The sequence below is a fragment of the Rhodanobacter sp. FW101-FHT13A11 genome, assembly GCF_058790335.1.
On sequence record NZ_JBYTCN010000009.1, the window covers coordinates 7,236 to 119,108 of the forward strand.

104 protein-coding genes and 1 tRNA gene (1 of these 105 cut by a window edge) are annotated in these 111,873 nt (G+C 69.1%); 40 read left to right on the plus strand and 65 right to left on the minus strand.

The genetic code is table 11. The features are described 5' to 3' along the window. Window positions 1–250 precede the first annotated feature (250 nt). The 4 genes from AC3WRN_RS11190 to AC3WRN_RS11205 all read right to left on the minus strand — a co-directional run bounded on the left by AC3WRN_RS11190 (window position 251) and on the right by AC3WRN_RS11205 (window position 6,402). Window positions 251–3,985 (minus strand): diguanylate cyclase domain-containing protein, encoded by a 3,735-nt coding sequence (locus AC3WRN_RS11190; protein ID WP_492623010.1) that lies wholly within the window; start codon window positions 3,983–3,985, stop codon window positions 251–253. Between the two features lie 119 nt (window positions 3,986–4,104). After that, window positions 4,105–5,382, minus strand: a complete 1,278-nt coding sequence (locus AC3WRN_RS11195) for an RNA polymerase sigma factor (RefSeq protein WP_492623011.1) — start codon at window positions 5,380–5,382, stop codon at window positions 4,105–4,107. 92 nt (window positions 5,383–5,474) lie between these two features. Continuing rightward, window positions 5,475–5,933 (minus strand): YciI family protein, encoded by a 459-nt coding sequence (locus tag AC3WRN_RS11200; protein ID WP_492623012.1) that lies wholly within the window; start codon window positions 5,931–5,933, stop codon window positions 5,475–5,477. 49 nt (window positions 5,934–5,982) lie between these two features. Further along, complete coding sequence (locus AC3WRN_RS11205) at window positions 5,983–6,402, minus strand: YciI family protein (protein WP_492623013.1); 420 nt, start codon at window positions 6,400–6,402, stop codon at window positions 5,983–5,985. Between the two features lie 171 nt (window positions 6,403–6,573). Here AC3WRN_RS11205 and recC point away from each other — a divergent pair, with 171 nt between their 5' ends. From recC to recD, 3 genes are all read left to right on the plus strand, one after another. Continuing rightward, window positions 6,574–10,023 (plus strand): exodeoxyribonuclease V subunit gamma, encoded by a 3,450-nt coding sequence (recC, locus tag AC3WRN_RS11210; RefSeq protein ID WP_492623014.1) that lies wholly within the window; start codon window positions 6,574–6,576, stop codon window positions 10,021–10,023. Window positions 10,024–10,123: 100 nt separating this feature from the next. Further along, window positions 10,124–13,708, plus strand: coding sequence for a UvrD-helicase domain-containing protein (locus tag AC3WRN_RS11215; RefSeq protein WP_492623015.1), 3,585 nt, complete (start codon window positions 10,124–10,126; stop codon window positions 13,706–13,708). Beyond that, entirely contained in the window at window positions 13,705–15,600 is a 1,896-nt protein-coding gene (gene recD / locus AC3WRN_RS11220) for an exodeoxyribonuclease V subunit alpha (RefSeq protein WP_492623016.1), read from the plus strand. The genes AC3WRN_RS11215 and recD overlap by 4 nt, the downstream gene beginning before the upstream one ends. 60 nt (window positions 15,601–15,660) lie before the next feature. Here recD and AC3WRN_RS11225 read toward each other — a convergent pair whose 3' ends face one another. From AC3WRN_RS11225 to AC3WRN_RS11255, 7 genes are all read right to left on the minus strand, one after another. Next, the gene (locus tag AC3WRN_RS11225; protein ID WP_492623017.1) at window positions 15,661–16,110 is read right to left on the minus strand and encodes a type IV pilin protein; all 450 of its coding nucleotides are present in this window, start codon (window positions 16,108–16,110) and stop codon (window positions 15,661–15,663) included. A gap of 12 nt (window positions 16,111–16,122) precedes the next feature. Next, window positions 16,123–19,899: a pilus assembly protein gene (locus AC3WRN_RS11230; RefSeq protein ID WP_492623018.1), complete on the minus strand. Its 3,777-nt coding sequence runs from the start codon at window positions 19,897–19,899 to the stop codon at window positions 16,123–16,125. A 66-nt stretch (window positions 19,900–19,965) separates the two neighbouring features. Continuing rightward, window positions 19,966–20,577 carry a pilus assembly PilX family protein gene (locus tag AC3WRN_RS11235; protein WP_492623019.1) on the minus strand — a complete coding sequence of 204 codons (612 nt, stop codon included), beginning with the start codon at window positions 20,575–20,577 and terminating at the stop codon, window positions 19,966–19,968. Between the two features lies 1 nt (window position 20,578). Continuing rightward, window positions 20,579–21,586: a prepilin-type N-terminal cleavage/methylation domain-containing protein gene (locus AC3WRN_RS11240; protein ID WP_492623020.1), complete on the minus strand. Its 1,008-nt coding sequence runs from the start codon at window positions 21,584–21,586 to the stop codon at window positions 20,579–20,581. 32 nt (window positions 21,587–21,618) lie between these two features. Continuing rightward, the gene (gene pilV / locus AC3WRN_RS11245; protein WP_492623021.1) at window positions 21,619–22,149 is read right to left on the minus strand and encodes a type IV pilus modification protein PilV; all 531 of its coding nucleotides are present in this window, start codon (window positions 22,147–22,149) and stop codon (window positions 21,619–21,621) included. Beyond that, window positions 22,146–22,712, minus strand: coding sequence for a GspH/FimT family pseudopilin (locus AC3WRN_RS11250; protein WP_492623022.1), 567 nt, complete (start codon window positions 22,710–22,712; stop codon window positions 22,146–22,148). Before AC3WRN_RS11250 ends, pilV begins: the two co-directional genes overlap by 4 nt. 227 nt (window positions 22,713–22,939) lie before the next feature. Next, the gene (locus tag AC3WRN_RS11255; protein ID WP_492623023.1) at window positions 22,940–24,778 is read right to left on the minus strand and encodes a diguanylate cyclase; all 1,839 of its coding nucleotides are present in this window, start codon (window positions 24,776–24,778) and stop codon (window positions 22,940–22,942) included. A 294-nt stretch (window positions 24,779–25,072) separates the two neighbouring features. Between AC3WRN_RS11255 and AC3WRN_RS11260 the strand changes: the two genes are divergently transcribed. After that, window positions 25,073–25,148: transfer RNA gene (locus AC3WRN_RS11260), tRNA-Thr, on the plus strand. 219 nt (window positions 25,149–25,367) lie between these two features. On the opposite strand, the gene ispH is transcribed toward AC3WRN_RS11260, so the two are convergent. From ispH to murJ, 5 genes are all read right to left on the minus strand, one after another. Continuing rightward, window positions 25,368–26,330: a 4-hydroxy-3-methylbut-2-enyl diphosphate reductase gene (ispH, locus tag AC3WRN_RS11265; RefSeq protein ID WP_068097808.1), complete on the minus strand. Its 963-nt coding sequence runs from the start codon at window positions 26,328–26,330 to the stop codon at window positions 25,368–25,370. A 112-nt stretch (window positions 26,331–26,442) separates the two neighbouring features. Next, complete coding sequence (lspA, locus tag AC3WRN_RS11270; RefSeq protein ID WP_492623024.1) at window positions 26,443–26,943, minus strand: signal peptidase II; 501 nt, start codon at window positions 26,941–26,943, stop codon at window positions 26,443–26,445. A gap of 159 nt (window positions 26,944–27,102) precedes the next feature. Beyond that, window positions 27,103–29,964 (minus strand): isoleucine--tRNA ligase, encoded by a 2,862-nt coding sequence (gene ileS, locus AC3WRN_RS11275; RefSeq protein ID WP_492623025.1) that lies wholly within the window; start codon window positions 29,962–29,964, stop codon window positions 27,103–27,105. Window positions 29,965–30,058: 94 nt separating this feature from the next. Continuing rightward, window positions 30,059–31,012 (minus strand): bifunctional riboflavin kinase/FAD synthetase, encoded by a 954-nt coding sequence (locus AC3WRN_RS11280; protein WP_492623026.1) that lies wholly within the window; start codon window positions 31,010–31,012, stop codon window positions 30,059–30,061. Between the two features lie 49 nt (window positions 31,013–31,061). Continuing rightward, a complete protein-coding gene (gene murJ / locus AC3WRN_RS11285) occupies window positions 31,062–32,672 on the minus strand; it encodes a murein biosynthesis integral membrane protein MurJ (protein WP_492623027.1) in 1,611 nt (536 codons plus the stop codon). A gap of 235 nt (window positions 32,673–32,907) precedes the next feature. Here murJ and rpsT point away from each other — a divergent pair, with 235 nt between their 5' ends. Further along, entirely contained in the window at window positions 32,908–33,171 is a 264-nt protein-coding gene (gene rpsT / locus AC3WRN_RS11290; protein ID WP_068097791.1) for a 30S ribosomal protein S20, read from the plus strand. 163 nt (window positions 33,172–33,334) lie between these two features. On the opposite strand, the gene AC3WRN_RS11295 is transcribed toward rpsT, so the two are convergent. Genes AC3WRN_RS11295 through AC3WRN_RS11305 form a run of 3 tightly spaced genes read right to left on the minus strand, consistent with a single transcriptional unit; the run spans window position 33,335 to window position 35,711 of the window. Next, window positions 33,335–33,637, minus strand: coding sequence for a DUF6587 family protein (locus tag AC3WRN_RS11295; RefSeq protein WP_492623028.1), 303 nt, complete (start codon window positions 33,635–33,637; stop codon window positions 33,335–33,337). Continuing rightward, entirely contained in the window at window positions 33,634–35,469 is a 1,836-nt protein-coding gene (gene feoB / locus AC3WRN_RS11300) for a ferrous iron transporter B (protein WP_492623029.1), read from the minus strand. Before feoB ends, AC3WRN_RS11295 begins: the two co-directional genes overlap by 4 nt. Further along, window positions 35,466–35,711 carry a FeoA family protein gene (locus AC3WRN_RS11305; protein WP_068097785.1) on the minus strand — a complete coding sequence of 82 codons (246 nt, stop codon included), beginning with the start codon at window positions 35,709–35,711 and terminating at the stop codon, window positions 35,466–35,468. Before AC3WRN_RS11305 ends, feoB begins: the two co-directional genes overlap by 4 nt. A gap of 116 nt (window positions 35,712–35,827) precedes the next feature. On the opposite strand from AC3WRN_RS11305, the gene AC3WRN_RS11310 reads away from it, so the two are divergent. From AC3WRN_RS11310 to AC3WRN_RS11345, 8 genes are all read left to right on the plus strand, one after another. Further along, on the plus strand, window positions 35,828–36,634 hold the full coding sequence (locus tag AC3WRN_RS11310) for an enoyl-CoA hydratase-related protein (RefSeq protein WP_492623030.1): 807 nt from the start codon (window positions 35,828–35,830) through the stop codon (window positions 36,632–36,634). After that, window positions 36,631–37,149 carry a cupin domain-containing protein gene (locus AC3WRN_RS11315; RefSeq protein WP_492623031.1) on the plus strand — a complete coding sequence of 173 codons (519 nt, stop codon included), beginning with the start codon at window positions 36,631–36,633 and terminating at the stop codon, window positions 37,147–37,149. The genes AC3WRN_RS11310 and AC3WRN_RS11315 overlap by 4 nt, the downstream gene beginning before the upstream one ends. A gap of 102 nt (window positions 37,150–37,251) precedes the next feature. Next, window positions 37,252–39,240 carry an acetyl/propionyl/methylcrotonyl-CoA carboxylase subunit alpha gene (locus AC3WRN_RS11320; protein ID WP_492623032.1) on the plus strand — a complete coding sequence of 663 codons (1,989 nt, stop codon included), beginning with the start codon at window positions 37,252–37,254 and terminating at the stop codon, window positions 39,238–39,240. Window positions 39,241–39,334: 94 nt separating this feature from the next. Beyond that, entirely contained in the window at window positions 39,335–40,237 is a 903-nt protein-coding gene (locus tag AC3WRN_RS11325) for a hydroxymethylglutaryl-CoA lyase (RefSeq protein ID WP_492623033.1), read from the plus strand. 54 nt (window positions 40,238–40,291) lie between these two features. Further along, window positions 40,292–41,611, plus strand: coding sequence for a metal-dependent hydrolase family protein (locus tag AC3WRN_RS11330; RefSeq protein ID WP_492623034.1), 1,320 nt, complete (start codon window positions 40,292–40,294; stop codon window positions 41,609–41,611). Continuing rightward, window positions 41,608–42,096: a GNAT family N-acetyltransferase gene (locus AC3WRN_RS11335; protein ID WP_492623035.1), complete on the plus strand. Its 489-nt coding sequence runs from the start codon at window positions 41,608–41,610 to the stop codon at window positions 42,094–42,096. Before AC3WRN_RS11330 ends, AC3WRN_RS11335 begins: the two co-directional genes overlap by 4 nt. A 9-nt stretch (window positions 42,097–42,105) precedes the next feature. Beyond that, window positions 42,106–42,708 (plus strand): YdeI/OmpD-associated family protein, encoded by a 603-nt coding sequence (locus AC3WRN_RS11340; RefSeq protein WP_492623036.1) that lies wholly within the window; start codon window positions 42,106–42,108, stop codon window positions 42,706–42,708. 10 nt (window positions 42,709–42,718) lie between these two features. Next, a complete protein-coding gene (locus AC3WRN_RS11345; protein ID WP_068097766.1) occupies window positions 42,719–43,282 on the plus strand; it encodes a GNAT family N-acetyltransferase in 564 nt (187 codons plus the stop codon). Window positions 43,283–43,356: 74 nt separating this feature from the next. On the opposite strand, the gene AC3WRN_RS11350 is transcribed toward AC3WRN_RS11345, so the two are convergent. Next, a complete protein-coding gene (locus AC3WRN_RS11350; RefSeq protein WP_492623037.1) occupies window positions 43,357–43,812 on the minus strand; it encodes an RcnB family protein in 456 nt (151 codons plus the stop codon). A gap of 198 nt (window positions 43,813–44,010) precedes the next feature. Between AC3WRN_RS11350 and AC3WRN_RS11355 the strand changes: the two genes are divergently transcribed. From AC3WRN_RS11355 to kynU, 6 genes are all read left to right on the plus strand, one after another. Next, complete coding sequence (locus AC3WRN_RS11355; protein WP_492623038.1) at window positions 44,011–44,778, plus strand: SDR family NAD(P)-dependent oxidoreductase; 768 nt, start codon at window positions 44,011–44,013, stop codon at window positions 44,776–44,778. A 148-nt stretch (window positions 44,779–44,926) separates the two neighbouring features. After that, a complete protein-coding gene (gene efpL, locus AC3WRN_RS11360) occupies window positions 44,927–45,490 on the plus strand; it encodes an elongation factor P-like protein EfpL (protein ID WP_492623039.1) in 564 nt (187 codons plus the stop codon). 172 nt (window positions 45,491–45,662) lie between these two features. Then, window positions 45,663–47,762, plus strand: a complete 2,100-nt coding sequence (locus tag AC3WRN_RS11365; RefSeq protein WP_492623040.1) for an FUSC family protein — start codon at window positions 45,663–45,665, stop codon at window positions 47,760–47,762. A gap of 64 nt (window positions 47,763–47,826) precedes the next feature. Beyond that, window positions 47,827–48,861, plus strand: a complete 1,035-nt coding sequence (locus tag AC3WRN_RS11370; protein ID WP_492623041.1) for an amidohydrolase family protein — start codon at window positions 47,827–47,829, stop codon at window positions 48,859–48,861. Next, a complete protein-coding gene (locus AC3WRN_RS11375; protein WP_492623042.1) occupies window positions 48,858–49,379 on the plus strand; it encodes a hypothetical protein in 522 nt (173 codons plus the stop codon). Before AC3WRN_RS11370 ends, AC3WRN_RS11375 begins: the two co-directional genes overlap by 4 nt. Before the next feature lie 125 nt (window positions 49,380–49,504). Beyond that, a complete protein-coding gene (gene kynU, locus AC3WRN_RS11380) occupies window positions 49,505–50,797 on the plus strand; it encodes a kynureninase (protein WP_492623043.1) in 1,293 nt (430 codons plus the stop codon). A 36-nt stretch (window positions 50,798–50,833) separates the two neighbouring features. On the opposite strand, the gene AC3WRN_RS11385 is transcribed toward kynU, so the two are convergent. The 15 genes from AC3WRN_RS11385 to AC3WRN_RS11455 form a co-directional block, all read right to left on the minus strand. Further along, window positions 50,834–52,096: a glutamate-5-semialdehyde dehydrogenase gene (locus AC3WRN_RS11385; RefSeq protein ID WP_492623044.1), complete on the minus strand. Its 1,263-nt coding sequence runs from the start codon at window positions 52,094–52,096 to the stop codon at window positions 50,834–50,836. Then, entirely contained in the window at window positions 52,093–53,253 is a 1,161-nt protein-coding gene (gene proB / locus AC3WRN_RS11390; protein ID WP_492623045.1) for a glutamate 5-kinase, read from the minus strand. Before proB ends, AC3WRN_RS11385 begins: the two co-directional genes overlap by 4 nt. Beyond that, window positions 53,250–53,612 carry a cupin domain-containing protein gene (locus tag AC3WRN_RS11395; RefSeq protein ID WP_492623046.1) on the minus strand — a complete coding sequence of 121 codons (363 nt, stop codon included), beginning with the start codon at window positions 53,610–53,612 and terminating at the stop codon, window positions 53,250–53,252. The genes proB and AC3WRN_RS11395 overlap by 4 nt, the downstream gene beginning before the upstream one ends. 12 nt (window positions 53,613–53,624) lie before the next feature. Next, window positions 53,625–54,920 (minus strand): argininosuccinate lyase, encoded by a 1,296-nt coding sequence (gene argH / locus AC3WRN_RS11400; protein ID WP_492623047.1) that lies wholly within the window; start codon window positions 54,918–54,920, stop codon window positions 53,625–53,627. An 85-nt stretch (window positions 54,921–55,005) separates the two neighbouring features. Next, window positions 55,006–55,965 carry an N-acetyl-gamma-glutamyl-phosphate reductase gene (gene argC / locus AC3WRN_RS11405; RefSeq protein ID WP_068097719.1) on the minus strand — a complete coding sequence of 320 codons (960 nt, stop codon included), beginning with the start codon at window positions 55,963–55,965 and terminating at the stop codon, window positions 55,006–55,008. Between the two features lie 136 nt (window positions 55,966–56,101). Continuing rightward, window positions 56,102–57,436: an acetylglutamate kinase gene (locus tag AC3WRN_RS11410; RefSeq protein WP_492623048.1), complete on the minus strand. Its 1,335-nt coding sequence runs from the start codon at window positions 57,434–57,436 to the stop codon at window positions 56,102–56,104. A gap of 20 nt (window positions 57,437–57,456) precedes the next feature. Next, window positions 57,457–58,590 carry an acetylornithine deacetylase gene (locus tag AC3WRN_RS11415; protein WP_492623049.1) on the minus strand — a complete coding sequence of 378 codons (1,134 nt, stop codon included), beginning with the start codon at window positions 58,588–58,590 and terminating at the stop codon, window positions 57,457–57,459. Window positions 58,591–58,603: 13 nt separating this feature from the next. After that, a complete protein-coding gene (locus AC3WRN_RS11420; RefSeq protein WP_492623050.1) occupies window positions 58,604–58,951 on the minus strand; it encodes a nuclear transport factor 2 family protein in 348 nt (115 codons plus the stop codon). Between the two features lie 20 nt (window positions 58,952–58,971). Beyond that, the gene (locus tag AC3WRN_RS11425; RefSeq protein WP_068097703.1) at window positions 58,972–59,424 is read right to left on the minus strand and encodes a GNAT family N-acetyltransferase; all 453 of its coding nucleotides are present in this window, start codon (window positions 59,422–59,424) and stop codon (window positions 58,972–58,974) included. Then, window positions 59,421–59,927 carry a DinB family protein gene (locus AC3WRN_RS11430; RefSeq protein ID WP_492623051.1) on the minus strand — a complete coding sequence of 169 codons (507 nt, stop codon included), beginning with the start codon at window positions 59,925–59,927 and terminating at the stop codon, window positions 59,421–59,423. Before AC3WRN_RS11430 ends, AC3WRN_RS11425 begins: the two co-directional genes overlap by 4 nt. A 1-nt stretch (window position 59,928) precedes the next feature. Next, window positions 59,929–61,119, minus strand: a complete 1,191-nt coding sequence (locus AC3WRN_RS11435) for an argininosuccinate synthase (RefSeq protein ID WP_068097700.1) — start codon at window positions 61,117–61,119, stop codon at window positions 59,929–59,931. 29 nt (window positions 61,120–61,148) lie between these two features. After that, window positions 61,149–61,622, minus strand: a complete 474-nt coding sequence (locus AC3WRN_RS11440; RefSeq protein ID WP_492623052.1) for an OsmC family protein — start codon at window positions 61,620–61,622, stop codon at window positions 61,149–61,151. Continuing rightward, on the minus strand, window positions 61,619–62,242 hold the full coding sequence (locus AC3WRN_RS11445; protein ID WP_492623053.1) for an FMN-binding negative transcriptional regulator: 624 nt from the start codon (window positions 62,240–62,242) through the stop codon (window positions 61,619–61,621). Before AC3WRN_RS11445 ends, AC3WRN_RS11440 begins: the two co-directional genes overlap by 4 nt. A 9-nt stretch (window positions 62,243–62,251) precedes the next feature. Next, window positions 62,252–63,259, minus strand: coding sequence for an N-acetylornithine carbamoyltransferase (locus AC3WRN_RS11450; RefSeq protein WP_492623054.1), 1,008 nt, complete (start codon window positions 63,257–63,259; stop codon window positions 62,252–62,254). A 427-nt stretch (window positions 63,260–63,686) separates the two neighbouring features. Beyond that, window positions 63,687–64,214, minus strand: coding sequence for a glycine zipper 2TM domain-containing protein (locus tag AC3WRN_RS11455; protein ID WP_068097691.1), 528 nt, complete (start codon window positions 64,212–64,214; stop codon window positions 63,687–63,689). A 194-nt stretch (window positions 64,215–64,408) separates the two neighbouring features. Between AC3WRN_RS11455 and cysS the strand changes: the two genes are divergently transcribed. After that, window positions 64,409–65,779: a cysteine--tRNA ligase gene (cysS, locus tag AC3WRN_RS11460; protein ID WP_492623055.1), complete on the plus strand. Its 1,371-nt coding sequence runs from the start codon at window positions 64,409–64,411 to the stop codon at window positions 65,777–65,779. 74 nt (window positions 65,780–65,853) lie between these two features. Next, a complete protein-coding gene (locus tag AC3WRN_RS11465) occupies window positions 65,854–66,285 on the plus strand; it encodes a SufE family protein (RefSeq protein WP_492623056.1) in 432 nt (143 codons plus the stop codon). 144 nt (window positions 66,286–66,429) lie between these two features. Here AC3WRN_RS11465 and dksA read toward each other — a convergent pair whose 3' ends face one another. Continuing rightward, window positions 66,430–67,410 (minus strand): RNA polymerase-binding protein DksA, encoded by a 981-nt coding sequence (gene dksA / locus AC3WRN_RS11470; RefSeq protein WP_492623131.1) that lies wholly within the window; start codon window positions 67,408–67,410, stop codon window positions 66,430–66,432. Here dksA and yidD point away from each other — a divergent pair. Then, window positions 67,295–67,987 (plus strand): membrane protein insertion efficiency factor YidD, encoded by a 693-nt coding sequence (yidD, locus tag AC3WRN_RS11475; RefSeq protein ID WP_492623057.1) that lies wholly within the window; start codon window positions 67,295–67,297, stop codon window positions 67,985–67,987. The two genes, dksA and yidD, sit on opposite strands and share 116 nt — an antisense overlap. Window positions 67,988–68,226: 239 nt before the next feature. Here the strand turns inward: yidD and folE2 are convergent, their stop codons facing one another. From folE2 to efp, 7 genes are all read right to left on the minus strand, one after another. Further along, complete coding sequence (gene folE2 / locus AC3WRN_RS11480) at window positions 68,227–69,174, minus strand: GTP cyclohydrolase FolE2 (protein WP_492623058.1); 948 nt, start codon at window positions 69,172–69,174, stop codon at window positions 68,227–68,229. 110 nt (window positions 69,175–69,284) lie between these two features. After that, a complete protein-coding gene (locus tag AC3WRN_RS11485; protein WP_492623059.1) occupies window positions 69,285–70,139 on the minus strand; it encodes an isoprenoid biosynthesis enzyme family protein in 855 nt (284 codons plus the stop codon). After that, window positions 70,136–70,816 carry a phosphoglycolate phosphatase gene (gene gph / locus AC3WRN_RS11490; protein ID WP_492623060.1) on the minus strand — a complete coding sequence of 227 codons (681 nt, stop codon included), beginning with the start codon at window positions 70,814–70,816 and terminating at the stop codon, window positions 70,136–70,138. Before gph ends, AC3WRN_RS11485 begins: the two co-directional genes overlap by 4 nt. Next, entirely contained in the window at window positions 70,813–71,517 is a 705-nt protein-coding gene (gene ubiG, locus AC3WRN_RS11495) for a bifunctional 2-polyprenyl-6-hydroxyphenol methylase/3-demethylubiquinol 3-O-methyltransferase UbiG (RefSeq protein ID WP_492623061.1), read from the minus strand. Before ubiG ends, gph begins: the two co-directional genes overlap by 4 nt. A 78-nt stretch (window positions 71,518–71,595) precedes the next feature. Next, on the minus strand, window positions 71,596–71,847 hold the full coding sequence (locus AC3WRN_RS11500) for a YciI family protein (RefSeq protein WP_068097668.1): 252 nt from the start codon (window positions 71,845–71,847) through the stop codon (window positions 71,596–71,598). 13 nt (window positions 71,848–71,860) lie between these two features. Continuing rightward, complete coding sequence (locus tag AC3WRN_RS11505) at window positions 71,861–73,192, minus strand: TRZ/ATZ family hydrolase (protein ID WP_492623062.1); 1,332 nt, start codon at window positions 73,190–73,192, stop codon at window positions 71,861–71,863. 232 nt (window positions 73,193–73,424) lie between these two features. Then, a complete protein-coding gene (gene efp / locus AC3WRN_RS11510) occupies window positions 73,425–73,991 on the minus strand; it encodes an elongation factor P (RefSeq protein WP_068097662.1) in 567 nt (188 codons plus the stop codon). Between the two features lie 119 nt (window positions 73,992–74,110). Here efp and epmB point away from each other — a divergent pair, with 119 nt between their 5' ends. Together epmB and AC3WRN_RS11520 are read left to right on the plus strand one after the other, a co-directional pair. After that, a complete protein-coding gene (gene epmB / locus AC3WRN_RS11515; RefSeq protein ID WP_068097659.1) occupies window positions 74,111–75,133 on the plus strand; it encodes an EF-P beta-lysylation protein EpmB in 1,023 nt (340 codons plus the stop codon). A 134-nt stretch (window positions 75,134–75,267) separates the two neighbouring features. Continuing rightward, window positions 75,268–77,310: an EAL domain-containing response regulator gene (locus tag AC3WRN_RS11520; RefSeq protein ID WP_492623063.1), complete on the plus strand. Its 2,043-nt coding sequence runs from the start codon at window positions 75,268–75,270 to the stop codon at window positions 77,308–77,310. Between the two features lie 89 nt (window positions 77,311–77,399). Here AC3WRN_RS11520 and rplS read toward each other — a convergent pair whose 3' ends face one another. From rplS to ffh, 5 genes are all read right to left on the minus strand, one after another. Further along, a complete protein-coding gene (rplS, locus tag AC3WRN_RS11525; RefSeq protein WP_068097651.1) occupies window positions 77,400–77,795 on the minus strand; it encodes a 50S ribosomal protein L19 in 396 nt (131 codons plus the stop codon). A 46-nt stretch (window positions 77,796–77,841) separates the two neighbouring features. Next, window positions 77,842–78,615: a tRNA (guanosine(37)-N1)-methyltransferase TrmD gene (trmD, locus tag AC3WRN_RS11530; RefSeq protein ID WP_492623064.1), complete on the minus strand. Its 774-nt coding sequence runs from the start codon at window positions 78,613–78,615 to the stop codon at window positions 77,842–77,844. Between the two features lie 34 nt (window positions 78,616–78,649). Continuing rightward, window positions 78,650–79,165, minus strand: a complete 516-nt coding sequence (gene rimM / locus AC3WRN_RS11535) for a ribosome maturation factor RimM (RefSeq protein ID WP_492623065.1) — start codon at window positions 79,163–79,165, stop codon at window positions 78,650–78,652. 2 nt (window positions 79,166–79,167) lie between these two features. Then, complete coding sequence (gene rpsP, locus AC3WRN_RS11540; RefSeq protein ID WP_068097641.1) at window positions 79,168–79,422, minus strand: 30S ribosomal protein S16; 255 nt, start codon at window positions 79,420–79,422, stop codon at window positions 79,168–79,170. Between the two features lie 184 nt (window positions 79,423–79,606). Continuing rightward, window positions 79,607–80,986 (minus strand): signal recognition particle protein, encoded by a 1,380-nt coding sequence (ffh, locus tag AC3WRN_RS11545; RefSeq protein WP_492623066.1) that lies wholly within the window; start codon window positions 80,984–80,986, stop codon window positions 79,607–79,609. A 96-nt stretch (window positions 80,987–81,082) separates the two neighbouring features. Between ffh and AC3WRN_RS11550 the strand changes: the two genes are divergently transcribed. Continuing rightward, window positions 81,083–81,883: a cytochrome C assembly family protein gene (locus tag AC3WRN_RS11550; protein ID WP_492623067.1), complete on the plus strand. Its 801-nt coding sequence runs from the start codon at window positions 81,083–81,085 to the stop codon at window positions 81,881–81,883. 25 nt (window positions 81,884–81,908) lie between these two features. Here the strand turns inward: AC3WRN_RS11550 and radA are convergent, their stop codons facing one another. The 6 genes from radA to AC3WRN_RS11580 form a co-directional block, all read right to left on the minus strand. Continuing rightward, complete coding sequence (gene radA, locus AC3WRN_RS11555) at window positions 81,909–83,294, minus strand: DNA repair protein RadA (protein WP_068090660.1); 1,386 nt, start codon at window positions 83,292–83,294, stop codon at window positions 81,909–81,911. 118 nt (window positions 83,295–83,412) lie between these two features. Then, window positions 83,413–84,807, minus strand: coding sequence for a replicative DNA helicase (locus AC3WRN_RS11560; RefSeq protein ID WP_068090662.1), 1,395 nt, complete (start codon window positions 84,805–84,807; stop codon window positions 83,413–83,415). 242 nt (window positions 84,808–85,049) lie between these two features. Further along, complete coding sequence (gene rplI / locus AC3WRN_RS11565; RefSeq protein ID WP_492623068.1) at window positions 85,050–85,499, minus strand: 50S ribosomal protein L9; 450 nt, start codon at window positions 85,497–85,499, stop codon at window positions 85,050–85,052. Between the two features lie 192 nt (window positions 85,500–85,691). Further along, on the minus strand, window positions 85,692–85,922 hold the full coding sequence (gene rpsR / locus AC3WRN_RS11570) for a 30S ribosomal protein S18 (protein WP_007081973.1): 231 nt from the start codon (window positions 85,920–85,922) through the stop codon (window positions 85,692–85,694). A gap of 14 nt (window positions 85,923–85,936) precedes the next feature. Next, on the minus strand, window positions 85,937–86,365 hold the full coding sequence (rpsF, locus tag AC3WRN_RS11575; protein WP_114341142.1) for a 30S ribosomal protein S6: 429 nt from the start codon (window positions 86,363–86,365) through the stop codon (window positions 85,937–85,939). 184 nt (window positions 86,366–86,549) lie between these two features. Next, window positions 86,550–86,876 (minus strand): HesB/IscA family protein, encoded by a 327-nt coding sequence (locus AC3WRN_RS11580; protein WP_068090667.1) that lies wholly within the window; start codon window positions 86,874–86,876, stop codon window positions 86,550–86,552. Between the two features lie 155 nt (window positions 86,877–87,031). On the opposite strand from AC3WRN_RS11580, the gene asnS reads away from it, so the two are divergent. From asnS to AC3WRN_RS11615, 7 genes are all read left to right on the plus strand, one after another. Next, complete coding sequence (gene asnS, locus AC3WRN_RS11585; protein WP_492623069.1) at window positions 87,032–88,432, plus strand: asparagine--tRNA ligase; 1,401 nt, start codon at window positions 87,032–87,034, stop codon at window positions 88,430–88,432. Between the two features lie 14 nt (window positions 88,433–88,446). Further along, window positions 88,447–89,271, plus strand: coding sequence for a MalM family protein (locus AC3WRN_RS11590; RefSeq protein WP_492623070.1), 825 nt, complete (start codon window positions 88,447–88,449; stop codon window positions 89,269–89,271). Continuing rightward, on the plus strand, window positions 89,268–89,582 hold the full coding sequence (locus AC3WRN_RS11595) for a hypothetical protein (RefSeq protein ID WP_492623071.1): 315 nt from the start codon (window positions 89,268–89,270) through the stop codon (window positions 89,580–89,582). The genes AC3WRN_RS11590 and AC3WRN_RS11595 overlap by 4 nt, the downstream gene beginning before the upstream one ends. Before the next feature lie 19 nt (window positions 89,583–89,601). Next, complete coding sequence (locus AC3WRN_RS11600) at window positions 89,602–90,393, plus strand: SDR family oxidoreductase (RefSeq protein WP_492623072.1); 792 nt, start codon at window positions 89,602–89,604, stop codon at window positions 90,391–90,393. 99 nt (window positions 90,394–90,492) lie between these two features. After that, complete coding sequence (locus AC3WRN_RS11605) at window positions 90,493–91,980, plus strand: aldehyde dehydrogenase (protein ID WP_492623073.1); 1,488 nt, start codon at window positions 90,493–90,495, stop codon at window positions 91,978–91,980. A gap of 37 nt (window positions 91,981–92,017) precedes the next feature. Next, window positions 92,018–92,683 carry a carbonate dehydratase gene (gene can / locus AC3WRN_RS11610; RefSeq protein WP_492623074.1) on the plus strand — a complete coding sequence of 222 codons (666 nt, stop codon included), beginning with the start codon at window positions 92,018–92,020 and terminating at the stop codon, window positions 92,681–92,683. Beyond that, the gene (locus AC3WRN_RS11615; protein WP_492623075.1) at window positions 92,680–93,117 is read left to right on the plus strand and encodes a RidA family protein; all 438 of its coding nucleotides are present in this window, start codon (window positions 92,680–92,682) and stop codon (window positions 93,115–93,117) included. Before can ends, AC3WRN_RS11615 begins: the two co-directional genes overlap by 4 nt. A 52-nt stretch (window positions 93,118–93,169) precedes the next feature. On the opposite strand, the gene AC3WRN_RS11620 is transcribed toward AC3WRN_RS11615, so the two are convergent. The 3 genes from AC3WRN_RS11620 to AC3WRN_RS11630 all read right to left on the minus strand — a co-directional run bounded on the left by AC3WRN_RS11620 (window position 93,170) and on the right by AC3WRN_RS11630 (window position 95,736). Then, the gene (locus AC3WRN_RS11620; RefSeq protein WP_492623076.1) at window positions 93,170–93,439 is read right to left on the minus strand and encodes a hypothetical protein; all 270 of its coding nucleotides are present in this window, start codon (window positions 93,437–93,439) and stop codon (window positions 93,170–93,172) included. Between the two features lie 179 nt (window positions 93,440–93,618). After that, entirely contained in the window at window positions 93,619–94,407 is a 789-nt protein-coding gene (gene hutG, locus AC3WRN_RS11625) for an N-formylglutamate deformylase (protein ID WP_492623077.1), read from the minus strand. A gap of 69 nt (window positions 94,408–94,476) precedes the next feature. Then, window positions 94,477–95,736 (minus strand): NAD(P)/FAD-dependent oxidoreductase, encoded by a 1,260-nt coding sequence (locus tag AC3WRN_RS11630; protein WP_492623078.1) that lies wholly within the window; start codon window positions 95,734–95,736, stop codon window positions 94,477–94,479. Window positions 95,737–95,805: 69 nt separating this feature from the next. On the opposite strand from AC3WRN_RS11630, the gene AC3WRN_RS11635 reads away from it, so the two are divergent. Next, window positions 95,806–97,281 (plus strand): hypothetical protein, encoded by a 1,476-nt coding sequence (locus AC3WRN_RS11635; protein ID WP_492623079.1) that lies wholly within the window; start codon window positions 95,806–95,808, stop codon window positions 97,279–97,281. A 265-nt stretch (window positions 97,282–97,546) separates the two neighbouring features. Beyond that, window positions 97,547–98,077 carry a C40 family peptidase gene (locus tag AC3WRN_RS11640; protein WP_082823595.1) on the plus strand — a complete coding sequence of 177 codons (531 nt, stop codon included), beginning with the start codon at window positions 97,547–97,549 and terminating at the stop codon, window positions 98,075–98,077. Between the two features lie 149 nt (window positions 98,078–98,226). Here the strand turns inward: AC3WRN_RS11640 and AC3WRN_RS11645 are convergent, their stop codons facing one another. Then, a complete protein-coding gene (locus AC3WRN_RS11645) occupies window positions 98,227–98,712 on the minus strand; it encodes an FKBP-type peptidyl-prolyl cis-trans isomerase (RefSeq protein ID WP_068090683.1) in 486 nt (161 codons plus the stop codon). Window positions 98,713–99,393: 681 nt separating this feature from the next. Here AC3WRN_RS11645 and AC3WRN_RS11650 point away from each other — a divergent pair. Beyond that, a complete protein-coding gene (locus tag AC3WRN_RS11650; protein WP_492623080.1) occupies window positions 99,394–100,071 on the plus strand; it encodes a class I SAM-dependent methyltransferase in 678 nt (225 codons plus the stop codon). A gap of 9 nt (window positions 100,072–100,080) precedes the next feature. Here AC3WRN_RS11650 and AC3WRN_RS11655 read toward each other — a convergent pair whose 3' ends face one another. Beyond that, a complete protein-coding gene (locus tag AC3WRN_RS11655) occupies window positions 100,081–101,313 on the minus strand; it encodes an MFS transporter (RefSeq protein WP_492623081.1) in 1,233 nt (410 codons plus the stop codon). A gap of 326 nt (window positions 101,314–101,639) precedes the next feature. Here AC3WRN_RS11655 and AC3WRN_RS11660 point away from each other — a divergent pair, with 326 nt between their 5' ends. Further along, window positions 101,640–102,968 (plus strand): DEAD/DEAH box helicase, encoded by a 1,329-nt coding sequence (locus AC3WRN_RS11660; protein ID WP_492623082.1) that lies wholly within the window; start codon window positions 101,640–101,642, stop codon window positions 102,966–102,968. Window positions 102,969–103,062: 94 nt separating this feature from the next. Here the strand turns inward: AC3WRN_RS11660 and fghA are convergent, their stop codons facing one another. Together fghA and AC3WRN_RS11670 are read right to left on the minus strand one after the other, a co-directional pair. Beyond that, window positions 103,063–103,911: an S-formylglutathione hydrolase gene (gene fghA / locus AC3WRN_RS11665; protein ID WP_492623083.1), complete on the minus strand. Its 849-nt coding sequence runs from the start codon at window positions 103,909–103,911 to the stop codon at window positions 103,063–103,065. Between the two features lie 72 nt (window positions 103,912–103,983). After that, on the minus strand, window positions 103,984–104,733 hold the full coding sequence (locus AC3WRN_RS11670) for an SDR family NAD(P)-dependent oxidoreductase (protein ID WP_068090687.1): 750 nt from the start codon (window positions 104,731–104,733) through the stop codon (window positions 103,984–103,986). A gap of 115 nt (window positions 104,734–104,848) precedes the next feature. Between AC3WRN_RS11670 and AC3WRN_RS11675 the strand changes: the two genes are divergently transcribed. Then, window positions 104,849–106,690 (plus strand): DEAD/DEAH box helicase, encoded by a 1,842-nt coding sequence (locus tag AC3WRN_RS11675; protein ID WP_492623084.1) that lies wholly within the window; start codon window positions 104,849–104,851, stop codon window positions 106,688–106,690. Window positions 106,691–106,950: 260 nt separating this feature from the next. Beyond that, a complete protein-coding gene (locus tag AC3WRN_RS11680; RefSeq protein ID WP_492623085.1) occupies window positions 106,951–107,733 on the plus strand; it encodes a dioxygenase family protein in 783 nt (260 codons plus the stop codon). Between the two features lie 18 nt (window positions 107,734–107,751). Here the strand turns inward: AC3WRN_RS11680 and AC3WRN_RS11685 are convergent, their stop codons facing one another. Both AC3WRN_RS11685 and ypfJ read right to left on the minus strand, forming a co-directional pair. Then, entirely contained in the window at window positions 107,752–108,138 is a 387-nt protein-coding gene (locus tag AC3WRN_RS11685; RefSeq protein WP_492623086.1) for a YkgJ family cysteine cluster protein, read from the minus strand. A 166-nt stretch (window positions 108,139–108,304) separates the two neighbouring features. Beyond that, the gene (gene ypfJ / locus AC3WRN_RS11690; RefSeq protein ID WP_068090692.1) at window positions 108,305–109,165 is read right to left on the minus strand and encodes a KPN_02809 family neutral zinc metallopeptidase; all 861 of its coding nucleotides are present in this window, start codon (window positions 109,163–109,165) and stop codon (window positions 108,305–108,307) included. A 123-nt stretch (window positions 109,166–109,288) separates the two neighbouring features. Between ypfJ and AC3WRN_RS11695 the strand changes: the two genes are divergently transcribed. Further along, window positions 109,289–109,681, plus strand: a complete 393-nt coding sequence (locus tag AC3WRN_RS11695) for an MAPEG family protein (RefSeq protein ID WP_492623087.1) — start codon at window positions 109,289–109,291, stop codon at window positions 109,679–109,681. A 3-nt stretch (window positions 109,682–109,684) separates the two neighbouring features. Here the strand turns inward: AC3WRN_RS11695 and AC3WRN_RS11700 are convergent, their stop codons facing one another. Continuing rightward, window positions 109,685–110,461, minus strand: a complete 777-nt coding sequence (locus AC3WRN_RS11700; RefSeq protein ID WP_492623088.1) for a class I SAM-dependent methyltransferase — start codon at window positions 110,459–110,461, stop codon at window positions 109,685–109,687. A gap of 133 nt (window positions 110,462–110,594) precedes the next feature. Between AC3WRN_RS11700 and AC3WRN_RS11705 the strand changes: the two genes are divergently transcribed. Then, a complete protein-coding gene (locus AC3WRN_RS11705; RefSeq protein ID WP_492623089.1) occupies window positions 110,595–111,344 on the plus strand; it encodes a CPBP family intramembrane glutamic endopeptidase in 750 nt (249 codons plus the stop codon). Here the strand turns inward: AC3WRN_RS11705 and AC3WRN_RS11710 are convergent. Continuing rightward, a protein-coding gene (locus AC3WRN_RS11710; RefSeq protein ID WP_492623090.1) for a Maf family protein crosses the window boundary here: on the minus strand, window positions 111,328–111,873 show its 3' portion. It continues 30 nt past the right edge of the window; the window shows 546 of its 576 coding nt (coding positions 31–576); its start codon lies beyond the right edge, outside the window; its stop codon occupies window positions 111,328–111,330. The genes AC3WRN_RS11705 and AC3WRN_RS11710 overlap by 17 nt on opposite strands.

Genomic DNA, 111,873 nt, shown 5'->3' on the forward strand with positions numbered 1-111,873 from the left:
GTGTAGCAACGGGCACTTCACACGGCAGGCGTCACACAACGATCCTTGTACCGCCCACCATCGAATCCAGAAACCGGCACCGCGGCCGGTTTCGTCGTTTGGGCACCATCAAATGCACAGCGTGCGTGTAGCAACGGGCACTTCACACGGCAGGTGTCACACAACGATCCTTGTACCGCCCACCATCGAATCCAGCGAACAAGGGCCCGGCATCGCCGGGCCCTTGTTCGTTTCGGCGGGCGCGTACCCCTCAGGGATGCAGGTTGCCGAGCACGTGTTCGACCAGCAGCGCGAGGAAGGCTTCGCGCTCGCGCCGGTAGCCGGGGTCGAACGGGCCGGCCATCGCCGCAATGTGCATCGTTTGGTGGCCGGCATTCAGCGATGCATCGAGTCCCGGGCGCCGCAGGTATTCGCCGGGGTCGCAGCTGGCCTGCGCATGCCGGGCCCAGAACGCCGGCTCGGCCGGCAAGGCAATGAACTGCTCCTCCCAGCGCAGCTCGCCGGCGAGTGCGCCCAGCCCGGTTTGCGGCCATGCGGCGGAGCCTTGCCCCCACCGGTAACCCGCCAGCCACGCAGGCAACGCATCGACGGGCATCGGTCGCGCCAGCGCATGGCCCTGGCCGAAATCCGCGCCGAGGATCATCGCGGCCTCGATCAGGTCGGGCGATTCCAGCCCTTCGACGACCACTTCGAGCCGCAGGTCGTGCCCGATCCGGATCAGCTGGCGGATGAAACGCAAGGTGCCCAGCGGATCCTGCCGAACCTGGCCGACGATGGCCTGGTCGATCTTGATCCGGTCGAACGGCCACTGGCGCAGGCGGATGAGCGAGCTGTAGCCCGCGCCGAGGTCGTCTTCGACCAGGCGCACGCCCAGGGCCTTGAGCGACTGCATGCCCGAGTCTTGCGGCACGGCGGCATGCTCGGTGCCGATCGGCGATTCGAGTATCTCGAACAGCAGCGCCTGCGCCGCACAACCACTGCTGGCGATCACCGCCGCCGCCACCTCGGCATAGCGCGGATCCTCCAGTGCGGCCGCGGGTGCATTCACCGAGACGTCCAGCGCATGGCCCGCCCGCAACAGCGCTGCACGGCAGGCGGCGGCCTGGACCAGCCCCTGGCGGAACAGCACGAGCAAATCGTCCGCACCCAGCGCGGGAAGAAACCTGGCCGGCGCCAGCAGCTCGCCACCCTCGTCGCGCAACCGTGCCAGCGCCTCGATCTCGGTAATCCGGCCATCGGCAAGCCTGACCAGCGGCTGGTAGTGCATCTGCAGCGCGTCCGTCGCGACCATCGCGCGCCAGCGCTCGCGCACGAAGAACGGCAGCAGTTCGGTGCCCTGGCGCGGCGGCGCCAGGCGCGCCAGGGCGAGATCCAGCACGGTCTTGATCTGCTCGAGGAAAGCGCGCTGGTCCTCGCTATCGAAACCGCCGGCGTACGGGCTGTACACGGTCAGCACCACCGCCGGCTGCAGCGGCGACGGGCACAGCGGAATGGCGACGTTGGAGACCACGCCGAGGCTCAATGCGATGTCGCGCCAACCTGCCATCAACGGGTCGCTCGCGTAATGGGCGCACCGCTGGATCGTCGCCGTGCGCCAGGCGCGCCCGCTGGGGCCCTGCCCCTCCGGCGGGCCGGCATCGACCCGGATCGGCGGTGCCTTGCCGCAAAGCAGCGCGTGCAGGTATTCGGCAAAGGCCGTTCCCGCCACTGCCTCGTAGGTCAGCTGGCCCGACGCGTCCGGGCGCCCCGCCGAACAGGCGATGATTTCCTCGTGCGACACCAGGATGTCGGCCACGCCCTGGATCAGTTCCAGGTAGCCTTCGGCCGACCACGCCAGCGCATTGATCCTGGCCAGCAAGGCCACCCGGCGGCGCTGCAGCGCGCGCATGCTTTCCAGTTGCCATTGCCGCTCCATGCCCAGCCGCTGCAGCAGGACCGCCAGCGTGCGGCGTTCGGTCTGGCCGACGCCGGCCAGGGTGGTGGCCAGGATGTCGCACAACTGCTCGATCGCCTCCAGCAGCCAGACTTCCTCGAGCCCACAAGCCGCATGGAACAGGCCGGTCCGGGTCGCCCGGGCGCGATGGCCGGCCATATCGAGATCCGCCCGCAGCAGGGTCTGCAGATGCAGCAGCAGATGCTGCTCGAACACCCGTATATCCGCGGCCGGAAGCAGATCCAGCAGCCTGGCGATGCCGTCGTGCGAACGCAGCCTGGCATGGAAGCTTTCCACGATGCCCGTCAGCCGCGGCTCCCATGCCCGGCTGCAGGCACCCAGCAGCATGGCGGCATGTTCGCCATACGGCGAGGCGGCGGCATCCAGCTCGTCGGCCTGGTCCGTCATGCCGTGGGGCGAAACCAGCGACCACCAGCGCGAGCGGTGCCGTTTGCGCGACTTCACTTGGTACATCGCCTGATCGGCACGACGCAGCAGTTGCTCGCCGGTGGCCGGGACCTCGCCGGAGTACATCGCGATACCCAGGCTGGCGCCCACCGAGATGGCCTGGCCGTCGATCGCTGCCGGACGCCGCAAGGCCTCGCTGACCCGCTCCAGCAGGCCGTCGAGATCCTCCTCGCGCTCGAGATCCTCGAATACCAGCACGAACTCGTCGCCGCCCAGCCGGGCCACGTAGTCGCCGGCGCGAAGCATCCGCCGGAACCGTTCCGCCACCTCGGCCAGCAGACGGTCGCCCACGGCATGGCCGTGGCGGTCGTTGATCGGCTTCAGATCGTCCAGGTCGAGCAGCCCCACCGCGACCATGCGCCCGCGGCGCCTGGCGCGATCCAGCACGATCTCGAGGTGCCGATCCAGCGCACGGCGATTGGGCAGGCCGGTGAGATCGTCGTGCAGGGCCAGGTAGGTCTGCCGCTCCTGCTCCTGCAGCAGGGCGTGCCGCTGTGCGTGCTGGCGCAACGCCAGCCCGGTCGCGTCGGCGATCTCGTCCAGCAGGCGGCACATCTCGCCGTCGAAGGCATCCGGCTCGACGGTTACCACGACGAATACGCCGGTCGGCGCCCGCGCCGTGCCGATCGCATCGGCGGGGGATGCAAACAGCGGCCAGCATCCCACCGCACCGGCGTGCTCGAGCAATTCCTTGCGGAAGGCCCTGGCGGACCGCGGCGCGCCGCGTGGGTGGCGCCGGATGACCGGCGCGCCCTGCATGAAGGCCTGTGTCGGCGTAAGCACGGTGGGACCGTCGTCGTGCCGCGGCGGCAGGGGCAGGCCGCGCAGGATGTCCGCGATCGGCCCGACCAGGGCCACCCGCCGCAGCATGTGGTCGGCGCCATCGGCCGCGAACACGTCGACCGCGGCGGCACCGGCAATGTCGGCCAGCGCCTGGGCCAGCGTGCGGTAGACCGATTCCGGATCGGGCTGCTCGAGCAAGGCGCGCTGGATCGTGCGCTGTGCATCACGGTAGCGGCTCATCCGCACGCTGCGCTCCAGCAGCAGCTGGTGGTCCCAGAACCGGCCCAGCTCGTCGACCAGTCGCTGCGCCCAGTCGAGCAATTCCCCGCTCAGACCGGGCCCGTCGTCGCGGGAATAGGCGGCCAGTACCAGCTGGCCATCGTCCCGCGTCCTCGATGCGGCCACGATGCAGGAGCCGAAACCGTGCCGCTGCGCGGCGTCGCGCCATGGCGCGAACTCCGGCGCATCGACCGAAGTCACCCGGGCCTGCTCCTGGCGCAATACCATTGCCACCGGCCCGCGACCGCCGGGCTCGGATTCATCCGTGCTGAGGCGCAGCGCGGCGGCATAGTCCGCGGCGGGTCCCGCCGCCGCCAGGACCTCGACATTGCTGTGCCCCGGTTCGCGCCGCCCGATCCAGACCAGCGGAAGATCCATGGTCGAGGCCAGGATGCCCGCGATCGTGACCATGATCAGGCGTCGGTCGCGATCCGGCGCCGCACGCAGCAGCGCGAGGGTCTCCGCCACGCTCCGGTAGAAGCGTTCGCGAAGCTCGCCGCGTGCCTGTTCCTGGCTGTTCATCCGCCTGCCGATTTCCCCGAACGAACAAACGGTGCACCGATTGTCGGCCTACTTCATCATGGCAGCACGCATTAATCCACCGCGCCGACGGCACCCAGCACGGCCCGGACCGGTGCCGTTCACCCGGCCGGTGCGCGCTCCCCGCACGTCCGGGCGCGCTTGCGCATCAGCTCGCGCTCGCGCCGGTTCATGGCCAGTGCGGCCGCCCGCTCGAATTCCCGGCGCGCCTCGTCGACGCGGCCCAGCCGGGCCAGCAAATCGCCCCGCACCGCGGGCAGCAGGTGGTATCTCTGCAGGCTCGGCTCGTCGACCAGGGCATCGGCCAGTTCGAGGCCCGCTGCCGCGCCGCCCGCCATGCCCACGGCCACCGCACGGTTGAGTTCGACGATCGGCGACGGCGCCACCCGGGCCAGGGTCGCATACAGCGCGGCGATGCCCGGCCAATCGGTTTCCCCGCTGGTCAGCGCACGCGCGTGGCAGGCGGCGATCGCCGCCTGCAGCGCATACGGGCCCAGCGCGCCACCCAGCTTCCGGGCCTGCTCAAGCGCGGCCAGACCGCGGCGGATCAGCAACCGGTCCCACAACGCCCGATCCTGCTCCAGCAGCAGGATCGGCTCGCCGCTCGCATCCACGCGTGCGCGTGAACGCGAGGCCTGCAGTTCCATCAACGCCACCAGGCCATGCACCTCGGGCTCGCGCGGCATCAGGCCGGCCAGCACCCGGCCCAGGCGCAGGGCGTCCTCGCACAAGGCCGGGCGCATCCAGTCGTCGCCCCCGGTGGCCGAGTAGCCCTCGTTGAAGATCAGGTAAATCACCCCGAGCACCGACGAAAGGCGTGCGGCAAGCTCGTCGCCGCGGGGCACCTCGTACGCCACCGCGGCCTTGGCAAGGCTGCGCTTGGCGCGAACGATGCGCTGCGCGATGGTCGGCTCGGGCACCAGGAAGGCGCGCGCGATTTCCTCCGTGGTCAGGCCGCCGAGCAGGCGCAGGGTCAGCGCCACGCGCGCCTCCATGGAAAGCAGCGGATGGCAGGCGGTGAAGATCAGCCGCAGCAGGTCGTCGCCGAACGGGTCGTCCAGCGCCGCCTCGTCCGCGGACCTTGCACATTCCTGCTCGTGTTCCAGCTCGTGCATCAGTTGCTCGTGCTTGCGTTCGAGCAGCTTGCTGCGGCGCAGCCGATCGATCGCGCGATGCTTCGCGGTGGTCATCAGCCACGCGCCGGGATTGTCCGGCACGCCGGTATGCGGCCACTGTTCCAGCGCCACCACCAGCGCATCCTGCGCCAGCTCCTCGGCCAGGCCGACATCGCGCAGCATGCGGGCGAGGCCGGCGATCAACCGGGCCGACTCGATCCGCCAGACGGCGTCGATGGTGCGATGGGTATCGGTCACGCTCATGGCGACCGATCACACCATCCCCACCGCGCCGGCGCAAGGCCGTTCCTGCTTCCGGCCCACGCCCGCCTGCGAGGCCGGTCCCGCGGCCTCGCTCAGGACGCGGCGACGGGGCGGCGGCGGGGGCCGCCCCGCTCCGCGCCGTGCGCGCGCACGGCGGCGTCCCGGGTCAATTCCCGCTGCACGTCGACGGCAAGGTCGGCGAACTCCTGCACCCGCTGCACTTCGATGGTCTCGCCGGCCGCCGCCGGGCACCGCGAGGCCCAGGCGATGGCCTCGTCCCGCGACGCGACATCGATCATCCAGTAGCCGGCGGGCACGCCCATCGTTCCGCTGCGCGGACCATCGACGAGCTCGGCCCCGCCGCCGGCGAAGAAGATGCGCGCGCCCATCGAGGGCGGGCACAACCCGTCCAGCGCAACCAGCACGCCGGCCTGCCACAAGGCGTGGTTGTACCGCGCCATCGCGGCCGCGCCATCGGCATCGGACCCGTTCCCCGGCGCCTCGCCCTCGACCGCGCCGGCGCCGGGGATCAGCCACATCATGAAACGCATGGCGGTTGCTCCCCGGCGCGCCCTTGCCAGGACCGGCCCTCGACCCGGCTCATGACTTCGCCGCGATCTGCGCGCGCAGCCGCTCCTCCTGCTCGCGCAGTTCGGGCGTGAAATCGGCGCCGAAATCCTCGGCCTCGAACACCTGGCGGACCTCGATCTCGGCATCGTCGTCGAACGGCGCGCGCTTGAGCCACTCGATCGCCTCCTGCATCGACTTCACCTGCCACAGCCAGAAGCCGGCAATCAGCTCCTTGGTCTCCGCGAACGGCCCGTCGGTCACCGTGCGCGCGCCCCCCGAGAACTTCACCCGCACGCCCTTCGAACTGGGCTGCAGGCCCTCGCCCGCCAGCATGATGCCGGCCTTCACCAGCTCCTCGTTATAGCGGCCCATCGCGGTCAGCAGCTGCTCGCCGGGCATCACGCCGGCTTCCGAGTCCGGGGTCGCCTTCACTATCACCATGCATCGCATCGTCGTGTCTCCTTCGAATGAGTGGGAGCCAGGCAGGCCATCCCGGCTCTATCCGAATGACGAACGGCGGACCGGCAAATCGACACGCCGCCCCGCCTGCCGGCCGCCATCGCAAACGATGAGCCGCGGCTCGGTATGCTGTGCGGGTTGCGTCAACCAGGGCAGGAAGGCATGAGGGACAACCCGGGCGGACTGATCGTCCACCGCGGCAGCCGCACCGAGCGGCTGGCCGATGCACTGGCGCTGCAGCTCGAAGCGCAGCGGCCGGCCAATCCGCTGGCGGCACAGACCGTGGTGGTGGCGCATCCGGGGCTGCAGCGCTGGCTGCTCGGCCATCTTGCACAGCGCAGCGGGCCGCATGGCGGGCACGGCATCGCCGCCAACATCGAGATGATCCTGCCGTGGCAATGGTTCGAGCGCGCGGCCCGCCGCGTGCTGGGCGACGAGGCGCTGATCGGCGGCGCGTACCGGCACGAACTGCTGCGCTGGCGCCTGCTGGCAGCGCTGCCCTCGCTGAAGGCGCCGGAAGTCGCCGCCTACCTGGCCGGCGACGACGCCGCGCGACGCAGCTTCCAGCTGGCCGAGCACCTGGCCGGCCTGTACACCCAGTACCTGATCTACCGGCCGGACTGGATCCTCGACTGGGAGCAGCATCCCGCGCAACACGGCGGCGACTGGCAGGCGGCGCTGTGGCAGCGGCTGCGGGCCGGCATCCCGCGGCCGCACCGCGCACAACGCAGCGCCGACCTGCTGGCGGCGCTGCGCGCCGGCGGCGGGCTGGCCGGCGACCCGCCGCTGCACGTGTTCGGCGTCAGCCACCTGCCGCCCGACGTGCTGGCCGCGCTGCAGGCCACCGCGCTGCACGCGCCGGTGCACCTGTATTTCCCCGACCCCTGCCGCGAGCACTGGGTCTATCTGCGCAAGCAACGCTTCCTGCTCGCCCACGCGGACGACCCGGAGGCGCTGTATTACGAGGTCGGCCATCCGCTGCTGGTGGCGCTCGGCCGCATCGCGCAGGATTTCTGCCTGAGCCTGGACGAATGCGACGCGATCGACGAGCGCGACCCGCTCGACGAGGCCGAGCCGCTCGGCGGGGCCAGCTCGCTGCTAGACCGACTGCAGTCGAGCATCCGCTGCCTGCAGCCGGAGCTGGTGGGCGCGCCGATCCGCGAACAACAGGCCGGCGGTGCCAGCCTGGAGGACATCCTGCCCGCGCTGCGCCACGACGCCAGCCTGCGCGTGCACGCCTGCCACACCCGCCTGCGCGAGCTGGAAGTGCTGAAGAATGCCTTGCTGCGCTTCCTTGCCGACGATCCCGCCCTGCAGCACCGCGACATCGTGGTGATGGCGCCGGATATCGGCGCGTACGCACCGTACCTGGCGGCGGTATTCGGCGAGCCGGCGCAATACCGCAACGACCCGCTGCACATTCCCTGGCACCTGGCCGACGTCGGGCTGGCGCAGGCACACCCTCTGATGAACGCGTTTTCGCAGTTGCTGGACCTGGCCGAGAGCCGCTTCACGGTCAGCGAGGTGCTGGACTTCCTCGACGTGCCGGCGGTGGCGCGGCGCTTCGCGATCGACGCCGGTGGCCGCGACGCGCTGGAGCGCTGGCTGCGCCGGGCCCGCGTGGCGTGGGGCCTGGATGCCGCGATGAAGGCCGCGGCCGGCGCGGCCGCGGTCGACGCGAATTCATGGCAGTTCGGCCTCGACCGCATGTACGCCGGGTTGATCGTAGGCCAGGACGCGGATGGCGAACTGCTCGACGACATCCTGCCGCTGCGGGGCGTCGCCGGCGGCGCGGTGGAAGCGCTGGGCCAGCTCGACCGCCTGCTCGGCGAGCTGCGCCAGGTGCGCCATGCCCTTGCCGGCGCGCGCCCGCTGGCCGCGTGGAGCGCATGGCTGCTGGAACGGCTCGATGCGCTGTTCCTAGCCGACCCGCGCGATGCCGCCGAACAGAACGCGCTCGACGCCCTGCGCCGGCTCGCCGCCAGCCTCGCCGGCCAGGCCGCCGAGGCCGGTATCGACGCGCCGCTGCCGTGGAGCGTGGTGCGCGAGGCGCTGCGCGGCGCGCTGGACGCGGTACCGGAGCGCCAGGCCTTCCTGCTCGGCGGGGTGACCTTCTGCGGGCTGGTGCCGCAGCGCTCGATCCCGTTCCGCGTGGTCTGCCTGCTCGGCATGAACGAGGGCGAGTTCCCGCGCCCCGGCCACGACGCCGGCCTCAACCGGATCCTCGGCCAGCCGCGGCGCGGCGACCGCGACACCCGCAACGAGGATCGCTACCTGTTCCTGGAGGCGCTGATGTCGGCGCGCGACGCGCTGCACATCAGCTACGTCGGCGAAGGCGTGCGCGATGGCAAGCCGCGCAATCCTGCCGCGCCGCTGGCCGAGTTGCTGCAGTTCCTCGACGAACAGCACGGCCTCGCCGCCGATGCCAAGACCGAACGACCCTGGCGCGTGCGCCACCCGCTGCAGCCCTTCGACGCGCGCTACTACGAGCGCGATGCGCAGGGCCGGCCCCGCCACGATCCGCGGCTGTTCTCGTACGAGCCGGCGTTCCTCGCCGCCGCGCCGGCCAGTGCCGGCTTGCCGCCCTTCCTCGGGCCACCGCGGGCCGCGCCGGGAACCGTGGCCGGCGGCGAAATCACCCTCGGTGCACTCAAGCGCTTCTGGCGCGACCCCGCGCGCGACGCATTGCTGCGCGGCCAGGGCATCAGCCTGCGGGCACTGGACGACAACGGCTGGCCGGACCGCGAGCCGCTGGAGACGCCACTGGAAAAAATCGAGCGGGTCGACCACCGCCTGCTGTTCGAGGCGCTCGCCGCCGGCCGCGACGAACTGCCCGCCGAACCGCCGGCATGGCTCGCCCGCTCGGGCATGCTGGCCGGCGGCGCGATCGGCGAGCAGACCTGGGTACGACTGCGCGACTCGCTGCGCCCCCTGCTCGCGCAGGCGCAACCGCTGTTCGCCAGCAGCGGCGCACAGGCGCAGGCCCGGGCGATCGACCTGGACCTCGGCGGCGGCCTGCGCCTGACCGGCGTGGTCGACCGGGTGTTCCGTGGCGCCGGCGACAGTCTGCTGTGGTTCGACGCCCGTCCGGGGCGCGCCGCCAATCTGAGGGATCTGCTGGCCTTCTACATCGACTGGGCCTGCCTGAAACTCGCCTACGCCGATGACGGCGCCCGCCTGCAGGCCACGCTGCTGGAGCAGGTCTGGCGGACGCGGGGCGGCAGCAGCGTGCTGCTTGCCCAGAGATCCGGCATGCTCGACGCCGTCATGGCGCAGGATGATGGCCAGCTGCGCCATGGCCTGCGCCGCCTGATCGAGGCATACCGGGCCGCCGAACAGCGACCGCTGCTGTTCTTTCCGCGTACCGCGCAGGCCTGGGCCACCAGCGAACCGGAGGACCGCCGCGCCAAGGCAATTGCGGCGTGGGAAGGCGACGGCTTCAACCCCGGCGAGCGCGACTACGCACCCGGCTACGCGGCCCTGCTCAGCCGCGGGCTGGACCTTTTCGACGAAACCGGCCTCGCGCACCGTGCCTTCATCGCTGCCACCGAACTGGTCTGCGGCGTGCTCGATCCGGGGCACACGACGCTGTTGAAGGAACCCCGCCCATGAACCTCCTGGTAGGAGCGCACCCTGTGCGCGAACGCTCTTCGCACGGGTCCACCCAAAGGCATCGCGCACAGGGTGCGCTCCTACAACGGTATCTCGCCCCATGATCGATGCCACCGCCCTGCCCCCGCTCGACTGGCGCCGGATGCCGCTGCACGGACGCGTGCTGATCGAGGCCAGCGCCGGCACCGGCAAGACCTGGAACATCGGCGTGATCTACCTGCGCCTGCTGCTCGAGCGCGGGCTGCCGGTGGAGCAGATCCTGGTGACCACCTTCACCGACGCCGCCGCGCAGGAACTGCGCGAGCGACTGCGCCGCCGCCTGGTCGAGGCCGAGCGACTGCTCGAAGCCGCGACCCGCGACGCGGCCAGCGCCGATCCCCTGGAGAGCTGGCTGGCCACGCTGTGCCCCGACGCGGACAGCACGCGCATCGCGCTACGCCGGATCCAGCTCGCCCGCAGCGACCTCGACCGTGCGCCGGTCTCCACCATCCACGCGCTGTGCCAGCGCATCCAGCGCGACTACCCGCTGGAGAGCGGCGCCGCCTTCGCCGACGACCAGCTGTTCGACGAGCAGCAACTGATGCGCGAATGCGTGGAGGATTTCTGGCGCCGTCGCTACCTCGCCGGCGAGGTCGACCCGCGCGAAGCCGAGCTGCTGCTGAGGGACGGCCCGGAGGGCCTGCTGCGCGACCTCGGCGGGCTGGCGAACCATACCGACGCGCGGATCGAGGCCGGCGGCCTGGCCGAACTCGAACGCGCGCTCGCCGTACTGCACACGGACGCGAGCATCGCCGAGCTGCAGCGGCTGGCAGACGACGCGACGCTGTACAAGCGGGCCAATGCGGCACTGCGCGGCCGGCTCGGCGAGATCGCCCAGGCGCTGCGAGACGACGACGAGGCGCAACTGTCCAGGTCGCTCAGCGACGTGTTCGAGCCGGAAAACCTGCCAGCGCAGACGGCCGCCGCCCGCGCCGGTGAAATCGCCGACCATCCGCTGATCCACGCCCTGCAGGCGCTGCGCCCGCTGCTCGGCATGCGCGACATCCTCGTCCGCGGCGCGGTGTTGGCCGCGGCGGCACAGGCCTGCCGCGAGGAGATGCCGCGGCGCGCGCGCCAGCGCCACGTGATGACGTTCTCGATGCTGATCGACGCGGTGTATCAGCGGCTTTGCGGCGAACAGGCCGACGACGTGCTGGCCGACCGTCTGTTCGACGCTTTCCCGGTCGCCCTGATCGACGAGTTCCAGGACACCGACCAGCGCCAGTTCGCCATCTTCGAGCGGATCTACCGCGAGCGCGGCACGCTGGTGATGATCGGCGACCCCAAGCAGGCCATCTACAGTTTCCGCGGCGGCGACATCGCCGCCTACCTGCGCGCCGGCGAACAGGCCGGCCAGCGTTTCTCGCTGGGCACCAACCACCGTTCCAGCCGCACCCTGGTGGAAGCGTTGAACGCCTGGTACGGCCATACCGAGGGCGGTTTCGGCCAGCCGCAGATCCGCTACCAGCCGGTCGCGCCGGCCGGCAAGGCGGACGACCAGCCGTACACCGTCGACGGCCGGCCGGTGACGCAGCCGCTGGTGTTCCACCCGTTCCGCGGCGATGCCGTGGACAACAGGAATCGCCCGCTGAAGGCCCTCGGCGAACTCGAATCGCTGGCGCTGGACGACTGCGCCAACCGCATCGCCGAACTGCTCAACGACCCGCGGCGGGCGATCGGCGGCCGCCCGCTGACACCCGGCGACGTCGCCGTGCTGCTGTCCACCAACAACCAGATCGTGGCGCTGCGCCAGCGGCTGGTCGCGCGCGGCGTGCCCTGCGTGGGTAGCGGCCGCGGCAACATCTTTGCCGGCGAGGTCGCGCGCGAACTGGAGCTGGTCCTGTTCGCCGTGCTGCATCCCGACGACGACCAGGCGGTGCGCGGTGGGCTGGCCACCGCCCTGCTCGGCGCCACGCTGGAACAGTTCCGCGACTGGCAGGCACAGCCCGCCGCATTCGAACGCGAACTGGAACGCTTCGAGGCGTGGCGCGCGCTGGTGCGCGGCCGCGGCGTGCTGGCCCTGGTCGGCGAACTGCTGGCCGCGCGCGCCACCGCCCTGCTGGCGCTGCCGGAAGGCGAGCGCGTGCTCACCGACCTGCGCCACCTCGGCGAACTGCTCGCCGCGGAGGAAGGCAAGCGGCAAGGACTGGACGGCCTGTACGCCTGGCTGCAGGAGATGCGCCGGGAAGGCAGCGACGGCGATGCCGAAGCCGCCGACGAGCGCCAGCTGCGCATCGAGAGCGACGCCCGCCGCGTGCAGCTGCTGACCATCCACGCCAGCAAGGGGCTGGAATTCCCCATCGTGTTCCTGCCGCTGCCGTGGCGCATCGGCAACCGAACGGGCATCTATGCGCCGAAGCTGCTGCGCTATCACGACGCCGCCGGCCGACGTTGCGTGGACTTGGGCTCGATGCATTTCACCGAGCACCGCGCCCGACACTTCCGCGAGGAGCTGGAGGAACGCCTGCGCCTGCTCTACGTGGCGCTGACCCGCGCCGTGCATGCCGTGCACGTGTACTGGGTCGACCGCGGCCCGCTGCCCGACGGCGATGCGCAGGCATGGCAATGGGCGGCGATCGACCTGCTGGTCGGACAGGCCCAGCATGCGCTGGCGCTGCCTGCGGGCGAAGCCTCGCTCGCGGCCATGGCCGGGGCGCTCGGCGGCATGCAACTGTGCGCGCCGTTCGCCGACACGTTCACCCGCTACCGGCCACCGGCCGAAACCGCCGCGCCGCGCGCCACCCAGGCGCCGCTGCCGCCGTTGCGGCCGTTCCAGTGGCTGCACAGCTTCAGCGGCCTGACCCGCCATGCCGCCGCGGCGCTGATCGACGACAGCGGCGGTGCCGACGAAGCCGGCGCGGAAGAGCCGGCGATCGAAGCGGATGATACCGCCGAAGATGGCCGCCTGCTCGCGCTCTACCCGCTGCGCGGCCCGCGCTTCGGCGACGCCGTGCACCGCGTGTTCGAGCTGGCGCAGCCCGGCCCGATCTGGCCCGACCAGCGCCAGTTGCTGCACCGCCAGCTCGGCGCGCAGGCCGTCGCCGCCCCGCACCTCGCCCATGAGGAAGCGCTGGAGCGCGTCGGCCGGATGATCGATCGTGCGCGCCAGGCCGACCTGGGCGACGGCCTGCGCCTGCTCGACCTCGGGCCCGACCAGCGCATTACCGAGTTCGAGTTCCAGTTTCCGGTACGGCAGGTGCCGCTGGCGCAATTGCGCCGGATCTGCGCGGCCCACGGCCACGCCGACGCGGTGCCGGCCAGCCTCGACGCCACCACGCTGAACGGCATGCTGACCGGCTTCGCCGACCTGATCCTCGCCTGGGACGGACGCTTCCACGTGCTCGACTACAAGACCAACTGGCTCGGCGCGCGGCTGCGCGACTACCAGGGCGACTCGCTCGAGGCCGCCATGGCCGAGCACCACTACCCGCTGCAGGCGCTGCTCTACACCGTGGCGCTGCATCGCTACCTGCGCCAGCGCATGGACGGCTATACGGCCGAACGCCAGCTCGGCGAAAGCTGGTACCTCTTCGTGCGCGCGCTGGGGCTGGCGCCCGGGCTGGGCGTGTGGCGCCGGCGCTGGCCGGCGCCCCTGATCGAGGCGCTCGACGACGCCTTCGCCGGTGCGCAGGAGGCCGTGGCATGAACCTCCCGCTGCCGCAAGCCGCCAATGCCGACGCCGACGAGCGCGCGATCGACCAGGGCCTGGCGCAATGGGTGCTCGGGCGCACCGGCTCCGCCCCGCTCGCCGCCGCCGTGCGCGCAGCCAGCCACGCCGAAGGCCACGGCCATTCCTGCGCCACGCTGACCGATCCGGAGACCGGCGCCGGCTTCGACGCCGACGCCCTGGGCGCGTTGCGCCGGCACGACTGGGTCGGCGACGGCACCTCGTTCACCCCGTTCGTGCTCGATGCACGGGGGCGTTTCTACCTGTGGCGCAACTGGGGGCACGAAACGAGGCTCGCCGAGGCGATCCTGCGGCGCTGCGCGCAACGCACGCTGCCGATCGCCGCCGATACCCTGGCCAGCGACCTGGACACGCTGTTCGCCGGCATGCCGCGCGGCGCCACCGACTGGCAGCGCGCCGCCGTGGCCGCCGTGCCCGGCGCGCGCTTCTTCGTGCTCACCGGCGGCCCCGGCACCGGCAAGACCACCACCGTGGTGCGCATGCTGCTGATGCTGCTGCAGCACGCGCAGGCCTGCGATCTGCCGGCGCGGCCGTCGATCGCCCTCGCCGCGCCCACCGGCAAGGCCGCCCAGCGCCTGGTGCAGGCCATCGCCAGGGGCAAGGCCGAGCTGCAAAGTGCGCTAGCCCCCGTAGGAGCGCACCCTGTGCGCGATGCTCTTCGTCCCGATCGACATCAGAGCAATCGCGCACAGGGTGCGCTCCTACAGCACATCCCGCACGCCGATGCGCGCACGCTGCACCGCCTGCTCGACTACCGGCCGATGGACGACAGCTTCGGCCGCGGCCCGCACAACCCGCTGGCCGAGGACATCGTGGTGGTGGACGAGGCGTCGATGGTGGACCTGGCAATGATGCGCCAGCTGCTGCAGGCGCTGCGCCCCGAGGCGGTGCTGATCCTGCTCGGCGACCCGGGCCAGCTGGCCTCGGTCGATGCCGGCTCGGTGCTGGCCGACATCGTCGCCGGCGCACCGCGCAACCGGTTGCCGCCAGCGCTGGCCGGCCTGCTCGCGCCGCTGCTGCAGCAAGCGCCCGGCAGCGCCGGCGGCGACACACCGCTGGCCGGCCAGGTACTCACGCTGACCCACAGCTGGCGCGCCGGCAGCGGCCTGCAGCGCGGCGTCGAGGCGTTGCGCGACGCGCCCGACCCGGCCTGGCTGGACGCGCTGCTGGGCAAGCGCAGTGACGGCGACCTGCACCTGCGCCACTGCCCCAACGCCCATGCCCTGCGCGCCTGCGTCGACGGCTGGATCGAGCGTCACGCCGAGCTGCTGCCATCGCTGCTGGCGCCGGCCACCGACGCCGCCGCGGCATTGCGGCAGCTGCGCCAGCTGCAGATCCTGTGCGCACTGCGCGACGGTCCGTTCGGCGCGCAGGGTCTCAACGAGCTGATGCTGCGCCGGCTCGCCGCCCGCTTCGGCATCGAGGCCGGCCACGCCTGGTATCACGGCCGTCCGGTCATCATCACCCGCAACGACTATGCCCGCGGCCTGTTCAACGGCGACGTCGGCATGGCGCTGGAAGGTGCGGAGGGGCTGCGCGTGTGGTTCGAGCAGAGCGACCGCGACGGCAACGCCGGCCTGCGCAGCTACTCGCCGCGCGCCCTGCCCGCGCACGACAGCGCCTGGGCGATCACCATCCACCGCAGCCAGGGTTCGGAATACCGCGATGTGGCCGTGCTGCTGCCGCCCGACGCCGACAACCGCATCCTCACCCGCGAACTGGTCTACACCGCCATCTCGCGCGCGAAGGAGCACGCCGAAATCTGGACCACCGACGACTCGCTGCGCGCCGCGCTGGCGCGGCCGATCCAGCGACAAGGCGGCCTGCGCGAACGACTGCAGCGGTCGTGAAGGAAAACGCGCCGATCCGGCGCCCGGCCCCGAAGGCCGGGACGCCGGATCGGCGCGGACTCACCAGCAGCCGGTCGTGCTGGGTCCGCGCGCGCCGGCCTGGTTGAGCGAGAGCGTGCCGCACTTGGTGTCGCGGGTCAGCTGGGCGTTGATCGGCGTGGCCGTGATGCTGTACTTCGACGTGCTCAGCGACGACGACGGCAGGTCGTAGCTGTAGTCGGCACCGGTGCGCTGGGGGCTGGCGCAATCCAACCCAGGCAATGCCGCCCCCTTGTAGCTGAGGTTGGTGGTGTAGTAACGCTCCATGTAGTTGGCGTGCTCCGACAGGCAGCCTTCGGCCGCCACCCGCTTGGTCCTGGTGATGTAGCTGGTGTACGCGGGCAACGCGATCGCGGCCAGGATCGCGATGATCGCCACCACGATCATCAATTCGATCAGGGTGAAGCCGGCGCTGCGGCCCATGCGCATGGCCGGCAACGCGCCACGTTCGATCGACGGGAATCGTTTCATCGTTGCATTCCTTTACGGATTGACCAGTTCGCGCCACGACACCCGCTGCATCATGCCCGTCGAACCCGCCGTGGTGATGCTGCTGTTCGAGCCGTTGTCGAAGCTCACCAGCATGCTGCCGCCCACGAAGATCGGGTTGTTGGGCAGCGAATTGAAACCGATGCCGGCCGCCGCATAGCTTTTGCCGTTCACGGTGACCGTGTCGGACGCGTTCACCAGGCCATCGCCGTTGAGGTCGAAGAAGTTGCCGGACGGACTGGTGCCGGTGAACGGGTTGATCGCCATGATCCAGCCGCTGCCGGAGGGGTTGCACACGTCCGAAGCCTGGGGAATCCGCGTCGTGCCGAGCAGCAGGTTGCCCTGGAACTGGTTGGAGGTCACCATCCGCTCGCCCTGGGCCACGGGAGCACCGTTGGTGCCGGTCGGCGACAGCAGGTCCATGTACCAGCCCGACTGGCCCGTCATGTCCGACGAGGTCGGCGCGGGCGTCACCGCCCGCGCCGGCGACACCGGCGGCGTCGCGCCGGGGTTGCCGGTGGTTTGCGCCACGATGGAGCGCTGCACGAGATTGGCGGCGCGGGTCATGCTGGAGGTGATCGCCGGGCTGTTGGTGGCGTTGGTGGTCTGCACGATCAGGCCATACCAGCTCTGGGTGGCCGTACTGGTCAGATCCAGCGTGCCCAGATACTGGCCGGTGCCGAAGAACACCCAGGTATTGCCGTTCGCCGGATCCTTGCCCACCAGCACGCCGCCCGTGATGGGTTGCAGGTTGCCGCTGCCGTCCTTGGCCACGAACAGCAGGCTGCCGGTGCTGCTCGGCGTGCTGGTGCTCGTGCCGCTGCCGGTGTTGAGCGTGAACGACCACACGTTGCCACGGAGGTCGCCGGCATAGGCCACCGTGCTCACGCCGTTGTTCGCCAGCCCCATCCACACGCCCGGGGCGGCCAGGCCGTTGTCGGCGGTGGTGTCGGTGGTCGCGTGCACGCTGAGCGAACCCGACGCGAGGTCGAACTGCAGCAGTGCCGACACGCCTGCCGAGCTGTTGTAGCCGTTGCCCAGCAATACCGACCAGGTACCGTCCGCGGTCTGCGCGATCACCGGCTTGCCGGACATCTGGCCGATGTAGTTGCTGTTGGTCTTGCCATCGCCGGCCGAGCGCTCCCACAGGAACTTGATCGCCGTCGGGTCGGTGATGTCGAAGGCATACACCGCCTTGGCCAGGCCACGGCCGCTGGTGCCCACCAGCACGCTCTTCCACGCGCTGCCCATGTAGACATCCGCCACCGTGAGCTCGCCGTCGTTGAAATACTGGTGCGGCGCGCTCGTCGTGGTGCCGTAGTCGGGGCTGGACAGTTGGCTGAGGCCAACCAGCCCGCCGGCACTGCCGGTGGTGAGCGCGGCGGCCGGGATGTAGGCGAACTTCTCCGCGCCGGTGGTGGCGTCGAAGCCGTGCAGCATGCCGTCGTTGGCGGCGACATAGATCAGCCCGGCGCGCGAGGCCGCGATGCTGGGCGTGAAATTCCCCTGGTTGTCGGTTGTACCGCTGGCGTAGGCCAGGTACGTCGAGGACCCGGTGAACGTCTCGTTGGCGAACAGGTTCGAGTCCGGCGCCCCGACATAGACCGGCTGCGAATCGACGATGTCGCCCAGCGGTGTGTCGCGATTGCGGAGGTTGCCGCCGTTCTTCTGCTCCAGCGTGGCGTCGCCGCGCAGGTAGTTGACCATGTTCGCCTGGGCGGCGGCGGTGCCGCCCAGCGCACTGAGCTGTGCGACAGACAGTGCGGGCGGCGTACTGGCGCTACCGTTCTGGAACGCCACGTATGCAGCGGTCCTCCCGCTGGCCGCTGGATTGTAGGTCCAGATGTTCCGGCTGGCCGCCGACGGCAACGAACCCACGGCGGTCCAGGTCGGCGTCGCCGCGATCGCGCCGGTGTTGGGGTTCACCGCCAGCGCCTTCAGGTCGCCCTTCCATTTGGCGGTGTAGTAGTTGGCCTGGTACGCCACCGTGCCGGTCTTGAGCTGGGTGGAGTTGGCCGCGAGGCTGGCGCCGGTGCCGACGCGCTCGGCGGCGCGCTTCAATGCGTCCTTCAGGCCGCTGGCGAATGCCTGCGGGCTGGTGGCGGAGTAGAAACCACCATGGCCGTTGACCGCGGCATGGGCCAGGTCGGCGATGTTGTTGATCGAGTTGGACGATGGCTGCGGCCAGCTGAAATTGCTGATGGCCGTGCCACCGTTGGCCCAGTCGAAGATCTGCTTGACGGTGGTGCCGGTGGGCTTGATCCCCTGGGGCGTGAAGCCCAGGCCCAGGGTGAAGGTCGTCATGTGCTGCCAGAACGCCGGGTCCTCGGCACTGGTCGGCACTTCATTCGCGGTGCTCGGACGCAGGTCCGTCATCCAGTACTTCATGGCCACGTCGGCCAGCGTGTTGCTGTAGGTATCCGAATAGGGAGCCGCCGCCGTATAGGTGTACTTCTGGCCATTGGCGCCGCTCACCGGTGTGCCATTGCTGCCATCCGCATTGCCGACACCTGAGAAACTCTCGTTCCAGAATCCGTCCGTGGTGAGGATGGTGTACGACTGGCGGCAGGCGAGCTCGGTGGTGGTTCCCGCAGGTACCGGATCGGACGACATCGCCTGCCACGGCTGCGCCGTCTGGTAATACCTGCCCACGGCGTCCAGCGCCTGGCGCAATGGCGTGCCGCCACCTGCCGTGGCGGCAGTGATCCAGCTCCACAGGGCATTCTTCTGGTCGCCCGCTGCCGAGCCATCGCCGAAGGGCGTGACGTTAGCGATGTAGTTGCTGCCACCGTTGTATGCGTCGGCATAGCTGTAGCGGGACGCAGGCAGATTGCTGTAGTTGTTGTTCCTGCCGCCGTCGATCGAGCCAAAGCCGATCCGGAAATTCGCGTCGACGCCAAGGAACGAGTTCATCAGGCCGCTTTTGGCCATCAGGATGCGGGTGTGGTAGTACGAAAACCAGTTGGCGATATTCTGTCCCGCCGCCACGCCGGCGGGCGCGGCCTTGCCCGAGGTGTCGGACGCCAGCACGCAGTTGGTTTTCCCGCCGCAATCCGATGCCGCCACGTAACTGACGGTGTAGGGGCCTGCCGCCGCGCCGGTCGAATACTGGAAGTAGTTGTACGTCGTGCTTGCGTTGTAGGCGATCACGCAAGTGCTTGGCTTGTTTCCGCTGGCAGGGGTATACGTCTCGCCGGTGGCGCCGGGCTGGTTCCAGTAGTAGTTGTCGCACCGGTTCTGCGTGACGCCGGAATATGTGGCGGACGAAGGCGTCGTTACCGAGTTCGACGCCGAAAAATTGATGGCACTGCCCGGGCAGACGCCACCGCAGTCGTAGTACTCGTACCGCCCGTCGTAATTGGTGAGGTCGACCGCCGTCGGGCTGCTGGCGAAACCGTCAACCCAGGCACTGGTCAGGCCGGTCGCGGCGGCATAGCTGGTGCCGTTCGCCATCGGTGGCGGCAGATAGGTGATGGCCGGGTTGTAATAGACGCCGTTGTTGCTGGCGTTGATCAGCGCGTCGTTGTTGCCGTTGTTGTTGAGATAGCTGAAATCCGGCATGAAATTCCACGTCATCGAGCCCGAATCATCCAGCATCAGCGTGATGTTCGGCGGCAGCGATTTCTGGATGATCAGCGGCGTCTGGTCGACCTGGACGGCAGCCAGCGCGGGTGAGCAGGCGACGCCCAGCATCCACACGAGCAGGCCGGCCGACAGCACGCTGCCGAGGATGCGGCCGGGCTTGCGATGCGGGCGGGAGATGAGGTTCATGGCGGTTCCGCTCCTGTGCGGCATGGGAGGCCCCATGCAGTCTGTCTGCTTGTCGGTGCCGGCCGGTCAGCGCTGCTTGACCATCGCCTGCAACATCACCACGGCGCGGTCGCCGACCACCGCCGGATCGCCGCTGCGCGCGGTGATCCGGTAGTACACCGCGGTGGTGGAAGTTCCCTGCGCGCCGTAGTTCTGCGCGTTGGCGCTCTGGTTGAAGCCGGTGCTGGAACTGGTGTCGACCCAGTTGCCCATGTTTTCCACCACGTACTGGGGCTGGCCGGAGGCGATTCCAGCGGCCGTGAACTGCCCTGCCGCGGTTCCCGCAGCCACGGTATGGATGCTTCCGCCCGGCAGGCCCGGGTCGTTGAACGGATTGGTCAGGCATACCACGCTGCTGGCCTGGCAGTTGCGGGCGATGATGCCGGGGTTGCTGCTGACCAGCGCGGCCGCAGCGCGCATGGCCGCCTCGGCACCCTGGAAAGCGACCTGCCGGTCGTACAGGTTGCTCGCCATCTTCTGCTGCATGATGGTGCCGCGTACGGCGGCCAACCCGACCAGGGTGATCACCACCAGCAGGATCAGTGCCACCACCAGTGCCACGCCGCGCTGGCCGGCACGGCGCGGAAGGTGGCGACCGCGGGCGGGGCGGATCGCGCGGGAGGCGGAAACGTGGCTCATGTCAGTTCACCCGGTTGCGCACGGTGGTGGTGGCGGTGAAGCTGCGCACCAGCGGCTGCACGTTGGTGCCGGCACGCTGGTCGGCGCTCTGCAGGGTCAGGGTGACCTGCACGGCGTCGACCACGGCCCAGCTGGTGATCGCACTGGCGGCTACGAACGCGGCACTGCCCTTCGCGTGGTAGCTGATCGCCATCCCGGTGACGTCGCGCACCATCTCCTGCGGCGTGCCGAGGCCGGCATTCCCGGCGGAGTCGGTGGCTATCGCGGCCCGGTACAGGGAGCGGCCCTTGACCGGGTTGTTGCCGATGTACCAGTCGGCGGCGCCCAGCTTGGCGATCTGCGAGTTGGGCCCGAACTGGTAGAGGTTGCCGTTGGTGCTGCTGCAGTCGCTGGGGTAGCCCAGGCCTTTCGAGCAGTTGCCCGGCGCGACCGCGTTGCCGGTGTTGTGCACGAAGGTGACGTTGCTGTTGTTGTAGTTGCTGATCTGCACCATCACCGCGTGGTCGGGGTCGCAGACGATGACGATGTCGCCGGATTGCAGGTTGGTGGTCGTGTCGTTGAGCTTGAAATTCGCCGCGGGCTCGTTGTCGGTGGCCACGCTCATGCCGCCGTCGACCGCGCCGAGAACCTGCACCGAATCGGTGCCGGCGACCCGCTGGCCCACGCCGGTGCCGAACACGCCCCCTGTCGCCGGATCGCCCTGGGTGCCGCTGTAGCCGTGCAGGGCGTTGCCCCAGTTGGCCCACCAGGCCGTGCTGCTGTTGTTGAGCACGTTGCCCATGCGATCGCCGTTGTTGCATGGATTGAGCCCGGCATTGCGAATGTCGCGCGCCAGCAGCTCGAACGCGATGCGCGAACCGTCCTGCACGTCGCCCAGTGCCTGGTTGGTGCGGTAGGTGCGCTGGTTGGCCAGGAACACGCTGGCCACGCCGGCGATGACGATGAGGCCGAGCAGCATCGCGACCATCAGCTCGATCAGGGTGAAGCCGGTCGGCAGCTTCGTCGACATGGGCACGCGACGGCAGGGCATGGCATGGCCGCTCACAGCATGGCCCTGGTGGCGACTTGCTGCGCGCTGGAACCGCCCGCACCGGTCCGGCTGTCATCGAACGTGATGGTGATGGTGCAGTCGGCGCTGGCCGTGCCGACCGCAGTGCAGGCGATGGCGCCGGTGGTGCTGGCGACCGCACCGAGGCTCTTGTTGCCGAGCCCGACGCTGCACCACTGGCTGATCTGGGCGCTGGCCAGGGTGCTGCCTGGCGCAGGGCATGCGTTGGCCGCGATCGGCGTGGTCGTGTTGTAGTCGCCATTGCGGGCGCCGCTGATGTCCGCCCGCATCGCGTCCAGGATCGAGTAGCTGGCGACCGTGACCATGCTGCGCGCCATCGCGCTGTTGTTGGTGGCCAGCGACATGGCCTGCAACGCCGCGATGCCGAGGAAGGCGATGGAAAGCACCAGCACGGCCACCAGCACCTCGATCAGGCCGACACCGGACTGGCCGGCATGCAGGCGCGCGGCCCGCTGCCTGACCACATGTACGGGGCGCATGGCCGGAGTGGGGCGATTCGTCATGGGCAGGCTCCCGATTTGGTGGTGGTCACGAGAATCGACCCGGTCGTCATCGTGATCACGCGATGGTTGTCGCTGCTCATCTGGCCGGTGCAGATGTCCGCGACCGTGCCGGTGTAGGGGCTGGTGGTGCCCACGGCCTGCCCCAGCCCCTGTCCGCCGAAACGGATCGCCACCACATCGCCCGACAACTGCACGGTCGTGTCGATGCCGGTCGTGCCGGCCAGCACCGGGTTGGCGCCGGCACCGGCCATCGCGTAGACCGCGCCGGTCTGGGTGCTGCACGCCGCGCCAAGGGCGTCGGCGCTGTTGACGCTGGCCGAGTTGCTGCACAGCTGCGTGTTCGCATTGCGCTTGATGGCTTCCATCCGCGCCACGTTGATCGCGTTGACCACGTCGTTGGCGGCGGTGGTGAGCTTGTTGGAAAGGGTCAGCGACCTGAAGCTCGGCACGGCGATCACCAGCAGCATGACCGCGATGGCGAGGGTGATCATCAGCTCGACCAGGGTGAAGCCGTACTGGCATCGCCGTGCCGCTCCGCGCCACGGCGGGCCATCACCGGCCATACCCGACTTCCGCAACCCGACCAGCGAAGCACCTCGCTGACGCGACAAGACCCGCATGGCATTCTCCCTGATACCCCTGCGGTCACTCTGTACCGAGGCGCCCGGTTCCGGCCAGCCTGCAGCCGACGAGCGGTAGCAATTGCCCGACGAGCGGCCGGCGGGGCGCCGGAAGGGTGATCGGGATCACAGGCGGCCGTGCGGCGCGGCCGCCCGGTCAAGGCAGCTCGCTAGGGCGCCGCCTCGACCCGGTTCCTGCCGTTGTCCTTGGCGTGATACAGCGCCGCGTCGGCGCGCCGCACCAGGGAAGTCATCCCCGATTCGGCCGGCCGCAGCTGGGCGACACCCAGGCTGATCGAGAGCTGCAGCTCGATGCCGGCAACCGTCGGCCTCGCGGTGGCCACGGCAGTGCGCAGGCGTTCGGCTACCTGCAGGCCGCCCTCGAGATCGGTATCGGGCAGCACGACCAGGAACTCCTCGCCGCCCAGGCGGCCGAGCCGGTCGAACTGGCGCAGTGCGCCCTGGCAGGCCTGGACGATCTGCTCCAGCACCTGGTCGCCGATCTGGTGGCCATGGCTGTCGTTGACCTGCTTGAAGTGGTCGATGTCGAACATGACCACGGTCAGCTCGTGATGCTTGCGGCGGGCCTCGTCCATGGCCATGTGCAGCGTATGCTCGATGTGGCGGCGGTTGGAGATGCCGGTCAGCGCATCGGTGAGCGCCAGCCGGTGCAGGCTGCGGCTCCGGCGCAATTGCCGCCACGCCAGCCAGAACATCAGCAGCAGCAGAGAGCCGGCGAGCAGGATGGCCAGGCTCTGCCAGCCGCGGATGCGCTCCAACGCGGCCAGCTGCTGCTCCTTGAGCGCCTTGTCGGCGGCAAGCTTGCGGTTCTCCAGTTCACGCCGCTCGGTGTCGAACTGGTAGCCCATCAGCGTGGTGATCTGGGTCTTGGCCATCCGCGCCAGTGCGGCATCGGCCTGCATCTTGAGCTTCAGGTCGGCCAGCGCTGCCGCGGGGTTGCCCAGCGCCTCCTGGTTCCTCGAACGCGCCTCGTACAGCTCGGCCAGGTAACGCATGTTGTCGCCCTGCCTCACGTTGGTCTCGGCGACGTCGAACTCGCGCGCGGCCAGTTCGTGCTGGCCGAGACCCGCGTGGGCCTTGGCCGACTGCAAGGCCAGCATGCCGGTGCTGGACTTGTCCGAAACGACCTGGAACTCGTTGCCGGCAAGCGCCAGTTGCTGCAGCGCCTCGGTGTACTGGTGCCGGGCATTGCTGCTCTCCGCCAACGCCAGCAGCGCGGATCCCACGCTTTGCCGCGAGCCGGTCGCGCGCGCGATCGCCAGTGCCTGCTGCAGCGGCGCCACGGCGGCCGCGGCATCGCCCCGCTCGATCGCCAGGAACCCCGTCTCCATGTCTACCGCCATCTCCTCCTGCCTGTCCTGCTTGCGCTGCGCAAAGGCCATCGACTGCTGCAGATAGTCGGCAGCCTTGTCGTACTCCCCCAGCCGGCGATAGATGGTGGCGATGCTGATGAGGTTGGACTGCGCGGCCGTCGTATTGCCCACGGCTTCGTAGAGGTGCTGCGCCTCCAGGAAATCGAACAGGGCCTTGGCCTGCTCGCCGAGCAACGACAGGGCGCTGCCGCGCCAGGTCAGCCCGTCGGCGACCAGGCGGTTGTTCTCCAGGTGCCGGGCAATCCGGATGCCGGCCTCGTAGGCCGGCAGCGCGTCGCGTTCCGTGGTGACCCGGCCCTGGTAAAGGCCGCGGCATATCTGGAAGTTGGCCTCCACCTCGAGGTCGCCCGCCTGGTGGGCCTGCTCGATGCCGCGGCCAGCGTAGGCGTAACCGCCGTTCGCGTCGTTGTCGAATGCCAGGAAGCAGTAGATGTAGTCGTACCGGCGCTGCCGGTAGGCGTCGTCCGGCGGCAACAGGGCGCGCAGGCGCCCGAGGGTCTGCTCGACCGCTCCCCGGGTGTTGAGGATCACCTCACCGTTGTCCAGCCGCCGCATGAGCTGGTCGAATGCCGCCGTATCGCGTACCGATGCCTGCGTTGCCGGTCCCGCATGCACGCAGCACGTCGCCGTCAGCAGCAACAGCAAACCCGGCAAAGTTCGAAATAGTCCGGACAATACGCCCCCAAGAAAGTCGATTCAGACTCTCCCTGTCCGGACAGCGCGGGCCGTCGACTCGTTGTCGGCCGCGCTCCGGAAAACCTGAGTATGCGTGACCTGCCCGCCGGGACCGCGGCCCGACAGCAGCCTGACGCACGGCCGGCACCACCGATCCATGGCCGGCAGACGCCGCCGGCGCCGCAATCGTCGCTTGCACCATCGCGGCTCGGCCCGTAATATTCTCGGCTCTTTGCCGGAATAGCTCAGTTGGTAGAGCGGCGCATTCGTAATGCGTAGGTCGTAGGTTCGATTCCTATTTCCGGCACCAGTCCATGCACGACCAAGGCCCCGGGAAGCCGCGCTTCCCGGGGCCTTGGTTGCATCTGATGGCACGCGGCATTGCAGGCGTCCGTCCCCCGGTTCCCGACGTCTTTCGCAGCCCTACGCCCGAAGAATGCTCCCTCGGCACGGCAACGGGCAAGTACGCCGCGCATGCGGACCCGCGGCAGCGCCATCGTTGCGCCGCCGGGGACTCGCCGCTACGGGATTACAGGCTGGCGGAGCCGTTGCCGCCGACCATGCGCAGCTCTTTGGGCAAGGCGAAGGTGATGTCCTCCGGCTCGCCGTCCAGCTCGCGCACCTCGCCGACGCCCCACGACTGCAGGCGGGCGATCACGTCGCGCACCAGCTTCTCCGGGGCCGAGGCGCCGGCGGTGAGGCCGATCCGCCCGACGCCGTCGAGCCAGCTGCGCTCGATGTGCTCCGCGCCGTCGATCAGGAACGAGCGCACACCCTGCTTCTCGGCCAGCTCGCGCAGGCGGTTGGAGTTGGAGCTGTTGACCGAGCCGACCACCAGCATCAGGTCGACCGCGTCGGCGAGCCGGCGCACGGCGTCCTGGCGATTCTGCGTCGCGTAGCAGATGTCGTCCTTGCGCGGCCCCTCGATGTCGGGGAATTTCGCGCGCAGCGCCGCGATGATCGCCTTGGTATCGTCCACCGACAGCGTGGTCTGGGTGACGTAGGACAGCTCACGCGGGAATTTCGGCGTCAGGGTGGCGACGTTCTCCACCGACTCCACCAGCAGGATCTCGCCGGTATTGGCCCGGTTCCACTGCCCCATGGTGCCCTCGACCTCGGGATGCCCGGCATGGCCGATCAACACCACGCTGCGGCCCACCCGGCCCAGTCGCGCCACTTCCATGTGCACCTTGGTGACCAGCGGGCAGGTCGCGTCAAACACCTTCAGGTGCCGCTGCCCGGCTTCCTCGCGCACCGCCTGCGACACGCCGTGCGCGCTGAAGATCACGGTGGCGCCGTCGGGCACCTCGCGCAGTTCCTCCACGAACACCGCGCCGTCGGCACGCAGCTTGTCGACCACGTAGCGGTTGTGCACCACCTCGTGCCGCACGTAGATCGGCGCCCCGTAGGATTCCAGCGCGCGCTCGACGATGGCGATGGCGCGATCGACGCCGGCGCAGAAGCCGCGGGGGTTGGCGAGCAGGATGTCCAAGCTGACCTCGATTCAGGATCCTGTAGGAGCCCGCTTGCGGGCGATGCCTTTTCCTTGGGGCTCCAAAGCAAGAGCATCGCCCGCAAGCGGGCTCCTACACACAGGGATGCGATTATCGCACGTCGCCCTGCCCCTTGCCGGTGAACAGGCCGAACGCGATCAGCATCACGGCGCCTACCGTGATGCCGCAGTCGGCCAGGTTGAATACCGGGTAATTCCACTGGCGAAAATGCACGTGGATGAAGTCGGTGACCTGTGCCGCATGCAGGCGGTCGATCAGGTTGCCGACCGCGCCGCCCACGATCAGCGCCAGCGGCAGCGCGGTGCGCCAGTCGCGCCGCGGCGTGCGCCGCAGCCAACCCACCAGCACGGCGCTGATCGCCACCGCCAGCAGCACGAAGAACCAGCGCTGCCAGCCGGCGCCGTCGGCGAGGAAGCTGAACGCGGCGCCGGTATTGAACGCCAGCGTCCAGTTCAGGAAACCCGGGATCACCGGATGCGGCACACCGGCCGGCTGCAGCGCCGACAACGCCCACCACTTGCTGAGCTGGTCGAGCACGATGACGGCGGCGGACAGCCAGAGCCAGGGGAGTGCGTTGGGTTTCGGGGTCATAGGGCGCGGGGACTCGGTGATGGGGCGATCTTCAGCTCCTCCCCCTGCAACGCAGGGGGAGGTTGGGAGGGGGTTCGCTTTTGACCTTGGGAGATCAGATTAAGAGCCTACCCCTCCCCGGCCCTCTCCTGCTTTGCAGGGGAGGGAGTTACGTCAAAGTCAGAACCAGCGGCGATCCTCGCCCGGCCCTTCGACGTTGCCGACGCAGCGCACGCACAGCTCGGGGTGCCCGGCGTGGCTGCCCACGTCGTCGCGCCGATGCCAGCAGCGCACGCACTTGGCTGCGCCACTGACCGTGGCCGAGACCCAAGCGTCGGCGCCCTCCAGCTCGGTCAGCACCGCGTCGGCCGGCTGGCCGCCGGCCAGGTCGAGACGCACCTCGGAGGTGATGAAGAAGAACCGCAGTTCACTGGCCGCAGGGGCGTAGCGCGCCACGGTGGCCTGGTCAGCGTGGATCGCCAGCTTCGCCTCCAGCGCGGCACCGATCAGCTCGGCCTTGCGCATGCCCTCGAGCACGCGCGAGGCGGCGTCGCGGATCGCCAGCAGGTCGGTCCACCAGCGCCGCTGTTCCGGAGAGGCCTGGGTGGCGGCGAGGCCGTCGTACCAGGTCTCGAACAGCACGCTGTCGCCGCGCTTGCCCGGCAAAGCCTGCCATATCTCCTCGGCGGTGAAGCTGAGGATCGGCGCCAGCCAGCGCACCAGCGCCTCGGCGATGCGGTACATCGCGCTCTGCGCGCTGCGCCGGCCGCGGCTGTCGGTCGGCATGGTGTAGAGCCGGTCCTTGGTGATGTCCAGGTACAACGCGCCCAGTTCGTTGGTGCAGAAGTTCTGGATGCGCGACACCACCTCGGGATAGTCGTAGCGCTCGTACGCGGCCGTCACCGCCTGCTGCACGTCATGCGCCTGCTGCACCGCCCACTGGTCGAGCAGCACGCTGCCATCCACCGGCAGCAGGTGCCGCGCCGGGTCGAAGCCGTCCAGGTTGCCGAGCAGGAAACGCGCGGTGTTGCGGATGCGGCGGTACGCATCGGAGACGCGCTTGAGGATCTCGTCGGAAACGGTCATCTCATTGCGGTAGTCGGCCGAGGCCACCCACAGGCGCAGCACGTCGGCACCCAGCGTGTCCATCACCTTCTGCGGCGCCACCACGTTGCCCAGCGACTTGGACATCTTGCGACCGTTCGCATCCACCGCGAAGCCGTGGGTAAGCACCTCGTCGTACGGCGCGCGGCCGAAGATCGCCGACGAGGTCAGCAGTGACGACTGGAACCAGCCGCGATGCTGGTCCGAACCTTCCAGGTACATCACCCGGTAGTGCGACGCCGTGCCCTGCTGCAGTTCCGGGCGCTGGCCGATCACCGCGAAATGGGTGACGCCGGAGTCGAACCACACGTCCAGCACGTCGGTGACTTTCTCGTAGTCGCTGGCCTGGTCGCCGAGCAGTTCGGCCGCGTCCAGCGTGAACCACGCATCGATGCCGCCCTGCTCCACCTTCTGCGCGACCTGCTCCAGCAGCGCGACGGAATCCGGGTGCGGCTCCTGCGTGGCCTTGTGCACGAACAGCGCGATCGGCACGCCCCAGGTGCGCTGGCGCGAGATGCACCAGTCCGGACGCCCGGCCACCATGCCGGCGATGCGCTCCTCGCCCCAGCCCGGCACCCAGCGCACGCTCCTGATCGAGGTGAGCGCGGTCTCGCGCAGGTCCGCCTGCTCCATCGAGACGAACCACTGCGGCGTGGTGCGGTAGATCACCGGGGTCTTGTGCCGCCAGCAGTTCGGGTAGCTGTGCTCGATCTTCGCGAACGCCAGCAGCACGCCGCGGCGGCGCAACAGTTCGACGACGGCGTCGTTGGCCTTCCAGATGTGCATGCCGGCCAGTTCGAGGCCGTCGGCGGCCGGCGTGTCGGCGCGGTAGGTGCCGCGTGACTCGATGTAGTTGAGCAGGCCGATGCCGTACTCGCGCGCCACCACGAAATCCTCGACACCGTGGTCAGGCGAGGTGTGCACCGCGCCGGTGCCGTCCTCGGCGCTGACGTGCTCGCCGAGGATCACCGGCACCTCGCGCGGATAGAACGGATGGCGCAGCTTCAGGCCTTCCAGCGCCCTGCCCTCGGCATGCCCCAACACCGCTGCCTGGGCCAGGCCGTAACGCTGCGCTACCTTGTCGGCCAGCGCGCTGGCGACCACCAGCAGCGTGCGCTGCCCTTCGCGCGCCGGTCCTTCGACCAGGGCGTATTCGAGACCGCCGCCGAGCGACACCGCCTGGCTTTCCGGCAAGGTCCATGGCGTGGTGGTCCAGATCGGGATGGCGACGATCGCATCGCCGGCATCCGCGCCGAACCGGGCCGCCAGCGCCTTCGGGTCGACCGCGTCGTACGCCACGTCGACGGCGGGCGAGACCTTGTCGCCGTACTCGATCTCCGCCTCGGCCAGTGCCGAGGCGCAGTCGAAGCACCAGTACACCGGCTTGGCGCCGCGCACCACGTGGCCGTTGGAAACGATGCGCGCCAGCGCGCGCAGCATGTCGGCCTCGTACCTGAAATCCATCGTGCGGTACGGATGCTCCCAGTCGCCGAGCACGCCGAGCCGCCTGAAGCCGGCGCGCTGGTCGTCGATCTGCTGCTGGGCGTACTCGCGGCACTTCTGGCGGAACTGGGCGGCGTCGAGCTTGTCGCCCGGCTTGCCGTACTTCTTCTCCACCGCGATCTCGATCGGCAGGCCGTGGCAGTCCCAGCCCGGCACGTAGGGCGCGCGCTGGCCGGCCAGCAGCTTGGACTTGACCACCATGTCCTTGAGGATCTTGTTGACCGCGTGGCCGATGTGGATCGAGCCGTTCGCGTACGGCGGGCCGTCGTGCAGCACGAACACGCTGTCGCGATGCGCCGTCTTCTGCTGGATCTGCGCATAGCGGCCGACCCGCTCCCACTCGGCCAGCCAGCCCGGCTCGCGCTTCGGCAAATCGCCGCGCATCGGGAAATCCGTCTGCGGCAGGTTGATCGTGCTCTTGTAGTCGTGGGTCATTAGCCTGGATGCCGTCGCTGAAGTGTCGCGGCCCGCCGAACGGCGGACACAAGGATGCAAAGTTAAACGATACGCGTGCGCACAGGAATACGGCTCACGCCTCGGCCAGCCGCGGATTCATGCCGAGCAGTTCGCGCGCCATGCGCGAATCCAGCGCCATCTGCGCCTTCAGCGGCTCCAGCCCGTCGAACTTCCGTTCGTCGCGCAGCTTGGCGACGAACTGCACCGCCATGCGCCGCCCGTACAGGTTGCCCTCGAAGTCGAACAGGTGCACCTCCAGCAGCGGCTCGGCAACCTGGTTCACGGTCGGGCGCACGCCGAGGCTGGCCACGCCAGGCCAGCTGCACTCGCTTTCGCCCAGCCCCACGCGCACCGCGAAGATGCCCTCGACCGGGCTGACCCGCTGCTGCAGGTGGATGTTGGCGGTGGGGTAGCCGAGCGTGCGGCCGAGCTGGTTGCCGTACTCCACCTTGCCCTCGATCACGAACGGGCGGCCCAGCAGCGGCTCGGCCCCGGCGAACTCGCCCGCCGCGAGCAGGGCGCGCACCCGGCTGGCCGAGACGCGGGCGCCGTCGAGCTGCACCGCCGGCATGGTGCAGGCATGGAAGCCGAGATCGGCGCCCATCCGCTCCAGCAGCGCCACGTCGCCCACGCGCCTGTGGCCGAAGCGGAAATCGCCGCCCACCCATACTTCGCGCGCAGCCAGCCGCTCGACCAGCACCCGGCGCACGAAATCCCCGGCCGACATCGCGGTCAGCGCCCGGTCGAAGCGCAACAGCAAGGTGTGCTCCATGCCGGCGGCGGCGAAGCCGCGCAGCTTCTCGCGCACGCTGGACAGCCGCGGCACCGGCTCCGGCGAGAAGAACGCCCGCGGCAGCGGCTCGAAACTCACCACCACCGGGCTGCAGCCCAGCGCCTGCGCGCGCTCGTGCACCTGCGTCAGCAACGCCTGGTGGCCGCGGTGCAGGCCGTCGAACGCGCCGACGGCGATCACGCTGCCGCGCGGCGCCAGGCAGGGGCCTGCGAGATCCCGGGAAAGTCTCATCATCGCGTGAGTATAACGGCCAGGCTGCCCGCGATAAGAGCCTCGGGCGGCTTCACGCCCCCCGCAGGTCGCGCAGGCGGAAGCCGCCGGCAAACAGCACGGCCACGTAACTGGCCCCGCCGGCCAGCACCAGCGCCGCCAGATGCCACAGCCGGGTCAGCACCGACACGCCATGGGTCCAGTCCGGCCACAGCCCGCGGCCCAGCAGCAGCACTCCCACCATCGCCGCGCAGGCCGCCGCCAGCCGCAGCAGATGCCGCGACCAGCCCGGCTGGCGCTGGTAGACTCCGGCCTGCTTCAGCCAGCGCCACAGCAGCCACAGGTTCACGTAGGCCGCTACCGCGCTGGCCAGGCCCAGCGCCATGTGCAGGCCGGGCAACCGGGCCAGGCCGTCCAGCCAAGACAGCTGCTTCAACTCGGCTGGCGCCCATAGCTCGAACAGCACCGCCAGGAACACCACGTTAAGCAGCATGTTGGCGAGCAGCGAGGCCACACCCGCACGCACCGGGGTACGCGTGTCCTGGCGCGCGTAGAACGCGGGCAGCAGCACCTTGACCAGCGCGAATGCCGGCAGGCCGAAGCTCAGCGCGGTGATCGACAGCGTGGCCATATGCGTGTCGTGCGCGCTCCAGTGGCCGTGCTGGAACAGCGTGGCCACCAGCGGCCCGGCCAGCAGCATCAGCGCGAACATCGCCGGCACCGCGATCAGCAAGGTAACGCGCAGGCCCCAGTCCAGCGCGCGCGAGAAGCCCGCCGTGTCGGTGCTGACGTGATGGCGCGACAGCGACGGCAGGATCACCGTGCCCAGCGCCACGCCGAACACGCCCAGCGGCAGCTCCAGGAAGCGGTCCGCCTGCGACAGCCAACTCTGCGAGCCGACCACCAGCAGCGAGGCGATCACCGTGTCGAACAGCAGGTTGATCTGCGCCACCGACGAGCCGAACAGGGTCGGCACCATCAGCCGCATGATCCGGCGCACCTCCGGGTGGTTCCAGCCCCAGCGCGGCAGGGTCAGCAGGTCCAGCCCGCGCAGCGCCGGCAACTGGAACAGCAGTTGCAGGATGCCGGCCGCCAGGATCGCCCAGCCCATCGCCATGATCGGCGTCTGCAGCCGCTTCGACAGCCATAGCGCGCCGGCGATCATGCACAGGTTGAGGATCACCGGAGTCAGCGCCGGCAAGCCGAAGCGATGGAAACTGTTCAGCGCGCCACCGGACAGCGCGGTCAGCGACACGAACAGCAGGAACGGGAAGGTCAGCCGCAGCAACTCGACGGTCAGCTCGAACTTCCGCGGTTCGTCGATCGCGCCGGGCGAGAACAGCACCGTCACCTGCGGCGCGAAGATGATGCCCAGCGCAGTGATCAGCAGCAGCACGCCGCCCAGGGTGCCCGATACCCGCGACATCAGCTCCTTTAGCTGCGCGTGCGTGCCCTTCTCCTTCACTTCCGTGAAGACCGGCACGAAGGCGGTGGAGAACGAGCCCTCGGCAAACAGCCGGCGCATGAAGTTGGGAATGCGGAACGCCACCCAGAACGCGTCGGTGGCGCCGTTGGCGCCGAACGCGGCGTTGATCGACATGTCGCGCACCAGGCCGAGCACCCGCGAAACCATCGTCATGCTGCTGAACGAGAGCAGTCCGCGGAGCATGCTGGGGGACTTCATGGGGCAGTCTTTGACCTTCGCGGGACCGGGCGCACGGGGCGCGTAGTGTGACAGCCGCGGCGGGCAGGATGACAGCCCGTCCTGTGGCAAAATACCGGCACCGCGGTCCGCCCGGCCAGGCGACACCCGCCCGTGGCCTGCGCCTGGCCGCCTAAATGATTGACGCATGGGCGAATCGACCGCATAATTGGCGTCTTTTTCCACCCAACCCAACACTGCATCCCGGAGTTCTACCTTGGCCAACATCAAGTCCGCGAAGAAGCGCGCGCGCCAGTCCGAACAGCGCCGCCTGCGCAACATCAGCGCACGCTCCATGGTCCGCACCGCCCTGAAGAAGGTCGTCAAGGCCATCGAGGCCAAGGACAAGGCCGGCGCCGTCGCCGCGTTCACCGCCGCCCAGCCGGTGATGGATCGCTACGCCGCCCGCGGCCTGATCCACAAGAACAAGGCCGCCCGCCACAAGAGCCGCCTCAACGCGAAGATCCGCGAACTGGCGTAAGCCGGAGCGCGACCCGCGTCAAACGAAAAAGCCGGCGCAAGCCGGCTTTTTCGTTCGTGCTTTTGGTAGGAGCGCACCCTGTGCGCGATGGCTCTTCGTCACGTAACGAAAAGCATCGCGCACAGGGTGCGCTCCTACGGAAATGTCGAATATCCAGCGTTGCTCACCGCCGCGGCCGGAATTCCAGCGGCATCGATTCACCCGACCGTGCCGCCGCCGGCCGCTTCGGGCCGCAGGCGCCGCAGGTGCTGCAGCCGTCGCTGCAATCCCCGGTCGCTTCCTTCGGCTGCAGGCGCCGGGCGAAGGCACGCACCCACGCGCTGCGCCCGGGCCGGCCGTAGCGGATCGACGCGGCCGCCAGCCAGCGGTTGGTCAGTTTCGGCGCCAGCTTGCGGAACACGAGCAGCACGCTGGCCAGCACCACCAGGCCGACCACCACGTACTGCATCAGGAGGCCGCCACTCATGTCAGCGCCCTCGCCACCTGGTAGACGACGAACGACGCGGCATAGGCCATCACGAACATGTAGCCGAACGAGATCGCCACGTTGCGCCAGGAATCGGTTTCGCGTTTGATGATCGCCAGCGTGGACATGCACTGCGGCGCGTACGCGAACCACACCAGCAGCGACAGCGCGCTGGCCAGCGGGATCTGTCCCGCCAGCGCCTGCCCCAGCCCCTCGCCCTCGCCGCCCACCAGGTAGACGGTGGCCAGCGCCGCCACCGCGGTCTCGCGCGCGGCGAATGCCGGGATCAGCGCCAGGCTGATCTGCCAGTTGAAGCCGATCGGCGCGAAGACGTACTGCAGGCCGCGCCCGATATAGCCGGCGAAGCTGTAGTCGATCGCCGGCAGGGTCGCGCCCTCCGGCGCGCCCGGGAAGGTGGAGAGGAACCACATCAGCACGGTCAGGCCGAGGATCACGCCGGTCAGCCGCTTCAGGAAGATCATGCCGCGCTCGTACAGGCCGATGGCCACGTCGCGCGGCCTCGGCATGCGGTACGACGGCAGCTCCATCAGCAGCGCATGCTCGCTCTTGTCGCGGCGGATGCGTTTCATCACCCAGCCCACCAGCATCGCGCCGAGGATGCCGGCTAGGTACAAGGCGAACAACACGATGCCCTGCAGGTTGAACACGCCGAACACGTAGCGGATCGGAATGAAGGCGCCGATCAGCAGCGCATACACCGGCAGGCGCGCCGAGCAGGTCATCAGCGGCGCGATCAGGATCGTGGTCAGCCGGTCGCGCGGATCGGTGATACTGCGCGTGCCCATGATGCCGGGGATCGCACAGGCGAAACTCGACAGCAGCGGGATGAACGAGCGCCCGGTCAACCCCACCGACAGCATCAGCCGATCCAGCAGGAAGGCCGCGCGTGGCAGGTAGCCGGATTCCTCCAGCGTGAGGATGAAGAAGAACAGCACCAGGATGACCGGCAGGAAGCCGAGCACCGTGCCGAGGCCGCCGAACAGGCCATCGACCACCAGGCTCTGCAGCGGTCCGGCCGGCATCAGCGCGGCGACATGCTCGCCCATCCAGCCGAAACCGTCGCCGACCACGTCGCTCACCGGCTTGCCGGCCGCATACACCGCCTGGAACACCAGGAACATCACCACCGCCAGGATCGCCAGGCCGAATACCGGATGCAGCGCCCAGCGATCCAGCGCATCGTCCAGCGCCGCCGTCGTGCGCGGCATGGTCACCGTGGCGGCCAGCAGTTCGCGCACCTGCGCATGCAGGTCGGCGCGACTGGCCGCGTCGTCCGGTTGTACGGGTGCCGCCGCCGGCACCTCACCGTCTACGCGCTCGATCAGGCTGCGCGCACCGCCGCGCTTCACCGCCACCGTCTCCACCACCGGCAGGCCGAGGCGCCGCTGCAGTTCGGGCACGTCAATGACGATGCCGCGCTGGCGCGCGGTATCCATCATGTTCAACGCCAGCACCACCGGCCGGCCGAGGCGCTTGACCTCGAGCACGAAGCGCAGATGCAGGCGCAGGTTGGTGGCGTCGGCCACGCAGACGATCAGGTCCGGTACCGCCTCGCCGGGGAAGTTGCCGGCGCAGACGTCGCGGGTGATCTGTTCGTCCGGGCTGTTCGCCTCGAGGCTGTAGGTGCCCGGCAGATCGAGAATCTGCAACACCCGGCCCGAGGGCGCGGTGAAGCGGCCCTCCTTGCGCTCCACCGTGACGCCGGCGTAGTTCGCCACTTTCTGCCGGCCGCCGGTGAGCTGGTTGAACAGCGCCGTCTTGCCGCAGTTCGGGTTGCCGACCAGGGCGATCCGCAAGGTCGACGCGCTCATGCCGCCACCCCGGTGCGCACGCTGATCCGGGCCGCCTCGGCGCGACGCAGGGCAAAGCGGGTGAAACCGATCTGGACCAGCAACGGGTCGCCGCCCATCGGCCCCACCGCCACCACGCGCACCGGCTCGCCGTCGACGAAGCCCAGGTCGCGCAGGCGCTGTGCGATCGGGTCGGCCGCATGCGCATCGTCGACGCGGTCGACCACGGCAGGCGCACCCTTGGGCAAATCGGACAGACGCACAGGCTGGATTCTCAAATAAGAATAATTCGCATTATAAACCCACACCCGGCCCGCTGCACCACAGCCTGTTGTCGCACCCCGGTTTATCATCGGGTTATTTGCAGCAGGGACGACCGATGACCGATTCCATCCTCAGCGAACGCCGCGGCGCGGTCGCCTGGCTCACCCTGAACCGCCCGCAGATCCACAACGCGTTCGACGACGCACTGATCGCCGCGCTGACCGACGCACTGGCGGCCGCCGACGCCGACCCGGCCGTGCGCGCGGTGGTGCTGAGCGGCAACGGCAGTTGCTTTTCCGCCGGTGCCGATCTCAACTGGATGCGCGGCATGGCGACCGCCAGCGAGCAGGAAAACCGCGAGGACTCGCTGCGCCTGGCGCGGCTGATGCGCAACCTGCAGTTCCTGTCCAAGCCAACCATCGCCCGCGTCAACGGCGCCGCCTACGGCGGCGGCGTGGGCCTGGTCGCCTGCTGCGACATCGCGATCGGCGTGGACACCGCCAAGTTCGCGCTGTCGGAAGTGAAGCTGGGCCTGGTGCCGGCGGTGATCTCGCCGTACGTGATCGCCGCGATCGGCCTGCGCGAGGCGCGCCGGCTGTTCGTCACCGGCGAGGTATTCGATGCCGCCGCCGCGGCGCGCATCGGCCTGCTGCACGCGGTGGTATGCGCAGGCGAACTGGACGAGGCGATCGAGCGCCAGCTCCACCTGCTGAGCAAGGCCGGCCCGCTGGCCCAGCGCGAGGCGAAGCGGCTGGCCTTGCGCATCGGCGGCGCCGACCCGGCGCAAGCCGAGCGCATCGATGCCGCCAACGCCGAACTGATCGCCCGCCTGCGCGTATCGCCGGAGGGTCAGCACGGCCTCGGCGCCTTCCTCGACAAGCGCGCGCCGGCATGGGTCGGTGCCGCGGGAAACGTGCCATGAGCGGGCCGGTCATCAACCTTGACCAGATCGAACTGCAGTCGGTCGATCCCGCCATGACACCCACCGGCAAGCACGCCGCGGGCTACGACATCCGCTGGGGCGAGATCGCCAGCCGGATCGGCGCACGCAAGCTCGGCTACAACCTCACCGTGGTGGCGCCGGGCAAGCGCAACTGCCCGTTCCACAACCACCGCGTCGCGGAAGAAATGTTCTTCATCCTCGAAGGCAGCGGCGAGCTGCGCTACGGCGACGCGCGCTATCCGCTGCGTGCCGGCGACATCATCGCCTGCCCGCCCGGCGGCCCGGAAACCGCACACCAGATCATCAACACCGGCAGCGTCGAACTGCGCTACCTGGCGATCGGCACCAACGAAACACCGGACATTTGCGAATACCCGGATTCCGGCAAGTACCTGGTGTTCGACGACAGCCTGCGCGATGCGGACGACCAGCCGCGGAAATTCCGAGTGCTCGGGCGGCAGCAGGATTCGCTCGACTACTGGGACGGCGAATGACTCCGGCGCGGCGTGCCATGCTGCGCCGCGCATCGGCCCCGGCACCGCAATCTGTTAGTTTGAGTGGCTTTGCATCGACACCAACGGCTTCGGGAACCCCGCATGTTCGAACGCGTACTGATCGCCAACCGCGGCGAAATCGCCTGCCGCGTGATCCGCACCTGCCGCCGCCTCGGCATCCACACCATCGCGGTGTATTCGGAAGCCGACCGCGACGCGCAGCACGTGCGGCAGGCCGACGAGGCGTGGCCGATCGGCGGACCGCGCCCGGCCGACTCGTACCTGCGCGGCGACGTCATCCTCGACGTGGCGAAGCAGACCGGCGCGCAGGCGATCCACCCCGGCTACGGCTTCCTGTCCGAGAACACCGGTTTCGCCCGCGCCTGCAGCGACGCCGGCATCGCCTTCATCGGACCGAAGCCCGCGAGCATCGACGCGATGGGTTCCAAGGCCGCCGCCAAGGCGCTGATGGAGCAGCACGCCGTGCCGCTGGTGCCGGGCTACCACGGCGAGAATCAGGACGTAGGTCATCTCGCCAAACAGGCCGCGAAGACCGGCTTCCCGCTGATGATCAAGGCCGCAGCCGGCGGCGGCGGCAAGGGCATGCGCATCGTGCGCAGCGCGGCCGAGTTCGCCGACGCACTGGCTTCGGCGCAGCGTGAAGCCACCGGCTCCTTCGGCGACGCGCGGATGATCCTAGAGCGCTACGTCGAGCATCCGCGCCACATCGAGTTCCAGGTGTTCGGCGACACGCTGGGCAAGGTGATCCACCTCAACGAGCGCGAGTGCTCGGCCCAGCGCCGCTACCAGAAGGTGCTGGAGGAAACCCCCTCGCCGTTCCTCGATGCCGCCCGCCGCCGCGCAATGGGCGAGGCCGCGGTGGCCGCGGCGAAGGCGGTCGACTACGTCGGCGCCGGCACGGTGGAATTCATCGTCGCCCAGAGTGGCGAGTTTTTCTTCATGGAGATGAACACGCGCCTGCAGGTCGAGCATCCGGTTACCGAACTGACGCTCGGCCTGGACCTTGTCGAATGGCAGCTGCGCGTGGCCGCGGGCGAACCGCTGCCGCTGACGCAGGACCAGGTGCACGCGCACGGCCATGCGATCGAGGTGCGCCTGTACGCGGAAGATCCCGACCAGAACTTCCTGCCCGGCTCCGGCAAGCTGCAGACGCTGCGCCTGCCCGCGCCGTCGGCACACGTGCGCCTGGACGGCGGCGTGATCGAAGGCGACACCGTGACGATCTTCTACGACCCGATGATCGCCAAGCTGATCGTGTTCGACCGTAACCGCCCGCAGGCCATGCAGCGGCTGCGCGAGGCGCTGGCCGCGTGCGAAATCATCGGCCCGAAATCCAACATCGGCTTCCTCGAACGGCTGGCGCGGCACCCGGCGGTGGTCGACGGGCGCATCGACACGGGCTATCTCGACCGCCACCTCGACGAGTTCCTGGTCGGCGACGTGGCGCCGAGCGACGACGTGCTGTTCGCCGCCGCCACCGCCGCGCTGCTGCATGACGAGCTGCACGTGCAGGGCGCCGCGACCGACCCTCATTCTCCGTGGGTGCGCGCCGATGCCTGGCGCATCGGCCACGCCGGCAAGCGCATCGTGGCGCTGGCCTCGCGCGAACGGCGATTCGAGATCGAGGCGCACGGCCACGCCGGCGACTACCGGCTGCGCCATGCCGAGGCATGCTGCGAAGTCCGCGGCGCGCGCCTGCAAGACGACGGCCTCAGCGCCCGCTTCGACGGCGAGGCGCGCCGCGTGCCGCTGCGCAGCGACGCCGCCCATGTGCTGCTGCACGACGCCCGTGGCCAGCGCTACAGCTTCAGCCGCGCCGCCGCGTTCGCCTGGGAATCGAAGGACGCCGCCGGTGGCAACCAGGTGACCGCGCCGATGCCCGGCCGCATCGTGCTGGTGAAGGCCGAGGCCGGCGACGTGGTCGAACAGGGCCAGGAACTGCTGGTGATGGAGGCGATGAAGATGGAGCTGGCCTTGAAGGCGCCACGCGCCGGCACCATCGAGAGCGTGAACACGACGCAAGGCGAGTTCGTCGAGGCCGACGCCGTGCTGGTGAAATTCGTGGCCTGAGCCCGTAGGAGCGCACCCTGTGCGCGATCGCTCTTGAATAACGACGAAAAGCATCGCGCACAGGGTGCGCTCCTACAAGAATCTGGAGCATCCGATGAACCCGTCCAATCACGTCCGCATCGTCGAAGTCGGCGCCCGCGACGGTCTGCAGAATGAGAAGACCCTGCTGCCGGCCGAGGTGAAGATCGCGTTGATCGACCGGCTCTCCTCCACCGGCCTGCAGACGATCGAGGCCACCAGCTTCGTCAGCCCGAAATGGGTGCCGCAGCTTGCCGACGCGGCCGAGGTGTTCCACGGCATCCGCAAGGTGCCGGGCGTGAGCTATCCGGTGCTGGTGCCGAACCTGCAGGGCTACCAGCGCGCACGCGAAGTCGGCGCGCGTGAGATCGCGGTGTTCACCGCCGCGTCGGAAGCGTTCAACCGCAAGAACATCAACGCCTCGATCGACGAGTCGATCGAGCGCTTCATCCCGGTGATGGAACAGGCCCTGGCTGACGGCGTGCAGGTGCGCGGCTATGTCTCCACCGTGCTCGGCTGCCCGTACCAGGGCGAGGTACCGATAGCCGACGTGGTGCGCGTGGCGCGGCGCATGTACGAGCTGGGCTGTCACGAGATCTCGCTGGGCGACACCATCGGCGTTGGTACGCCGGCGAAGGCGCGCGCGATGCTGCACGCGGTGGCGCAGGAAGTGCCGATGGACGCCCTGGCCGTGCACTTCCACGACACCTACGGCCAGGCGCTGGCGAACATCCTGGCTTGCCTGGAAGAAGGCGTGCGCGTGGTCGACAGCGCCGTCTCCGGCACCGGCGGCTGTCCGTATGCGAAGGGCGCCACCGGCAACGTGGCCAGCGAGGACGTGGTCTACATGCTGCACGGCCTGGGCATGGAGACCGGCATCGACCTCGACCTGCTCGTCGCCACCGGCGCCTGGCTGGCCGCGCAACTGCACAAGGAAACCGCCAGCCGGGTCACCCGCGCGCGCACCGCCGCGGCCTGAACACTCCGCGAAAAGCTCGCTATCATCGGCGCTTCGGCTGACCGGACCCAAGCGATGCGCGCAAGCCTGACGACCTGGTGGCAAACGGCGGCGATCCTGCTGCTCCTGCTGTGTTCCCTGTCCGCGACCGCCGCCACGCCGAAGGGCGACTGGCTGCTGCTGCCCGAACGCGTATGGACCGCCGACGGCGACGCCGCGCACGGCGGCTGGGCGGTGCTGGTGCACGACGGCGCGATCGCCGCGGTGGGGCCGGCCGCATCGATCCAGGCGCCGGCCGGTGCGCAGCGCGTCGAGCTGCCCGGCGCCACGCTGACGCCCGGCCTGATCGACCTGCACTCGCACCTGTTCCTGCATCCGTACAACGAGACGCTGTGGAACGACCAGGTGCTCACCGAGCCGCAGGACTACCGCACGCTGGAAGCCGCCGCCCACGCGAAGACCACCCTGCTGGCCGGCTTCACCACCCTGCGCGACCTCGGCACCGAGGGCGCCGGCTACGCCGACGTGTCGGTGAAGCGCGCGATCGAGGAAGGCCTGATCCCCGGCCCGCGGCTGTTCGTGGCCACCCGCGCGATCGTCGCCACCGCCAGCTACGGCCCCGGCCCGCGCGGCTTCCGCCCCGACCTCGAACTGCCCGGCGGCGCGCAGGAAGTCAGCGGGGTCGACCAGGCGATGGCGGCGGTGCGCGAACAGGCCGCGCGCGGGGCCGACTGGATCAAGATCTACGGCGACTACCGCGTCGGCCCCGACGGCGGGACCGCGCCCACCTTCACCCCCGCCGAGTTGAAAGCGCTGGTCGACACCGCGCACCAGATCGGTCGCCCGGTTGCCGTGCACGCGGCCAGCGACGCCGGCGTGCGCATGGCGGTGGAAGCCGGCGTGGACAGCGTGGAACACGGCTACGGCGCCAGCGAGGCCACGTTCAAGCTGCTGAAGCAGCGCGGCATCGCCTACGAGCCCACGCTCACCGCGGTCGCCGCCACCGCCGAGTATTTCCAGCACTACGTGCCGGGCCGCAGCGAGCCCACCGAACGCATGCGCGAGGCCGAGCATGCGTTCCGCATCGCGCTGAAGCTCGGCGTGACGATCGGCAACGGCAGCGACGTCGGCGTGTTCACCCATGGCGACAACTGGCGCGAACCGGCCGCGATGGTGGCCTACGGCATGACCCCGGCGCAGGCGCTGCACGCGGCCACCGACGTGGCGGCAAAGATCCTGCGCCAGTCGCAACGCTTCGGCCGCATCGCGCCGGGCCTCGCCGCCGACCTCGCCGCGTTCGACGGCGATCCCAGCACGCAGATCGACACCCTGCGGCACCCGGTCTTCGTGATGAAGGCCGGCCTTCCCTACCGCACCCCCGACCGCACGCCATGACCGAGACCTTCCTGATCCGCCCGATCGAGCCCTCCGACAACGCGGCGATGGCCGCGATCATCCGCAGCGTGATGCCCGAGTTCGGTGCCGACGGCCCCGGTTTCGCCATCCACGACGCCGAGGTGGACACCATGTCCCAGGCCTATGCGCAGCCGCGCTGCAGCTATTTCGTGGTCGAGCGCGACGGCGTGGTGATCGGCGGTGGCGGCGTGGCGCCGCTGGAAGGCGGCGAGCCGGAGGTGTGCGAACTGCGCAAGATGTACTTCCTGCCCGCGGCGCGCGGCATCGGCGCGGGCACAGCGATGATGCAGCGCTGCCTCGACGCGGCCCGCGCGCACGGCTTCAAGCGCTGCTACCTGGAAACGCTGACCGGCATGGACGCGGCCCAGGCGCTGTACCGGCGCAGCGGTTTCACTCCGCTGTGCGCGCCGATGGGCGGTACCGGCCATTTCAGCTGCGACCACTTCTTCATCCGCGAGTTGTGAGGCCACGCCATGGCGAACCACGACCCCCGCGTCGACGCCTATATCGCGAAATCCGCCGAGTTCGCCCGGCCGCTCCTGGAACACCTGCGCACCCGCGTGCACGCTGCCTGCCCCGAGGTGGAGGAAGGCATCAAGTGGGGCATGCCGTTCTTCGGCTACAAGGCCGCGCCGATGTGCATGATGGCCGCGTTCAAGCAGCACTGCAGCTTCGGTTTCTGGTTGTCGAAAGAAGTCACCGGCGGCAGCGATGAGGACGGCATGGGCCAGTTCGGCAAGCTCGCCACGCTGCAGGATCTGCCATCGGACAGGCAGCTCGCCGCCCACCTGAAGAGGGCGATGGCGCTGAACGCGGCCGGGGTGAAGAAGGTGCGTCCGAAGGCTGCGGCGAAGCCCGCGCCGACGCTGCCGGGCGACCTGTCCGCCCTGCTCGCCAAGCGCCAGCACGCCGCCGCGCGCAAGGCTTGGGCGAGCTTCCCGCCCGGCGCGCAGCGCGAGTACGTCGACTGGATCGCCGAGGCGAAGACTGACGCCACCCGCCAGAAACGCCTCACTACCACCCTGGAGTGGCTGGCCGAAGGCAAGCGGCGCAACTGGAAATACGAGACATGCTGAGAGCCCGTTCATGATCCGCATCGCCCGCGACGAAGACGCCGCCGCCATCCACGCGATCTACGCGCCGTCGGTCAGCGACGGCGTGGCCACCTTCGAGACCGAGCTGCCCGGCGTCGACGCCATGCGCGAACGCCTGCGCGCGCGCCTCAGGCACTACCCGTGGCTGGCGTGGGAGGAGGACGGCGAAGTGCTGGCCTACGCCTACGCCGGGCGCTTTCGCGAGCGCGCCGCCTACGACTGGATCGCCGAAACCTCGATCTACGTGCGCCACGATGCGCACCGCCGCGGCATCGCGCGCCGGCTCTACGGCGTGCTGCTGGACGTGATGCGGCTGCAGGGCCTCACTCAGGCCGTCGGTGTGATCACCCTGCCCGGCACCGCCAGCGTGGCGATGCACGAAACGATGGGTTTCGCCCCCGCGGGGGTGTGGCGCCAGTGCGGCTACAAGCTGGGGCAATGGTGGGACGTGGGCGTCTGGCAGAAGGAACTTCAGCCGGCCGCCACTCCGCCGCAACCCGTGACGCCGTTCCAGGCACTTGCCGATACGCCGGCGCTGCACGCCCTGCTGGGCTAAACCTGCCGCAACGAAAACGGCGTGCCTGCAGGTCGCAGGCACGCCGTCGGCCCCGGTGATGCGCCGGCTGGCGCCTAGTGGTTGAGCAGCAGGTCGACGATCACGCCGGTGGCGATCGCCACCAGCAGGTAGTCGCCGCTGTCGCTGCGCACCCAACGGTAGCCGCGTGGCGGTTCGCGCAGGTCGTACTGGCGCCAGTCCGTCACCACGTAGCGGGTGCTGCGGTATTCCTCCGGCAGGTAGCCGCCGCGCTTGTACCACCCTTCGTGGCGGCCGCGATCATGCCAGTTCTTGTAATGGCCATAGGCGTGGCCGCGACCATGGCCGTTGCCCTGGTCGTCGCCGTCTTCGTAGCGCACGTAGCGATCGCCGTCGTCGTTGTATCCGCGATCGCCATCATCCTGCTGTTCGTAGCGGTCGCGATCATGCCCATGGCCCCGGCCATGACCATTGCCCTGGGCCAGCGCGGAGCCGCTGGCCAGCATCAGCATGGCACCCAAAACGGCAGACAGACTCAGTAGCTTCTTCATGCATTGCTCCCCATCCTCGATGGAAAAAGGCCTGCCCGGACGAACCCGGACTGCCCGGTGGTTCGGGTCCAAGATGGCCGCCGACGCCCCAACGCGGCGTGAATCCCCTGCCACGGCAGATTTCGCGTTCAGCCTGCAGCAACCCGCGCCGGTCGGCTACCATGGCGGCCTTTCGACGTTGGCTACCAAGGATTCCCCATGCGGCTCGATCAGGTCAAGGCAATCATCACCGGTGGCGCCTCCGGTCTCGGCCACGCGGTGGCGCAGCATCTGGTGGCGAACGGCGGCAGGGTCGCACTGTTCGACGTCAACGAGGACAAGGGCCAGGCCGCCGCGAGGGAACTGGGCGGGGCCGCGCGTTTCTTCCGCACCGACGTCACCTCCGAGGACGGCGTGGCCACCAACGTGGCTGCCGCGCACCACGCGATGGGCGGCCTCAACGTGGTGATGAACTGCGCCGGCATCCTCGGCGCCGGCCGCGTGCTGGGCAAGGAAGGCCCGATGCCGCTCTCCACCTTCGCCACCACCGTGATGGTGAACCTGGTCGGCAGCTTCAACGTGGCCAAGTCCGGCGCGGCATTGATGCAGGGCAACGCGGCAGGCGAGGACGGCGAGCGCGGCGTGATCATCAACACCGCCAGCGTGGCCGCCTACGAAGGCCAGATCGGCCAGGCCGCCTACTCCGCCTCCAAGGGCGGCGTGGTCGGCATGACCCTGCCGATGGCGCGCGAGCTGGCGCGCTTCGGCATCCGCGTGGCGACCATCGCGCCGGGCATCTTCTGGACCCCGATGGTCGACGGCATGCCCGACGCGGTGCAGCAGTCGCTGAGCGCGTCGATCCCGTTTCCCTCGCGGCTGGGCCAGCCGGCGGAGTTCGCCTCGACGGTCGCCTTCATCCTCGGCAACCGCTACATCAACGGCGAGACGATCCGCCTCGACGGCGCGGTGCGGCTGGCGGCGAAGTAAGTGCGCTCATCCATGAGCGCGAAAGTCAAAAAGCGGCCATCCATGGCCGCACTCTTCAAATAAGTGCGCCCGTCCATGGGCGCGAAAGTCAAAAAGCGGCCATCCATGGCCGCACTCTTCAAATAGATCATTTACTCCCCGGGCACTCATGAAAGCTTCCGACGTCAAGAAAGGCAACGTGGTCGAACACGACGGCACCGTCTACCAGGTGCGCGACATCGAGCGCAGCGCGCCTACCGCGCGCGGCGGCAATGTCACCTTCCGTTTCACCATGTATTCGATCCCGGGCGCACGCAAGTTCGACCTCAGCCTGCGCGCCGACGACGACCTGAGAGAGATGGACCTGGTGCGCCGCGCCGCCAACTTCTCCTACATGGACGGCGACGCGTTCGTGTTCATGGATGCCGAGGACTACACCCAGTACCTGCTTTCGCCCGAGCTGGTCGGCGACAACGCCGGCTACATCGTGGAGGAGGTCGAGGGCTACTACGTGCAGCTGATCGACGACGCCCCGGTGGGCCTGCAGGTGCCCACCAGCGTGGTGCTGACCGTGGTCGACACTGCCCCGGAGATGAAAGGCGCCAGCGCCACCAAGCGCACCAAGCCGGCCAAGCTCGGCACCGGCATCGAGATCCAGGTGCCCGAGTACATCACCAACGACGAAAAGGTGTGGGTGAACACGCTGACCGGCGAGTTCGCCGGCAGGGCCTGAGGGCAGAGGTGAGGGGAGAGGAGTGAGAAACGAGAGATAAAACGGTTCGAGGTTGCTCCGCTTCTCGTCCCACGCAGGCCGTGGAGCATCGGATCGGGCGGCACGGTAACCTTGCCCGAGTCACGGCTCCTCTCTCGCTTCTCACTCCTCTTCACTCACTCCTGGCCCTCCCATGTCCTCCAGCGCCTATTCGCTACGCGCCCATGCGATCGAGAGCCTGACCCACATCAAGCGGCCGGACGTGCCGCTGCGGGTGGTGCTGCGCAATACCGCGGCGGTGGTGCTGCCGCTGGCCGCGGGCATGGCCACCGGCTACCCGCAGATCGGGCTGGGCGTGGCCGCCGGCGCGCTGGACACGATGTTCTCCGACCAGCCCGGGCCGTACCGCCAGCGCCTGCGGCAACTGCTGCTGGCGTCGCTGGCCGCCGGCCTCGCCGCCCTGGTGGGTTTCCTGATCGGCGGCCTGCTGCTGCCGATCCTGCTCGCCACCGCCGCCTGCGGCTTCTTCGGCGGCCTGCTGGTGGTGTTCGGCACGGATACCGCGCGGGTCGGCATGACCAGCATGATCCTGCTGGTGATCACCGCGTCCACGCCGGCCTCCCTCGGCCACGCGCTTGGCGGCGCTGCGCTGATCTTCGCCGGCGGCCTGCTGCTCACGGCATTCTCGCTGGCGGCGTGGCCGCTGCAACGCTACTGGCCGGAACGACTGGCGCTGGCCGAGGTGTATGCCGGGCTGGCCGCGGTGGCCCGGCAGCCGTCGCACGACGAAGCCGACGTGCCCGCGCTGACCGAGGCGATGACCACGCTGCAGCACACCTTGCTCGGCCGCGACCGTGCGCATGGCCGCGCGATGGAGGCATTCGGCGTGCTGCTGGAACTGGCCGAGCGGATCCGGCTGGAACTCACCGCGATGACCGCGCTGCACGCCGACCCGACCATCCACGCGATGTTCCGCGGCGACGCCGCCCGCGTGCTGGCGGCGATCGCCGACGCGCTGGAACGGGGCGACTCGCCCGAACAGGCCGGCCGCGCACTGCAGACCCTGCGCGCCAGCGAGTACGCCCTGCTCGACGGCAGCGATCGCGCCAGCGGCCTGGCTGCGCACATCCACGCGCTGGCCGGCCAGCTGGCCGCCGCCGTGCGCAACGCCGACTGGGCCGGCAGCGGCGGCGAACTGCGCGCCAGCGAGGCGGAGACGCGGCTGCCCAGATCGCTGCGCAGCAATTCCAGCTGGGCCACCCTGCGCGCCAACCTCACCCCGCGTTCGGTGGCGTTCCGCCACGCCGTGCGCATGGCGGCCTGCCTCACCGCCGCATTGTGGTTCTCGCGCCTGCTGCACTTGCCGCACGGCTACTGGCTGCCGATGACCGCGGCGATCGTGTTGCGTCCGGACTTCGCCGCCACCTTCAATTTCGGCCTGCTGCGCGTGCTCGGCACCGTGCTCGGGCTGGTGCTCACCACCGTGCTGTTGCGCATCGCGCCGGACGAGCCATGGGCGCACCTGGCCCTGATGGCGGTGCTGTGCATGGCGTTCCGCTACCTGGCCGGCGCGCACTACGGCATCGCGGTGGCGGCGCTGACCGGCACCGTGGTGATCCTGCTGTCCTTCGACGGCGTCAATCCCGGGCTGGCGGTGGCGGACCGGGTGCTCAACACCGCGCTCGGCTGCGGCATGGCCATGCTCGCCTACGTGGCCTGGCCGACCTGGGAACGCGGCCGCGCCCGCGCCGCGCTGGCGGTGATGCTGGGCGCCTACGCCAGCTACCTGCGCGCGCTGGCGCAACCCGGGCAGACCGGCGCGCACGACGACACCCGCACCGCGGCGCGCACCGCGCGCACCAATGCGCAAGCCTCGATCGACCGCATGCGCACCGAGCCGGCCACGCCGCCGGAACTGCTGGCGCTGGCCCGCGCGCTGTTCGCCAACGGCAACCGCCTGGCGCGCACCGCGATGACGCTGGAAGCCACCCTCGACGACCTCGCCGCGCTGCCAGCAGCCTCCGCCATCCGCCACTTCGTCGAACAGGCCGCCGACGCGGTGCAGGCCATCGCCGCGGCGCTGCGCGAGCAGCAGCCGCTCGGCGCCCTGCCCGAGCTGCGCGCCATGCAGCGCGAGCTGGTCACGTCGATGCAGGAAGGCGGCGACCGCGTCGCGCTCGAGCTGCTGGCGCGGATCAGCGACCGCCTGGTCGACAACGTCAACACGCTGGCCCACGTCATGAAGCGCGGCGCGCAGGAGCCTGCCGCCGGAGCGAACCAGGCATCGGCGTAACCCCGCGCCGCGCCATGTGCGGGCGCAACGCGACGCCACTGTGCGGAGGTTTTACACTGCGCGGATGCTCAAGATCGACACCCACGCGCACATCCTGCCCCGCGACTGGCCCAACCTGGCGGCCAAGTACGGCGACGACCGCTTTCCGGTGATGACCCACACCGACGGGCGCCACCGCATCTACAAGGACAGCCGCTTCTTCCGCGAAGTGTGGGATTCGGCGTTCGACCCGCAGACGCGCATCGACGACTACGCCCGCTTCGGCGTCAGCGTGCAGGTGATCTCCACCGTGCCGGTGCTGTTCTCGTACTGGGCGCCGGGACACCAGGCGCTGGAACTGCACCGCCACCTCAACGGCCACATGGCCAGCATCTGCCGCGACCATCCGCGCCACTACGCCGGCATCGGTACGGTGCCGCTGCAGGCGCCGGACCTGGCCGTGCGCGAGCTGGAACGCTGCATCGACGAACTGGGCCTGCAGGGCGTGCAGATCGGCTCGCACTGCGGCGACTGGAACCTGGACGCGCCGGAGCTGTTCCCGTTCTTCGAGGCCGCCGCCGACCTCGGCGCCGCGGTGCTGGTGCATCCGTGGGACATGATGGGCGCGGCGTCGATGCCCAAGTACTGGATGCCATGGCTGGTCGGCATGCCGGCCGAGCAGTCGCGCGCCGCCTGCTGCCTGGCCTTCGGTGGCGTGCTGGAGCGGCTGCCGAAGCTGCGCGTGATGCTGGCCCACGGCGGCGGCAGCTTCCCGGCCACCATCGGCCGCATCGAGCACGGCTTCCGGATGCGCCCGGACCTGGTCGCCACCGACAACCCGCGCAACCCGCGCGAATACCTCCAGCGTTTCTACTTCGACTCCTGCGTGCACGACGACCGCTCGCTGCGCTATCTGCTGGATGTGACGGGTGCCCGCCAGGTGATGCTCGGCACCGACTATCCTTTCCCGCTGGGGGAGCAGGAACCCGGCAGCGGCATCGAGGCGCTGGGCCTGGACGAAGCCGATCGCGCGCGGCTGTTCCACGGCACCGCGCTGGAATGGCTGGGACTGCCCCGCCACCGTTTCGCCCCCGATCCCATCTCCGAGGAATCCGCATGAGCCTCCTGCGCAGCACCACTCTCGCAATCGCCTTCGCCGCTGGCCTGCTGGCGGTCGGCGGCAGCCGTGCCGCCGACGTCAGCATGGCCGGCGGCAGCGTCCACTTCAGCACGCCGGGCGGCTGGCTCGGCATCATGGAAACCGAGGGCGACCCCGAGGCCCGCGTGTTCCAGGTGCCCGACCCCTCGCCCACCGGCAGGAACAGCCTGGCCCGCGTCACCGTGACGGTGAAGCAGGTGCGCGACATCAGCGGGTTCCAGCAGTACATGGGCGACGCCACCGCCAAGGCACTGGCCCTGCCCGGCTACAAGGCCGCCGCGGTGCCGCCCAGCCCCAACAGCAACCTCTACACCGCCCAGGAAAACGGCGCCGAGTTCAGCTACGTCGAGCACTACTGGTTCAAGAACGGCCAGGCGATCCAGCTGCGCTGCATGCGCCCCAGCCAGAGCCAGGCCGGCGCCGCCTGGAAAGCCGAATTCGACAAGGGCTGCAACGCCATCGCCGCGCAACTGAAGTAAACCCGCATCGCTCCCTCCCCTGCTTCGCAGGGGAGGGCTGGGGAGGGGTTGCTCTTGATCTTCGCGCACGCTCTCCCCCTTCCCGTACGCGGGGAAGATGAGCCAACACCTCGAAGAGATACCCAATGTCCGCAAGTTTCGAAGCCACCCTCGACTGGGCCCAGGCCCGCGACGCCGCCGACCCGCTGCGCGCCTTCCGCGACGAGTTCCTGATCCCGCCGCACGAAGGGCACGACAGCCGGCCGTCAGACAGCGTGTACTTCTGCGGCAACTCGCTGGGCCTGCAGCCGCGCGCGGTGCGCGAGGCGGTCAACGCTGAGCTGGACTACTGGGGCGAACTCGCGGTGGAAGGCCACTTCAAGGGCCGCCTGCCGTGGATGGACTACCACGAGTTCGTCCGCGACGACCTCGCCGCCGTGGTCGGTGCCCGGCCCGCCGAAGTGGTGGCGATGAACACCCTGGGCGTGAACCTGCACCTGATGATGGTGAGCTTCTACCGCCCCACGCCCGAGCGCCATGCCATCCTGATCGAGGCCGGTGCCTTTCCCACCGACCGTTACGCGGTGGAGTCGCAGGTCCGCTTCCACGGCTTCAGTCCCGCGCTGTCGCTGATCGAGCTGGAGGCCGACGAACCGAACGGCACCACCTCGATGCAGGCGATCGAGCGCGCGCTGGCCGAGCACGGCAAGCAGATCGCGCTGGTGCTGCTGCCCGGCGTGCAGTACCGCACCGGCCAGGCGTTCGACCTCAAGGCGATCAGCGCGCTGGGGCACCGGCACGACTGCACGGTCGGCTTCGACCTCGCCCACGCGGTCGGCAACCTGCCGCTGCAACTGCACGACAGCGGCGCCGACTTCGCCATCTGGTGCAGCTACAAATACCTGAACAGCGGCCCCGGCGCGATCGGCGGCGCCTTCGTGCACGAGCGCCACGCCACCGCCGCGCTGCCGCGCTTCGCCGGCTGGTGGGGCCACGACAAGACCACGCGCTTCCAGATGGGCCCGGAGTTCCACCCCACCCCCGGCGCCGACGGCTGGCAGCTGTCCAACCCGCCGATCCTCGCGCTGGCCCCGCTGCGCGTGTCGCTGGAGATCTTCCGCCGCGCCGGCATGGATCGCCTGCGCGAAAAATCGCTGCAGCTCACCGGCTACCTGGAATGGCTGGTGCAGACCCGACTCGCCGACGTGCTGCAGGTGGTGACCCCTGCCGACCCCGCACGCCGCGGCGCCCAGCTGTCGATCCGCGTGACCGGCGGCCGCGAACGCGGCCGCGCCCTGTTCGAACACCTGATGGCCCACGGCATCATCGGCGACTGGCGCGAACCCGACGTGATCCGCATCTCGCCTGCGCCGCTGTACAACCGGTTTGCGGATTGTCTGGCGTTTGCGGAGGCGGTGCGGGAGTGGAGTCGCGGCTGACCGATTGACACCGCAGCCGAACGCAGACGTCCAACATTACGCCCGGCTCTGCGGATGCCTCACCTGCCCTTCCCCACGCACCACGAAGCGCTCCACCGTGAGCGCCTCGGCGCCCATCGGGCCGTAAGCGTGCAGGCGCGTGGTGGAGATGCCGATCTCGGCGCCGAGGCCGAGTTCGCCGCCGTCGCTGAAGCGCGAGGAGGCGTTGACCATCACCACGGCGGAGCGGATCGCCTGCACGAAGCGTTGCGCGGCGGCTTCGGCGGCGGTGGCGATGACTTCGGTATGGTCGGAGCCGTAGCGGCGGATGTGGGCGATGGCGGCGTCGAGATCGTCGACCACGCGCACGGCGAGGATCAGGTCGAGGAATTCGGCGGCGTAGTCGTCCTCGCTGGCAGGTTGCATGGCGGGCACCAGCACGCGGCTGCGCTCGTCGCCACGCAGTTCGACACCGCGCTCGCGCAGTGCCTGCGCCGCCTGCGGCAGGAACGCTTCGGCCACGTCGCGGTGCACCAGCAGCGTCTCCAGCGCGTTGCACACGCCGGGGCGCGAGGTCTTGCCGTCGACCAGCAGGTTCAACGCCAGGTCGAGGTCGGCGGCGCGGTCCACGTACAGGTGGCAGACACCCTTGTAGTGCTTGATCACCGGCACCCGCGCGTGCTCGGCGACGAAGCGGATCAGGCCTTCGCCGCCGCGCGGGATGGCGAGGTCGACGATGTCGCTCAGCTGCAGCAGCTCGACCATCGCTCCGCGGCTGAGGTCCTGCAACACCGTCACCGCGGCCTCGGGCACGCCGTGCGCGCGCAGCGCGGCGTGCAATGCCGCGGCGATGGCGAGGTTGGAATGGATCGCCTCGGAACCGCCGCGCAGGATCACCGCGTTGCCGGCCATCAGGCACAGCGCCGCGGCATCGGCGGTGACGTTGGGGCGTGCCTCGTAGATCATCGCGACCACGCCCAGCGGGATGCGCACGCGTTCGATCGACAGCCCGTTCGGGCGCGTCTCGCGGCGGGTGACCACGCCGACCGGATCGGGCAGTTCGGCCACCTCGCGCAACGCGCCGGCGATGCCGGCCACGCGTGCTTCGTCCAGCCGCAGGCGGTCGAGCATGGCGCCCTGCACGCCTTTCGCCACGGCCTGGCGCATGTCCTCGGCGTTGGCGGCCAGCACCGCGGCGGACTGCGCTTCCAGCGCCGCGGCCATGTCGCGCAACAGCGCGCGCTTCGCCCCGGTGTCGAGTATGGCGACCACCTGGGCGGCATCGCGGCAGGCCAGCGCCTGTTCCCTGATCGTGCTCATGACTCGATTTCCTGCCCGGATGCCACCGGGCGGTTCATGGTGACGAGGTCGTCGCGATGCACCACCTCGTCGCCGTAGCTGTAGCCGAGCGCGCCGTCGATCTCGCGGCTGTGCCGCCCGGCCAGCCGGCGCACCTCGGCGGCACCGTACTGGCTGAGCCCGCGCGCGATGGCGATGCCGGCGGCATCGACAATCTCGACCAGGTCGCCGCGGTGGAACTCGCCGTCGGCACCCACCACGCCGCCTGGCAGCAGCGAGACGCGGCCGCCGGCCAGCGCCTTCGCGGCGCCGGCGTCGACGCGGATGCGGCCCGGCGCCGCGGGTGCGTGGCGCAGCCAGTACTTGCGCGCCTGCAACCGCGTGGCGGCCGCGGCGATCAGGGTTCCACGCAGCTGCCCGCGCTGCAGCGCCTGCACGGTGGCTGTCTCGCGGCCGCTGAACAAGGCCGTGGGGATGCCGGCCGCGGCGGCCTTCGCCGCCGCCTGCAGCTTGGTGCGCATGCCGCCGGTGCCGACCGCGCTGCCGCTGTCGCCGGCCATGGCGGCGATCTCCGGCGTAAGCGCGGCAACGTGCACGATCGGCACGGCAGCGGGATCGCGCCGCGGATCGGCGCTGTACAGCGCATCGACGTCGGAGGCGATCAGCAGCAGGTCGGCATCGACCAGCGCGGCCACGATGGCGGCGAGGTTGTCGTTGTCGCCGAGCTTCAACTCGTCCACCGAGACGGTGTCGTTCTCGTTGACCACCGGCAGCACGCCGAGCTGCAGCAGCTCGCGCAGGGTGGCGCGCGCGTTGAGGTAGCGGCGGCGGTTGCGCAGGTCGTCGTGGGTCAGCAGCACCTGCGCCACCGGCCGCGCGCTCAGGGACTGCCACAGCGCGACCATCGGCGCCTGGCCCAGCGCGGCCAGCGCCTGCCGTGCGGCCAGTCCGCCGCCGTGGCTCGCATGCTCGCGCAGCAACGCGCGTCCCGCCGCCACCGCGCCGGAGGACACCAGCACCACCTCGCGGCCTTCGGCGTGGCTGGCGGCGATGAAGGCGGCCAGCGCCTCGGCATGGCGCGGGGTGAGGCCGCCGCCGTCGGCGGCGAGCAGGTTGCTGCCCACCTTCAGCACCGCACGGCGCCAGCGCGGCAGCGCCTGCTCGGCCAGCGTGCTCATGTGGCGCCCTCCGCCCGCGGCGCCGGCGCGCGGTCGCCATGGCTCTTCGGCGCGGAGACCACGAGGAACCGGACGTCGACGGCGCTGTCGTTGCGCATCTGGTGCGCGGCGCCGGGCGGCACGTGCAGGCCTTCACCGCGCTGCAACCGGTGCGTCACGCCGCCCAGCTCCAGCGTGGCCGTGCCTTCCAGCAGGTAGAAGAACTGGCGCGCCCGCGCATGCAGGTGACGCTGTTCGGCGGCGCCCGGCGGCATGCGCTCCTCGATCACGCTGAGGTCGCCGCCGGCCAGCAGGTGCCAACCGTCGCAGGCATCGCCCCAGAGGTAGTGCTGCGCGTTCGCCGTGCTGACCGTCGCCATGTCGTGCCCTCTTCAATGATCGAGTTGATCCATACGCGCCCGCAGCTCATCCAGCCGCAGGTCGTTGCCGGCACCCGGCGAGACGCGGGCGGCGAGGCTGCCTTCCGGCGTGCGTCCCTGCCCCGCGGATGCCGCGGTTTCCGCGGCGGCGCGATACGCATCGCGGAACGGCACGCCGGCGGCGGCCTGCTCGATCGCCACGTCGGTGGCGTACATCGCCGGCTCGATCGCCGCGCGCATCGCCGCTCCGTTCCACTCAAGCCGCGCCAGCAGGTCGGGCACCAGCTCCAGCGCCATCAGGCCGTGGCGCACGCCGTGGAAGATCGAACCCTTGGAGAACTGCAGGTCGCGCTGGTAGCCGGAAGGCAGCGACAGCAACTGCTCGATCTCGGTGCGCGCGGCGGCCACGCTGGCGTAGCTGGCACGCAGCAATTCGATCACGTCGGGGTTGCGCTTGTTCGGCATGATCGAGCTGCCGGTGGTGTACTCGGCCGGCAGATGCACGAAGTTGAATTCGGCGGTGGTGAACAGTGACAGGTCCCACGCCAGCCGGCGCAGGTCGAGCAGCGCTCCGGCGATCGCTTCCAGCACGGCCATCTCGAACTTGCCGCGCGACAGCTGCGCGTAGATCGGGCTGAGCTGCATGCGCGCGAAGCCGAGCGCCCTGGTGGTGTGCTCGCGGTCCAGCTTCAGGTTCACGCCGTAGCCGGCGGCGGTGCCGAGCGGGTTCGCGTCGATCAGCACCAGCGTCTGCCGCGCCCTCAGGGCATTGTCGATGAAGCCCTCGGCGAACCCGGCGAACCACATCGCGGTGGAGGACACTACCGCGCGTTGCAGGTGGGTGTAGCCCGGCAGCGGCAGTGCCGGTTGCGCGGCGCGCTCGAGGCAGACTTGCGCGATGGCACGGCAATGCGCCTCGAGCGCGGCCAGCTTGTCCTTCAGCCACAGCCGCGTGGCGACCAGGATCTGGTCGTTGCGGCTGCGCCCGGTATGCACGCGGCGACCGGCATCGCCGAGGCGCTCGGTCAGGCGCGCCTCGATGGCGGAGTGGCCGTCCTCGTAGCGCTCGTCGAGCACGAAGCTGCCGTTGCGGAAGTCTTCGGCGAGCGCATCCAGTTCGCGCTTCAGCGCCGCCGCCTCGTCGGCGCTGACCACGCCGATGTTGGCCAACCCTTCCACATGCGCCTTGCTGGCAGCGATGTCGTGCAGGAAGAACTCGCGGTCGAGCAGCACGTCGTCGCCGGCGAGGAACTGCATGATCCTCGCGTCGATCTGGACGCCGGATTTTTGCCACAGCGGCTGAGTCATCGTGGGAGATCCTGTAGGAGCGCACCCTGTGCGCGATGGCTTGATGGTTGGTTCCGGGCGAAGCGGTCGCGCACAGGGTGCGCTCCTACGGCTCCACCGGAATGGCGGTGTACTCGTCCACGCCGATCGCGCGGTTGATGTTCTGCATCGCCTGGGTGGCGGCGCCCTTGAGCAGGTTGTCCAGTGTGGCCACGATCACCACGCGCTTGCCGTCGGCCGACAGCGCGAAGCCACCGATCTCGGTGTGGTGCTTGTGGGCGATGCGGCTGACCCACGGCGCCTCGTCCAGTACCGATACCAGCTTCTCGTCGCCATAGGCATGCCGGAAGCGCTGCAGCACCTCCTCGCGCTTCATCGGCCGCGAGAGATACAGGTTGCTGGTGACGGTGAGCCCGCGGAAGTGCGGCGCCACGTGCGGCATGAATTCCACCGGCACGCCGAGCTGGAACGAGGCTTCCTTCTCGTGCATGTGGCCGGTGAGCGCGTACGGCATCAGGTTGTCGCGCAGCTTGTCCGGATCGTTCTTGTCCGACGGCGTGGTGCCGGCGCCGGAATAGCCGGAGACGCCGAAGCACACCGGCGGCGCGGCCAGCAGGTCCTTCAGCGGCGCGACGGAAAGCTGCATGGCGGTGGCGTAACAGCCTGGGTTGCTGATCCGTTTCTCGCCCCGCCACTTGCCGCGGGTGAGTTCGGGCAGGCCGTAGTACCAGGTCTTGTCGAAGCGGTAGTCGGCGGAGAGGTCCAGGATCAGCGTGTCCGGCTTCGCCGCGCCGATGGCCGCCACGAACGGCGCCGCCTTGCCGTTCGGCAGCGCCAGGATCACCACGTCGGCGCCCTGCGCCGCCACGGCGGCCGGGTCCAGGCTGGCGTAGCGCAGTCCGCCGGCGAAGCCGTCGACGTGGTCGGCCACGCACTGGCCGTCCAACTCGCGCGAGGAGACGAAAGCCAGCTCCAGCGCGGGATGCGCCGCGATCAGGCGGATCAGCTCCACGCCGGTATGGCCGCGCGCGCCGACGATGCCGATGCTCTTTTTGTCGTTTGTCACCGATTCACTCCTGCCAAGCTTTTGCCCCTCCCCCTGCTTCGCAAGGGGAGGTTGGGAGGGGGTAAAGCTCCGGCTTTGGAGCCAAGAGCACCCCTCCCCAACCCTCCCCTGCTTTACAGGGGAGGGAGTCGTTGTCTCATCCCACCAGCGTCGGCTGGCGTTGCGCGCAATGCGCCACGCAGCGGGCGATGGTGTCGAAGTTGCCGTCCAGCCCGTACCAGAACACCTTCCAGCGCGGCTGCTTGAGGCAGCCGTCGGACTCGGCGTAGTAGAAGATGTTGACCTGGTTGTTGTGGCGCGAGCGCCAGAACAACTGCGGATTTTCCTCGCGCATCACCTGCCACACCGCGCGGCCCAGGCCTTCGCCCTGCGCGTCGTCGAGCACGGCGAACTTGTCCAGGTACGGCAGGCCCTGCTCGTTGTCGACATGTTCCATGGTGAGGATCATCGCAGCGCGGTAGTTCTCGCTGACGTAGATGCGGAACGCCCTGGTGCGCTCGAAATAGTCCGGCACCAGGGTGCGGCCGAAGCTGGATTCGATCAGCTCGCGCATGCGTGCGCGGTCCACGCCTTCCCAGGAATCGAAGCGCAGCACCTTCTCGCCACGCCGCACCAGGGTGCCCGAACCCTTGTGGGTGAACAGTTCCTTGGCCAGCTCGGACGGCCGGGTGATCGACACCGACGAGGTCAGCGGCAGGTCGGCCAGCAGGTCGGCGATCTGCTCGATCTTCAGGCGCATGCCGCCGCTGATCCACGGCTGCGCCATCAGGTGGTCGAACTCGGTGCTGAGGTTGATCGAGTCGATCACCTTGCCCTGGCCGTCGAGCAGGCCGCCGGTGCCGGTGAGGAACACGATCTTGTACGGCTGCAGCACGCGCACCAGTTCGTTCGCGGCGACGTCGGCGTTGACGTTGAGGATCTGCCCCTCGTCGGTTTCGCCCAGGCTGGCGATCACCGGGATGGAGTTCGCGCGCAGGCTGGCCTCGATCGGCGCCAGGTTGATGCTCTCCACCTTGCCGACCAGCCCCAAGGTGTCGCGGTCGAGGTAGCTGGCCATGAACACGCCCGACGGCACCGCGGTGGCGCGGGTGTCCATCGACTGCAGCGCCTCGACCAGCTTCAGGTTCTGCTGCATGAACACGCGCCGCACGATGCCCAGCGCCTTCGGCGAGGTCACGCGCAGGCCGCCCACGGTCTGCTTCCCGATGCCGGCGGCGGCCAGTTCCTCGTCCAGCTGCGGACCGGCGCCGTGCAGCACGATCGGGGTCAGTCCCACCTGCTGCAGGAAGGTGAGCGAGGAGGCGAGGTCGGCCAGCTCATCGCGCAGCACCGCGCCGCCGACCTTGACCATGGCGAAGCGCTTGGCGTCCAGCTCGGAGAAGCGCTTGAGGTATTGCTGGATTTCCTTCGCGCTGCCCATGCTCGAGAGCAGGCGCACGATCGTCTTGCGGGTGTGCTTGTGCGTTTCCATGGTTATGTTTTCCTGTGCGTTCATCCGTGAACGCGAGAGTCAAAAAGCGGCCGTCCCTGGCCGCACTTTTCAACAAGGCGAAAAACAACTTCTGCGTAGTGTTGGAGCTGGTCGAGCGCGACCCATTCGTCGGCGCTGTGCGCCTGGGCGATGTCGCCGGGGCCGTACACGAAGGCGGTGTAGCCGGCGGCGGAGAACAGCGCCGCCTCGGTCCAGAAATCCACCGCGTTGCCCACGGGGATTCCCAGCTCGTCGGCGAGATCGCGCGCGGCCAGCCGGCGCGCCTCGGCGGTGGCGGTGTCGCCCGCCGGCAGCGAGGGGCCGCGGAAGGTCTCAGCGAACTCGGCCGGCATGGGCTCGACCAGGGTGCGGAAACGTTCCAGCAGGCCGTCGGGATGCATCGTCGGCAAAGGCCGCATGCCGAAGCGCACCTCCGCACTGGGTGCGATCATGTTCGCCTTGATGCCACCCTCGATGCGGCCGATGTTGAAACGCAGGCCGGTGAGTCCGCCGAAACGCTCGTGCGCCTGCGCCGCCACGAAATCCAGCGCCGCATCGCCCCAGCGCACCGCCTGGTGCAGCGCGCTGTCGCCGGGCTTCTGCTCGCCCGAGGCGTGGCCGGCGTGGCCGGCGAAGCGCATCAGCACCGACTGGATGCCGCGATGCGCCAGCACCGCCTCGCCCTTGGTGGGCTCGGCCACGATCACCGCATCGTAAGCCGGCTTGTCCGCGAGGAAGCCGGCGATGCAGCGCGGATCGTTGGCCTCTTCGTCCGTGGTGAACAGCAGCGCCATGTCGCCGCTGCCGGCGTTCGCCACCGCCAGCAATGCCGCCGCCGCACCCTTGATGTCGCAGGCACCGAGGCCGATGGCGCGGTCCGTCGTCACGCGCAGCTCGTGCGGGCTGGCCGTCCACGCCGGCGAGTCGGGCACCGTGTCCAGGTGCACGTTGAACAGCAGCTTCGGCTGGCCGCGCACCGCATGCAGACCCACGGCGCCGGCGCCGTGGTCGGTAACCGCGACGTCGAAGCCGGGCAAGTGCGCGCGGATATAGTCGAAGATGCCCCCCGTGGTGATCGCGCGCGGAGGGTTGCGGGTATCGAACGACACCAGCGCCTTGAGGTGTTCCAGTGTGGATTGCAGTAAGTCGCTCATTTCGTCATTGCGCTCATTGCGGGTTGGCGGAATAGAACCACGCCGATTGGATCAATCCCTCGCATACCTCGAACACCGCCATGTTCTCCAGCGGCGGCTCGCCAAGGCCATGGATCAGCTCGTGGTCGAACACCTTGTTGCCGACCACGGTGCGCGAGATCAGCTCCGCCTTCAGCTTCGGATTGTTGAAGCGGTGCTCGGCGTAGAAAGCGGCCAACGCCGGCTTACCCTGTACCGACGGCGTTTCCGCAGGCATGCGCCACGAACGGAAGTCGTCCGAAAAACAGGCCAGGAAGGCTTCGAGATCGTGGCGGTTGTACGCTTCGAACTGCCGAACCACAGGAGCGGCGATATCAGACATGCAGGAGTCCGCGTGGGAATTCATGGGATGGCCACCGCGCTTCCGGCGGCCTGGGTGTAGAGATCGGGGCGAAGGATTTCCATCAGACGTTCGGGCCGGGCGGACGGTGCGAAGCCGAATTTCTCGTACAGACTGTGCGCATCGGCCGTGGCGAGCATGAAGCGCCGCAAGCCCTGCAATTGCGGATGCGCCATGACCGCCGCCACCAGCGTCTTGGAGTGGCCATGCCCACGGTGCTCCGGCAGCACGAACACGTCCGCCAGATAGCCGAACGTGGCGCCGTCGGTGACCACCCGCGCGAACGCCACCTGGCGTCCGTCGACATAGCCGCCGAAACACAGCGATCCGGCGACGGCCCGCTCCACCGTTGCGCGCGGGATGTCGCGGCTCCAGTAGGCCTCGGTGGAAAGGAAGCGATGGATCAGCCCGATGTCGAGGCTGTCCTTGTCCGTGCTGACCTGCAGGATATTCACCGGCCGACACCTCCGTGCTCACGACGCCATGGCTCCGCCGCATGTAGATAGACATTGATCGTGTCGGCGGGGCGCGGCAGCGACAACGCATCGAGGATCTGCCCGACCGCGCCGCGGTGATAGGCGCCATGCACGATCAGGTGCTGCAGCATCTCGGCGCGCGACATCTCGCCTGCCTTGCCGTCGGTGAAACGGAAGCGGATGCGCTCGCCCAGTTGTTCCGGAGGTAGTTCGCGCGCATAGCCGGCCAGCCACGCGTCGCCGGCGCGGATGCTTTCCGTCAACGCCGGCAGCTCCGGCGTATCCTCGGTGTTGGTGGCGGCATGCGGGTTCGGTTCGCCTGACAGATGCGCCGCAAAGATCCGATCCACCACGAACGTGTGGTTCATCACGCGGATGGCCTTGCGCCGCTGCTCGGGGAAACGCTCACCGTCGATGGCGAGCATCGCCTCCAGCATGCTGGCGTTTGCCCACGCCTTGTACGCGAACAGGGACGCGAACATGTCAGCGGTTGACCTCCGCCCACAGCGTGCTGCTCATGCCGAACAGCTTGATGAAGCCCTCGGCCTCGGCCACGCCCCAGTCGGCCGATTGCGCATAGGTGGCGCCCTTGGCGTTGAGGATGTGCTTCGACGCGACGGCCACGGCGTTGACCACGCCGCCGTTCGTCTCCAACGTAACCTCGCCGTTGACGGTGGACTGGCTGGAAGCGAGGAAGGCCTCCAGGTCGGCCTTCAGCGGGTCATGGAAGAAGCCCTCATACACCACCTCCACCCACTTGCGCGCCACGTCAGGCTTGAAGCGGTTCTGCTGCTTGCTCAGCACGGCCTCTTCCAGCGCACGATGCGCCGTCAGCAGCGAGATCAGGCCCGGCGCCTCGAAGATGATGCGGCCCTTGAGGCCAATGGTGGTGTCGCCGGTATAGAGGCCGCGGCCCACGCCGTAGGGCGCGAACAGCGCATTGAGCTTCGCCAGCAGCTGGTGGCCGGCGAGCTTCTCGCCGTCCAGCGACACCGCCTCGCCCTTCTCGAAGCCGATCTTCACGCGTAGCGGTGCGGCCGGCCATTCGGCGCGCGGCTTGCACCAGCCGCGCGCGCCCTCGCCCGGGGCTTCCCACTTGTCGATCTCGCCGCCGGACATGGTGACGCCCAGCAGGTTTTCGTTGATGGTGTAGGCCTGCTGCTTGGCGCGCACGCCGAAGCCGCGCTCCTCCAGGAACTTCTGCTCGTAGGCGCGCGTCTGCGTGTGCTCCTTCTGGATCTCGCGGATCGGCGCCACGATCTCGTAGTCGCCGAGCGACTTCACCGCGAGGTCGAAGCGCACCTGGTCGTTGCCCATGCCGGTGCAGCCGTGCGCGATGGCCTTCGTGCCCAGTTCGGCGGCGCGCTTCAGCGCAGCCTCGACGATCAGGTAGCGGTCGGACACCAGCAGCGGGTACTGGCCCTGGTAGCCCTCGCCCGCCCACACGAAGGGCTTCACAAAGCCAGCCCAGATCGCCGGGCCGCCATCCACGGTGACATGGCTGGCCACGCCCAGTTCCTGCGCGCGGTGCTCGATGAAGGCGCGTTCCTCCGCATCCACACCGCCGGTGTCGGCGAACACGGTGTGCACGGCCCAGCCGCGCTCCTTGAGGTAGGGCACGCAGAAGCTGGTGTCGAGGCCGCCGGAGAAGGCGAGGACGATGTCTTTGCTCATGGTTTGCTGATCCTGGAAAGATGGGAAGGTCAGGCGGATTCAACGACGATGCGCGGCTCGCAGCGCACCGGGAAATTCACGGAATTGGCGATGAAGCAGGCATGGTGCGCCGTTTCGTGTGCAGCCTCGGCCCTGACCGGGTCGCTGGCGGCGCTGATGGTCACGGTGGGATGCAGCACCACCTCGGCGAAACGGCCGCCGTCGCCTTCGGTGGCCATCGTGCCTTCGGCAGCGTCCGCGTAGGCGGTCACCACCACGCCGGCCACGGTGGCCATGTGCAGGTAGGACAGCATGTGGCAGGTCGACAGCGCAGCCACCAGCATGTCCTCGGGGTTGTGCCTGGCGGCATCGCCGCGGAACGTGGGGTCGGACGAACCGGCGATCGCCGGCTTGCCGTCGATGCGGATCACGTGGTCGCGGCTGTAGCTGCGATAGCCGTCCGTACCGCTGCCGAGGTTGCCGGTCCACTCCACGTCGACGCGGTAGTGATGCTGGTGGTTCACGGTTTCGATTCCTCTTGCTCAGCCATCAACGCGGCCAGCTCCGCGTCACCGTCGCCGTCGCGCTCGCGCAGGCCGGCGACCACGCCGGCGCGGTTGCGCGCGGGATGGTTCTGGCTCAGCTTGAACTTGCCCTCGATGCGCCCGATCGCGACCTCGAGGCCGACGATCGCGCGCAGCGACTTCTCGATGTGATCGTCCGGCGCATCCGTGATCTTCCACGGCTGCGGCTGGCCGGCCTCATGGTGATCGGTCAGTGTTTCCAGCAGGCGACGCAGCCAGATGGCGTCGTCGATCACCCGCAGGCGGCCGTGCACGTGCACTACTGCATAGTTCCACGTCGGCACTTCGCGCCCGGTCTCGTGCTTGCTCGGGTACCAGTTCGGGCTGATGTAGCCGTCCGGCCCCTGGAAGATCAGCAACACCTCGGCGCCATCCAGCTGCGCCAGTTCGTTGCCGCGGGCGATATGGCCGTGCAGCACCTCGCCAACCAGCTCGAACGGCAGGTGGTTCGCCGTCAACCCGTCCGCCGCACGGGTCACCACGGTGGCGAACGGATACGCGCGGATCAGCCCGTGCAGGGCCTCGACGCGGGTTTCCACAAAATGCTTTGGCGTATACATGAGCGCTCCTCAGCCCTGACCGATCAGCAACGCCATCACCGCCTTCTGCACGTGCAGGCGGTTCTCGGCTTCGTCGATGGCGATGCAGTACGGCGCGTCCATCACCGCGTCGGTGGCCTTGACGTTGCGGCGCAACGGCAGGCAATGGCTGAAGAGCCCCTTGTTGGTCAGCGCCATCTTGGCTTCGTCCACGATGAAGTGCTTGTGCGCGTCGCGGATGGGCTTTTCCTTGTCCCACTGGCCGAAGTACGGCAGCGCGCCCCAGCTCTTGGCGTAGACCACGTCGGCGCCCGCGTAGGCTTCCCCGATGTCATGGCTGACCTTGAGCGAGCCGCCGTTCTGCTCGGCGTTCAGACGGCCGAACGCCATGTAGCGCTCGTCCAGCACGTAGTCGGGCGTGGGACACAGCAGGGTCACGTCCATGCCCATCTTCGTGGCGATCAGCAGCGCCGAATTGGCCACCGCGGTGTTCAACGGCTTGGGATGGTAGGTCCAGGTAAGCACGTACTTCTTCTTGGTGAGATCGCCCAGGTGCTCCCTCATGGCCAGCGCGTGGGCCAGCTCCTGGCAGGGATGGGTGATCGTCTCCATGTTGATCACCGGCACCGTGGCGTACTGCGCGAAGGCCTTGATCACCTTGTCCTGGCGGTCCACCGACCAGTCCTGGAACTTCGGGAACGCACGCACCGCGATCAGGTCGACGTAGCGGCTGAGCACGCGCGCCACCTCGGCGATGTGCTCCTCGGTATCGCCGTCCATCACGCTGCCCACCTCGAACTCGATCGGCCACGCATCCTTGCCCGGCGCCAGCACGATGGCATGGCCGCCGAGATGGAACGCGCCCAGCTCGAAGCTGGTGCGGGTACGCATCGATGGGTTGAAGAACATCAAGGCGACGGATTTGCCGGCCAGCTGCTGGCCGCGCGGCGAGCGCTTGAACGCGGCGGCCTGCTCCAGCAGGGCGTCGATCTCGGCGCGGCTGTAATCCTGGGTGGTCAAGAAATGCCGAATGCTCATGAAGTCAGGCCCTTGCTCTTCTCGATGCGTCCGGCCACGAACGGCCGGGATGGGTGGATGGATCCACGTCAGGTTGTGTGGTCCGGCCACGGATGGCCGGGGTTTCGCGGACGGATCCGCGCAAAATGCACCAACAAAAAACCCGGCACGAAGGCCGGGTTTATCGTCGATGCACGTGAAACGCGTGCGACTGCCTACCCGGCCGAATATCCGCCCAGCGGTCGGCGCGCACGCGACGTCATGCCAGCGGCCGCGCGGGCGCTGGTGAGTACGGTGGCGGTATAGACGGCTGTGGACATTGCGGAACCCGGATGACTGGCGCCCATGATGGCGGCAATTTCGCTGCCTTGCAACAAAAAAATCAGCCTCCGGAACGACAACGCCGCCAACGGGTGGCGGCGTTGTGGTTCCAGAAGCGGCGAGCGGGTCAGTCGGCCGGCTCGACCTGCACGCGCACGCGCAGGCGCTCGCCGGGATCGTAGCTCAGGCGCGAGGTGTAGATCTCGCCGCGGTAGCGGTATTCCACGTCGTAGCCGACGACCCGGCGCTGCTCGCTGACCGAACTGACCTGGCGGCACTGGGTCTGGCTCGTCTCATAATCGCGCCCCTGGCCGGACACCCGGTTGCCGACCGCACCGCCGGCGACGGCGCCGACCACGGTGGCAGCCTTGCGTCCGTCGCCCTTGCCCACGGTGTTGCCCAGCACGCCACCGATCACGGCGCCAAGCACCGTGCCGGCCGTGCTGTTGCCGCCCTCGTGGCGCACCACCGGCTGCTCATAGCACTCCTGCCGCGGTACTTCGGTGCGGGTGACGGCCTGCACCGGATCGGCCCGCAGCACGTCGGCCCAGCCGTAATGGGCATTGTCGTCGGCGCTGGCGTAACGCGCGTCCTGCGCATGGACGCCGGACGCCATCAGGGCGAGCGCCAGTGCGGAAAGCCACAGCTTGGTCATTGCGACCTCCAATTTCGGAACAACGGCGCGCATCTGCGTGCGGACTGGCAGCATTCCAGCAAATTCACGCTGAATACACCCTTAGAATCCGCCCCTGGCGGGGCTTGCGCGACCCGGCTGCTTACACCTTGTTAAGATGCCGGGCTGGCCGCGCCCTGCCACCGCCCGGCGCACCCATGTTGCGGATCCCACCGATGCCGATTTCGCTCTACAACAGCCTCACCCGCCGCACCGAACCGTTCGCCCCGCTCGATCCCGAGCGCGTGACGATCTACCTGTGCGGTCCCACCGTCTACAACTACGTGCATATCGGCAATGCGCGCGGACCGGTGGTGTTCGACGTGCTGGTGCGGCTGCTGCGGCGGCACTATCCGCAGGTGGCGTACGCGCGCAACATCACCGACGTCGACGACAAGATCAACGCCGCCGCGCAGCAGCAGGGCGTGCCGATCGGCACGATCACCGAACGTTTCGCCCAGGCGTACCGCGAGGACATGGCCGGGCTCGGCGTGGCGCCGCCGGACATCGAGCCGCATGCCACCACCCACATCGGCCCGATCATCGCGATGATCGAGAGCCTGCTCGACGGCGGCCATGCCTACGCCGCCGAAGGCCACGTGCTGTTCGACGTCGGCTCGTTCCCGGCCTATGGCGAGCTGTCCGGCCGCGACACCGACGAGCTGATCGCCGGCTCGCGCGTCGACGTGGCGCCGTACAAGCGCAGCCCCGGCGACTTCGTGCTGTGGAAACCGTCTACGCCGGAGCTGCCCGGCTGGGACAGCCCGTGGGGCCGCGGCCGCCCCGGCTGGCACATCGAGTGCTCGGCGATGAGCGCGGCGCACCTGGGCGAGACCATCGACATCCACGCCGGCGGCATCGACCTGCTGTTCCCGCACCACGAGAACGAGATCGCCCAGTCCACCTGCGCGCACGGCGGCAAGACCTTCGCGCGCTGGTGGATGCACAACGGCATGCTCACCTTCGACGGCCGCAAGATGTCCAAGTCGCTGGGCAACGTGCTGCTGCTGCACGACCTGCTGGAACTGCACCCGCCCGAGGCGCTGCGCCTGCGTCTGCTCAGCGGCCACTACCGGCAGCCGCTGGACTGGTCGGAAGCCGCCATCGCCCAGGCGACCAGCACGCTGGACGGCTGGTACCGCGTGCTGCGCGACCTGGCCGCGGTCGAACTGCCGGGCGGCGAATTGCCGGTGCCGGAGCGCATCGAGGCGGCCCTGTGCGACGACCTCAACACGCCGCAGGCGCTGGCCGAACTGTCCGTGCTGGCCGATGCGGCGCGCCAGTCCGGCAGCGCCGAGGCGAAAGCCGCCCTGCTCGGCGGCGGCGCCCTGCTCGGCCTGCTGCAGCAGGATCCGCAGGCGTGGTTCCGGCGGGGCGAGAATGCGGTCGACGCGGCACGCATCGAGGACCTGCTGCAACAGCGCCAGGCCGCCCGCGCGGCCCGCGACTTCGCGCGCGCCGACGCGATCCGCGACGAACTGGCCGCCATGCACGTCACCATCGAGGACAGCGCCCAGGGCACGCGCTGGAGCATCGCCAAGGCCTGATCCTTCCCACAGCGCACCCTGTATGGGCGACGGCGCATTTCGCTTATCGCCGGCACCCGCGCGATAATATGCGCATGAACGCCATCGCCACCACCAACGCCGAACAGGCACAACAGGAGATCACCGAGGAATTCGCCTTCCTCGGCGACTGGACCGAGCGCTACCAGTACCTGATCGATCTCGGCCGGCAGCTCCCGCCGTTCCCTGAAGAACACAAGATCGAGGCTTGGCGCGTGCACGGCTGCCAGTCGATGGTCTGGCTGGTGCCCAGCGGCGATGCCACACGCATGCATTTCGAGGCGGCCAGCGACTCGGCGATCGTGTCCGGCCTGATCGCCCTGGTGCTGCGCGTCTATTCCGACCGACCGGCGGCGGAAATCCTCGTCACCGAGCCGGCCTTCATCGCCACGATCGGCCTGGCCAAGCATCTCTCGCCCACGCGCTCGAACGGGCTGGCGGCGATGCTGGCGAAGCTGAAGGGTTACGCCGCCGCCGCGGTGAGTTAGGAGTGAGTGGAGAGGAGTGAGCAGTGAGAGAAAAGCTGGAGCGCAACACGCCGTTGCCTTCTCTCACTGCTCACTCCTCTTCCCTCACTTCTTAAAAAAAGCCCCGCATCGAGCGGGGCTTTTTTCGCGACGCGGCAGCGACGCTCAGTCGCCCATCTGCTTCTGCAGGTGCTCGCGACGCTCCTGCGCATCCAGCGACAGCGTAGCGATCGGACGCGCATCGAGACGGTCGATGCCGATTTCCTCGTCGGTCTCCTCGCAGAAGCCGTAGCTGCCTTCCTCGATCCGGCGCAACGCCTTGTCGATCTTCGAGATCAGCTTGCGGTAGCGGTCGCGGGTGCGCAGCTCCAGCGAGTTCTCGGTCTCGCGGGTGGCGCGCTCGGCTTCGTCGCCGACATCACGCACTTCCTCGCGCAGGTTGTCCATGGTCTGGCGCGACTCTTCCACCAGCTGATCGCGCCAGTCGCGCAGCTTGTCGCGGAAGTAGGCCAGGTGCATCGGATTCATGTACTCCTCGTCGGACGAGGGGTGGTATCCCTTGGGCAGGTTGATGATGCTGGTGGATGGCAGCGCATACCGGCCATCTTCGCGGGTGATGCCGTTGTCGAGTTTCTTTGCAGCGGATTTATTCATTGAGGACGACGAGTTTTTCGGGCTTTTGGAGGAAGAGGCATGGCCCGCGGCAGCTGGGGCTGCACGCGGCGTCACCATGGCGGTTGCACTCGCCACCTTGCCCTTGAACAGGGTGCTGGCGGGTGCCGGGGATACGTTCTTGGCGGCGGCCGCCGGCGCTGGCTTGGCTGCCGGCTTGGCTGCCGGCTTGGCTGCCGGCTTGACCACCGGTTTTGCAGGCGCCACCGCTTTCCTGGCGACCGGCTGGACGGCGGGCTTCGCCACCGGTTTTTTGGCTGCGCTGCCCTTGGGCTTGATGTTCTTGGCAACGACCTTGTGGACCGCCACTTTCTTGACGACAGCCTTCTTCGGCGCAGGCTTTTTCGCGACGACCTTCTTGACCGCCACTTTCTTCACCGGTGCCTTCTTCGCAACCGGCTTCTTCGCCGGAGCGGCCTTCTTCGCTGGCGACCTGGCGGCGCTCTTGCCGGCCACCGGCTTCCGGGCCGCCACCTTCTTTGCCACCGCCTTGCCGGCGGGTTTCGCCGCGCTGCGGCCGGCCTTCGCGGGGGCCTTGCTGGTGCCCACCGCCCGTCCCTTGGCTGCCGCCTTCGGCTTGCCGACCCTGGCATCACGCACCTTGGTCGAAGCCTTGCCCCTCTGCGCCTTGGCGGCGGTCGAATTACGCGTCGTTTTCGCCATATCCCTTCACCGTTTTTGGCCGTGGCGGCCGGGTGTTATAGCCCATGTGTCCTACACCAGCAAGCTTGCTTCTGGAATACTTGTACCACTACCTGCCGCAAGCCGTGCCGGCGCCGTGAATGCCTTGACCCGATTGATACTGTGGATGCTGCGTTTGTACAAGCGCTGGCTCAGTCCCCTGCTTGGTTCGCGCTGCCGCTTCCACCCTACCTGCTCCGATTATGCACGGATTGCGGTCACGCGCTTCGGCCCGTGGCGCGGCAGCCTGCTGGCTGGCTGGCGGCTGCTACGCTGCCAGCCATTGTGCACCGGTGGTCACGACCCGGTGCCCGAGCACTTCCATTACCCCCGCTGTCGTTCCCAAGTAGATTCCCCCGACGTCCGCTGACTGGTTCATCAAGAACGCAGTGAGGAAATCACCCGGATGCTGGTCGAAGCCCGCATCGACGTGCGTCAACACTTGCGTCAACGGCCAGCGCGTGTGGAACGATTCGACCGTCGACGACAGCATGCGCGGGCAGCGACTGGCATTCGACCGCTGAGCGGACCCTTTGTAGGGCAGGCACTGCCCGCCGGCTTATGACATGCAGGAGCGGCGGGCAGTGCCCGCCCTACGCGGCGACTACCTCACGGCGTGGAGCCGTAGCCGCCTTCCACGCCCTTGCTCGCATAGGCCACTGCATCATGCGGATGCAGGCTTTCCTGATGCTCGACGCGGATGTGGAAGTCGCTCAACGCGGCGTCGGCGTCGAGCGCCTTCTGGATGCGCCGGGCGGCGTCCTCGCAGAACATCAGGTTGCCGCCGTTGGCCAGTGCGAAGGCCTGCTCGTCCTCGCGCTTCACCGCCGTCTGCACCGGCGTGCCGAGCGCGTGCTCGACGCGGTCGATCAGGCCGATCAGGTGGAAGCCCGCGCCGATCACCGGGCGGGTACGCAGGCGCGCCACGCTGCGCTGGGCATGCGGGGTGGCGACGATGCCGCGCTCGCCGCCGAGCCAGGCCAGCACCGCGGCGTGGTCGAGCGGCTTGCCTGCGTCGAAGTCATTCGCGAACTGGTCCTGGATCAACTGGCGCGATAGCGCCGCCGAGGCCGGGCAGGTGGAGGAATAAACCACCTCGGTGCCGAACTCGAGCAGGAACTCGTCGCCGGTGAGGCTCGCTTCTATGCATACCGGGTACGCGCGCCAGCCGCTGTTGGCGCTCTTCAGCGCGGGGCGGCGCACCAGGTGCTCGAAATGGATGCTGAGGCAGGCGCGGTCGGACAGGTCCCTGTGCGAATCGAGGAAGCCGCGCAGCAGCGCATGCAGCATCGACGCATTCAGCGTCTGCGTGCTCAGCGCCAGCTCGACCTGCAGGTACAGGCGCGACATGTGGATGCCACGCTTGTCCGGCCGGTTCAGGTTGACGAAGGCGCCGACCCGGGCGCTGGCACGCTGCGCCTGGCCGTCGCCCGCGTCGAACAGCACCGGCACCTGGATGTCGGCCATGCCGACCCAGTCCAGCGCGCCGGCGAGATGCGGCTGCGCGTGCACGGCGACGTCGGGCAGCAGGCGGGCGGTATTTTCCTGGTTCGGCATGGTGGGGATCCTGGCATCGGCGAACGGATCGCCGTGAAGCGCTCAATCTTGGGGCAAGCCGGCCGCCGCTCAATAGTGGCGTGGTGGAAACGCTGCGTCCCGGGGTCGTTCTACGCCATCTGCCGACGCCATGCACGGGCGGCCTGCCACGCCTGCAGCGCGGTGGCCAGCCCGGTGCGCGCCTGGCCGGCCCGCAATACCGCCAGCGCATCGCCGGCCCGCGCCGCGCGCCGCGCCAGCCCGCTGGCGTGGCGTGACTCCAGCGCGCGGAATACGCTGAGCGGCCCGGCCAGGGCGGCCGATGCCTTCCAGCTGGCCAGCAGGTCGTCCAACTGCGCCCTGATCGCCTGCTGCCGCGCCGCGCCGGCCGTGCGCAGCTGCGCGCGGCCCAGGCCATGGCGGGCCAGCCGCGCCATCGGCAGCGGCAGACGATCGCGTTCGACGTCCTGCTCCAGCCGCAGCAGGGCATACAGCAGATGGTTCAGCACGGCGACCCGCGATGCCCGCTCCGGCGACGCATCGGCGCCGTACCACCAGGCGGTTTCCAGCGCGGCCAGCGCACCGTGCAGCGGCAGCGCCGCCTCGACCTGCGCGGGGAAGTCGGCGGCGGTGCCCTGCTCCAGCTGGGCCATCGCGGCCAGCACCGGCGCCAGCCACAGCTCGCCGGCGAGGGCATGCGCCCGCTCCTCGTCGAACAGCACCTGGGTCAGCGGATGGCGCCCGCCGCTGGCCGGCGCCCCGGCCAGTTCCTCGGCCCACCAGTTGAGCTTGGCCACCGCCACCTGCGGCTCGCGGATGCCGTAGGCGGCGCCGAGCAGTTCCTGTTCCAGCGCGGCCAGCGCCACGTGGCCGGGATAGCGCCGGCCATCGACGAAGGCCAGCGCCACGCGCTGCTGCGGCTGCACCGCCAGCCACTTGTCGATGAAGCCCTGCAGTACCGCGTTCTGTTCGACCAGTTCGATCATGCCGGGACCGGTTGCAGTTTCAGCAGTTCGGCCAGCTCGGCCGGATGGTCCAGCACGGCGTCGGCGCCCCAGCGGCGGGGATCGCCGCCGTCGAGGTAACCCCAACCCACCGCCACCGTGTACAGGCCGGCGGCGGCACCGGCCTGGACGTCGCGGCGGTCGTCGCCGACGAATACGCAGCGCGCCGGCGCCACGTCCGCGTGTTCGCAGGCCAACAGCACCGGCGCCGGGTCGGGTTTCTTCACCGGCAGGGTGTCGCCGGAGATCACCGCTTTCGCACGCCCGGCCCAGCCGATGCGGCGCACCAGCTCATCGGTGAGGAAAGCCGCCTTATTGGTGACGATGCCCCAGCGCAGGCCGTGCGCCTCGATCCGCGCCAGCAGCTCGTCGATGCCGTCGAACGCGCGCGTCTGCTGCGCCATCACGTCCTGGTACAGCTGCAGGTAGCGCGGCATCAGCGCTTCCAGCGCCGGCTCGCCACGCGCGGCGAACGCACAGCGCAGCACTGCGCGCGCGCCACGCGACACCACCTCGCGCACCGGCGCGTACGGTGGCGGCGGCACGCCCTCTTCCGCGCACTGTACCCGCAGCGCGGCGTACAGGTCGGGTGCGCTGTCGAGCAAGGTGCCGTCCAAGTCGAACAGCACGCCCTGGAGGTTTTCGGGCAACGGCTTCATGCCGGTTTGGACGCGCTGAGCAGGTAATTGATCGCGGTGATCCGGCTCAGCCAGGCCTTGCGGCTGAGCGGGTTGTAACCCAGCCCGGAAACGTCCTCCAGCTCCAGCCCGGCATGGCGCAGCAGGCGGCCCAGCTCGGACGGCTTCAGGAACTGCGCGTAGTGATGGGTGCCGCGCGGCAGCATGCGCATCACGTATTCCGCGCCCACGATCGCCGCGCCGAACGCGGCCGGCGTGCGGTTGAGGGTGGACATGAACAGCCGCCCGCCCGGCTTCAGCATCGCGGCCAGGTCGCTTACCAATGCCGCCGGATCGGGCACGTGCTCGATCAGCTCCATGCAGCACACCGCGTCGAAGCTTTCCGGCTCGGCCGCCGCCAGTTCGGCCGAGGACTGCACGCGGTAGTCGACGCCGAGGCTGGATTCATGCAGGTGCAGCTTCGCGACGTCGATCACCTTGTCACCCAGGTCGATGCCGGTGACCTTCGCGCCGGCGCGCGCCAGCGCCTCGCTGAGCAGGCCGCCACCGCAACCGACGTCGGCCACCTTCGCCCCGCGCAGGTCGACGCGGGCGGCGATATAGGCGGCGCGCACCGGGTTGAGGTCGTGCAGCGGGCGCGACTCGCCGTCGGGATCCCACCAGCGCGCCGCCAGGCTGTCGAAGCGGGCAATCTCGTCGGGGTTGACGTTGGCGGTGATCATGTTCGAGTCCACGGTGGGTACACGAGTTTATTGAAAAGTGCGGCCATGGATGGCCGCTTCCTGATTTTCGCACTCATTTCAGGCCAGCCATTCGTGCACCGTGATATCCCAGCCGCCGCTGACATGGGCCGGGTCGTCGTGCACGAGCGCGGTCGCCTCGGCCAGGTCCGCCGCGTGCAGCAGGTAGGCGCCGCCGGACTTGTCGCTGAACCCGCCGGACAGTTCCACCCGGCCTTCTTGTCGCAAACCCTCCAGGAACGCCAGGTGCAGCGGCACCACGGCCGGGTCGAGGTGCGGCCGGCGGATCAGCAGGACCAGGTAACGGTTCATCGAAGGCTCCGGGTCAGGCCGAGGCGATGCGTTCGCGCCAGGCGCGCGTGCGCTCCAGGATCGCGGCGGTGTCCATGCCGACCAGATCGCGCGCGGCCAGCTTGCGCTTGCCGGCGATCCACACGTCGCTGACCTGGTGGCGGCCGGTGGCATAGACCAGCTGCGAGATGACGTGGAACAGCGGCTGGGTCTCCAGGTCGCTCAATCGCACGGCGGCGAAGTCGGCCTGCTTGCCGACCTCGATCGAGCCGATCCTCGCCTCCAGTCCGATCGCCTTCGCGCCGTTGAGCGTGGCCGCGCGCAGCGCGAACGCCGCGTCGAACGCCGCGGCGTCGCCGGCGACCGCCTTGGCCAGCAGCGCGGCGGTGCGCATCTCGCCGAACATGTCCAGGTCGTTGTTGGAGGCGCAACCGTCGGTGCCCAGCGCCACGTTGACGCCGGCCCGGCGCAGCTTTTCCGCCGGGCAGAAACCGGAGGCCAGCTTGAGGTTGGATTCCGGGCAATGCACCACCGACACGCCGGCCGCAGCACAGGCGGCGATCTCGCCGTCGGTCAGCTGGGTCATGTGCACGGCGATCAGGCGGTCGTTGACCAGGCCCAGCTTCTGCAGGCGCTGGAACGGGCGCAGCCCGCTCCTGGCCTTCTCGTCCTCCACCTCGTGTGCGGTCTCGTGCGTGTGCAGGTGCACCGGGATGTCGAGCTGGTCGGACAGCATGCGGATGCGCTCGAAGCTCTCGTCCGACACCGTGTACGGCGCGTGCGGCGCGAACGCCGTGCTGACCAGGTGGTCGCCGCGGAAGCTGTCGTGCACCTCGCCGGCGCGCTCGAAGTACTCGTCCTGGCTCTTCGCCCAGGCGGTGGGAAACTCGATCACCGGCAGGCCCACCACGGCGCGGAAACCGAGCTTGCGGTAGGTGGCGCCGATCACGTCGGGGAAGAAGTAATTCTCGTTGGCGCAGGTGGTGCCGCCGCGCAGCATCTCGGCCACCGCCAGCTCCACGCCGTCGCGCACGAACTCCGGCCCGATCACCCTGGACTCGGCCGGCCAGATGTGCTGCTGCAGCCACACCATCAGCGGCAAGTCGTCGGCGAGGCCGCGCAGCAGGGTCATCGGGTTGTGCGTGTGGCTGTTGACCAGGCCGGGGATCAGCGCGTGCTCGGCGAGCGAAACGCGCTCGCGCGGCGCGTAGGCGGCATGCGCGTCGGCGATCGGCAGCAACGTCACGATGCGCTCGTCCTGCACCACCACCGCGTGGTTCTCCAGCACCACCGCATGCGGTTCGATCGGTACCACCCAGCGGGCTTCGATCATCAGGTCGACGGGCTGGGGGATGGTCTGGTTCATCGCTCACTCGCTTGCAAAGGATGGATATGAGAAGGGGCGGCACACCGGAGTGGTGCCCGCCCCCAATCGTCACGTCTCAGTATCGTCATTCCGGCGAAAAGCCGGAATCCAGCGCCTTTCCACCGGAACATGGCGAAGGCTTTGTGTGCTTCGCACGAGTGTTTCACTGGATCCCTGCCTGCGCAGGGATGACGTATCGGCAAAATCGCGCGCAAGCGCGCGGGCCAATACGTCACTTGACGCGGCTGACGTACTCGCCGGTGCGGGTGTCGACCTTGATCACCTCGTCGGTGCCCACGAACAGCGGCACGCGCACCACCGCGCCGGTTTCCAGCGTGGCCGGCTTGCCGCCGCCGCCGGAGGTGTCTCCGCGCACGCCGGGGTCGGTCTCGACGATCTTCAGCTCGACGAAGTTCGGCGGCTGTACCGCGATGATCTCGCCGTTGAACAGCGTGACCACGCACTCCTCCTCGCCCTTCAGCCACTTCGCCGCGTCGCCCACGCCGGCCTTGCCGGCCTGGTGCTGCTCGAACGACTCCTGGTGCATGAAGTGCCAGAACTCGCCGTCGGAATACAGGTACTGCATGTCGGTATCGGTGACGTCCGCCACCTCGAACGAATCGCTGGACTTCATCGTCTGCTCGGTGGTGCGCCCGGTCTTCAGGTTGCGGATGAAGATGCGGGTGAACGCCTGGCCCTTGCCGGGCTTGATGAACTCGGCTTCGGTGATGATCCACGGATCGTTGTTGTGAAGGATCTTCATACCCTTCTTGACGTCGTTGAGACCGGCGGTGGCCATGCAATGAGCTCCGAGATATATGAATTTCAATGTTCAAGGGCCCGAAACGGGCCCCTGCGCCGCTGCCGGCGGCTAAAATAGGTGGTTTGACGGGCCAGCCGGCCCAGACAAGGCCATACATGATAACCGCAAGCCCCGGCGCACGCATTACACCCGACGCAGCGGCGGCCGGCGCCGACTGGCGGCAGCTGTGGCGCGACGCCGTCACCGATGCCGGCGAACTGCTGGCCCTGCTCGGGCTGTCGCACCTCGCCGGGCAGCTGCCGCCGGCGGATGCCGGCTTCCAATTGCGCGTGCCGCGCGGCTTCGTCGCCCGCATGCGCCAGGGCGACCCGCGCGACCCGCTGCTGCTGCAGGTGCTGCCACAGCTGGACGAGCTGGACGAGGTGCCCGGCTTCGTCGCCGACGCGGTCGGCGACCTGGCCGCGCGCGAGGCGCAGGGCGTGCTGCACAAGTACCAGGGCCGCGCCCTGCTGATCGCCAGCGGCAGCTGCGCGATCAACTGCCGCTACTGCTTCCGCCGGCATTTCCCCTACGGCGAGGAAATGGCCGCCGCCGGCCAGTGGCGGCAGGCGCTGGAATACCTGAGGCGGGACCGCTCGATCAGCGAGCTGATCCTGTCCGGGGGCGACCCATTGGCGCTGGCCACCGGCAAGCTGGAGGAACTGGGCCACGGCCTGGCCGGGCTGCCCCACGTCACCCGCCTGCGCATCCACAGCCGCCTGCCGGTGGTGCTGCCGGAACGGATCGACGACGCCTTCGTCGCCTGGCTGGCCGGCCTGCCGCTGCAGAAAGTGGTGGTGCTGCATGCGAACCACGCCAATGAACTGGACGCCAGCGTCGACGCCGCCTGCGCGCGCCTGCGCGCTGCCGGTGCCACCGTGCTCAACCAGTCCGTGCTGCTGCGCGGGGTCAACGACGACGCCGACACGCTGGCGGCGCTGTCCGAGCGGCTGTTCGCCGCCGGCGTGCTGCCGTACTACCTGCACCAGCTCGACCGCGTGCAGGGTGCGGCCCATTTCGAGGTCGACGACGACCGCGCCCTGGCATTGACGGAGGCGCTGCGCGCACGGCTGCCCGGGTACCTGGTGCCCCGGCTGGTGCGCGAAGTGGGCGGCGACGCCTCCAAGCGTCCTCTGTGAACCGGGCAGCGATCACCGTTGCGCAGTTTTTTGCTGGCGACAGGTGGCGGAATCCGCTACAAACAACAGGTCGCGACTGACCGACGAAGCCGCCCCGCACCGCCCGCGATGATCAACGGACAGCATCACGCCCCATGAAAAAAGACTACGTCATCAAGATCCTCTTCATCGAAAGCTCGCTGGAAGAGGCCGAGCAGATCATCAGCCTGCTGCGCAACACCGGCATCGCCGTGCGGCCGGCCCGCGCCACCAACGTCGAACAGATGCAGGCCGCGGTGAACGAGCTGGAGCCCGACGTGGTGATGTTCGACCCAGCGATCACCAGCATCGGCCTGGAAGAGGCGGTCAAGGTGCTCGATGCCTACGGTCGCGACTACGCGCTGATGGGCCTGGTCAACAACATCGACAACCAGATCGTGGCGGACCTGTTCGTGCACGGCGCCCGCGGCGTCGCCTCGCGCAGCCAGCCGAAGCAGCTGGTCGCGGTGCTGCAGCGCGAGTTCGAGTCGCTGCAGACGCGCCGCCAGGTACGCCGGCTGGAAACCGCCCTGCGCGAATCGGAGCGCCGCTGCGACGCGCTGCTGGATTCCTCCACCGACGCGATCGCCTACGTGCACGAGGGCATGCACGTGCGTGCCAACCACGCCTACCTGCAGACGTTCGGCTACGACGACTTCGACGACCTGCTCGGCCTGCCGGTGCTGGACATGATCGACTCGGCCAATGCGGAGGAGTTCAAGACGCTGCTCAAGGGCCACGCGCGGCAGGAAAAGCTGCCCTCCCAGCTCACCCTGCATGCGCGCCGCGCCGACGGCAGCCAGTTCGACGCCTCGGTGGAGTTCGCCCAGGCCACGTTCGAGGGCGAACCCTGCCTGCAGATCGTGTTCCGCCGCCAGTTGGTCGACCCCGGCATGCTCGAACGGCTGCAGCGCGACCAGGTTACCGGGCTGTTCAACCGCGCCCGCATGCTGGAATGCATCGACGACGCCGTGACCGCCGCCGCCAAGGGCAAGAAGGGCCAGTCGCTGCTGCTGGTCGAGCCGGACAACTGGGCAGCACTGGTGGGCGGCATCGGCCTGGGCAAGGCCGACGAACTGTTGGCCGGCTTCGCCGACCGCATCCGCATGCTGCTGGGCACCGACGACGTCGCCGGCATGCTCGCCGAACATACGCTGGGCGTGATCCTGGATTCGCGCACCGACGAGGCGATCAAGGAATGGATCACCCGGCTGCAGCACAGCATCAGCAGCGAGATCTTCGACGCCGGCTCGCGCTCGATCACGGTCACCGCCAGCGTCGGCGGCAGCCTGCTGGGCGAGAAGAACGCGAACACCGAACTGCTGCTCAACCAGGCCAGCCAGGCGCTGCGCACGGCGCAAAGCCTGGGCGGCAGCCAGGTCGAGCTGCACGATCCGGCCGCGCGCGAAAAGGCCGACGAGGAACGCGAGCGCTACTGGCTGGACCTGCTGCGCAAGGCGCTCACCGGGGAAGGCATGGTGCTCTACCACCAGCAGACCATCAGCCTGCAGGACGCCGAAGGCGACTATTCCGAGCTCCTGCTGCGCATGAACGGCCCGCAGGGCGAGGTGCTGCCGGGCTTTTTCATGCCGATCGCCGAGAAGCACGGCCTCACCGGCGCGATCGACCGCTGGGTGCTCGACCAGGCCATCACGGCGCTGCAGGCGCGCGAAGGCCAAGGCCAGCAGACCACCTTCTTCATCAAGCTCACCGCCGCCTCGCTGCAGGACAACCAGCTGTTGGCGTGGCTGGGCGAGCGACTCAAGCAGGCCCGGCTGAAGCGCGGCCAGCTGGTGCTGGAAATGACCGAGAGCAAGGTGATGACGCTGCTGCGCCCCGCGCAGGAGTTCGTCAACGGCTGGAAGAAGCTCGGCGGCCGCTTCGCGCTGGAGCAGTTCGGCTCGGGCCTCAACTCGTTCCAGTTGCTCAACCACGTCGACGCGGATTACCTGAAGATCGACCGCAGCTATATGGCCGACCTGCCGCAGCACCCGGAGAGCCAGAAGAAAATCACCGAAATCTGCCACCAGGCGCGCGAACTGAAGCGCCTGACCATCGCCGAGTGGGTCGAGGACGCCACCAGCACCTCGCTGCTGTTCGCCTGCGGCGTGGATTTCGTGCAGGGCAACTTCCTGCAGCAACCGCAGCGGCTGGAGTAGGCGCCGGGCGAGCCGCGCCAGCGCCGCCCACGAAAAAACCCGCGGATCGCTCCGCGGGTTTTTTCATGCTGCGGCAACTGCGGCGCGGATTACTCGGCAGCGGCAGCGGCCTTGGCGCTCGCCTTGGCGGCAGCGGCGGCGGCAATGTCTTCCTTGATGCGCGCGGCCTTGCCTTCCAGGTTGCGCAGGTAGTACAGCTTGGCGCCGCGCACCTTGCCCTTGCGCTTCACTTCCACCGAGTCGATGGCCGGGCTGTGCGCCTGGAACACGCGCTCCACGCCGGTGCCGTGCGAGATCTTGCGCACGGTGAAGGCCGAGTGCAGGCCGCGGCTGCGCCTGGCGATGACGATGCCTTCGAACGCCTGCACGCGCTCGCGGTTGCCTTCCTTCACCTTGACGTTGACCACCACGGTGTCGCCGGGGCCGAATTCCGGCAGCTGGCGGGTGATCTGCTCGGATTCGAACTGTTCAATGATCTTGTTCATGGCGCACCTGTCGGTTCACGTAAATCGCTATCAATGGCTGCGACCGTCACCCGGCCGCATCGTCTTGCCGTGCCTGCCCTCGCGAGGCATGTTCACGGCGGAATTCATCCAGCAGGGTCCGGGATGCCGCATCCAGTCCACGCTGTGACAACAAGTCGGGCCGCCGCAGCCAGGTCCGTCCCAGCGACTGCTTCAGGCGCCAGCGGGCGATCGCCGCATGGTCGCCGGACAGCAGCACCTCCGGCACGGAACCCAGCGCATCGTGCACCGGTTTCGCATAGTGCGGACAATCCAGCAGGCCATCCGAGAATGAATCCTGCTCGGCGGACTGCGCGTCGTTCAACGCGCCATCCTGCAAGCGCCCCACCGCGTCGATGACCACCGCGGCGGCCAACTCGCCGCCGGACAGCACATAATCGCCGATGGAGAGCTCCTCGTCGACCTCGTGCGCCAGCAGACGCTCGTCCACACCTTCGTAACGCCCGCAGAGCAAGGCGATGCGCGGCAACTTCGCCAGCGCTTCCACCCTGCCCTGCGTCAGCCGCGCTCCCTGCGGACTGAGATAAACCAGACGCACCGGTTCCGGTGCCGCCGCGCGCATGGCCGCCAGGGTCGTGCGCAACGGCTCGATCATCATCACCATGCCCGGACCGCCGCCATACGCGCTGCTGTCCACGCTGCGATGCCTGTCGGTGGCGTAGTCGCGCGGGTTCCAGGTTTCCACCTGCAGCAGCTCGCGTTGCTGCGCGCGTCCCACCACACCGACGGCGGCGCACTGGCGCACGAAGTCGGGAAACAGGCTGACGACATCGATGCGCATGATCCTTGACCCTTGGGCCCGCGACCCGGCGACGTCAGAATTCAGGATCCCAGTCCACCACCATGCGCCCTGCGGACAGATCCACCGAACGCACATACGAACCCTGGACGAAGGGAATCAGCCGCTCGCGCTCGCCGTCCCTCACCACCACCACGTCGTTGGCGCCGGTGGCGAACAGGTGACTGACCCGCCCCAGCTTCACGCCTTCCGTGGTGACGACCTCGAGTCCCTCGAGATCGACCCAGTAATACTCGCCTTCCGCAGGAGGCGGCAGCTGCTCGCGGGCGACATGGATGTCGGTACCGACCAGCGCCGCTGCCTGCTCCCGGTCGTCCACTCCGGGCAGCTGGGCCACCATGCCCTTGCCCTGCGTACGACCCTTCACTCCGCTGACCTGCGTCTCCGCGCCGGGCGCTGCACCGAGCAGCCACGGCTGGTAGTCGAAGATCCGCATGCGCGGCTCGGCCCAGGATTCGATCTTGAGCCAGCCCTGCACGCCGTACAACCCGACGATGCGCCCGATCAGGACGCGCCGACCGGCTGCAGTCACGCTCAGGCAGCCTGCTGCTTGCCGGCTTCCTTGACCAGGGCAGCGACCTTGTCGGTCAGCTGGGCGCCCTTGCCCACCCACTCCTTGACGCGCTCGACGTTCAGCTCGAGGCGCTTGTCCTTGCCCGACGCGACCGGGTTGTAATAACCGATGTTCTCGATGTTGCGGCCGTCGCGCTTGTTGCGCTGATCGGTCACCACGACGTGGTAGAACGGGCGGCCCTTGGCGCCACCGCGCGAAAGACGAATCTTGACCATGGTAGAACTCCAGAATTGCCGAACCGGCGGCAGGCACACGAGAGCCGTGCGCGGTAAACGGGGCATTTTAGCGGTTTTTCGTCAAAATGGAAGGGTCGGGAAGCAGGAGTGAGGTGAAGAGGAGTGAGAGAAGGCGTTTTGCTTTTCTCCATCTCCTCGCTCCTCTTCCCCACTTCTCGCTCTTTCAGCGCATCGGCGGCAGCCCGCCCATCCCGCCCATGCCCTTCATGGCGCCGCGCATCTGCCGCAGCAGGCCCTTGGTGCCGCCCTTGGACAACTTGGACATCATCTTTTCCATCTGCATGTATTGCTTGAGCAGGCGGTTGACGTCGGCCGGCTGGGTGCCCGAGCCGCGCGCCACGCGGGCGCGGCGCGAGCCGTTCAGCAGATCGGGATGGCGGCGCTCCTTCTGGGTCATCGAGCCGATGATCGCGATCATCCGCTTCATCTCGCCGTCGTTGACCTTGGACTTCACGCTGTCCGGCAGGCTGGACACGCCCGGCAGCTTGTCCATCAGGCCGGCCAGGCCGCCCATGTTGCCCATCTGCTCCAGCTGGTCTTTCATGTCGTTCAGGTCGAAGCGCTTGCCCTTCATCACCTTCTGGGCCAGCTTCTGCGCCTTGTCCTGGTCGACCTTGCGCTCGACCTCCTCGACCAGCGACAGCACGTCGCCCATGCCGAGGATGCGCTGGGCCAGGCGATCGGGGTGGAACGGCTCCAGCGCGTCGCTCTTCTCGCCGGCGCCGAGGAACTTGATCGGCTTGCCGGTGACGTAGCGCACCGACAGCGCCGCGCCGCCACGGGCGTCGCCGTCGGTCTTGGTGAGGATCACGCCGGTCAGCGGCAGCGCCTCGTTGAACGCCTTGGCCGTGTTGGCGGCATCCTGGCCGGTCATCGAGTCGACCACGAACAGGGTCTCGATCGGCGTGATCGCGGCATGCAGCGCCTTGATCTCGGCCATCATCGCCTCGTCCACGTGCAGGCGGCCGGCGGTGTCGACCAGCAGTACGTCGACCACCTCGCGGCGCGCGGCGGCGATGGCGTCCTTCGCGATCTGCACCGGATCCTGGCCCGCCGCGGACGGGAAGAACTTCACCCCGACCTGCTCGGCCAGCGTGCGCAGCTGCTCGATGGCGGCCGGACGGTAGACGTCGCAGCTGACCACCATCACCTTTTTCTTCTTGCGCTCGGTGAGCAGGCGCGCCAGCTTGGCCACCGTGGTGGTCTTGCCGGCGCCCTGCAGGCCCGCCATCAGCACCACGGCCGGCGGCTGCTGGGCCAGGTTCAGCTCGGTGTTGGCGGTGCCCATCACCACGGTCAGCTCGTCGCTGACCACCTTGATCAGCGCCTGGCCCGGCGACAGGCTCTTGATCACGTCCTGGCCGACCGCGCGCACCTTGATCCGCTGGATCAGCGCCTGCACCACCGGCAGCGCCACGTCCGCCTCCAGCAGCGCGATGCGCACCTCGCGCAGGGCTTCGCGGATGTTTTCCTCGGTCAGCCGGCCACGGCCGCGCAGGCGGGTGACGGTGGCGGAAAGGCGTTGGCTGAGCGACTCGAACATGGCGGAACCGGCAAACGGGAAAGAGGCCGATTATAACGGAGCGACCGCCCGGCTTCGCATGCACGCCGGCGCGGGCCTGTGCGACACTGCGCGACCATGGTCATCCACGTCTTCGCCCTGCTCGCCATCGTGCTCTACCTCGCCGCTGCCGGCGGGCTGGCGCGCCCGCTGCTGGGTGGCGGCCAGCCGCTGAACCGGCTGGCGCTGGGCCTGGCCGGCACCGCCGTGTTGACCCACGCCGGCATCCTGCTGGGCATGCATCGCGGCGCGCTGGACCTGCACTTCTTCGCCGCGCTGTCGCTGGTCGCCTTCGTGGTGTCGGCATTGACCCTGCTGGTGAACGCCTCGCGCCCGGTCGCCGCGCTCGGCGTGATCGTGTTTCCGCTGACCGCTGCGCTCATCGCGGTGGACAGCTTCCTGGCACCGACGACCCTGCCGCAGCCGATGGACTGGCAGATCAAGCTGCATGTCACGGTGGCCCTGCTCGCGTTCGGCGTGCTGTCGATCGCCGCCGCGCTGGCGATCCTGCTGGCGATCCAGGAGCGCGCGCTGCGCCACCGCCAGTTCGGCCGCTGGCTGCGTGCGCTGCCCCCGCTGACGCTAACTGAGACCTTGCTGTTCCGCCTGATCAGCGCCGGCTTCGTGCTGCTCACCCTGACCCTGCTCACCGGCGTGCTGTTCGTCGACAACCTGTTCGGCCAGCACCTGGCACACAAGACCGTGCTGTCGATCGTGGCGTGGCTGGTGTTCGGCGTGCTGCTGTACGGCCGCTGGCGGCACGGCTGGCGCGGCGCGCGCGCGGTCAACCTGACCCTGATCGGGATGGCCGTGCTGGTGCTGGCGTTCTTCGGCTCGAAATTCGTGCTGGAACTGATCCTGCACCGAACATTGCCCTGAGCATCCGCGCCGGCCGGCAGCCCGCTCAGCGGCAGGCGTCGATCGCCTCGCCCAGCCGCTCCACCCCGACCACTTCCATCTCGCCCACGCGCCCCTTCTTGGGCGCGTTCGCCTTCGGCACGATGGCGCGGCGGAAGCCGTGGTGGGCGGCCTCCTTCAGGCGCTCCTCGCCGTTCGGCACCGGCCGGATCTCGCCGGACAGGCCGACTTCGCCGAAGGCGATGGTGTGTTCCGGCAGCGGCCGGTCGCGCAACGACGACAGCACCGCCAGCAGCACTGGCAGGTCGGCGGCCGTCTCCTGCACGCGGATGCCGCCGACCACGTTGACGAACACGTCCTGGTCGTACGCCGCCACGCCGCCGTGCCGGTGCAGCACCGCCAGCAGCATCGCCAGGCGGTTCTGCTCCAAGCCCAGGGTGACCCGCCGCGGGTTGCCCAGCGAGGACTGGTCCACCAGCGCCTGCACCTCGACCAGCAACGGCCGGGTGCCTTCGCGGGTGACCATCACCGCACTGCCCGAGGTCGGCCCGGCGTGCGTGGACAGGAAAATCGCCGACGGGTTCGGCACCTCGCGCAGGCCCTTGTCCGACATCGCGAACACGCCCAGTTCGTTGACCGCGCCGAAGCGGTTCTTGAACGCGCGCAGCACGCGGAAGCGGCTGCCGGATTCGCCCTCGAAGTAGAGCACCGCGTCGACCATGTGCTCGAGCACGCGCGGCCCCGCGATGCCGCCCTCCTTGGTGACGTGGCCGACCAGGAACACCGAGGTGCCGGTCTCCTTGGCGAAGCGGGTGAGCTTGGCCGCGGACTCGCGCACCTGGCTCACCGAACCGGGCGCGGCGGTGAGCAGCTCGGTCCAGATGGTCTGGATCGAGTCGATCACCAGCACCCGCGGCCGGCTCGCCGCCGCCTGTTCGAGGATCCGCTCGATGCAGGTCTCGGCCAGCGCCTGCAGCGGCTCCAATGGCAGGCCGAGCCGCTGCGCGCGCGAGGCCACCTGCGCCAGCGACTCCTCGCCGGTGACGTACACGCTGGACAGCTGCCCGCCCAGCGTGCCCAGCATCTGCAGCAGCAGGGTCGACTTGCCGATGCCCGGATCGCCGCCGATCAGCACCACCGAACCCTCGACCAGGCCGCCGCCGAGCACGCGGTCCAGCTCGCCGACGCCGGTTAGCGTGCGTGCCTCGGTGGTCAGCGCCACCGCGGTCAGCGGCGTGATGCGCGGCGCGCCGGCAGCGGCGCCAGCGTAGCTGGAGCGCTGCGCGCCCACCGACGGCTTCGCCGCCGAGGCCGGCGCCAGCACGATCTCGCTGAGCGTGTTCCACGCCCCGCACTCGGCGCACGCGCCCTGCCACTTCGGGTGCTCGGCGCCGCAATCGGTGCAGACGTAGGCGGTCTTGGCTTTGGCCATGCGGGTTCCCGACTGGATCCGTGGAAGAAGCGAGCTTAGCCCGCGGCCATCGCAAACGGCGAGACGCGGCGGCGGCAAAAGCTGTCGGCTTCCGCCGCCGGCCGCGCCGCTCCCCCGCTCAGTCGAACGAACCGACGAACGAATCCGCCGCGTAGTTCTCGAACTTGGTGTAGTGGCCCAGGAAGGTGAGCTTGCAGGTGTCGGTGGGGCCGTTGCGCTGCTTGCCGATGATGATCTCGGCGATGCCCTTGTCGGCCGATTCCTTGTTGTAGTACTCGTCGCGGTAGATGAACATGATCACGTCGGCGTCCTGCTCGATGGCGCCGGACTCGCGCAGGTCGGACATCATCGGGCGCTTGTCGGCACGCTGCTCCAGCGAACGGTTCAACTGCGACAGGGCGATCACCGGCACGTTCAGCTCCTTGGCCAACCCCTTCAGCGAGCGCGAGATTTCCGAAATTTCGGTGGCGCGGTTCTCCTTGTTGCCGGGCACCTGCATCAGCTGCAGGTAGTCGATCACGATCAGGCCCAGCCCGCCGTGCTCGCGATGCAGTCGGCGCGAGCGCGAACGCAACTCCACCGGCGACAGGCTTGGCGTGTCGTCGATGAAGATCTTCGCCTCGGACAGGATCGAGATCGCGTTGGAGACGCGCGGCCAGTCCTCCTCCTGCAGGTCGCCGTTGCGCAGGTGCTGCTGGTGGATGCGGCCGACCGAGGAGATCAGGCGGAACGCCAGCTGCGAGGCGGACATCTCCATCGAGAACACCACCACCGCCTTCTTCGCGCGCAACGCGGCGGTCTCGGCGATGTTCAGCGCGAACGCGGTCTTGCCCATCGAGGGGCGCGCCGCCACGATGATCAGGTCCGACGGCTGCAGGCCCGAGGTGAGGTTGTCCAGGTCGGTGAAGCCGGTGGTGACGCCGGTGAGCTGGCCGCGGTTCTCGTAGCGCTCGGTGAGCAGGCGGAACGCATCCTTCACCGCCTCGCGCATCGAGACGGAATCCTTCTTGCCGCGCGCGCCGGATTCGGCGATGTGGAACACGCGCTGCTCGGCGCTTTCCAGCACCTCGTGCACGCTCTTGCCCTCGGGCCGGTAACCGTCCTCGGTGATCGAGGTGCCGGCGTCGATCAGCTGGCGCAGCACCGACTTCTCGCGCACGATCTCGGCGTAGGCGGTGATGTTGGCCGCGCTGGGCGTGCTGTTGGCCAGCTCGATCAGGTAGCCGGCGCCGCCGACCATCTCGGCCAGGCCGTTGCTCTCGAACCAGTCGCCCAGGGTCACCGCGTCGCACGGCATGCCCTTGTTCGCCAGCTCGTTGATCGCCCGCCAGATCAGCCGGTGGTCCTTGCGGTAGAAATCGTCCTCGCCGAGCCGGTCGGCCACCTTGTCCAGCGCGTCGGGCGCCAGCATCAGGCCGCCCAGCACCGCCTGTTCGGCGTCGATCGAGTGCGGCGGCACCCGCAGCGCTTCGATGGCCGGCGAGGAGGACTTGCGTTCGGGCACGAAGGACATCGACTTACCTCTGCAGAATGACCCGACAACCGGCACGCCATGCGCCGACATCCCGCGGGCGGTTGCACCTCCAGCATCATGCGCGGCGATGTCTCACCCGTCGAGACAATAAGTCTGTGGACAAGTTGGGGATTGCTGGGGATAACGCTGCCATCCGCCGCGGCGAATCCCCGATCCCGGACCCCGAAAAACAAACGGGCGCCTCGCGGCGCCCGTTCGTCCCGTCGCGGATGGCGGACGGCTTACTTGTCGCCGACCACGACCACCTTGACCGTGGTCTGCACGTCGGCGTGCAGGCTCACCACCACGTCGTACTCGCCGACGTTGCGCAGCGGGCCTTCGCCCAGGATCACTTCGTTCTTGTGCACTTCGTGGCCGGCGGCGACCAGCGCCTCGGCGATGTCGCGCGGGCCGACCGAACCGAACAGCTTGCCTTCGGCGCTGGCGTGCGCGGCGATCGTCACCGCCACCCCGGCCAGACGGGCCTTGCGGGCCTCGGCGTCGGACAGCAGGGTGTTGGCCTTGGCTTCGTATTCGGCACGACGCTGTTCGAACGCGGCCAGGTTGGCGGCATTGACGCGCACGGCCTTGCCCTGCGGCAGCAGGTAGTTGCGGCCATAGCCCGGCTTCACGGTGACCTTGTCACCGAGGTTGCCGAGGTTGCGGACTTTCTGCAGGAGGATGAGTTCCATGATGTATTCCTGTTCGTTAGCACCGGTGGGGCCGGCGCAGCCAGAGGACGGTTGTCCGAAGAGACGGGATTCGGGAGGCGGAATTAGGGATTCGGAAAAGCGCGATGCAGCGGGCCTGCAGCTTTTACCGAACCCCGAATATCCAATCCCGGCTTTCAACAGACGAATGTCTGGTCATCCCGGACGACGTCATCAGACGTCGTGGTTGTCGGTGTACGGCAGCAGCGAGAGGAAGCGCGCGCGCTTGATCGCGGTGGCCAGCTGACGCTGGTAGCGGGCCTTGGTGCCGGTGATGCGGCTCGGCACGATCTTGCCGTTCTCGGTGACGTACTGGCGCAGGGTGTTGAGATCCTTGTAGTCGATCTCCTTCACGTCTTCGGCAGTGAAGCGGCAGAACTTGCGGCGGCGGAAAAACTTGGACATGTCTGTGCTCCTGATCAATCGTCGCTATCGCGATCGTTGTCGCGGTCGTCGCCGCGGCCGCGGCCTTCGCCGTCACCCTCGTCGTCACGGCGGCGGGTGGACTTGGCGTCGTCCTTTTCCTTCGACTTCAGGATGAAGGACGGCTCGGTGTCGGCCTCGTCGCGACGGATCACCAGGTGGCGCAGCACGGCGTCGTTGAAACGGAAGCCCGACTCCAGCTCGTTCAACGCGTTCTGGCTCACTTCGATGTTGAGCAGCACGTAATGTGCCTTGGCCAGGTTGACGATGGGATAGGCCAGCTGGCGGCGGCCCCAGTCTTCCAGGCGGTGGATCTTGCCGCCGTCGGTCTCGATCAGCGCCTTGTAGCGCTCGATCATCGCCGGGACCTGCTCGCTCTGGTCCGGATGGACCATGAACACGACTTCGTAATGACGCAGGGTCATTGTGGTTTGACTCCTTGTGGATGCGGCCTTGCGGCCTCGCAGCCTCCCGCCGGTGCGGTGAGGCAAGTGTCCTGCCGGCGCCTGTTGGAGCGCGGACAGAAGCGGAATTGTATGCGGGACGGGGAGTTGGGCGCAAGAGCAGGCCGATGACCGGAAACGGGCCCCGCGTGTCACCCCACCCGGCTCAGCCCACCGTGAAGCTCTCGCCGCAGCCACATTCGCCGGTGGCGTTGGGGTTGTGGAACACGAAGCTGGCGTTGAGGCCCTGCCGCTGGAAGTCGATCACCGTGCCATCGACCAGGGCCAGGCTCTTGTCGTCGACGACCAGCGGCAATCCATCCACCTCGACCAGCCGGTCGCCTTCGCCGATCGCCTCGGCCAGGTCGACCACGTAGGCGAAGCCGGAACAGCCGCTGCGCCGGACCCCGAAACGCACGCCGGCCGCGGCCGGCGTGCCGGCGAGGAAGTGGCGCATGCGTTCGTTGGCGGCGGGGGTGATGGTGATGCTCATGACTAATCGATCCAGCGTGTGACGGATGCCCGGGAAGGTCGCGGCACGGGCAACGGCTACATTATCATGCCGGTTTGGCCTTGCGCGCCGCCGCGCATGCGCCGTTCATCATCATTGCGCGCCGACATGCGGCGCTTCAGCAGGAGTTTCAACCGATGGCCGTGGTCAGTGTGAAGCAGGCTCTTTCCGGCAAGTTCGACGCCGGCAGTGCGGTGACCGTGCGCGGCTGGGTGCGCACCCGCCGCGATTCCAAGGCCGGGCTGTCCTTCGTCAGCGTCACCGACGGCTCCTGCTTCGATCCGATCCAGGTGGTGGTGCCCTCCACCCTGGCCAACTACGAGAGCGAGGTGAAGCACCTCACCGCCGGCGCCGGCGTGATCGTCAGCGGCACGCTGGTACCGTCGCAGGGCAAGGGCCAGGCCTTCGAGATCCAGGCCAGCGGGGTGACCGTCACCGGCTTCGTCGACGATCCGGAAACCTACCCGATCCAGCCCAAGCAGCACACCATGGAATTCCTGCGCGAGGTAGCCCACCTGCGCCCGCGCACCAACCTGTTCGGCGCGGTGACCCGGGTGCGCCACACCATGATGACGGCGATCCACCGCCACCTCACCGAACAGGGCTTCTTCTGGATCAACACGCCGATCATCACCACCTCGGATGCCGAGGGCGCCGGCGACATGTTCCGGCTGTCCACGCTGGACCTGGCCAACCTGCCACGCGACGACAAGGGCAAGATCGACTTCCGCAAGGATTTCTTCGGCCGCGAGGCGTTCCTCACCGTGTCCGGCCAGCTCAACGTCGAGGCGTACGCGCTGGCGATGAGCAAGGTCTACACCTTCGGCCCCACCTTCCGCGCCGAGAACTCCAACACGCCGCGCCACCTGGCCGAGTTCTGGATGGTCGAGCCGGAGATCGCGTTCGCCGACCTCGCCGCCAACGCCGACTGCGCCGAGGCCTTCCTCAAGGCGATCTTCAAGGCCGTGCTGGAGGAACGACCGGACGACATGGCGTTCTTCGCCGAGCGCGTGCTGCCGGAGGCGATCAGCCGGCTGGAGACGTTCATCGCCCAGCCGTTCGAGCGCATCGACTACACCGAGGCGGTGGACATCCTGAAGCGGTCGGGCCAGAAGTTCGAGTACCCGGTAGCCTGGGGCATCGACCTGCAGACCGAACACGAGCGCTACCTCGCCGAGAAACATATCGGCCGTCCCGTGGTCGTAATGAACTACCCCGAGGCGATCAAGGCGTTCTACATGCGGCTGAACGACGACGGCAAGACGGTGGCGGCGATGGACGTGCTGGCGCCGGGCATCGGCGAGATCATCGGCGGCAGCCAGCGCGAGGAGCGGCTGGACTACCTCGACCGGCGCATGGCGCAGTTCGGCCTCGATCCCGTGACTTATGGCTGGTACCGCGACCTGCGCCGTTATGGCACGGTCCCCCATGCGGGCTTCGGCCTCGGCTTCGAGCGCCTGCTGGTGTACGTATGCGGCCTGGCCAACATCCGCGACGCCATTCCCTACCCCCGTGCCGCCGGGACGGCCGAATTCTGAGCAGCCCATCCGCCATGCCGTCCAGACTCTCCGCCACCGTCGCCGCACTGGCCCTGACCGTCCTGCTGGGCGGCTGCCACAGCGCCAAGGCGCTGCTGCCGCCGAACCTGCGGCCGCCCTCGGAGAACACCGGCGACGCGCTGAAGCTGGCCCGGCTGCAATTGATGCAGGCCTCGCCGTGCTGCAGCAGCTTCGCCGACTTCTCCTATCGCAGCATGCTGCCGTGGCAGCCGCAGAAGTTCGTGCTGGGCAGCGGCAGCATGGTGGCCAACCTCAACGGCACGCAGAGCTACTTCCTCGCCTTCCGCCTGCCCACCGACGTGAAACTGCCGTACCAGGTCGCCCTGAAATCGGAATTGAACGGGCGCTGGCTGCACGCCAGCTACCTGTTCGCGCCCACCATCGTGCTGCTGGACGAGGGTTTCCAGCCGATCCGCTCCGAGGACATCGGCCTGTGCGAGCACATGGGCTGGAGCGACGAAAGCTCCGGCGCGTTCGGCAGCTTCAAGATCGACAACCAGCAGGCGCGCTACCTGCTGGTCTACAGCTCGGCCGAACAGCAGGCGGGCAAGACCTACTGGGAACAGTCGCCCGCCTCGATCTCCACTTCCAGCGCGGCGTCGCTGCAGATGAACTCCACCGGCAGCTTCAGCATCCCGCATGGCCCCGATGGCACGTTGTGGGTCGGCAAGATGAACAAGACCTACGAAAACGCCCTTGCCAACGCGATCTGCAAGAAGGCCGCCAAGGGCGACGGCGTGCTCAACACCCTGCGTACCGCCTTGCCGCTGCCGTGGAGCGGTGACAACGGCAAGCCCAACCATCACGGTTCGCCATGATCGCCCTCTATCTCGCCCTGCTGGCGAGCGGTATCGGCCTGTTCGTGCTTTCGTACGTCGCGCCGTTCCGGGTCGCCGCCCTGCTGCGCCGGCGCTACCCGGAGCACTGGCAGATCATCGCCCCGCCGGAGCACGGCGGGCTCTCGGGTTTCCGCATCTGGGCCCGCATGCAACAGGTGCTGCGCTCGCCGGCGCTGCCGGCCCTGGACGATGCGGCCATCGACCGCTGGCGTGGCGTATGGCGCTACAGCCAGTGGCTGGGCTGGCTATGCTGGCTCGGCGCGCTGGCGATGCGCCTGTGGCTGCACTGAGCAACCGGGGGATGTGACCATGCAACTGGATCTGACGGGTCGCCACGCGCTGGTCTGCGGTGCCTCGCAAGGCATCGGCCGTGCCAGCGCGATCGAGCTGGCCGGGCTTGGCGCCAGCGTCACCCTGCTGGCGCGCTCGAGCGATACGCTCGAGACCGTCGCCGGAAGCCTGCCGCGGACCCACGCCGCGCAGCGGCACGACTGGCGCAGCGTCGACATGCTGGACACCGCCCGCCTGCAGGCAACCGCGACGGAACTCGCCGCCGGCGCTCCGGTGCATATCCTGGTCAACAACAGCGGCGGCCCCCCGGGCGGCCCGGCCTGCAGCGCGGAGCCCGCGGCCTTCGAGGCGGCGTTCCGCCAGCACCTGCTGGCCGGCCAGGTGCTGCTGCAGGCGCTGCTGCCCGGCATGCGCGAGAGCGGCTACGGCCGCATCGTCAACGTGATCTCCACCTCGGTGAAGGAACCGATCGCCGGGCTCGGCGTATCCAACACCGTGCGCGCCGCGGTCGCCGGCTGGGCCAAGACCCTGTCCGCCGAACTGGCCGCCGACGGCATCACGGTCAACAACGTGCTGCCCGGCTACACCCGCACCCAGCGCCTCGACGGATTGCTTGCCGCGCAGGCCGCGGCCAGCGGACGCAACGAGGACGCGATCGCCCAGGCCATGCTGGCCTCGGTGCCGGCCCGCCGCTTCGGCGAAGCCGGTGAAGTGGCCGCGGTGATCGCGTTCCTGTGCACGCCTGCGGCCGCCTACGTCAACGGCGTCAGCATCGCGGTGGATGGCGGCCGCACCCGCGCGCTGAGTTGAGCCACTCGTCCCGCACCTCCCGCTTTTCCACTCGCTTCCCGCTTGCGCATACGCCGGCGTCCGGTGCAATTGCGGCACGCTGGTTTTAAGCTTGCACCGATGTCCATCCCGCGCCTAGCCAACCTGATCGACGGCCGCCTGCAGGCGCCGCAGCGCGACGCATGGCTGGACGTGCATGAACCGGCCACCGGCGCGGTGTTCGCCCATTGCCCCGATTCCGGCGCATCCGACGTCGCCGCTGCGGTGGCCGCCGCCGCTCGCGCCGCTCCAGGCTGGGCCAGTACGCCGGTCGAGCAGCGGGCGCGCCTGCTGCAGCGGCTGGCTGACCTGGTCGAGGAGCGGCTGGAGGAGTTCGCCGCGCTGGAATCGCGCGACAGCGGCAAGCCGCTGGGCCTCGCGCGCCGGCTCGACATCCCGCGCGCGGTCAGCAACCTGCGCTACTTCGCCGCCGCGATCATCGGCTGGGGCAGCGAATCGCACGCGATGGAAGCCGGCCCCACGGGCGCCGGCGCGATCAACTACACCTTGCGCCAGCCGCTCGGCGTGGTCGGCTGCATCAGCCCGTGGAACCTGCCGCTGTACCTGTTCACCTGGAAGATCGCGCCGGCCCTGGCCGCCGGCAACACGGTGGTAGCCAAGCCGTCGGAAGTGACACCGTGCACCGCCGCCCTGCTCGGCGAGCTGAGCATCGAGGCCGGTTTCCCGCCCGGCGTGCTGAACATCGTGCAGGGCCGCGGGCCCGGCGTCGGCCAGGCGATCGTCGAGCATCCCCGGGTCAAGGCGGTCTCCTTCACCGGCAGCACCGCCACCGGCGCGCACATCGCCGCCACCGCAGCCGCACAGTTCAAGAAGATCTCGCTGGAGATGGGCGGCAAGAATCCGGCGATCGTGTTCGCCGACGCCGATCTTTCCGACGCGAACCTGGACACCATCGTGCGCTCGGGCTTCGCCAACCAGGGCGAGATCTGCCTGTGCGGCTCGCGCCTGCTGGTGCAGCGGTCGATCTACGACACCTTCCGCCAGCGTTATCTGGCGCGCGTGCAGGCGCTGCGCGTGGGCGACCCGCGCGACGCCGGCAGCGACCTCGGCGCGATGGTCTCGCGGGCGCACTACGACAAGGTGCTCGGCTGCATCGAACAGGCTCGCGCCGAAGGCGGCCGCGTGCTGTACGGCGGTGAATCGATCAAATTGCCCGGCCGCTGCGCCGACGGCTGGTTCATCGCGCCGACCGTGATCGAAGGCCTGCCGTCCGCGTCGCCGACCAACCAGCAGGAGATCTTCGGCCCGGTGGTCAGCCTGATCCCGTTCGAGGACGAGATGGAGGCGCTGGCGATCGCCAACGACAGCCGCTACGGCCTGGCCGCCTCGCTGTGGACGCAGGATCTCTCACGCGCGCACCGGCTTGCCGGCCGGCTCGAGTTCGGCATCGTGTGGATCAACTGCTGGCTACTGCGCGACCTGCGCACGCCGTTCGGCGGCGCCAAGCAATCCGGGCTCGGCCGCGAGGGCGGCAACGAGGCGCTGCACTTCTTCACCGAGCCGAAAAACGTCTGCATCGCCTACGGCGCGTCGTCCGTACACCCCTAGGGCGCGCGAGTGCGCGGGCCCCATACCCGGAATCCCGATGAACTCACTGAAAGACCTGCTCGCCAACAACCGCCGCTGGGCCGCACAGGTCACCGCGCAGGATCCGACCTTTTTCGAGCAGCTCTCGCAGCAGCAGGCGCCACGCTACCTGTGGATCGGCTGCTCGGACTCGCGCGTGCCAGCCACCCAGATCGTCGACCTGCCGCCGGGCGAGATCTTCGTGCATCGCAACGTCGCCAACGTGGTGGTGCATACCGACCTCAACGCGCTAAGCACGATCCAGTTCGCGGTCGACGTGCTGCAGGTGAAGCACATCCTGGTGGTGGGCCACTACGGCTGCGGCGGCGTCGGCGCGGTGCTGAAGGAAAGCCGGCTGGGCCTGATCGACAACTGGCTGCGGCACATCACCGACATCGCCATGAAGCATGCCGACAAGCTCGATCCGGCGCAGTCATTCGCGATGCGCCATGCGCACCTGTGCGAACTGAACGCACTGGAACAGGCGCTCAACGTGTGCCACACCACCGTGGTGCGCGAAGCGTGGGAGCGCGGCCAGCAGTTGGCGGTGCACGCCTGGATCTACGGCCTGGACAACGGCCACATCCACGACCTGGGCCTCGACGTGCGCAGCCGTGAGCAATTGCCCGAGGCCTACCACCAGGCGATAACCCAGCTGACCCGTCGCTGGGAAGGTGCTGCATGAGCGACGACAGCATCCGCACCGATGCCGCCCCCGCGCCGGTCGGCGCCTACCCGCACGCGCGGCGCGCCGGCAACCTGCTTTTCCTGTCCGGCGTCGGCCCGCGCCAGCCGGGCAGCAACGCGATCCCCGGCAACGTCCACGACGCGGGCGGCCGGCTGGTCGGCTACGACATCGAGGCGCAGTGCCGGCAGGTGTTCGCCAACGTGCGGGCGGTGCTGGAAGCCAGCGGGGTGCACTGGGAGGATCTGGTCGACGTCACCGTGTTTCTCACCGACATGAAGCGCGACTTCGCCGCCTACAACCGGCTTTACGCCGAGTATTTCGCCGGTGTCGGCGCCTGCCGCACCACCGTGGGCATCGACACGCTGCCCACGCCGATCGCGATCGAGCTGAAGTGCGTCGCCTTGATCCCGGCACGCGATCCGCAAAGATAGACACCCCGCCGGCTTGCGCCGGCAGGGTTCCGATTCACCGCGAGCCGGTCAATCAGCCAGCCGTCGACGCCGCGGCCGGAGCAGCTTCGGCTGCGGGCTTGGCGCTCTTGTGGCTGTGATGCTTGTGGTGCGACTTCTTGTGATGCATGGCCTTCGGTGCATCGGCCTTGGGTGCCTCGGTGGCAGCCGGTGCGGCAGCCGGAGCCGGGGTTGAGGCCGGGGCCGCCTGCTGCGCGGGAGCCGCGGCAGCCTGGGCCAACACGGAACCGGAAAGCGCCACGCCAGCCACCAGCAGGGAAGCAAACAGAACTTTACGCATCATGATGTCGAGCCTCGGACTAATGAGTTATCGCGAACCCGGCCGGAACCCGGCAACTCGGGTGGCGCGACGGGACCGACGATGCGACGCTCACGGGATACTGAAACTGAACAGGTTGCGGGATGCGCTGTGCGACGGTCGCGCAGGATCTTGACTTTCGCTTCGTCCGATCCTTGTCGCAATTACTTGCGAACGGCCAGACAGGTCCGCAGCAACTGGCCGATCAACGCCTGCACCTCCGGCGCCTTCGCCTCGTCGTAGGCGAAGCTGTCCTCATCCATGTAATTGAGCTGTGCCAACTCCAGTTGCACGGCCTGCACGCCGGCGGACGGACGGCCATAGTGGCGCGTGATATAGCCGCCCTTGAAGCGGCCATTGACGGCAACACTGAAGCGCGACTGCGCTTCCAGGCAGGCCTGCAACTGCTCCTGCAGCGCCGCGCCGCAACTCGCCCCGGCCGCCGTGCCCAGGTTGAAATCCGGCAGGCGGCCCTCGAACAGCATCGGCACCCGACTGCGGATCGAATGCCCTTCCCACAGCACCGCATGGCCATGCTCGGCGCATAGCCTTGCAAGTTCTTGCGATATGGCCTGGTGATAGGGTTGCCAGAAGTCGTTTATCCGCCGTTTAACTTCCGCTGCATCCGGCTCGTTCCCTTCCAGGTACAGCGGCTCGCCGTCGAAGCCGATCGTCGATGCCAGGCCGGTTTCGCGCTGCCCCGGGTACAACGCGTGGCCGTCGGCGGGGCGGTTCAGGTCGATCACGTAGCGCGAGGCCTTCGGCCTCAGCACGCTGGCGCCCAGCGCCTGCGCCAGCGGTTCGTACAACCGGCCCACGTGCCAGTCGGTGTCGGGCGAGCGGCGCGCCGCCGGATGCATCCGTGCGGCGATGTCGTCGGGAATGAAGCTGCCGTCGTGCGGCAGGCTGATCAACAGCGGCACGCGGCCGCGCCGCAAGGTGAAGGTATCCATCGGCGCATTGTAGCCGCTGGGAAATCGGCACCTGGACTCCCCCTCGGTCCGGCCAGCGCCGCGAAACCGCTACAGGCGGAAGCGTGCCGGCGCGTAAGGCGTCGCATCGATGGCGGCCGGCGCGCCGGCGAGCATCGCCGCAACGAGTTCGCCGGTCGCCGCCGACATGCTGACGCCGAGCATGCCGTGCGCGGTGGCCAGCAGCAGGTTCGACCATCGCGTGCTGGGCCCGATGATCGGAATCTCGTCCACGCTCATCGGTCGCCAGCCCCACCACTCCTCCTGCAGCTCGGGCCCCTCCGGCTCGTGCAGGCCGGTGGCCGCGCCACGCCGCAAGGCATCGAGCCGGGTGCGATTGAGGCCTTCGGCGTAACCGGAGAACTCCATCGTGCTGCCCAGCCGGTAGCCGCTGCGCCAGGTGGTGACGCAGACCGACGCCTCGCGCAACACCAGTGCGTGCCGTGGCGCGCGGGCCGGCCGCGTATAGGTCAGCGAATATCCTTTGCCAGGCTGCATCGGCAGGCGCAGGCCCAGCTGCTTCGCCAGCAGCGGCGACCATGCGCCCAGCGCCAGCACCACCCGCTCGCCCTGGAATGCGCCGCGGCTGCTGTACACCGTGTCGATGCGGCCATGGCCAGCGTCGAACCGCTCGACCCGCGCGCCGCTCTCGATCACGCCGCCCAGCTCGACCACCCGCCGCGCCAACTCGGCCGCGTAGCGGTCCGGCCGCAACCGCGCGTCGCCGGGATGGTACAGCCCGCCCGCCACGCCCGGCTTCAGCGCCGGCTCCATTGACTCGACCTGCTCGCCGCGCAGGCGCTGCACCTCGATGCCGCAGCGTTCCAGCACGGCGACATGCTCGCGTTCGTCCGCCGCCAGTTTTCGCGCGGTGCGGTAGACGTACAACTCGCCCTCCTCGGCGAATTCGCAGTCGAGGCCTTCCCCGCGGACCAGCTCGGCCAGCAGCTGGCGCGAGCGCTGCAGGATCGCCGCCCGCGCCGTGGCCGCGGCAGCGAAGTCGCGCCAGTTGCAGTGCCGCGCGAAACCCAGCAGCCAGCGCAGCCGCGGACCGTCGAAGCGGGGGTTGAGATACAACGGGGCATCGGCGCTCAGCATCGAACGCAGCGCCATGCCGACCACTCCCGGCATCGTCAGCGGCGGCGCATGGCTGGGCGTGATCGTGCCGCAATTGCCGTGCGAACTGCCGCAGCCGGGCGTGCCCTGTTCCAGCACCCGCACGCGGGCGCCCGCCTTCAGCAGGAACAGCGCGCTCGCCAGGCCGATGACGCCGCCGCCAAGGATCAACACGTCGCTGCGCGAAGTATTCATGCACCCATTGTAGCCAGCCGGGCCGGAACCGCCCGCCTCCGCACGCTTGCGCGGCTGGTGAGCCACGCCATGCCTTCCCTGCTGCCTCGCCCGTGCGCGCCCGGATCCAGCCGCTCGCCGCCGCGGCCGCCGAGCCGGTACTTGCCCGGCGGCGGGTCCGGGGAGCACGCTGGGCGCAAACCGTTCCGAGGCCTGGCCATGCCGAAGCAGAGGCTCTTCCCGCTGGCTTTCATCGCGATGTGCCTCGCAGCATCATCGAGAGCCCCCGCGCTGGCACAGGATTACAGCCCGGCTGCGGTCGACATGTTCCGTGGCCTGAAACAGCAGCCCAACGATCTGGCCCGCTACGACTACCTGTTCGGCGCGATACCGAAACTTCCGGTCAACGACCAGCAACTGGCGATGCAGATGTTCGCCTCGGTCGAGAACGAACTGGGGCTCTACAACGAGGCTCTCCACGACTTTCCGCTGAAGAGCCGCGTCAAGCCGGACACCACCCTGCCGACGCCAAGCGAGTGGAAGGCCGCCGATGCCGCCGAGGCCATCGCCAGGCTGGCCTCCGACCGCCGGCTGGTCCTGATCAACGAGGCGCACCACGACGCCCATACCCGGCTCTTGACACTGGCCCTGCTGCCCCGCCTGCGCGCGCTCGGGTTCGACTATTTTGCCGTCGAGGCCCTCTCGGGCAAGGACGACCGGCTGGCGCAACGCGGCTATCCGGTCGAGGAAAGCGGCACGATGTACCTGCACGAACCCGTCTACGGCGAGATCGTGCGGACCGCGCTCAAGCTGGGCTTCATCCTGGTTGCCTACGATGCGGACGCCGGCGCGACGCAGGACCGCGAGGCCGGCCAGGCGAACAATCTCTATCGGGAAGTATTCGCCAGGGACCCCCACGCCAAACTCTTCGTGCATGCCGGCTACGCGCACATCGACAAGGCGAGGGGGCGTCTCGGCAAGGCCCAGCCGATGGCCATGTACCTGCAGCGGCTGAGCGGCATCGAGCCGTTGTCGATCGACCAGACCCAGTTCCGCGAGCAGATCCCCCCGGAGCAGGACGCCTACCGGCAACTGGTCACGGACTTTCCGCCCGACGGCCCCATCGTGCTGGTCAACCGCAGCACCGGCCAGCCCTGGAGCGCCCAGCCCGGCCTGTACGACGTCAACGTGTTGCTGCCCCCCGCCGACACCGGCGGCGTCCAGAGCGGTTTCATCCAGCCCCTGACGACCGTGCACGACGCCGACCGCGACCAGCTCCAGCTGGTGCGCCGCCTCGAAAAGCTGCGCCCCGCCTGGCTGACGCTGCGCGGCGAACGCATCCCGTATGCGATCGGCACCACGCTGTGCAGGACGACCTTCCCCTGCGTCGTCGACGCCCATTACAGCGACGAGCCCGACGAGGCCGTCGCCGCCGACCGCTACGCGTTCATGCAGGGCGATGCGACAAGCCGGCTGTATCTGCGCCCGGGCAGTTATCGCCTGCGCGCGCGGGATATCCGCGGCCGGACCTTGTCCCGGCAGGTCATTACCGTCGGCAAGCGCTGAGGCTGCCCTTGATACGGGCCTCCGGAATGCCTCCCGCAATCAAAATATCCGAGCGGTTTCGATCCACGCCGGCCATGCGCGTGCCGGTGCGGTTCAACCTGACGTCGCTTGCGGATGGATCGGCGGAGGCAAAGCTGACAAGTTGAATTCAAAAAACACGGAAGCGAATTGATTTGCATGTGAATTATTGAATTGATAACCTCGGCGCACTCCACGCCGAGGCTATCCCGTGAGTCCGCAGCCCGTCGCCCGATTCGCCCAGTCGCTGCCACGGCTCGCGCGCGCGGCGTGGCTGCTCACGGTGATCGCCTTGCTGTCCGCCTGCGCCGGCAGCCCGCATCGGCGCCAGCCTGCCGGAACCTCGCATTCGACACTCGCCGACCTGCCGCCACGCGCGCCTTCCGCCGCCAGTGCCGGCGAGGCGAACGACATCCTGTTCCGCGCGATCGGCCTGGTCGGCACGCCATACCGCTGGGGCGGCAACACGCCCGCCGGCGGCTTCGACTGCAGCGGCCTGGTCGATTACATCTACCGCACCGCCGCCGGCATCAGGTTGCCGCGCACCTCGTCCGACATGGCCGCGATGGACGGCCGCAAGGTGCGCCAGATGACCCAGCTGGCCAGCGGCGACCTGGTGTTCTTCGCCATCGGCGGGGCGATCAGCCACGTGGGGGTTTACGTCGGCAAGGGCCGCTTCGTGCATGCGCCGAACAGCGGCGGCACGGTGCGGCTGGACGACATCGACGGGCCGTACTGGGGAAGCCATTTCGCCTATGGCAAGCGGGTGCTGGATTGAGGCTGGCTTGCGGCCGCTTTGCGCGACCGGATGCGAGGAGCGGGGTATGAAGCGAACCTCGGCTCCCACTCCAACGCTCCCCTGCAGGGGGTGGGGGCAAACGAAACGGCGCCCGAAGGCGCCGTCGGTTTTACTCGATGAAGCGCACTTCAGTGCGCTTCGGCACCCGGCGCGTGGGCGTGGCCGTGCTGGATCTCTTCCTCGGTGGCCTCGCGCACTTCGCCGATGGCGACGTCGAAATGCAGCGTCTTGCCGGCCATCGGGTGGTTCAGGTCGACGTCGACCGCGCTCATGCCGACCTTGTGCACGGTCACCGCGCGTTGCCCGCCGTTCTTCAACTGCAGCACGGTGGTCATGCCCGGCTTGAGGCGGCCGGCCTGCGTAAAATATTTCTTCGACATGCGCTGGATCTGGCCTTCCTGACGCTCGCCGTAACCCTCGGCCGGCGCCACGTCCACGCTCAGCGACTCACCGGCCTCGTGGCCGTCCAGCGCCGCCTCCAGCCCGGGAATCAGCTGGCCGTGGCCGAGCAGTATCCACAGCTGCTCGTCGCGGTCGTGCGAGCTCTCCACCTTCTCGCCATCCACCGTCAACGTGTAATGGATCGCGATGACCTTGTCCTTGCCAGCCTTCATTGCCTGTCTCGTCGGGAATCAAACTGCGAATTCTAGCAGCCGGCGGCCCCTCCGGTACCGGCAACGCAGGTTGCTGCGGCACAACATTGACTCACCCGCCCCGACTCGCAGTTTTTCGCGGATCGGTACACCACGCCCCCCGCGAGGATCGAGCGATCGGCAGACACTGCAGGCGCGTACGACTCCGGGGGCCGAGGCAGACGCCGTCTACCCGACCGCCTGGGAGGGCCGCTTGCCGCTACGCTGCTGGGCGCCATCGGCCTGATCGCCAGGTCCGGCGCCTATGCCGCCACCCCACGCGAGTGCAAGCCCAGGCCACGGGCTAGATCGCCCCGACCGCGAGGGCCGGCTGCATCGGCCTCGACGTTCAACTCCGGCGGCTGCGGCGCGGCCAGTGCCGCCGGCGACTACGGCTACTCGCACACCGATGTGGCGGCGGCGTTCGACCCCGTCGGCGTGACCTGCCGGTAACCGGAGCGGCAGCAACCCGCGAGGGCCGGCCCGACGGGCCGGCCCTCGTCTCCGGTGCAGGCGCAAGTTCGACAAAGCCGGCCGCGTCGATGACACTGCACGCGTGATGCAACCGCCATGGCGCGATGGACCGGTATCTTTCCATGGCGCACCACGGGAAACGTCCGGGCGGAGATCCGCGAGTCGCCACCGCCAGGAAACCGGAACCGGATGAACCGTCTTGCCCGCCAGCGCATCGCCAGCCTGTACGACGGCCGTCTGCAGCGCTGCTACGTCCGGACCAAGCTGGCCAGCGATCCGGTCTACGCCGCCGTCACCGCGCTCGTGGCGGGCAGCGCGTTGCCGCTGCTCGACATCGGTTGCGGCATCGGCCTGCTCGGACAGTATCTGCATGCGCACGGACATGCCCTGCCCTACCTCGGAGTGGACCACGACCCGCGCAAGATCGCCGCCGGCCGGCGTGCCGTGCAACGCGCCGGGCTGGCCGCGACGATGGGCCTGCATCGCGCCGACGTGACCGAACTGCCGACGACGCGCGGCCATGTCGCGCTGCTCGACGTGCTGCACTACCTGCCGGCCGGGCGCCAGCGCGAGCTGCTGCAGGCCGCCACCCGGCACCTCGCGGCGCAGGGCCGCCTGGTCATCCGCAACGTGCTGCGCGAGGACAACTGGCGCTTCCATGCCACCCGGGTCGAGGAGTTCTTCCTGTCCAGCTCCGGCTGGATTCCCGGCGGCGCCCAGCACTATCCGACAGCCGCCGAAGTGTGCGCCTCCCTCAGGGATGCCGGGCTCGACGTGCGCATCGAGCCGCTGCGCGGGCTCACTCCGTTCAACAGTTACCTGATCGTGGCGCAGCCGACGGGATCCGACGGCGGATTCCCGCCATGATCCGGTCGACTAGGCCCTGCGTTGGCCGAAGCCCACGCCGCGCGCCTCCGGCCCCAGCCACAGCAGTACCGCCAGCAGCAGCGCCACCAGCACCATCCACAATGCCATCGCGAACGCCAGGTCGCCGCCATGCCGTTGCGCCAGCCAGGCCTGCGCGGTAGCGGTAACCGCCGCCAGCAGGTTGCCCATCTGGTAGGCAAACCCCGGCAAGGTGCCGCGCACCGCTTCCGGCGACAGCTCGTTCAGATGGGTCGGCACCACGCCCCAGGCGCCCTGCACCATCACCTGGATCAGGAACGCGCCCAGCCCCAACAGGATCAGCGAGCCGCCGTACATCCACAGCGGAATCACCGGTATCGCCAGCAAGGCGGCGATCATCATCGCCCGGCGCCGGCCGATCCGCTCCGACAGCGCGCCGAAATACAGGCCGCCCGCCAGCGCGCCGAGATTCAGCAGCGCCACCAGCACGAAGGCCGTGGCGGAGCCGGTGGGCAGGTGCAGGCTGGTCTCCTCGAAGGTGTGGTACATGTCCTGCGAGCCATGGCTGAACATGTTGAACGCCATCATCAGCAGCATCAGGTAGACCGCCAGCTTCCAGTGCCCGCGCATCGCCTCCAGCAGGCCGGGGCGCTGCGCCGCCCGCGCGCCTTCCTTCCATATCGCCGATTCCGGCACCTTGCGGCGGATGTACAGCACCAGCAGCGCCGGCAGCGCGCCGACCACGAACAGGCCGCGCCAGCCGATGTGGTCGACCAGCAGCCAGTTCGCCAGGGCAGCGAGGAAAAAGCCGCACGGGTAGCCGCTCTGCAGCAGGCCCGACACCGCGCCGCGGGCCTTCGCCGGTATCGACTCCATCGCCAGCGAGGCGCCGATGCCCCATTCGCCGCCCATCGCGACGCCGAACAGGAAGCGCAACACCAGCAAAGCGGTGAGCGACGAGGCGAATGCCGTGGCGAGCTCGAACAGCGAGAACAGGACCACGTCGAGCATCAGGATCGGCCGCCGCCCGAAGCGGTCGGCCAGCCGCCCGAACAGCAGCGCGCCCAGCGGCCGTGCCGCCAGGGTCAGGAACAGCGCATAGGTGATCCTGGTCGTGCCCACGTCGAACTCCTTCGCCACGGTGACGATGACGAAGGTCAGCAGGAAATAGTCGAACGCATCCAGCGTCCAGCCCAGGAAACTGGCCAGCACCGTATGCCGCTGGGTGGCATCGAGTTCACGCAAGGGCGCAAACAGGGACATCGGCCTCTCCTCGAATAAGATGTCGCGCAGCGGGCGCGCCCGCGACGATGGTACCGTGCAGCCGATGGCGCAGGCGGCCGCCAACGCCGATAACCGGATCCGGTGGATTCGCATCGGTTCGACGCCAGCCGGGTCGTGGCGCGGCCGCCTCACTGAATCGATATCCGTGCACCGTTCAGCCTGATGCCGCGCCATCGCACGGTGCGCCGGCGAATCGGCTATACTCGCCGGCGCAGTCATCACCTTGGCTGCTGCGACGCACCGTCGCCCCCTTTCCCTTAGTCTGCAACACGGTATGAACACTCCGGGTTGCTCAGGAGTGTTACATGTCCTTCGATTCGCTGGGCCTTGCGCCCGCGTTGCTGCGTGCGCTTGCCGATTACGGTTACACCCAGCCCACCCCCATCCAGGCCGCCGCGATCCCCGCCGCGCTGGAGGGCCACGACCTGCTCGCCGCCGCCCAGACCGGCACCGGCAAGACCGCCGCGTTCGCGCTGCCGCTGCTGCAGAAGCTCTCGACCAGCGGCCAGACCCTGACCCGCCGCCCGCGCGCGCTGGTGCTCACTCCGACCCGCGAGCTGGCCGCCCAGGTGCACGAGAACCTGCGCGACTACAGCAAGCACATCCAGGTCAGCGCCACCACCATCTTCGGCGGCGTCGGCATGGGCCCGCAGATCAACGCGCTGCGCCGCGGCGTCGACATCGTCATCGCCACCCCCGGCCGGCTGCTGGACCACATGCAGCAGCGCACGCTGGACCTGTCCGCGGTGGAGACGCTGGTGCTGGACGAGGCCGACCGCATGCTCGACATGGGCTTCCTGCCGGCGCTGAAGCGGATCCTCGCCGCGCTGCCGAAGAAGCGCCAGACCCTGCTGTTCTCGGCCACCTTCGCCCCGGCGATCAAGGCGCTGGCGCTGGACTTCATGCACAACCCGCGCGAGATCTCGGTCTCGGCGCCGAACACCGTCACCACCCTGGTCAGCCACCAGGTGCACCCGGTAGACGCTTCGCGCAAGCGCGACCTGCTGCTGCACGTGCTGTCGCAGGACAGCCGCCGCCAGACCCTGGTGTTCAGCCGCACCAAGCACGGCGCCGACAAGCTGGTCACCTTCCTCAACGCCTCCGGCCTGCGCGCGGCCGCGATCCACGGCAACAAGAGCCAGAACGCGCGCACCCGCGCATTGAGCGATTTCAAATCCGGCCGCATCACCGTGCTGGTGGCCACCGACATCGCCGCCCGCGGCATCGACATCGAGCAGTTGCCGATCGTGATCAACTTCGACCTGCCGTCGGTGGCCGAAGACTACGTGCACCGGATCGGCCGCACCGGCCGCGCCGGCATGGAAGGTTTCGCGCTGTCCCTGGTCAGCCATGACGAAAGCGGCCTGCTGCACGACATCCGCAAGCTGCTGAAGCAGGACATCGCGATCACGCCGGTAGCCGGCTACGAGCCGTCCGCCCCGCTGCGGCTGGATGCCGGCGCGCCGCGGCCGAAACAGGGCGGTGGCGGCCAGCGTCAGCCATCGCGTGCGCCGCGCCAGGGCAAGACCGCCGGCGCGGCACGGCCGAACGGCTACGCGCCGCAGGGCCGCGGCGAGCATGCCGCCGGCAACCAGCGCCGCCGCACGAACCGCCGCCCGGCCGCCAAGGCCTGATCCGGCCTGCGCGCCCCGACTGCAGGAGCGCACCCTGCGCGCGATAGCTCTGATGCCGGTCAGGGCCAAGAGCTATCGCGCACAGGATGCGCTCCTACAACAGGCCCAATGCTGCCGCGTGATGGCGCAGGTGGTCGTCGATGAAGCTGGCGATGAACCAGTAGCTGTGGTCATAGCCGGCATGCCGGCGCAGCAGCAGCGGCTGCCCCGCCTCGGCGCAGGCCTGGTCGAACAGCTCGGGTTTCAGCTGTGCTTCGAGGAACGGGTCGGCCTCGCCCTGGTCGATCAGGATGCTGCCGCCGAAAGTCTGCAACCGCACCAGCTCGCAGGCGTCGTAGCCGGCCCATGCCGCCGGATCGTCGCCGAGATAGCGCGGCAGCGCCTTCCTGCCCCATGGCACCTGGCTGGGCGCCACGATCGGCGCGAACGCCGATACCGAGCGGTAGCGCGCGGGATGCTTCAGCGCGATGGTCAGGGCGCCGTGCCCGCCCATCGAGTGGCCGCAGATGCCGCTGCGCGCCGTGTCCACCGGGAACCGCGCAGCGATCAGCGCGGGCAGTTCGTCCGCCACGTAGCTGTGCATGCGGAAATGCGCCGACCACGGCGCCGCGGTGGCGTCGACGTAGAAACCCGCGCCCTCGCCGAACTCCCAGTCGCCGGTGGCGCCATCGATACCGGTGCCGCGCGGGCTGGTGTCGGGCATCACCAGCACCAGGCCCAGCTCGGCGGCCAGCCGCTGCGCGCCGGCCTTGATCGTGGCCGTTTCCTCGGTGCAGGTGAGCCCCGCCAGGTAGTACAGCACCGGGCATCTGCCCCGCGCCGCCTGCGGCGGCTGGTACACGGCGAAGCGCATCGGCCCCGCGCAACTCGTCGACGCGTGCCGGTAGAAGCCTTGCACGCCGCCGAAACAGGCCTGCTCGGAGAGAATCTCGATGCCGTCCATCACCACCTGCCCGGGCAAATGCCAATGCCGATCATAAACCGTCCGCCCGGACGCGCCGGTGCAATGCGACGTTCAGCGCTCCTGGTCGGTTGGCCGCATCAGGATCTCGTTGATGTTGACGTGCGGCGGACGCGTCACGCAGAACGCGATCGCCTCGGCCACGTCGCGCGATTGCAGCTGGCGCATGCCGTCGGCCCAGGCGTTGAGCGCATCCCTGGTGGCGGCATGGCCGATGTGGTCGCGCAGTTCGGTCTGCACCACGCCCGGCTCGATCACGCTGACGCGGATGCCGTGCCGGTACACCTCGCGCCGCAGCGCCTCGGAGAACGCCACGACGCCGAACTTGGTCGCCGAATAGGCGGCCGCATTGGGGTTGGCGATGCGCCCGGCGGTGGAGGAGATGTTGACGACGTGGCCGTCGCCGCGCGCCGTCATGCCCGCCAGCGCCGCCTGGGTCGAGGCGATCAGGCTGAGCACGTTCAGCTCCAGCATCTGCCGCCAGCGGCCGAGGTCGGCCTCGGCCACCGGCTCCAGGTACATCACGCCGGCGTTGTTGACGAGGACGTCCAGACGTCCAAAGTGCGCCTCGGTCTCGCGCACCACGCGCTGCGCCTGCGTCTCGTCGAGCAGGTCGGCCTCCAGCACCAGCGGTTCGGCGCCGAGCCCGGCGAGCTGCACGGCGAGCTTATCCAGGCGGTCGCGCCGACGGGCCGTCACCGCCACGCGGGCGCCTTCCTCGGCCAGCGCGATCGCGGTCGCCTCGCCGATTCCCGAGGACGCGCCCGTCACCAGCGCGACCTTCCCCTCCAGACGCTTCGCCATGCCTGAATCTCCTGTGCCTTGAACGCATTACGACGCGGGCCGGGTGCCCGCGGACTGCTACAATAACCCCCATTCTCCCGCACGCCGTCCGGCGTGCCACCCCGAGGTTCCCCCGATGTCATCCCCGTCTCCCGACTCCGCCCCGGCTGCCGCCGGCTTCACCGCGCTCGGGCTGGATCCGAATGTCCTGCGCGCACTGGCCGACGTGGGCTACGAGTCGCCCTCGCCGATCCAGGCCGCCACCATCCCGCCGCTGATGGAAGGACGCGACGTGCTCGGCCAGGCGCAGACCGGCACCGGCAAGACCGCCGCGTTCGCGCTGCCGATCCTTTCGCGGCTGGATCTCAAGCCCGGCAAGCCGCAGGCGCTGGTGCTGGCGCCCACGCGCGAGCTGGCGATCCAGGTGGCCGAGGCGTTCCAGCGCTACGCCACCTACCTGCCCGGCCTGCAGGTGCTGCCGATCTACGGCGGCCAGAGCTACGGCCCGCAGCTGCACTCGCTCAAGCGCGGCGTGCACGTCGTGGTCGGCACGCCGGGCCGCGTGATCGACCACCTGGACAAGCGCACGCTGGATCTGTCCGAGCTGAAGTACCTGGTGCTCGACGAAGCCGACGAGATGCTGCGCATGGGCTTCATCGACGACGTCGAGAAGGTGCTGCAGGCGACCCCGCCCGGGCGCCAGGTCGCGCTGTTCTCGGCCACCATGCCCGCGCCGATCCGCAAGATCGCGCAGCGGCACCTGAAGGAGCCGGTCGAGGTCACCATCAAGTCCTCCACCACCACCGCGGCGAACATCCACCAGCGCTACTGGTTCGTCAGCGGCATGCACAAGCTCGACGCGATGACGCGCATCCTCGAGGCCGAGCCGTTCGACGCGATGATCATCTTCGCGCGCACCAAGCAGGCCACCGAGGAACTCGCCGGGAAGCTGCAGGCGCGCGGCCTGGCCGCCGCGGCGATCAACGGCGACATCGCCCAGCCGCAGCGCGAGCGGGTGATCCAGCAGCTGAAGGACGGCAAGCTCGACATCCTGGTCGCCACCGACGTGGCCGCGCGCGGCCTCGACGTGGAGCGGATCAGCCACGTGCTGAACTACGACATCCCCTACGACACGGAGAGCTACGTGCACCGCATCGGCCGTACCGGCCGCGCGGGACGCAGCGGCGAGGCGATCCTGTTCGTCAGCCCGCGCGAGCGCGGCATGCTGCACGCGATCGAGCGCGCCACGCGGCAGCCGATCGAGCAGATGCAGCTGCCATCGGTCGAGGTGGTCAACGACGTGCGCATCGGCAAGTTCAAGCAGCGCATCAGCGACATGCTGGCGCAGGGCGACCTGGGCCAGTTCCAGCAGCTGATCGAGCAGTACGAGCAGGAGCACAACGTGCCGGCGGTCGAAATCGCCGCCGCGCTGGCGCGCATCGCTCAGGGCGACCAGCCGCTGCTGCTGGCGCCGCCGCCGAAGCGCGAGAAGCACGAAGCGGCCACACGCGAACACAAGCCGCGCGAACGCGATGGCGCCAGCCGCGCGCCGCGCGAACACAAGCCCCACGCGCACGAGAATGCGCCGCCGCGCGAGGGTGCCCACCGCCCGGTGCGCGCGCACGCCACCGAGCAGGGCAAGCGTACCTACCGCATCGAGGTCGGCCACGAGCACGGCGTGAAGCCGGGCAACATCATCGGCGCGATCGCCAACGAGGCCGGCCTGGACAGCCAGTTCATCGGCCGCCTCAGCATCCGCGACCACTACAGCCTGATCGACCTGCCCGACGGCATGCCGAAGGAAGTGTTCGAACACCTGAAAAAGGTGTGGGTGGTGCAGCAGCAGTTGCGCATCCACGAGTGGGACGGCAACGATACCGGCACCAGTGCACCGCCGGCGCACAAGCCGGGCGGTTTCAAGAAGCCCGGCGGTTTCAAGCCGCGGCCCGGTGGTGCCAAGCCGCCGCGGCGCAAGTAGCGACAGCGCGACAGGCAGCGACGACACGGCAGCGGCCGGGTCGCCGCCAACGGGCCACCACCCGGCCCAACCGTCGGACCTCGTCCAGGTCGCGCCATCAAGCCGCGGCTCGATTGGCTTGTGCCCGTTGTCGTGCAACGCTTGCAGGCGAGGAAGCCACGGGCGTTCGTCGCACGCAACGCTGCGTTCCTCGCGGCGATGGCTGCAAACGGCCGGTGCCGCCCCATCATGGTGAGATGGAATTCCACGGAACGTCGCCCATGAGCACCCTGCCCAGCCTGTACGTCTCGCACGGCTCGCCGATGACCGCGCTGCAACCCGGCCTCACCGGCCAGCGGCTGGCCGAGCTGGCCGCTGCGCTGCCACGTCCCAAGGCGATCGTGATAGCCAGTGCGCACTGGCTGTCGCGCCGGCCACAGGTGGGCGCCGCGGCACAGCCGGAAACCATCCACGACTTCGGCGGCTTTCCCGCGCCGCTGTATCAGCTGCACTACCCCGCGCCGGGTGCGCCGGAACTCGCCGAACGCGTCGCCCACTTGCTGGACCAGGCCAACTTGGCGCCGGCCATCGACTCCGAACACGGTCTCGACCACGGCGCGTGGGTGCCGCTGCGCCTGCTGTATCCGCAAGCCGACATTCAGGTGGTGCCGATCTCGATCCAGCCCGAACTCGGCCCCGCGCACCAGTACGCACTGGGCCGGGCGCTGGCGCCATTGCGCGACGAAGGCGTGCTGGTGATCGGCTCGGGCAGCATCACCCACAACCTGCACGACTTCGCTTCCGGCTACAGCGACCAGCGGCAGGCGCCGTACGTGAAGCCGTTCATCGACTGGATCGAGCACAAGCTCGCCGCCGGCGACATCGACGCCTTGCTCGACTACCGCCGCCAGGCACCGTTCGCCGAACGCGCGCACCCAACCGACGAACACCTGCTGCCGCTGTTCGTGGCGCTCGGCGCCGCCGGCACGGACGCCCGTGCGCAGCGGATCGACGCCGGCATCGACATGGGCTTCCTGGCGATGGACATCTACCGCTTCGATTGAAGCCGGAAGGAGCGCCGCTCAGGCGCTCTGCGGCAGCGGCGGCTCGCCGGCATCGAACGGGTCGAGCCAGTCCTCCGGGGTCAGTACAGGCAAGCCATGCGCGAGGCGCGCCTTGTCGCACTGCGGGCTGTCCGCGCCGAACTCCCACGACGGCTGCACCTCGCGGCATACCGACGGCCGCTGCGGGTAGATGCCGCAGTGCGCGGCCTCGCCCACCGTGCCGTGCAAGGCCACGCAGCGCGGCTGCGCGGCGTTGGTGCCGCGCATCGCCAGGCGGTGCGGATCAAGCTTCTCGGTCAACTCCGGCGGCACCTTGCCACCGAGAAAGGCTTCCGCTTCCGACCAGTGAAACGCCACGCGAAAGAACGCGCAGCAGGCACCGCAACGCAGGCAGGGATGTTCCATCGAACCCATCAAGAGCGCCCCGAGGCGCGCAGGAGGCGAATTCTAGAGCAGCGGGCGTTCGGTGCGCAGCAGGGAAGCAAGCGCTACCCCTCCCTGCCCTCCCCTGCCGAGCAGGGGAGGAGATTCCGAAAGCCGACAACCGCTGCGCGGCTGCCGGCCTGGTTACTCATGGCTCGCCGGCGAAGGTATTGCACTGGGCGATGTCGCCGTCCTCGAAGCCGGCCTTGAACCATTTCACCCGCTGCGCCGAGGTGCCGTGGGTGAACGTGTCCGGGCGCACGCGGCCCTGCGCCTGCTGCTGCAGGGCGTCGTCGCCGATGTGGCTGGCGGCGTTGAGCGCCGATTCGATGTCGCCCGGCTGCAGCCAGTTCAGGTCCTTCTGGCTGTGGTTGGCCCACACGCCGGCATAGCAATCCGCCTGCAGTTCCTGCCGCACCGACAGGCCATCGGCACCGTCCATCGGCGCGCCGCGGCGGCGCGCCTCGTCGACCTTGTCGAACACGCCGGTCAGCTTCTGCACGTGATGGCCGACCTCGTGGGCGATCACGTAGGCGCGGGCGAAATCGCCGGAGGAGTGCAGCTCGTCCTGCAACTGCTGGAAGAACGCCAGGTCCAGGTACACCTTCTGGTCGCCCGGGCAGTAGAACGGGCCCACTGCCGTGGTGGCGCCGCCGCAGGCCGTGTTCACGCCGCCGCCGAACAGGTGCAGCTTGGGCTCCACATAGGTCGCCCCGTGCGCCTGGAAGATCTCGCCCCAGGCCTGTTCGGTCGAATGCAGGACCGCGCTGACGAAGGCCTGCTGCTGGGGATCGACCTGGATGGGCTGCCCGGTCTGCGTGGGGGCGCCCGGCTGGGTACCGCCCTGGTCCAGCAGCGCCAGCGGGTTCTTGAAGAAGATCCAGCCCAGCAGCGCCAGTATGACCAATCCGCCCAGGCCCATGCGGCCGCCACCGCCGAAACGCGGGCCGCCGCCGTCACCGCTGTCGATCTCGACGTTGTTGCTGCTGCCGCCTTTTTGCCAATCCATCAGGAACCCCTCGTTGACTGGTGTATGCGCCCCGGCGCTGCACGGCGACGATAACGCGTCGGCCACGGCGGCGCCACGCACTGGCCGCGGTTAAAGTAGGCATCCACCCACGAGGACTCCCGCATGACCCACCTGCCCGCCCTGGTCGCCCTGCTCACCGTGCTGCTGCTGTTCGCCGTCATGTGGGTCGTCGGCCACGCCCGCGGCAAGCACGGGATCAAGGCGCCGGCCACCAGCGGCCATCCCACGTTCGAGCGCGCATACCGGGTGCAAATGAACACCATGGAAAGCGCGGTGATGTTCCTGCCCACGCTGTGGCTGGCGGCGAACTACGGCTTCAGCGGCTGGGCCGGCGTGGCCGGTCTGGTCTGGATCGTCGGCCGCGTGTGGTACGCGCTGGCCTACCTGAAGGATCCCGCCAGGCGTGGCCCCGGCTACCTGGTCGGCATGCTCGGCTGGGCCGTGCTGCTGGTCATGGCCTGCCTCGGCGTGGGCCGGGCGATGCTCGCCGGCTGAATGTCAGCCCAGCAGGCCGGGCGCGATCGCCGCCAGCGTCCACACGCGGTGCGGCACCGCCATCGGCTCGGTGGCGTGGTGGGCGGCCAGCAGGTCAGCCAGTTCGGCATCGAAGCGCTGCGCCCTCGTCTCGTCCAGCGTGGCGCCAATGCCGGCGCTGGCGCGGATGCGGCCGCGCCAGTCGGCGTGGCTGTACGACACGTCCAGGTCGAACGACCAGGTGCGCAGGTCGGTGAAGCCGGCCTCGGCCACGTCCTTCAGCCAGGCCGGGTACAGGCCGCTGCCGCTGTGCATCGTCCACCCGGGGTTGCAGGCGAGGATCAGCCGTTCGGTGTCCTGCACCAGGTTGCCGTTCAGCGGCACCCAGTCGAAATGCGCGATCAGCAGCCGCCCGCCCGGCCGCAGCCACGTGCGCGCCAGTGCCGCGCTGCGCGGACGATCGAACCAGTGCCAGCACTGGCCGGCGGTGATCACGTCGAACGAGGCCGGCGCGAAGTCGGCGTTCTCGACCCGCGCACGCACCTGCTTCACCACGACGCCGGCGGCGCGATCCAGCTCGGCGGCCTGCGCCAGCAGCGGCGCGGAGTGGTCCAGCCCGGTGACCTCGCAGCCACGCAGGGCCAGCCCGCGGGCGACGCTGCCGGTGCCGGTGCCCAGATCCAGCACCGCATCGCCCTTGCGCACGCTGCCGTCGGCGAGCAGGCGCTCGAAGAAGGCTTCCGGGAAGCCGGCGCGATGGCGTGTGTAGTCGCCGGCGGTCCTGCCGAAGTCGGTAGCCATCGACGTCTCTCCCCTGTGGGCATCCGTGCCACCGGATGTTACCGGGATGGCCCGGCGCCGCAAGCGGCACCGGCACCCCTGCCGAAGGCCCGATTGCGCCCGCAACCGGGGAGGCACTAGCTTGGTACTCCGCATGCCAGCCTTCCGCACCGACCTCTCGCCCCTGTCCGCTCCCGGCCTGTGGGCTGCCACGCTGGCGATCGCCGGCTACTTCGCGCTGCAGTTCGTCGTCGGCAACCTGTTCGCGCTGGCGCTCGGGCCGCTGCTGGTCGGGACGCACGCCGCCGCAGGGCAGCAGGCGGTGCTGGCCATGCTCACGCTGGGCGTCGCCGTGCCGCTGACGCTATGGCTGGTGCATCGCCGCTGGGCGCCGCTGTGGTCGCAGGCCGGGCCGCCGGGCTTCGGTTTCACCGCGCCGCGCCGGCGGCTGTACTTCGTGGCAGCGTTGGCCACCGGGCTGGCCGCGCCGATCCTGGGCGGATTCGTCACGGAATGGCTGGCGCACGGCCACCGGGCGACCCAGGACATCCAGCAGCTCGGCAGCGCCACCCCGTTCGGCTTGCGCATCCCGCTGGTGCTGGTGGTGGTATGCGTGGGGCCGCTGGTGGAGGAGCTGCTGTTCCGCGGCGTGCTGCTGTCGGCCCTGATGCGGCGCTGGCCGGTCGGCTGGGCGGTGGCCGGCAGCTCGCTGCTGTTCGCGCTGGTCCACCTGCCGGGGCTGGCATACCAGTGGTACGCGCTGCCGAACCTGCTTCTGCTGGCGCTCCTGCTGGCCGGGTTGCGGCTGCGTTCGGGCTCGATCTGGCCGGCGGTGCTGGCGCATGGCGTCAACAACCTGCTGGCCGCCGGCGCCTGGTTCGCGGCGATCAATCCGCCAGGCTGATCCCGCCACGGCGCAGCAGCCGCGCGGTCTCGAACAGCGGCAACCCCATCACTCCCGAATAGCTGCCGTCGAGGTGTTCGACCATCGCCGCGCCGCGGCCCTGGATCGCATACGCGCCGGCCTTGCCGAACGGCTCGCCGGTGGCGACATAGGCGGCGATGGCCGGCTCGTCCAGGGTGGCGAAGCGCACCTGCGACACGCAGACCTCGCACTGCTCGCCGCTGGCGCCGACCAGCCACACCGCCGAGATCACCGCATGCGTGCGGCCCGACAGCCGGCGCAGCATCGCGGTCGCATCGGCGCCATCGCGCGGCTTGCCGAACACCTCGTCGTCCAGCACCACCTCGGTGTCCGCACCGAGCACCAGCGCGCCGCCCGCGTGCGCCAACGCGGCCAGGCCGGCTTTCGCCTTGTCGCGCGCCACCCGGCTCACGTAGTCCCGCGGCGATTCGCCTGGCCCACGCTGCTCGGGCACGTCGACGTCGAGCACGGCGAAGTCCATGCCGAGCTGTTCCAGCAACTGGCGCCG

What these genes read in the sequence shown, in the direction of transcription:
- AC3WRN_RS11190 (WP_492623010.1), bottom strand. Translation starts at nt 3,985, where the DNA reads ATGAACAGCCAGGAACAGGCACGCGGCGAGCTTCGCGAACGCTTCTAC.
- AC3WRN_RS11195 (WP_492623011.1), bottom strand. Translation starts at nt 5,382, where the DNA reads ATGAGCGTGACCGATACCCATCGCACCATCGACGCCGTCTGGCGGATC.
- AC3WRN_RS11200 (WP_492623012.1), bottom strand. Translation starts at nt 5,933, where the DNA reads ATGCGTTTCATGATGTGGCTGATCCCCGGCGCCGGCGCGGTCGAGGGC.
- AC3WRN_RS11205 (WP_492623013.1), bottom strand. Translation starts at nt 6,402, where the DNA reads ATGCGATGCATGGTGATAGTGAAGGCGACCCCGGACTCGGAAGCCGGC.
- recC (WP_492623014.1), top strand. Translation starts at nt 6,574, where the DNA reads ATGAGGGACAACCCGGGCGGACTGATCGTCCACCGCGGCAGCCGCACC.
- AC3WRN_RS11215 (WP_492623015.1), top strand. Translation starts at nt 10,124, where the DNA reads ATGATCGATGCCACCGCCCTGCCCCCGCTCGACTGGCGCCGGATGCCG.
- recD (WP_492623016.1), top strand. Translation starts at nt 13,705, where the DNA reads ATGAACCTCCCGCTGCCGCAAGCCGCCAATGCCGACGCCGACGAGCGC.
- AC3WRN_RS11225 (WP_492623017.1), bottom strand. Translation starts at nt 16,110, where the DNA reads ATGAAACGATTCCCGTCGATCGAACGTGGCGCGTTGCCGGCCATGCGC.
- AC3WRN_RS11230 (WP_492623018.1), bottom strand. Translation starts at nt 19,899, where the DNA reads ATGAACCTCATCTCCCGCCCGCATCGCAAGCCCGGCCGCATCCTCGGC.
- AC3WRN_RS11235 (WP_492623019.1), bottom strand. Translation starts at nt 20,577, where the DNA reads ATGAGCCACGTTTCCGCCTCCCGCGCGATCCGCCCCGCCCGCGGTCGC.
- AC3WRN_RS11240 (WP_492623020.1), bottom strand. Translation starts at nt 21,586, where the DNA reads ATGTCGACGAAGCTGCCGACCGGCTTCACCCTGATCGAGCTGATGGTC.
- pilV (WP_492623021.1), bottom strand. Translation starts at nt 22,149, where the DNA reads ATGACGAATCGCCCCACTCCGGCCATGCGCCCCGTACATGTGGTCAGG.
- AC3WRN_RS11250 (WP_492623022.1), bottom strand. Translation starts at nt 22,712, where the DNA reads ATGGCCGGTGATGGCCCGCCGTGGCGCGGAGCGGCACGGCGATGCCAG.
- lspA (WP_492623024.1), bottom strand. Translation starts at nt 26,943, where the DNA reads ATGACCCCGAAACCCAACGCACTCCCCTGGCTCTGGCTGTCCGCCGCC.
- ileS (WP_492623025.1), bottom strand. Translation starts at nt 29,964, where the DNA reads ATGACCCACGACTACAAGAGCACGATCAACCTGCCGCAGACGGATTTC.
- AC3WRN_RS11280 (WP_492623026.1), bottom strand. Translation starts at nt 31,012, where the DNA reads ATGATGAGACTTTCCCGGGATCTCGCAGGCCCCTGCCTGGCGCCGCGC.
- murJ (WP_492623027.1), bottom strand. Translation starts at nt 32,672, where the DNA reads ATGAAGTCCCCCAGCATGCTCCGCGGACTGCTCTCGTTCAGCAGCATG.
- AC3WRN_RS11295 (WP_492623028.1), bottom strand. Translation starts at nt 33,637, where the DNA reads ATGAGTGGCGGCCTCCTGATGCAGTACGTGGTGGTCGGCCTGGTGGTG.
- feoB (WP_492623029.1), bottom strand. Translation starts at nt 35,469, where the DNA reads ATGAGCGCGTCGACCTTGCGGATCGCCCTGGTCGGCAACCCGAACTGC.
- AC3WRN_RS11310 (WP_492623030.1), top strand. Translation starts at nt 35,828, where the DNA reads ATGACCGATTCCATCCTCAGCGAACGCCGCGGCGCGGTCGCCTGGCTC.
- AC3WRN_RS11315 (WP_492623031.1), top strand. Translation starts at nt 36,631, where the DNA reads ATGAGCGGGCCGGTCATCAACCTTGACCAGATCGAACTGCAGTCGGTC.
- AC3WRN_RS11320 (WP_492623032.1), top strand. Translation starts at nt 37,252, where the DNA reads ATGTTCGAACGCGTACTGATCGCCAACCGCGGCGAAATCGCCTGCCGC.
- AC3WRN_RS11325 (WP_492623033.1), top strand. Translation starts at nt 39,335, where the DNA reads ATGAACCCGTCCAATCACGTCCGCATCGTCGAAGTCGGCGCCCGCGAC.
- AC3WRN_RS11330 (WP_492623034.1), top strand. Translation starts at nt 40,292, where the DNA reads ATGCGCGCAAGCCTGACGACCTGGTGGCAAACGGCGGCGATCCTGCTG.
- AC3WRN_RS11335 (WP_492623035.1), top strand. Translation starts at nt 41,608, where the DNA reads ATGACCGAGACCTTCCTGATCCGCCCGATCGAGCCCTCCGACAACGCG.
- AC3WRN_RS11340 (WP_492623036.1), top strand. Translation starts at nt 42,106, where the DNA reads ATGGCGAACCACGACCCCCGCGTCGACGCCTATATCGCGAAATCCGCC.
- AC3WRN_RS11345 (WP_068097766.1), top strand. Translation starts at nt 42,719, where the DNA reads ATGATCCGCATCGCCCGCGACGAAGACGCCGCCGCCATCCACGCGATC.
- AC3WRN_RS11350 (WP_492623037.1), bottom strand. Translation starts at nt 43,812, where the DNA reads ATGAAGAAGCTACTGAGTCTGTCTGCCGTTTTGGGTGCCATGCTGATG.
- AC3WRN_RS11355 (WP_492623038.1), top strand. Translation starts at nt 44,011, where the DNA reads ATGCGGCTCGATCAGGTCAAGGCAATCATCACCGGTGGCGCCTCCGGT.
- efpL (WP_492623039.1), top strand. Translation starts at nt 44,927, where the DNA reads ATGAAAGCTTCCGACGTCAAGAAAGGCAACGTGGTCGAACACGACGGC.
- AC3WRN_RS11365 (WP_492623040.1), top strand. Translation starts at nt 45,663, where the DNA reads ATGTCCTCCAGCGCCTATTCGCTACGCGCCCATGCGATCGAGAGCCTG.
- AC3WRN_RS11370 (WP_492623041.1), top strand. Translation starts at nt 47,827, where the DNA reads ATGCTCAAGATCGACACCCACGCGCACATCCTGCCCCGCGACTGGCCC.
- AC3WRN_RS11375 (WP_492623042.1), top strand. Translation starts at nt 48,858, where the DNA reads ATGAGCCTCCTGCGCAGCACCACTCTCGCAATCGCCTTCGCCGCTGGC.
- kynU (WP_492623043.1), top strand. Translation starts at nt 49,505, where the DNA reads ATGTCCGCAAGTTTCGAAGCCACCCTCGACTGGGCCCAGGCCCGCGAC.
- AC3WRN_RS11385 (WP_492623044.1), bottom strand. Translation starts at nt 52,096, where the DNA reads ATGAGCACGATCAGGGAACAGGCGCTGGCCTGCCGCGATGCCGCCCAG.
- proB (WP_492623045.1), bottom strand. Translation starts at nt 53,253, where the DNA reads ATGAGCACGCTGGCCGAGCAGGCGCTGCCGCGCTGGCGCCGTGCGGTG.
- AC3WRN_RS11395 (WP_492623046.1), bottom strand. Translation starts at nt 53,612, where the DNA reads ATGGCGACGGTCAGCACGGCGAACGCGCAGCACTACCTCTGGGGCGAT.
- argH (WP_492623047.1), bottom strand. Translation starts at nt 54,920, where the DNA reads ATGACTCAGCCGCTGTGGCAAAAATCCGGCGTCCAGATCGACGCGAGG.
- AC3WRN_RS11410 (WP_492623048.1), bottom strand. Translation starts at nt 57,436, where the DNA reads ATGGAAACGCACAAGCACACCCGCAAGACGATCGTGCGCCTGCTCTCG.
- AC3WRN_RS11415 (WP_492623049.1), bottom strand. Translation starts at nt 58,590, where the DNA reads ATGAGCGACTTACTGCAATCCACACTGGAACACCTCAAGGCGCTGGTG.
- AC3WRN_RS11420 (WP_492623050.1), bottom strand. Translation starts at nt 58,951, where the DNA reads ATGTCTGATATCGCCGCTCCTGTGGTTCGGCAGTTCGAAGCGTACAAC.
- AC3WRN_RS11430 (WP_492623051.1), bottom strand. Translation starts at nt 59,927, where the DNA reads ATGTTCGCGTCCCTGTTCGCGTACAAGGCGTGGGCAAACGCCAGCATG.
- AC3WRN_RS11435 (WP_068097700.1), bottom strand. Translation starts at nt 61,119, where the DNA reads ATGAGCAAAGACATCGTCCTCGCCTTCTCCGGCGGCCTCGACACCAGC.
- AC3WRN_RS11445 (WP_492623053.1), bottom strand. Translation starts at nt 62,242, where the DNA reads ATGTATACGCCAAAGCATTTTGTGGAAACCCGCGTCGAGGCCCTGCAC.
- AC3WRN_RS11450 (WP_492623054.1), bottom strand. Translation starts at nt 63,259, where the DNA reads ATGAGCATTCGGCATTTCTTGACCACCCAGGATTACAGCCGCGCCGAG.
- AC3WRN_RS11455 (WP_068097691.1), bottom strand. Translation starts at nt 64,214, where the DNA reads ATGACCAAGCTGTGGCTTTCCGCACTGGCGCTCGCCCTGATGGCGTCC.
- cysS (WP_492623055.1), top strand. Translation starts at nt 64,409, where the DNA reads ATGCCGATTTCGCTCTACAACAGCCTCACCCGCCGCACCGAACCGTTC.
- AC3WRN_RS11465 (WP_492623056.1), top strand. Translation starts at nt 65,854, where the DNA reads ATGAACGCCATCGCCACCACCAACGCCGAACAGGCACAACAGGAGATC.
- folE2 (WP_492623058.1), bottom strand. Translation starts at nt 69,174, where the DNA reads ATGCCGAACCAGGAAAATACCGCCCGCCTGCTGCCCGACGTCGCCGTG.
- AC3WRN_RS11485 (WP_492623059.1), bottom strand. Translation starts at nt 70,139, where the DNA reads ATGATCGAACTGGTCGAACAGAACGCGGTACTGCAGGGCTTCATCGAC.
- gph (WP_492623060.1), bottom strand. Translation starts at nt 70,816, where the DNA reads ATGAAGCCGTTGCCCGAAAACCTCCAGGGCGTGCTGTTCGACTTGGAC.
- ubiG (WP_492623061.1), bottom strand. Translation starts at nt 71,517, where the DNA reads ATGATCACCGCCAACGTCAACCCCGACGAGATTGCCCGCTTCGACAGC.
- AC3WRN_RS11500 (WP_068097668.1), bottom strand. Translation starts at nt 71,847, where the DNA reads ATGAACCGTTACCTGGTCCTGCTGATCCGCCGGCCGCACCTCGACCCG.
- AC3WRN_RS11505 (WP_492623062.1), bottom strand. Translation starts at nt 73,192, where the DNA reads ATGAACCAGACCATCCCCCAGCCCGTCGACCTGATGATCGAAGCCCGC.
- efp (WP_068097662.1), bottom strand. Translation starts at nt 73,991, where the DNA reads ATGGCCACCGCCGGTCTCAACGACGTCAAGAAGGGTATGAAGATCCTT.
- epmB (WP_068097659.1), top strand. Translation starts at nt 74,111, where the DNA reads ATGATAACCGCAAGCCCCGGCGCACGCATTACACCCGACGCAGCGGCG.
- AC3WRN_RS11520 (WP_492623063.1), top strand. Translation starts at nt 75,268, where the DNA reads ATGAAAAAAGACTACGTCATCAAGATCCTCTTCATCGAAAGCTCGCTG.
- rplS (WP_068097651.1), bottom strand. Translation starts at nt 77,795, where the DNA reads ATGAACAAGATCATTGAACAGTTCGAATCCGAGCAGATCACCCGCCAG.
- trmD (WP_492623064.1), bottom strand. Translation starts at nt 78,615, where the DNA reads ATGCGCATCGATGTCGTCAGCCTGTTTCCCGACTTCGTGCGCCAGTGC.
- rpsP (WP_068097641.1), bottom strand. Translation starts at nt 79,422, where the DNA reads ATGGTCAAGATTCGTCTTTCGCGCGGTGGCGCCAAGGGCCGCCCGTTC.
- ffh (WP_492623066.1), bottom strand. Translation starts at nt 80,986, where the DNA reads ATGTTCGAGTCGCTCAGCCAACGCCTTTCCGCCACCGTCACCCGCCTG.
- AC3WRN_RS11550 (WP_492623067.1), top strand. Translation starts at nt 81,083, where the DNA reads ATGGTCATCCACGTCTTCGCCCTGCTCGCCATCGTGCTCTACCTCGCC.
- radA (WP_068090660.1), bottom strand. Translation starts at nt 83,294, where the DNA reads ATGGCCAAAGCCAAGACCGCCTACGTCTGCACCGATTGCGGCGCCGAG.
- AC3WRN_RS11560 (WP_068090662.1), bottom strand. Translation starts at nt 84,807, where the DNA reads ATGTCCTTCGTGCCCGAACGCAAGTCCTCCTCGCCGGCCATCGAAGCG.
- rplI (WP_492623068.1), bottom strand. Translation starts at nt 85,499, where the DNA reads ATGGAACTCATCCTCCTGCAGAAAGTCCGCAACCTCGGCAACCTCGGT.
- rpsR (WP_007081973.1), bottom strand. Translation starts at nt 85,922, where the DNA reads ATGTCCAAGTTTTTCCGCCGCCGCAAGTTCTGCCGCTTCACTGCCGAA.
- rpsF (WP_114341142.1), bottom strand. Translation starts at nt 86,365, where the DNA reads ATGACCCTGCGTCATTACGAAGTCGTGTTCATGGTCCATCCGGACCAG.
- AC3WRN_RS11580 (WP_068090667.1), bottom strand. Translation starts at nt 86,876, where the DNA reads ATGAGCATCACCATCACCCCCGCCGCCAACGAACGCATGCGCCACTTC.
- asnS (WP_492623069.1), top strand. Translation starts at nt 87,032, where the DNA reads ATGGCCGTGGTCAGTGTGAAGCAGGCTCTTTCCGGCAAGTTCGACGCC.
- AC3WRN_RS11590 (WP_492623070.1), top strand. Translation starts at nt 88,447, where the DNA reads ATGCCGTCCAGACTCTCCGCCACCGTCGCCGCACTGGCCCTGACCGTC.
- AC3WRN_RS11595 (WP_492623071.1), top strand. Translation starts at nt 89,268, where the DNA reads ATGATCGCCCTCTATCTCGCCCTGCTGGCGAGCGGTATCGGCCTGTTC.
- AC3WRN_RS11600 (WP_492623072.1), top strand. Translation starts at nt 89,602, where the DNA reads ATGCAACTGGATCTGACGGGTCGCCACGCGCTGGTCTGCGGTGCCTCG.
- AC3WRN_RS11605 (WP_492623073.1), top strand. Translation starts at nt 90,493, where the DNA reads ATGTCCATCCCGCGCCTAGCCAACCTGATCGACGGCCGCCTGCAGGCG.
- can (WP_492623074.1), top strand. Translation starts at nt 92,018, where the DNA reads ATGAACTCACTGAAAGACCTGCTCGCCAACAACCGCCGCTGGGCCGCA.
- AC3WRN_RS11615 (WP_492623075.1), top strand. Translation starts at nt 92,680, where the DNA reads ATGAGCGACGACAGCATCCGCACCGATGCCGCCCCCGCGCCGGTCGGC.
- AC3WRN_RS11620 (WP_492623076.1), bottom strand. Translation starts at nt 93,439, where the DNA reads ATGATGCGTAAAGTTCTGTTTGCTTCCCTGCTGGTGGCTGGCGTGGCG.
- hutG (WP_492623077.1), bottom strand. Translation starts at nt 94,407, where the DNA reads ATGGATACCTTCACCTTGCGGCGCGGCCGCGTGCCGCTGTTGATCAGC.
- AC3WRN_RS11630 (WP_492623078.1), bottom strand. Translation starts at nt 95,736, where the DNA reads ATGAATACTTCGCGCAGCGACGTGTTGATCCTTGGCGGCGGCGTCATC.
- AC3WRN_RS11635 (WP_492623079.1), top strand. Translation starts at nt 95,806, where the DNA reads ATGCCTTCCCTGCTGCCTCGCCCGTGCGCGCCCGGATCCAGCCGCTCG.
- AC3WRN_RS11645 (WP_068090683.1), bottom strand. Translation starts at nt 98,712, where the DNA reads ATGAAGGCTGGCAAGGACAAGGTCATCGCGATCCATTACACGTTGACG.
- AC3WRN_RS11650 (WP_492623080.1), top strand. Translation starts at nt 99,394, where the DNA reads ATGAACCGTCTTGCCCGCCAGCGCATCGCCAGCCTGTACGACGGCCGT.
- AC3WRN_RS11655 (WP_492623081.1), bottom strand. Translation starts at nt 101,313, where the DNA reads ATGTCCCTGTTTGCGCCCTTGCGTGAACTCGATGCCACCCAGCGGCAT.
- AC3WRN_RS11660 (WP_492623082.1), top strand. Translation starts at nt 101,640, where the DNA reads ATGTCCTTCGATTCGCTGGGCCTTGCGCCCGCGTTGCTGCGTGCGCTT.
- fghA (WP_492623083.1), bottom strand. Translation starts at nt 103,911, where the DNA reads ATGGACGGCATCGAGATTCTCTCCGAGCAGGCCTGTTTCGGCGGCGTG.
- AC3WRN_RS11670 (WP_068090687.1), bottom strand. Translation starts at nt 104,733, where the DNA reads ATGGCGAAGCGTCTGGAGGGGAAGGTCGCGCTGGTGACGGGCGCGTCC.
- AC3WRN_RS11675 (WP_492623084.1), top strand. Translation starts at nt 104,849, where the DNA reads ATGTCATCCCCGTCTCCCGACTCCGCCCCGGCTGCCGCCGGCTTCACC.
- AC3WRN_RS11680 (WP_492623085.1), top strand. Translation starts at nt 106,951, where the DNA reads ATGAGCACCCTGCCCAGCCTGTACGTCTCGCACGGCTCGCCGATGACC.
- AC3WRN_RS11685 (WP_492623086.1), bottom strand. Translation starts at nt 108,138, where the DNA reads ATGGAACATCCCTGCCTGCGTTGCGGTGCCTGCTGCGCGTTCTTTCGC.
- ypfJ (WP_068090692.1), bottom strand. Translation starts at nt 109,165, where the DNA reads ATGGATTGGCAAAAAGGCGGCAGCAGCAACAACGTCGAGATCGACAGC.
- AC3WRN_RS11695 (WP_492623087.1), top strand. Translation starts at nt 109,289, where the DNA reads ATGACCCACCTGCCCGCCCTGGTCGCCCTGCTCACCGTGCTGCTGCTG.
- AC3WRN_RS11700 (WP_492623088.1), bottom strand. Translation starts at nt 110,461, where the DNA reads ATGGCTACCGACTTCGGCAGGACCGCCGGCGACTACACACGCCATCGC.
- AC3WRN_RS11705 (WP_492623089.1), top strand. Translation starts at nt 110,595, where the DNA reads ATGCCAGCCTTCCGCACCGACCTCTCGCCCCTGTCCGCTCCCGGCCTG.